The organism is Desulforamulus aeronauticus DSM 10349 (assembly GCF_900142375.1).
GTDB lineage: Bacteria > Bacillota > Desulfotomaculia > Desulfotomaculales > Desulfotomaculaceae > Desulfotomaculum > Desulfotomaculum aeronauticum.
In genome coordinates, this window is record NZ_FRAR01000013.1 from 1 (window position 1) to 115343 (window position 115343).

Here is a 115343-nt window from a genome sequence, read left to right on the forward strand (position 1 = left end):
GGACCCACCGGAGGTATAATCGGTGCCTTTGGGGCTTTGTCCTCGACAGTAGGAACCATCGCATTGACGAATACATCCGTTGATGTGCCGATGCCCAATCAGAGTACTGCCTCGGCTGGTCTTGATTTTACAACAGCGAATAACATTACAATCACGGAAGATGGAACCTATCGCATTGATATCAGTGCGCTTGGCGCCTTTAGTGTGGATGGAACCGTTACCATTAGCTTTAGCGTTGATGGAGTTCCACAAGCAGCTACGTCACAGGGAATGGAAGTGCTTGCCGGAGAGCCAATTACCTTTAATCTGATTAACTATTACGATCTTACTGCAGGAGAGCAGTTATCGGTCCAAATGAGCTCTTCTGTAGCAGGTGATTTCACTTTTCCAGTTGCGGGTTCAGGTGCAGTCTTATCCGTTGAACGGATCGCTTAAAATATAAGTTGGTATCTGCTCGCTTACTGTGCACTTAGTGCGGGGGACAGATAGCAATCCAAATGAGCGCTGCTGCACCGGGTACTTTCTTACTTCCGATTTACCATAAAAGTAGCCCTAAACCGTGGATTTTCATGGTTTAGGGCTATCAACAACCTGAAACGCACTGGTTTCCCAGTGCGTTAATTTTTATGATTATCTGGTAGCATAAATCATTTGGCCATACTTAGCAGATACTGGTAAGGAGCGCAGGAAAGAATTGCTAGCAGAATTATCAAAGAAATACAGTGCTCCGTTGGTGGGGTCGTTGCCATAGAGAGCGTCTTTGGCAGCCTCAATGGCAGTGCTTGTGGCAGGGCGATTGATCCAGCCGTTTCGCACAGGGGAAAATTGATTAGGAGCATAAATCACATCTCGAATAGTGTTCTGGAAGGTACTACTTTTTACTCGGTTAAGTACTACCGCAGCTACACCAACCTGAGCTGAAACAGGTTCACCACCAGCCTCGGCAGTAACCAGACGGCTCAGTAAGTCAAGGTCTTCATCAGTAAAAGGGATTACCGGGCGTTTAGCACTGCGACTAACTTCCGCAGCCATGGGAGTAGTGCTGCGGGTAGCAGCAATGGGTACAATCAACTGCTGACCCGGATAAATTAATGTGCCGCTTAAGCTATTGGCTAACATTAAAGATTCTGGACGCAAGCCATTTTTTTCAGCAATTACATAGAGGCTATCCCCCGGTTGTACGGTGTATGTAGAATTGGCAGGCTGGGCTTGAGTCGCTGCTGGTTTTGTCTCTGCTGGGAGACTTTGCTTATCGGGTATATTTAATACTTGACCAGGGTGAATCAAATCTTGGCTGAGATTGTTAGCAGACTTGATTTTATCAATACTGATGTTGTTTTTTTGACTAATGGTATATAGAGAATCTCCTAAGGTCACGGTATATTGGTAAGCATACACTGCTGTAGCGGGCACAAGTAGGCCTAAAAGGCAAACCAATACTATGGCCCGTTTAAAACGGACAAAGAACTTCATATGAACTTTCCCCCTCTTTTGGCCTTCGAGGTTAGTTGACGGGTTCGGGTTGAAGGGCACCCTACCGCACCTTTTAACACCTCCGTGGAAAGGTTACGGATTCACCCCGGGTATATTTAGTCCCCCGTACTCCGGTTTTGCCGGAGATTCGGCCTGTCTTTTTAAGTTATGGTCTATTGTACAAGTTTTCCATTACTTCGTCTATCATCAAAATTTGGAAATTAATAAAACATAGTATTTATTTTGCCGGAAATACTAGTTTTAAGCCTTATTAAGAAATATAACCAGGGAGTGAAAAAAATTGAAATTACAGAAGGGTGTTAAAATAGCGGTAATTGGTGCCGGGCAAGTGGGAGCTTCGGCTGCCTTTGCCATCTTGGCCAGTGGTTTAGCCAGTGATTTAGTTTTAGTCGATGTAAATAAAGAAAAGGCCGCCGGTGAGGCTATGGATTTGGGGGATGCAGCCGCCTTTATCAAGCCGCTGGATATTTACTCTGGTGATTATGAAGATTGCCAAGGTGCCAACATTGTTGTATTTACCGCAGGAGCTAACCAAAAACCAGGCGAAACTCGATTGGATCTAGTGAATAAAAATATTGCCATTTTAAAAGAAAGTCTACCCCACTTATTAAAATACTGTGGTAAATCTATCTTTCTCATGGTGGCCAATCCAGTTGATATTCTTACCTATGCAGCGCTCAAGATATCGGGGTTGCCCCAAAGCCAAGTCTTTGGTTCTGGAACAGTCTTGGATACCTCACGGTTTAGATCAGAACTATCACAATACTGTGGCGTAGAGCCTCGCAATGTTCATGCCTATATTGTAGGAGAACACGGGGATTCTCAGGTACCTCTCTGGAGTACTGCCAATGTGGCAGGAATGGGCCTGGAGCAATTCTCTAAGTTACGAGGACTGGAACCTGTGAACAGGCAGGAGGTAGCTCATAGAGTGCGTACTGCGGCCTATGAAATTATTCAGCGTAAAGAAGCTACCTACTATGCCATTGCCTTTGCCATCAAAAGGATTTGCGAAAGTATTTTGCGGGATGAAAATTCTATTCTTTCTGTATCAGGGCTAGTGGATGGCATCTATGGCATACAGGATTGCTGCCTCAGCCTGCCGTGCATTGTCAATGGTTCTGGCCGGGAGCAGGTTTTAGCTCTTTCCATGTCAGAGGAAGAAAAAGCTGCCCTAAGAAACTCGGCAGCAACATTAAAGGATGTGCTGAAACAAGTTAATCTCTAGGGACATCGGATAAGCCCGGTGACAGTAGATTATCGGGCCATTTAAAAAACCTTTCAAAAAAATATTGCTTTGGCTAATAACTAATGGTATATTGTAAAGGCTGATCTAACGCTGCCTGTTGTTTTCTCTTGCAAAATGAGAAATTATTGCTATAATAGAATAGCATAATAAATGCGCCTGTAGCTCAGGGGATAGAGCGCCGGCCTCCGGAGCCGGGTGCACAGGTTCGATTCCTGTCAGGCGCACCAAATTGTAAAATTAAAGAATCCTTAAAAGTCTAGGAATGACGGGGCTTCAACAAAATTTTAAGAGAAGATTAAGGTGATAAAAAGGTTCCCAAAGTACCCGTAAAGTTCCTAAGATTCGGAATGGATTCGGAATGAAAAATAACCTTTGAGAAGAAATTCTTAGAGGTTTTTGTTTTTAAAGAATATTTTTTGAATGGGGTATTTCTATCAGATAATTAATTGTATCCAAAATAAAAAAGAGTCATTTACTGACTCTTAGTTTTGATTTTCTAAAATTATTGTAATTACATAACCGTCTTTCGTATCTTCATATATTTTATCTTTTATTGTAAAATAATTTCCCTCACTACCTACTTTATTGGATAACATCATCCCTATTAATTCAGTTTGATTTAATTGAATATCTTTCGTTTCAATATTAAAACCACTAGGATATACCAACATTACTTTTAAGGTTTCCAAAATTTTGTCAACCTTTCCACCTACCAACATTCAACAGAAGAAAGGTATTTCCTGCCATATTAATAAGAATTTCTGATTTAATTATCAAAAATCCCCTCTCTAAACCTTCAAAAAATTCACCTACTACATTTATACTCTAACCTTATTTGCTACGTTCCTAGACCCTATTTTGTCGGTCTAACCTAGTGTTTTTCACTTACTTGATGTTGTGCGTTCGGCTGTTTTTATTGATTGAAATGGTTTTTTATCTGTAGAAGTGGTGGTGGAATTTTCTTCCGTTACCACTTTTTTAGTATATTGATTACCTTTAAAAGCACATCTATTTTTCTCATTCTCATACTGCAAACCCCTCAAATATGCCTTTTGAGTATCATTTATATTGCGTCTGCCAAATTGATGATTGATGATCCAATCTAGTGGTTTATATTGTCAGTGTTACACTGACAAATAATTTCCAATATTATGGGTCAATGTTACCCTGACTAAAAGTGATGATAATGATTAATTACCTAACTAACGTTACGTTAGGTGAAATCAAAAGACAATAAAGAATTATTAACCAGGGTGAAGTCTAAATGACTTCGACTGATGGACATGAAATAATTTCACCAACTCAATTACAACACTTTCAGAAAAACATTTCCAAACCAGCTATTATATAACAATTTACCAAATTATGTGCTTTCCCTATTTTAAAATGTATCATATCATATGTAAAAGTATAAAAGGAGGATGCAAACACATGCATAAACTTTTGTTTAAAAGACTTTTACCCGTATTATCTATGTTAGCTTTAGTTTATTTTATTTTATTATATATTTAACTTATAACGGGGTGTGATCAAGATAGAAGAGTTATTAAGACAAGTTATCGCTGAGTTGCAAGAAATCAAACAAGGTCAAGTAAGACTCGAAAAAACACAAAGAAATATGGCAAAAGATATTAAAGCTATTAAAGATTATCAGCGAAAAGGCCAGGACGTAGACATTGAAAGGTTGAAAGAACGAGTAAAAAAAATAATGGAAAAATGTGTAATTTGTGATGGAATAATTGAAATTAAAAATTTAGATTTTACCTTTAGTTTCGATAGGAAAAAATATACAATTCCAAACATCCGACACGAGGTATGCAGCCAGTGTGGAGAAAAATTTATTGATGAAGAAACAAGTAAATTTATAGATAAGTGGACAGAAGAAAATGTGTATAAAAATCATAAATTTAACATCAATATAAATGATGTTATATCCAAATAGATTTAAATTTAAAATTTACAATAAAATCTCATAAACAAATTAATTATTAAAAATAATGTCGAAATAATTCTATGTTTGCCGAAGTAGGTGATATAGCCCCTTGCCTAATGTAGTATAGAAATAAATTGTTTAAGGGGGAATGGGTATTATAACTTCAAAGAAACTTTATATCCTTTTCTTCCTAATGGTTTTGTTTCTATTATTTATTGTATCTTGTGTTAGTCAATCAAACGTAAAAAGAGATGGTAAAACGTTTAGTGAAGAGGATCAAAAGCAACAAGAAGCAGTTGAACTTTTAAAACAAGAGAAATGGGAGCAAGCAGCAAGTACGTTAATGGATTTAAAAGTGAAATACAAGGATAACAAAACATTTGAAATTTTACATTGTTACGCCTGGGTAAAGCAACAATTGAATAATAATAATCCTGCTCCTCATCTTTTACTGACTACTAACGATATACCTAATGACTATAATGGCCCATTAGCTGATGAAATTCTATTATGTAAAAAACATGTGGAAAATCACCAAGAAATATTAAAAGGTCAAGAGGAATTATATCAGAAAATAATAAATTCAGTTATGGCAGAAAAATGGGAAGAAGGAGAATACCTAAATTGGTTGGTAGAACTTAATTATAAAGATGCTAAACCTATTCGCGATTATACAAGAGCACAAAAATATAAGAGTGAAAATAATTTATCACTTGCAAAAATCACAATAGAAAAAGTTTCAGATAATTATAATGGCCCAATGAAGGAACAAATTTTATCTTTTAAACATAATCTTGTTAATAAAAAAGAGACAGAATTACAAACAACAATAAATACTACTGTAAGTCAAGATCAATATAAACCCCAAAAAATTGTTGATACTAATGAAAAACAAATATGGAAAGTATATATTTCGAGTGGCCAATTGCATTTCACAGGAACTTATAAGGGCACAGGCAATTTTATAGTAAAACTATCAGATTCAAACCAAAATTTGGTTGAGGTTATAGCAAATGAGATTGGTGACTATGTGGCAGATAAAATAGTTTCTGTTGATTATGTTGGATGGTATTACCTAGAAGTACATGGAACATATGGTGAGTGGACGTATCAATGGAATAACTCAGTATTCAATTCTTAAAAGATGTTGTATTTAAAAGAAGTGGTTTAGTATCACTTCTTTTTATTCCCAATTTCAAGGAGGTATCACTATGACCAATTTAGAACTCTTAGAAATGGAACTAAGGGGATTTCCCTCACTTCTTCTGAATTAGATATTTATTGCCAGGAAAATGGCCTTGTGGACAGTGAAAATTATAACCCTGCCAGTAATACAAACATATTAAAGACCGCTTTGGCAATTCTTGAATCAATTGCCAACCAGCCACAATTAATGAAGTCATATAAGCAGGATGATATTACAGTAAGCCAGTTTCATGAAAATCTTATGGCAATAATTGACCAGTTAGAGCGGAAGATCAGAGAGATTCCCAATAACGAGAAAGTTTATGAGGATGGAGCCAGTTTCTTTTATATGTTTAGTAATTAATCTTTCCGTCTAATTTGACGGTGAGAAGTTTTCTGTTTAGTAAATAATTGGAATTGGCAATGTTAACCCAATGAAAATGGCTAAGTGCATTGTTGAGTTAGAAAGGATTTATGGGATTAAACATGGTGGAAAAGATTTTTATGGCAATCAATTTAATAAAAAGGAGTCTTCAAATAATTTTAAGACTCCGAATCAAGAAGAATTGGCTGAACAAATTGGATTAACACCGCAACAATTACATAATTATAAAAAATTAACTACTCTCATCCCAGAACTACAAGACCTAGTAGAATCCAACAAACTTAAAGCAACAACAGCATATAAGATTTATGCGATATTATCTCAGGAAGAATGATCCTGTGAAACAAAGAAAAGTAGCAGTTCAGTATGTTGAGTTGTGTGGTTTAAAGCATGGACAGAGAGGCGATTATCTCCAGTCTGCTCTTACTCAACAAGAAATAGCAAGTCAATTAGGGATTCCAGAAAGAACATTGCGAGAACTTCTTGAAATTGAACGTAAACTTACACCTGAAATTAAAGAACTACTTGATACAGGCATTATATCAAAAACTTCCGCATCTAAGATATGGACTAAGCTATCTGAACAAGAACAAAAGGAATTACTTGATGAATTGGGGAAAGATAAAATTAAGGAAATGAAGAACCAGTCTTATGCGGACTGGTTTTATTTTTGACTTATTAATGACAATTCTTGCTAAACATGGTAATATCTGATTATAATATATATAGAAATCAAAAGTTCGACAGGGGGAAGTATTTTATGGAAGTAAAATCGAAACGTGGCGGTAAACGAGAAGGGGCTGGACGTAAACCAGTAAAGGATGAAGATAAATATAAATTGCGAACTTTTAAATGTACTGATGAGGAATGGCTAATTATTAAAACTAAAGCAGAAGAACAAGGTAAATCGATTTCGGAATATATTCGTTGGAAAACTCTGTCATAGCACAGAGTTTTTTATTTTAAACATTGACAAAGAAATGATTACTGTATATACTATAATCAATAAATAAGTAGGGGTGAGATTAATATGAAAGAACATTTCGGTTATTTTATCGTTGATTCTTTCGGTTGTATTGGAGGTTCTTTAAGGACAACAGTTAAAAATTTGGATGGTAGCGAAACAGAATGGTGTTATACTGCGAACAGAAATGCTACCCAGTGGCATAATTCAAAAGAATTAGCTCTTGCTGAAATTGAGCAGCTAAAAGAACTTAATGAAGTTGCTCAAATTCCTGGTTTATCATGGGAACTAGTTTATGCTAATCGAAATGATTTTCCGGTATACCCTACAGAGAATCAATTACCCAATTTATTTATATTAAGTCATGATATACCTAAAGGATGCATAAGCAAACACAAAAAAATAGAGAGAGCAATCCGAAAAAAATATAAGCCCATATTTGTGAAAATTGCTAAAGAATTTGTTAGAAGAATGACGGCGTAGGGGTAAGGCTATGGGTAAAGTTATTAATTTTCCTTTAATAAAGTGGCCGGAACCACAACAACCAGAACTACAGCCGGAGCATCCGATGCAAAAAGAAATCTATGCAAGATTTATGTATCAATTCCTAGGGGAGATTGGATATCTACTAGAGTTCGAAAAATGGCTCCAAACAAAACATTATTTCGATGATTATTATCTACCATATTGGGAGACATACCAGAAGCACAAAATATATGGCAATTCTCAGGAAGGTTATGAAAAATTCCTTCATGAACAACTACGGCAAGATGAATATGAAGATGCTCATTCTAATTATTTTGATGATTAAATAATAAAACCAAGGAAATTTTTCCCTGGTTAACAATCAGAGTAATAAATTGTCGGAATTTGCTGACAAAACAATGATTGACATCCAACTACAAAAAGAGCTATACTACAAATAACGGATCGCTAAAAAGCTTTCCGTTAAAAGTACCTCTGAAAAGGTGGTGATGCTATTTTATATTTTGGATACAATGCTAAAAATCTTTAGGTAGGTTAAGGTATTGTATGGAGCAATACCTTTTTTTGTTGCTATCTAACTAATTATGCAAGATCGTTCCTTGAAAATCGAATAGAATAATCTGGAAATGTAGGTAAAAATTTGGAATTAGATACTGCGAATATCAATTCCCTTACCCTAATATAAAACAACAAAGTTAGTATGTCAATACTAATTTTATATTGTAAGGTGAATAGAAAATAGGGTGTGAAGCTAGTAATATCAAGGGTTGAGAGGTGTTTTTTTAGAATAAAAACGTATTAAATGGAAATTTGCAACCAATTAATTAACTTGAATGGAGGAAAATCTATGAGTGATTATATATTAGCCTGTGATTATGAAGAATTTGAGCCAGCCACATACAATGGTGTTTATATGCTGGAATTTGACGAAAACAACGAAAGTAGAGAAGTATTAAGAATCAACACTGGCAATTTCATGGAGGACTATAACCAAATCATAAAACAATTTGACCAAGGATTTACTATTTCAAGTTCTATTGTTAATTTTATGGTAGACTTCAAAATAGCAAAACACGATAAACTACAATATGTAGTCCCTCACAGGAAGTATAGCAACATTATAAGCGGAGTAAAATTAGTAAAAGAGGATAATATTTCAAAATCTATTAGATTAACTAAAGAACGAGACGAAAAAATATTTTAGGGAGTCCCAAAGAAATTTAATAGAGAAAGGTAGATAAAACAGATGACAGATAACGAGAAAAATGATCTAGAACAAATGTGTGAAAAAATGTACGATGCTACGATTGAACAAACCAAAAAGAATAAGCAAAAAATTTCCCAAAGATTTAGCAGAGAATTATCGGAGATTAATTATATTCTTTAAAATCTAGAACAAGAAAGAATATATGAAAAAACTGGTGCAAGATGTGATGGCTATCTGGCAAACAATGTAATTAATTTAAGGAAATTAATTGCTGACTTACTGTGGAAGATTGAAAATGATGAGAAATCTGATAATGAAAGATTGGGAGAAGCATTAGGAAAAATAAAACTTTAACATGTAAATTATAATGGGCATGATGGATGGTTTATCATGCCTTTAATCCCAGAAACAAACTAAAAGTAATAATAAAATGAGAAAAAGGGATGACAGATGAATATTGGTGATGAAGTATTTGTAACTAGTATGTATGAGATAGAAGGCGATTATAATAATGATTACAAAATAAGAAAAAAAGCACAGGTTTTAAAAATACCAGGACATATTATTGAAATAGATAAAAATGATACTAATTCTATAAGATATCAATTTGGAAGTGCTATTCATGGTGGAGAAATTGGGTTCGATTGTTTTTTAACAAAACAGGAAGCAGAAAATAGAGTTGAAGGATTAAACATTTATTTTAAACAAAACAATTGTTTAATAGAGGAGTTATAAATAAATATTAATGGTTTAGGTAATCAGTTATTAAAAAAAATCCTTGCAGACGTTAGAAATGAGTGCTTGGATAGAGCTATTTATGCAATCCTCTACAACTGATTATCTAAACGGCAAAGAGAAAGAATTTCGAGATGTTCATAGTTATGGAATTTCAATAATGAGTATTTAAAGGGTTGTTATAAAGTCCCTTAAAAACGTAGAGAAGGGAGTGATCATAAATGGACGCTAACAGGAACAGGAAGAAGATTACAAGATTCTATATTGTCGTTAATGACGTTTATTAACTAACCAATATTTAATCTAGTATTAATAATAACTAATATAGCCCATTCCTGTTCCTAGCGTCCATAACTAGAAATAGGCAATGGGAGACTTCTGAAACACAGGGGGATCTCTGCCCAATTTTAAGGTAGTAGGTCTAATTCACTGTGTTTTTTTGTTTCTTCTGGAAAGGGGTGAGGGCTGTGTAGAGTTCAAGGGGTTTCAATTGTACATACCATTTTTAACAAATTAAAGGAGGAAATTTATTTTGACTTATAAGGAGAAAATTATCATGACGTATGAAGAAGCAATATCAGAACTTAAGGACAACAAAATAATAGGTAGAAGTAATTGGGATGGAAAATTTGTCAGATGTAAAAATAAAGAGTTTGAAGTAATTACTCAAAAACAACCTGAGAGTATATCGGAGCAATGGCTCCCTGGTAATGAAGATATTTGGGCTGATGATTGGATTCTAATTGATCCAAACGATATTAAAAGATTTCATTTATCAGTAAATCAATTAAAAACCCTTGGAGTTAGCCAAGAGGCCATTAATGAATTGAAAAAGCCGGATACATTGCCTAATTCAACGGAACAACCTAGCAACGTACAAAAGATAGTAGATAAATTATTTGGAGGAGATTCAACAAAAATAAAACTAAATTTATCACCTGAAGATATCCTAAAAAATATTCAAAACAATATCCAAGTGCCAACATTTGAACAACCACAATTTCCTCAAATTAGGAAATAAGTAATTGCGGATAGCAGCCAGGAGTATGTGCCTGGCTGCTACCCCCTAACCAAACTATAGAAAATAATATGGAGGAATCTAATATGTGTAAAAAATGCGATAGAGTAGTTATAGAGATAGAAGAATATAGAAGAAAAATTTCAAATTATGCTGATGAATTAAGCAATAATGCTAAAACATTGAGCAAGGATGCAGAAAATTATCAAAAAGCAATGAGCGAATTTAAGAAAATCCAAGACTTTTTCTTTCAACACAATGAATACTTTGGAAACCATTTGAGAGCATTTGACATGATTTATTCTATATTAACGCCAGAGCAAAAGAAATTTATAGATGCAAAGCTCAATAATGTTGAAATTAATTTATCACCGAAAAACTTTTACTACTTAAATTAAGAGTAATAAAAGTTAAGATTAAACAAATTAAATTTAAACAAAGAATTGGAGGAAACTTTATTGCTAAACAAACAAATACAAATTTATAGTGTCAATGCAAATAGCTTTTATTCGGATAAAGAGAAAAAGTTTTTACATAATGAAGAGAAGGTAAGCAGAAGAAAAAAATGGTTAGAAATTAAAATGCAGTCTATAGAGCAGTTCACTTTATATTCGTTATTAAAAATGGGATTCAATTGCCCCTTATGTAATACCAATAAAGAAAATATTAAATATAATTTAACTGACTTTAGACATTTGATTTTCTCAAAAAGACTAAACAAAGACATAAAAAAATATATCAATAAGTTAATGAAAGATTATAAATACATTATTAAATCAAAAGCATTTAAAACATTATTAAAAAATAACCCAACATATCAAGGCTGTAAAAAGAAACATAACAAACTAAAGAAGTTACTTGATCAATTAATAGAGAAATATAAAGATGTTCGTATTCTAAATCCTAAAAAGGTATCAAAATACAATATGATTTCTATCTTTGACTCATACTTAACTAGAACATTAAACCTCGAATATAACAAACTTACAACTGATTTAATCATCATTAAAATAAAAAAATATTCTATACTTAAACAATTAATTAAAAGAGGCTGTATTTTCCAAGATGATGTCTATAGTTATTTTACATCTAGTGCTGGTCAAATTAGACAGCAAAAAATAGTCATGATCAAAAAATCTCTTTGGGAACAATACAAAAATACTTTGATGTGTGGCCTAACCGAAGAACAAATAAATAATATGGAATTTATAATTGATGGTGAAAAGCATTATGGTTGTAATATTAATAAGTACCTAGCCTATCTTGCCCTATGTAATGGGGCTACAGATAAATGGAAAAGTTTTGATATTGATAAAGCAATAGTATTACCTGATTTTGAAACAAAAGTAGAAGGCGAAGTAGATTATATAGAAAAAAAGTTGGTAACTGAAATCAAAAAGAAAAGGAATAAAGAAGTAGCGAAAATAAATTATTGGGAAATAAATGATAAATCTAATAGGAGAACAATGAAAATTTCTATTACCCATTCAGATGGTTGTGGATGGATTCTTCCTAGTGAATCAAGTAAAAACTTTATGGTGCGTTTGCCCTGGATTAAAGGTTTGCTTACCCCTTGTGACTATTTAACTTGGTGCAAAACTTATAATAACGGAAACTATAAAGTTACTGATATTTATGGTAAGGAATGGGACTTGCAAAAAGATGATATAAGATATGTTTTTTTTAAAAGCCAATTCAAAATGTCAAAGTATTATTTGTCATGGGAAGATTATAAAACTAAATTTAAAGATAATAATTGTCATGCTTCTAAATGTAATGTAGAGCCTGACCAAAATAAGTTTAAAAATAAGCATGTTCCATATCAAATGTGGCAAACACTCTTGTGTATGCAAAATTGTGAAATAGATTATTTTACTAAAGATGTTGTTGATTATTTAACAAAAGCATATAATCAAAAAGATTTTATGTTAGATATTTTAGGGGCAAATGAGAAGAAAAAGAAGAAAAATTATCTTCAGCAAGCATTAACTATATACCCTGAATTGATTAAAGATCCATTTGTACAAACCAAGTTGTCTAATAAAATAAATTCTAAGAAGAAAGAAGCAAAAAGTGGTAAATTCGAGTTAGATAATATAAGGTACACATATTTGCTTCCAGATGTATTCGCATGGATGGAATATAGTTTAGGTGGAAGAAAATACCCTGTTGGATTATTAAAAAATGGCGAAGTATCTTGTAAATTATATAAAGATGAACCTGAAATAATAGTTAATCGTAACCCTCATTTATTTGTCGAATGGGGAATAAGAAACAATGTGGTTGACTATAGAAATGAAAATTGGTTTATTACAAATGGTGTTTATACTAGTTGCCATGATTTAATCAGTAAGTTACTAATGTTCGATAACGATGGCGACTTGGCTGTAGTTGGAACAGATAAAAAACTAATAGAAATAGCCAAAAGAAATACAGAGGGGATAGTCCCTTTGCATTACGAAATGGGTGTTGCTAAACCACAGGAAATTAATTCAGATAATATATATACTTCTCTAGTTTCTGCTTTTAAGTATGGGAACATTGGGGAGTATAGCAATAAACTAACTAGATTATGGAATAGTAATGAATATGATATAGAAATGATCAAGGTTATTTGTACGATAAATAACTTCAGCATTGATGCAGCCAAAACATTACTTATGCCTAAAATTAAAGGTGATATGAATAAAAAAATCAATGATGTTGATAAGAAAATTAAATTACCTTACTTCTTTAGATTTGTTAAAGATAACTATAGGGAGTATGATTTAGAAAAAATAAACAACTCAACAGTAAATAAAATATGCAAAAGAATAGAAGATATCCCATATAAGAAATATGATTATAGTCAATTTGGTCATTTTCGATATGACAATTTACTTAGAAATAAAAAGATAGAAATTAATCATATAGTTATCAAAGAGTATAAAAGACTCAATCAAGAAATGCAAAAATACTTCTATAAAAATACCTCAATGACAAAAGAAGAAATTTCTTCTGCAACGTGGGAAACTCTAAAGTATGAGTTCAATATGTGTTTTGAAGAAAATAACATTAAATATGAAGATGCAGTAGATATGATTGTTAAGTATGTATATAAAAATAAAAATGAAAGAAAAGGTAGGAAAGAACTATTATTTAATGTCTTTGGAGATGCAATAGTTCAGAATTTAAAGAGTAATATTGATACTAATTCTATTTTATGCTCCAAATGTAATAAGAGAGTCAAGAGAACATCTAATAGACAAACAATGTGTGAACATTGTGCTGACGAAGTTAAGAATGAAAGGTCTAAAATTAGTATGAGAAATAGAAGACAAAAGAAAAAAGTTTGTTAACATTTAGAAAACCTTTATAAACACAATAAATACAATGGTTTATAACTGGTTTTATACCAACTCTAATATAATAAAAACATACTATAAACACTTAATTTACAATGGTTTATTAGCATTATTTATATTTTTACACTATGAGAAGGGATATAGGAGCAGTACCTGGATTGCTGCGATTGGACTACATTCCTTCTCACTTAAAAATGTGTAAGGTAAATAAATAATAAAATTTTTTTACTTAAAAATTTTTTAATATAATTTAGGATTTAAAAAGAGGTGAAGTAGTTTGCTAATGACTAGCATAATGAAGGGTCGTGAGAGGTATATCATATTCCGCAAAAGAAACCGTATTAGGTTAATAGATGTGAGCAGATATTGTGGTTGTTCAGCATCAGCTATAAGTCAATGGGAGAATAATTTAATCAATCTCTCTGACGAACTAATTGCAAAATACAATGAGTTTATTGAAGAATTTGAAAAGAAACATAAGGTTAGATATTAACCCTGGGTATCAGCAGCCAGGTTAATATAATGCAATTTCGCTCTTAACATAATATCATTGGTTATGTTGCCAGATACATGCAGGGTCGGAACCTGCCTCCTCCAAAACAAAGCTTATCTGGATGAGCTATGGGAATTTATACATAGCAGGGGTATTGCAAATTAGTAATACCTTTGATTTCTAAATAAAAAGGAACGTCTAGGATGACGCACCTTAGAACTATATATTTTTGGCGTGAATCAATAAAACTCCTGACGTTAATATATCATTATGGAAAATCAATTGTCAATGAAAAATTGAACCGAATTAAATAAGAAAAAGAAAGGGCTAAGTGGTTATATGGATGAAAAGAATAAGTCACATTATTACAGCGAATGAAGTCTTAAGATGGAGTCCTGGGGATATTATAACTATCACTGCTGGAACTGGAGCCGGAAAAAGTTATTTTATCAAAAATATCTTATACGATTTATGTAAGCAAAATAATAAAAAGATATTAATGTTAATACATAGAATTAACTGTGTTGATCAATTTCGAAAAGAAATAGAAAAAGACAAAAAGACAGACACAATAGATATTAAGACATACCAGAGTCTAGAGAATAGTGCATTTTTCGATTTCTCAGAATATGAATATATCGTTAATGATGAATTCCATTATTTTCTAGGTGATGCTGCATTTAATATAAAGACAGACATAAGTCTAGATATGATATTAGCACAAAATGATAAAAAGATAATATTTATGAGTGCTACTGGTGACTATATGAAACGATATATTAATTATATTAGAAAGATTAATACTATTGATTATGAGTTACCAATAGAATTTAAATTTATAAAATCATTGACTTTCTTTAACAAGAATGAAACATTAGAAAAATTTATTGAAGAAGCAATAGAGAAAAAAGATAAAGGGATTTTCTTTATACAATCTGTTGAGAAGGCGTATAACTTATATAAAAAATATGAAAATGTATGTTTGTTTAATTGTAGCAAGAATAACAATAAGGGATTTTATAAGTATGTAGATCAGAAAAAAATAGCTGATATGCTCCAAAATGAAATGTTTGAGGAACAGATATTAATTACAACTACTTGCCTTGATGCTGGCGTAAATATTAATGACAAAAATGTTAAACATGTAGTTCTAGATGTGCAAGATATTGGAGTGCTTATTCAATGTTTAGGACGAAGAAGAATACAAAATGATGATGATAAAATAAATGTATATATTAAAACTATAACTAATCAACAATTAGGTGGTATGGAGACTCAATTGAAAAATAAAATTAAGAAAGCGGACTATTTGCGAAAACATACTGTTAAAGAATATCTTCTTGAATATCCAAGAGCAAAATCTAATGATTATAGTAATATTGTTTATGATGATATTGTTAAAGAAGATGATAAAGGGACTAAAAAGATAAATGAATTAATGTATTTTAAATGTAAATTTGATTTAAACGATATTGCTGAAATGAAAGTATATGGAGAGTATGGGTATTGTAAATATTTACAAAATTTATTTAAATATGAAAAGGATTATAGAACTATTGAAGAAGATTATAAATCAAATGATTTAGAAAATTATTTGGCAAGCATAAAGGGGCAAGTAATGTTACAACTTAAAGACAGGGAAGAATTAATTAAGAAAATAGATGTTAAAAGTAATGGTAAATTACTCAGGAAAATTTATAATTTAAATGGAGCTTTAGAAGAGATGGAAATACCATATAGAATAATTGAATTTCCAACGAGTAAAATCATTAATGGTAAAAAGAAAAATTATAAGAGTGCTTGGAGAGTTGAACAATTAGTTAGTTAATTAGTTCTACCACCCTTTTTGGGTGATAAGCTCTATATAGAGGTTTACACCCAAAAAGGGTGGTAATAAAAATAAAACATTATAATTTCAGGATTTATTTTTTACTTTTACTTTTTGTTTGGGTGTGGGCGAAGCCCATAAACCATAGACAAAAATAAAATAAAAGATAAACGTGATAAATTATAATCCAATAGATTCTCTTCTCATAATTAATAATAAATAATAAAAATTTTCAACATGGACGGATTAATAATTTTTCGCTTTTAGAGCGAAAAATTTTAATACGGACATTCCCCGCTGGAAGGCGACCGCCGGTAGGCAGACTATAATGATGCAGACAATTATAGAAAGAACGATGCCTTGGAGCCAGTGTTGTCACCAAGTGACAGAGAAATATTTCCGAGTCCTTTAGATGGACGTACTTTTTAGATTAGGTGGTAAAGAATCACCTAGTTTTTTATTTTATAGGTGCTACGGTCACTCAGAGTGACCGATTATATTTTAGGAGTGAAGGTTTTGAATAAGTTCGACAGAATGCTAGAAAAGTTTTTGAAAGAGTCAAATAAAAAACATAAGGATATTTTGAATAGATTAGACCGTAAAAATAAAGCCAAGAAGAAACCACTAAAAAAAGAAAGTAACGGAGGTAAATAAGGTGAAAGAACAAGATTTACTAAAATTAGAACAATTAAAAGTTGAGTTAGAGAATGCAGAAACCAATGTTATTGAGGAAAATAATGTTGTTGAGTTATTGGAAAAGGAAGTTATTCTGCCTAAAGAAGATAAGCCTAAGAAAACCAGCAGAAGTAAAAAGGCTCAATTGACTAAAGAAGAAATACAGGAAATGCTGGATGATCATTTTGCCAGGGTAAAGGAGTTACTTAAGGACACTGAAAATGAAATATGTTTTCGTGTTTATAAGGGAGTTAACGTGGCGTTGAGTAGGCATTTGGGAGGTAAATGATTATGAGTTTATGTGTTGCCATGATATCAAAGGATTGTGCCTTTGTTGGAGTGGATTCAGCGGTAAGTAGCGTAATACATGATAAAATATATAGGGTTCATGAAAAAGGAAAGAAGATATGGACTTTTAATAATCAAATTATCTTTTGTTCTGGCAAAATGACCCTAAGTAATTTAATTATGGATACATATGAGAAACAGGAAATTAGAACTATTGATAATCTAATTAAGATTGCTAAAGAGATCGAATATAAACATAAAGATGAAATAAGTATATCTAGTTTGGGTGAATGTACCATATCTGAAATACTTTTTGTTGAAGTTAAGAACAATAAAGTTCTTTCGTATATTATTTACCCTTCTAAAAACTATGAAATAAATCTAATTAATCCCGGTGAAGGAACTACCATTTGGACAGGTGGATTTAAAAGTTCTGAAGCAAACAAATTAATAAATAAGTATATGTATGAAGGGTTAAAAAGGGATAGAAACTTCAATTTAGCCTACGCTTACCAACAAACATATGATAATGTTGCAGATGAGGGTGTTGGCGGGATCTTAAAAATATATTCTATTTCTGAAAGTGGAACCGATAAATTCTATGATGGAAAAATTGAAGAAAAGAATATTAAAAGGCTAATCAAATTGAATGATAGTTATTACACTACCTCAGATACAAAGGTGTTAGTACAAAATGCTAATAATAAAAATTACAATTATATTTACTTAGGTAATAGTAATTTTGAATTAGCTCCTTTTAGAGTTAACCTTCAAGGCGATTTAACAGTTCAAAATGCAGATGTTCATGGAAGAATAGATTGTGAAGAATTAAAAATAGACGGAACAGATGTCAAAGATGAATTAAATCAATTAGCTAGTAGCATAGAAGGTACAACACTCAAAACTGGTGTTGGTGGAATAACAAAAATTGAAGGCAATATTGTAATGGCTCCTGGTAGTTCTATTAACTGGGAGAACCTACCTAGTGATGTGGCTTCTACTGGGCAAATACCAACCAAACCTGGAGATATAGGGGCATTACCAGCTAGTGCGTTGCCTAGTTATATTACTTCTACAAAAATAACTTCTACCACTATCGAGTCACCTAATATTGTAGGTGGTAAAATTTCATCTAATACAACTATTAATGTTGGTACTGATGCCACAATAGGGAATAATTTATACTTAAATCCCTCTAACTGGAGCGGTATACATTGGGGTTCTACTGGAGTTAATATATATTCTGATAGTGGTGCAAAATCATTAATACTAAATGCCCCTGGAGGTGTTTATGCAGGTGGTCAAAGGATAGATCAACCCCTTACTGGAGTCGTTGCTATATTTGGTTAAATTAAAAATATAATGTCTTTAAGTTATATCCCTTAAAAATAGTAGTATTATGTCGACAATAATTTCCAAAAGATTAAAGGACTAATAGAGTGTTTATTAGAATAATCTACTAAAAACTATAAGGGGATAATTTTTATGAAAAAACAATTAGTAACAGTAATGTTATCTGCGTTATTGCTTTCAACGTGTCCTTATAATTCATTTGGTGAAATTTCGAATATTAAGTTAATAGTGAATGGTAAGCAAATAGTTAGCCAAGAGCAGCCACGAGTAATAACTGGGAGGACAGTGGTTCCATTAAGAGCCATTGCAGAAGCATTAGGCACTGAAGTTGAGTGGGATGATGTTAACCAATCCATAAAGATAACTAAAGATAATAAAGAGATTAAATTGTTTTTAAATAAGTCTTCCGCTATTATTGATGGTCAAAATATAGTTATAGATTCCCCACCTATAATAATAAATGGAGTAACATTTTTACCCCTTCGGTTTTTAAGTGAGGCTTTAGGGGCTGAAGTTAAATGGAATGCAGAAAACAATACCGTTATAATTGAAGGTCAAAGTGATGATGATACAAATGTACCTGACTCGGTTAAGAATTGGAATTCTGGGACTACTACTATTAGTTCCGATTCTAAAAATAAGGCTAATGCTACTGATAATAAAACAAAACGACATGAAACATGGAATAGCAAAGAAGTTAATGGTGATGTAAAAATAGAAGCCGATAAAGTAATTGATATAAAAGGTAATGTAAAAATAAATGGTGATTTATATGTTTACGGAACAATTAAGAATCATGGAAATTTAAAGGTGACGGGTGCTATTCATTTATCTTCATTGGGTTGGGATGATAATGAAGAAAATGGAAGTATATGTATGTTATCTAATCAATCAATTCAAGTTGGAAAAGATGTAGGAAATATTGTATTTGATATTAATTAAAAATCTGTTTAGACTATATAAATTTAAGGCAGGGTTACTACCCTGTCTTTGTTTTTGAGGGGAAAATTTATAATCAAAGCTATCAATTGTAAGGTACTGTCCGAGGTACTTACAAATGTTAATGTGCTATTAGTTCGCATGGTAAATATACCTGTTCAATAATAAATGTCATGTTATGTCTGACGAAATCGCATCGAATTTAATATTAAAATCGGAGGGTTTATTATGGAAAATTTATATCACATCAGAAGTCAGTGTTTGGCAGCATATCTTATGAATCGGGGGTTAGAGGTTAAAGAAGTTAGCGAAGAAAATGATAGGGTTTTGCTTTGGTTTGATAAGAGCGAAAGAATGTTCGAATTGATTAATGAGTATAAAGAGAATTATTTTTTGAAGGATTATTTAATGAGGCTCAAGGAAGTTAAAACAATGGTTTGGAAGAAAAAGAATGAGGGGTTTGATATATTCCATGTATTAGCAGCAGACTTAAGGCAACATGGGGTGATGCTAGATTAAAATAATATTGGAATAATTTAGGATTATTTGCAGGGATATCATTAATTATATAGAAAATAGTTAAAAGGAGGGGATATAATGAGTTGGAAAGTCGAATATGCTAGGAAATTTAGAAGTGAACAAATAGAGAATGAGAAAGTTTCAAAAGAAATTTCTGATTTTGTTCATGGTTTAAATGAGATTTTTAAAGAAAATGGTATTGATGAAAAGGTACAGTTTATTAGTAATAAGATGATTTTTCCTGATTGTGCTGTATCTATTAGAGTAAATAGTGAAAATAATGAAGTGGAATTTACCAAACTAGATAAGAAAAATCAAAGCTCTGTAATAGATAGTTTGAGAGTACGCTATAGAGAAGGTTATTATAATATAACTAATACTAAAAAGAATCTTTGTGATAATAAGTATCTTGAATTTAATAAGGAATTAGTGGATTGTGTTTTTAGGCAATTACTATAAATGAAATTTAAGAAAGTCAACTAATTAAAGTTGGCTTTTTTATTTTTCTATATAATTTTGTAGATTGTTGATAAGGTGGTGATGATAGTGTTAGATGATAAAAAAGTAAGATGTATAGAAATGTTAGTTCAAGGTGAGTTAACAAAAACTGAAATAGCCAAGAGGTTACAGATAGATCGGACAACAATTTATAATTGGTTAGATAATAAAGAATTTATGGCTGAGTTGGACAAACGTCTACAGGAGATAAAAACCCTGGGCGAAAAAGAGTTTAATGCTAAACTGCTAAAGGCCATTGATGAATATTGGTATTTAATTCAAACTACTAAGGATTCCCGAACCAAAGAGAAAGCTTTATCATATTGGATTGACAGGTCACTAGGCAAAACTGTCTCACAGTTTAATATTAATGCTACTGCCAAACAGGAAAATGCTGATATTAAGCCGGAAGACCTAGAGAAAGAGTTTGAAGAGTGGGAAGATGAGATAGAGGAATAAAAATGAGTGTATGAATTGTTCAAAATATTACACTCGTTTTAGAAATTCATAGCTAAATTCACATAATAATACTTTAAGTGTATTAAAATGAGTTTACAAATACCCACCAGTGTAATATAATGAGTGTAGTAAAATGATATTTAATCCACACTCTTATATTTAGGGGGTATTAAAATGTTAGTGCAGCCTATAAGAGACAGAGCAATAGTAAAGCGATATAAGGATGAAGCATTAAAATCTGGCCTAAGAAACTATATTCTTATTACATTTCAATTGAATATGGGATTCAGAATAGGTGATGTTGTTGGATTAAAGGTCAAAGACGTTAAAGGTAGTCATATGATCTTACAGGAACAAAAAACAGGTAAAAGTAAAACGCAGTTTATACCAAATGAATTAAGAGTTGAGTTAGATAGATATACCCAGGGTATGAGTGATGAAGATTATTTATTCCCCTCTCGCCAGAAAAACGGTAAGTACCCCCATATTACAACTACCCAAGCATATAGGATAGTTAAAGGCATTGCTGATAAATTAGGGTTAGAACATTTTGGTAATCATTCATTAAGAAAAACTTTTGGAAGGTTTTATTATGAAGAAACAAAAGACTTAGTAAAACTTCAAAAGATATTTAATCACTCCTCACAGTCAGTAACGATGGAATATATCGGACTAACGCAGGATGAGATAGACGAAACATTAAAGAAGTTTTACCTGTAGAACTAATGAAAGAAGATTATAAAACAAGATAACAAACTAGAGTGGTGAGTATTCATCACTTATTTATTTGCTCGAATAGATAGCGAACAAATAGGGGTATGCTTCTATTTTTGGAGCCGGGACTAGGCCGGAAGTAACCTTCACGATTTTTTATAACAAAAATAAGGTATTAAAAGGATAAATACTCTTATTATTGAATTGAAATATAAGAGGTGAAAGAAATGACTGTTGTAATATCATATGTTTCTGATAGTTTTTCAATAATTGCTACTGATACTAGAGTTATTGAAACAGCTTTTGGCAAAGTCGAGCAAACAGATGATAACCAAAAACTCTATGATTTAAAGAATATGGGATGGTGTGCAGGTGCAGGACAAGGAGACTTCATAGAAGATTTTAAGCGAAGTTTAGATAATATTGATATTCCTGTTTCTAGTGAGATTAGAAATTTATTTAATAGAACCATTGAGAATGCCTATACAAAGAGTCCATTATTTATAGAAGAAATAGATAATAGTGTTATTGCATTCTCTTGTTTTTCAATAGATGAAAATAATTTAAAAGTGGGTTTTCTTTGTAAAAAGTTTTTAGACCATGCCAGTGCTAAAGATATTGATGTACTGTTTTTTAAAAACAATACTATAAGCATAATCTATCCATCTGATTATTTAGATAGACCCGATATGATGGAAAGCCTGGAAGAAAGATACACTCTTTCCTTCAAAACTAATCAAGATAAAAGCAAAATATTAAATATTATTACCAAAATTTTTGAGGAAATATGCTTTAATTCTAGTTACGTAAGTAGAGCTTGTGATATAGGATTTCAGTGTTATCAACCAGAAGGTATCTATAAAACTCGTTTAAAAGATGATATTTCTAGAATAAGAAAAATTGCTATAGACGAATACTTAAAATATTTAAGACAAACCAAATAAATTTGGTCATAGAGAACCTTACAATAGGTTCTTTTTTTATGCCCCAGAATAAGGTGGTGATATCTATAAGCCAAAATATAGAAATATTCAACACAGAAGATAACCGTAAACTCCTATACCAGTACCTAATCAAATATTATCAGTCAGAAAAATCCTTTACCCTAGATAAAGCTAAGAAAATGGCTCAAAAGCTATTTCATGAATATAAAGATAATCTATTTGGTGATAAATCCTTGTCCTGGTGGTTAGGCAGCAAATCTATAGAATATTTCTGCCTTTATTATCTTCAAGACACATTCATTCCTAAACTAGATAATACTGCTAGAAAATTAGCCCCTGTTCATTACGATATCTGGAATGAATTAGAATCAATGTTCATTAAAGATAATTCAGATAAACTTCTTTTAGTTTTGCCAAGGGGAGCAGCAAAGACAACTGTATGTGATTTTGCTCTTACTACTTGGTGTCATTGCTATAAGGTTTCAATATATACTCTTGTGGCAGGAAAAGTAGAACAAGATGCTATAGAATTTATTAGGGAAATAAGGAGAGCATTTGAAGAGAATCCATATATAATAAACACTTTTGGTAAGCTAATTGATTCTCGTAAATATACAGCTAATAAACTAGAACTGGAATTAGTTAACGAAACTAAAATACAGGCCATAAGCAGTGTGAGCAGTTTACGTGGTAAAAAATTTAATGGTCACAGGCCATCACTTATTATTGCTGATGATTATCAGGGTAAATCAGACGTTATTACCCAAGAAGCAAGGGATAAAAAATATAATACCTGGGTTCAGGATTCGCAATATGCTGGAGATAAAGCAGTATTTCGAGATGGTAATAAAGTTAAAATGGCTACTAAATTCATTGTCTTAGGGACTATTTTACATAGAGATTGTTTCATGTCCCGATTGCTTAAGGATAAATCCTATAAATACATAGTACATAAAGCGGTTTTGGTTGATGATGTAGATGAATTGTATAACTCTGGACTTTGGGAAGAATTTAAAAAAATATATTTTAATAGCCAATTAAATGATCCAATTGCCGAAGCTAAAGAATTCTATTTCCAGCATGAAGGAGAAATGCAATATCCTGTTTTATGGAAGGATAAATGGGATTGCTTAGAACTAGCTATAGACTATTACTCTAATCCTCAAGCCTTTAAACAGGAATTACAAAATGATGCTTCTAAAATTGGTGAAAAAGCTTTCCATCAAGCAACAACTAAATCCGCTGAAGAAATTGAATCTCAGTCCTTTGAAAAGACCATTCTTTGCTGTGATCCAGCAGTTGAAACAAAATCAAATAATGACTTTACTGCTCTATTAGTTGGCAGTAAAACCAGCAACAATTTTAGATGGGTAAGAAAAGGTATTATTGAGCGGTATACTTTTGACGAGTATATTGATAAAGTCATAAAACTATTAAAGGAATACGAAAATATTAAAGCAATTTGGATTGAAAAAAATACCTTTAATGGTACAGATAAAAGGGAAATTGAGAAGAGAATTAATGAGGATAAATCTTTAAAATCTCGTAATATCCAAATTATAAATGAGCGTCAAAATAAAAATAAAGAAGCAAAAATTAGAGCCATATCCGGCAAAGTGGATAGTGGCTTTATTATTTTTAATGAAGAAGATACAGGGTTTATTAACCAGGTGCTTGATTATGAGGGGGAAGGGTATTCCCTTCACGATGATGCTCCTGATGTGCTTGCCGAATTTGACAGGCTTATTGATGAAATTAATATAATTCAATTTGCTACTGCATTTGATAAAACGAAATTAGGATTGTAGGTGATAAATTGGAACAATTAACACATGAACAATTAATACAGAAATGTATTGAAGATTATAGAATGCAATTACCACTATTTAAGAAAATGGAGAATTACTATAAAGGTGATACTGATGCAATGGTTGGTTATCAGATTATCAAGAGTAGGGCAAATAATAAAGTCCAAAATAACTTCATTAAGAAATTCATTAAGGAAGAAATGTCCTATGCTGTTGGTAATAAAATAACCTATATTAGTCGTTCATCTAATGAAGATATTATCAAACAAATAACCGATAATGCAGCACATTGGTCAGAATTACATGAGCAAAATCTAATGAAAAATATGCTTAAATTTGGGTTTTGCTATGAATTATATTACCTTAATGAAGGAAGATTCTGTGCTAGAGTGCTAACCCCTTTGAATGCCTATGGGTTGTTTGATGAGAATAATAATCCAGTATTGTTCATGCACTTCTTTTATAAAAAGTTTGATGATAAAGAATATATGGACTTATATCTGCCAGATAGAATTGTACATTATGCCGATAATGTCATTATTGGTGAGACTCTAAATAATATTAATTGGGGTGGAGTTCCTGTCTCGTTATGTGCAATATCCGAGGAAATGGAACATGACACTTTATATAAGGATTTAAAGGGCTTACAAGATGCATTTGAGATTAATTTATCTGATATTTCTAATGAAATTTCTGATTTTAGGAATGCATATTTAATTCTTTTAGGTTGTGATATGGAGCGTGAAGAATTAGAAAAAGCAAAATTACAAGGTGCTTTTAAACTTCCTAATGGAGATAAAATTGATGTTAAATGGCTTATAAAGAATATCAATGATTCATTCGTTCAGAATACCTTAACCACAATAAAAGAAAATATCTATGAATTAAGCTCACATATCAATTCTAATGAGAAACTTCAGTCTAACACAAGCTCATTAGCATTAAGAACACGTTTAATTTCGCTAGAGCAGCGGGTAAAACTAAACTGTAATGCTATGGCTGATTGTATTAAGAATAGACTGAAGTACTTATTTAGATATGTAAGTATTAAAACTGGAAAACAGTTTGATTATACTGATATTAAAGCCAAGTTTACCATGATGATACCCCATGATGATTTTATGACAGCCCAAATTATAAATCAAGCGGGAGATAAAATATCTACTAGAACTGGTATTGCTCAGTTTAGCTTTATAGATAATGTAGATGAAGAAATGAAAAGGCTTAAAGATGAAAGAGATATGATAGATTTAGATAGAGTTGATTTAGATGAATAAACAGTTTGAACAAGAAATAATTAGAATCAAAGAAGACATGGAAAGATTAGTTGATAAAGATATGAAACCAATCTTAGAAGCTTATAAAAGAGCCTTAAATGATGTTAGAGAAGATATTGCAAAACTATATGTAAAGTATGCAGTTGATGGTGCTTTGAGCGTATCTAAGCAACAAAGATATACGATATTAAAGCAATTGGAGAATAAATTACTCCAGCATGCAAAAGAAATTGGGTATATTGACTTAGGCCACACTACAAAAATATTAGAGGATGTTTTTAGTGAAAGTTACTATCAAACGGCCTTTGTTATTGATAAAGGTATTGAAACTGCTATAAATTTTGCTATTTTAAAGCCTGAGTTTGTTAAAGCTGCTATAGAAATGCCTATAGAAGAAAAGATGTTTAGTGATAGGATATGGGATAACAAATCTAAATTAGTTCAAAGGGTTAGAAAATCAGTTGAGAAAGCAATGATTCAAGGTACTTCTATTGATAAACTAGCCAGGGACATTAAGAAAGAATTTGGTTCTAGTGCCTATGAGAGTAAAAGGCTAATTCATACCGAAGTAGCCCGTTGCCAATCTCAAGCACAAAATCAAATCTATAAAGATTCAGGTTTAGTTAAAAAAGTTATGTGGTCTGCCACACTAGATAAACTTACTAATCCAGAAGATGCAGTGTTAGACGGTAAGATGTGGGATATTGATGAAGAACATCCTTCCCCTCCATTACATCCAAATTGCCGTTGTTGTCTCATACCCGTAGTCCCTGGTTGGACTCCAACAAAAAGACGGGAAAATATCAAAGATAGCTCAGGCAAAAAGCCAATTATTGATTATCAGGATTATAATTCATGGAAACAATCAAAAAATATTAGTTAATTAGGCCATTTCAACTTAATTGTTGGGGTGGTCTTTTTATATTTATAATAAAAAATTGCACTTGTAGGCATTGGACTATGAGGGCAGAAGGAGAGATTAAATATGGATTTACAAGAAATTAAGGCTTATTTTCAAACAAATAAGGACAATGAGGACATTAAAAACTACCTTTCGGAGCTTTCTAAAGTTACGACTGAGGGAGTAGATCAGTTTGTTGCCACTGAAGAAGGTAAAAAATGGCTAGGTAAACACAATGATTCATTCTTTACTAGGGGTCTAGAATCCTGGAAGAAAAATAACTTGGAGAAATTGATTTTTGATGAAGTTGCCAAGGCTAATCCACAAGAAACACCTGAACAAAAGAAGATTCGAGAACTTGAAGAAAGATTGAATCAGAAAGAGGCACAAGAGAAAAGGCAATCCCTGTTAAATAAAAGTTTACTAATTGCCGATCAAAAGAAATTACCAAAAGATATTCTTGAATTCTTTCTTGGAGATTCGGAAGAGTCTACAATTAAGAATCTTGACTCTTTAGAGGGTGTGTTCTCGAAACATGTTGAAGCACTGGTAAATGAAAGAATGAACAATGGAAACTATACCCCTCCCAATGATGCTAAAGGTAATGATATTAAAACAATACAAGAGACATTTAGAAGTAATCTAGGTTAATTAAATTTGTCTTTTCGGGCTTAGACGTTAAGGAAAGCACTAAATAATATTAAAATTTGAAAGGATATGGTGGTTTAATATGGCTAATACATTAGAATATGCAAAGATTTTTCAGACTGAGTTAGATGCTCAAATGGTAGCGGGTGCTACTTCTGGTTGGATGGAATTAAATGATAATCAAGTTAAATATAATGGTGGTAATGAGGTTAAAATCCCTTCTGTTGTAATGGATGGACTTGCAGATTATGACCGTGATGCAGGATTTACTAAGGGGTCTGTAACTCTGTCTTATCAAACTCATCAACTAACTCAGGATAGAGGTAGAACTTTCTCTCTTGATGCAATGGATATAGATGAGACTAATTTTGTGGCAACGGCTGGAATGGTTCTAGGAGAATTCCAAAGAACCAAAGTAATTCCTGAAGTGGATGCCTATCGGTATAGCAAAATTGCTTCTCTTGCAATTGCTGGAAGTAAGGCCAGTGGTGGTTACACTGCTGCAACAAATGATATTTTAGCGAAATTGGTTGCTGATATCTACCAGGTTTATGATGCTGTAGGTGAAGGTGTACCCCTTGTTATTACCATGAATATGGGTATCGCTGCAATGCTGGATACTGCTGATAAGCTAGAAAAGAAATTAGATGTAATGGACTTTACTCAAGGTAATGTATCGCTTAAACTAAAATCTATTGACGGTATTCCTATTATTAAAGTACCTTCTACAAGGATGAAAACTGCTTATGTATTTAATGACGGTGCAACTGCCGGACAGGAAGCGGGTGGATTTGTTGCCGATGGTACAGCAAAAGATATTAACTGGATTATTTCTGCTAGAAATAGTGTAATTGCTATCTCCAAGACTGATAATCCTAGAATCTTTGATCCGCAGACAAACCAACAGGCCGATGCATGGAAAGTTGATTACAGAAAATATCATGATCTTTGGATTCCTACTAATAAACTTACTGGCGTATTTGTTAACGTAAAACAGGCTCTATAGGAGGCTGTTTTTTATGTTTACATTACAAAAATTAAATGTAGTTAAGGTAGTTGATTCTGAAATTAAAAGAGATAGGTTGATGAAGATGGGATTTGTAGAAATACAAGTCCCTCAATCATCTTCCGGTGATGCAGATTATAAATCTATGGACTATAAAGATTTAAAGGCATTAGCGACTGAAAAAGGTATTAATACTTACAAAATGAAGAAAGAAGACATAGTTGAAGCTCTGGTACAACTGGAGGAATAGAATATGCTTGATTTAATAAAAGAATTATTAGGAATTGATTTGCTAGATACCTCTAAGGATAATATTTTAAATCATTATCTGAATAAATCACAAAATGCTATAAAATCATACTGCAATATTGATTTAATACCTGAATCACTTAATGGCCTTGTGGTTGATTTAGCTATTTTCTTTTATAAGAATAGGGACTCACAAGGGGTTATACAACAATCCCAAGGAAGTAGAAGCAAAACCATTGTAGATGGTATTCCAGAATCAATAAAATCCTGCTTACCTTTACCTAAAATTAAGGTGGTGGGGTAGATGTTTTATAATAAAAGCCTTAGTTTGTTGACCATTAGTGAAGGTACTGTTGATGATTTGGGAATTTATCATGTTGGAATAGAAACAGTATTAAAAACTATTCCTTGTGATATTCAGCCATATTCTAGTGAATTACTTTATCGTGATTATGGGTTTCGGGAGCAGGTTACAAAAAGAGTTTTTTGTAATTTGGATTCTGATATTAAAAATGGTTCAATAGTCATAGATGAAGCCGGACAAAGATATATGGTGAAAAAGATTATTGAATGGGATGATTACATGGATGTGATGTTATATGATAAATAGTCTGTTTATAAGAGTAATTCAAGATGTTGCCCAAAGAAGGGAAAGGGCAGTACAAGAAGTTTGTTTGATTGTTGAAGCAGATGCAAAACTTAATTGCCCTGTAGAAACTGGTACACTTCGAAGGTCAATTACTCATGCGGTTGAAAGTGACGAAAATAAAACTGTTGGAAGTGTTGGCTCTAATGTTGAGTATGCATATTGGGCAGAAAGACATACCCCTTATCTTGAGACAGCAGTAGATCAAAACCAACAAATAATTATTAATAAAATTAGAGAGGTTTTGACTCCATGAAAGTTATTAGAAGTTATTTACTACAGGATTTACAGTTAAAATCCTTACTGGATAATCGTGATTCTATCTACTTGGTGGAGAAGCCCACAGAAAAGAAAGATGATACATATATAGTCTATTTTTTTAAACCTATCACTGGTGGATTCGTAAAGGATTATCAATTTGAATTTCGATTGATAAGCAAGGATTTGCATAAACTCATTGCAATTCAGAGCAGGTTAATCAATTTATTAGATGACCCTAGAGGGGAAAAGATTATAAAAAATAGTGAAACTGTCATTAGGAGTACAAAACTACTTAATGGTGGTGGACAGGTTAAGAATGAAAATACAGGCAACTATGAAATGGTTGTCTATTTTTTATGCCAAATTTAAAAAGAAAGAAGGTTATATAATATGGCTTTAGATTATCAAGTATCTGACCCTATTGTCTTAGGAAGCGGGGAACTTTACCTGGGAGTAGTAGCAAACCCTGAAACTGCTGATGAAGCAACAATTGAAGCAGCATTAAAAAATATTGGTGCTATTGAAAGCGGTGCATCATTAGAGTATAAACCATCAATTCAAGAGATTGGTAGTGCGAATAGAGGCACAATTATGAGATTTGTTACAAAAGAAGAGGTTACATTTGACTGTGGAATCCTCACATGGAAAGTTGATAATCTGGCACTACTTGCACCTGCTGCTGTAACAACTGATGCTGCCACAAAGACTAAAATTGTTAAAATTGGGGGAAGAGGGATGCTACCCGTGAATTATTTGCGCTTTATCCACACTAAGAAGGATGGAAGCGGGACAATTACAGTCAATATCTTAAAAGCTCAAAATACAAATGGTTTCAGTTTTGCATTTGATAAAGAGAAACCTCTATCGGTGGGTTATCAATTTAGTGCATTGGCTACTAATGATGGAACGTTAGTTGAGATTGTTGAGACATTTCAAGAAATATAAATAAAGGAGATATGATATAAAAATGAGTAAAATTATTGATCTATCAGTGTTACTTAGAGAACCTTTGATTTTTAGAGATATTAAAGGTGAAGAGTATGTTATTCCTGGTGAAATCGACTTGGATTTTATGCTGAAACTAAACGCATATCAACAAAAGATTACGAAGGTTGAGAAAGAAGAGGACTCAATTAACTTAGGTAGAAAAATGATGATTGATATTTTGTCTTTGGATAAATCTAAAAACATTACGATGGATTTAATAAAGGAAAGATTTAATGATATCCGGCATATGAAAATCATCCTTGAACAGACCATGTTATTCATTAATGAGATTGTAAAAGACCCAAACTTCAATTCCCTAGAATCTACCAACAAGGAGTAGGTGAAGGTTCTGGGGGTTTTGATAATTTTGAAATGATGGAGAATATTGCTTATCTTATGTCAAAAAGCAAGATGAGTTATTTTGAGATTATGAAACTGCCTTATGCAGTTTTTCTTTCGTTATTGAAGCATTTTCGTTTATTTGATCTTCAATCAACTTCTGAAGGTAGGGAGCTATTAGCGAAATCTAAGAGGTTGTATGAGACTGAACCAGATTTAGATAAATTAAGGAATTCGGGATTCTATCAAAAAGGGTAGTAAGTTTATTGGCTTATTATCCTTTTTTTATTTGCAAAGGAGGTGAAAAATTATGGCTTCAGTAATTGATTTAGCAACCTATTCTTATAATTTAATTTTGAATGATAATGATTTTACCTCCAGAATGCAGAATGCTGAAGGTAATGTAGATAGATTTGAAGGTAGAATGGGCAATTTTACTACGTTTCTTAAGGGTGCCGTTATAGCTGGGATTGCTACTGTTGGTATTGCCCTTGGGGGCATGGCGATAAAAGGCATAAAAAGTGCCGATGAACTGCAACAATCATTAAATTTATTGGCTGCACAAACAGGTGCTACAACTGATGAAATGCAACAATTAGAAGAATCATTAACTAATATTTATGCTAATAATCGTGGCGAAAGTTTTGAAGATATTGCTCAAAGCATGGCCAGGGTTAACCAGACATTAGGTTTAACAGGACAAGAGTTGGAAAATACAACTCAGACAGCCTTAATGATGAGAGATACCTTTGACATGGACGTAGGGGAGAGTATTGATACAGTTAATGCTTTGATGGCTAACTTTGGGGTTACAGCGGAACAAGCTTATAATCTCATGGCACAAGGGGCACAACAAGGCGCAAATAAAAACGGTGACTTAACAGAGGTTCTAAAAGAATATGCTCCACATTTTTCTCAACTTGGTATTAGTGCAGAAGAATTCACTGATACACTTATTCAAGGGGCTAAATCTGGTGCGTTTCAAATTGACAAAGTTGGTGACGCAATTAAGGAATTCTCCATTCGTAGTAAGGACATGTCTACAACTAGTGCAGAAGGATTTGAATTATTAGGGTTAAATGCCGAGGAGATGTTTAATACCTTTGCTCAAGGTGGAGAAGGGGCTGAAAAGGCATTCCAGGATGTAATTACTCGATTAGGACAAATGGATAATCCACTTGCTCAAAATACTGCAGGTGTGGCATTATTCGGTACTATGTTTGAGGATCTAGGTATAGAAGGAATTAAAGCACTTGGAGACATTGGTGACTATGCAAAACTAGACGTTGATGCTCTCAATCAGATCAATAGTGTTCGATATGATTCTTTCGGTCAGGCATTAACCGGTATTGGAAGAGGTTTGGAAACAAGCATTTTAATACCTATGGGTCAACAGGTTTTACCTATCATGAGTGATTTTGCTAATTGGATTCAGGCAAATATGCCACAAATTAAGGCTATTATAGGTGGTACATTGAATTTTATTGGATCATTGTTTACCACTGTTGGTAGTTTAATTGGTGCTTTTATCGGGATTTTGCAATATTGCTATATCCAAAACAAAGAAATTTTTGATGGAATTGGTCAAGTAATAAGAACTGCTTTTGATATTATCACTGGAATTTTCAAAACTGCTACAGCATTATTAAAAGGAGATTGGGATAAATTTGGAAAAGAACTCTCAAATCTCACTAGTAATATATTTAAATTGATACAGAATTTATTCAATTTAGGACTAACCACTATTAAGACAATATTAAGTAATTCAATTAGTAATTTCCAATCACTGGGAAGTTCTATCATGAATGCTTTATATAATGCTTTTCGTGGGGTATGGTCATCCATTACTAGTTGGCTTAATTCGGCAATATCTAGTGCGGTATCTTCAGTTAAAGGATTTTCTAGTAGTTTCTATAGTGCAGGATCACAATTATTCTCTTCTTTTTGGAATGGAATTCGAAGTGTTTGGGATAGTATTAGTTCTTGGATTAGTAGCAAAGTAAATTGGGTTAAAAATCAGTTATCATCATGGCGTTCAGCACAAAGTGAAATGTCAGACGATGGGGGTGGTAGTGATAAATATCCTGCTTATGCTCAAGGAACACCTTTTGTCCCAACTACAGGATTGGCACTTCTCCACGCTGGTGAGGCCGTAATTCCAAAGGAATATAACGTTTTTGCCAAAGGTGGGAAAATTGGCAGGGATACAGTTAGTCAAAACATAGAAATTCCTAATGTTAATATTACTTTTAATGTTAAGGATGCCTTTGATATAAGTAAAAATGGAAAGAAAATAGCAAATTATGTATATGGAGATATTATAAAAGGATTAAAAATGAGGGGAGTATCAAGGCCTTTATAAATAGTAATTTGGGTTAGTTTTTATGGGTCTGTAAAGAGTTTTGTGTAAACTCCATAAAACCTAGACCTGACCCCTTAATCTGTCATCAGGATAAGTACCCAATCCTTGACCCTCTGGGTCCATTTCTTAATAACATTCATTGTAACCAGGTAGAGCATTTTTGTCAGCGATTCATCGTTGAGGGAAATGCTCTTTAATTTGGTTACTTTTCTTAACTGCCTTATATTCACGGAGTTTACACAATTTATTTTACGGAGTCGATAGAATTTTTATTATTTGTTTAAATATGTTATCTATCTCTTCTTTCGTTGCATTTGGATCTTCAATAAATTCACCTGTAATTTTAATTTCTTTATTTTTACTCATAATCATCACCATTAAATATAGAAAACACTATATTGTAGATTTCACTAATTTCTTCTTCGGTTACTTTTTTATCATATTCAAATTCCCTAGTAACTTTCCATTTTGTATCTGTTTTCATAATATCACCCTTTATCTTTTAAATTTTCATATATAAATTAAAGAGTAACCTAGTACAATTCTTTTTTATTTCTTCAAATTCTTCGTCTGAAACAAACTCATAATCTATCTCTACTTTCATAATTTTAGCACCTTTCTTTAAAAATTAACTTTAGTATAAACTAAAACTGATACAATATGCAAGATATTATTATTAATGTTACTATAAATATATATATTATTAAAATATAAATATAATTACAAACGACTACAAATATATTTGTGTTTTAATAATAGAAAGAAGGTTATATAAACAGTGAAAAGCAGGGAGCGTTTTCCCTGCTTAATTTATTTTCGGTTATTAGAATGTTGGTATATACCTTCAGCAAATTAAATCTAAAAATAAAAGGTGATTATATATGGAAATTTATACTATCCCACAGCTTGCTAAATTACTTAAAAGAAGAAAGCAGGATGTTTATTCAATGGTCTATTCTGGAGAAATTGAATCATTTAAAACAGGCGTAAGGGGTTTACGGGTTACACAAAAAGCAGTAAATGAGTACATTTCCAGTAAAAATACAATGAATTATTTTAAAATATAAAGGAAGAGGGTATGTTATTGTTGAAACAATAATATACCTTAATCTTCTCTTTATTTTATGAGGAGATAAAAAATGGCACAAATAAAAAAATTAAAGGATAAGAAGAATGCTTATGTAATCACAGTTTATCTAGGCAAAGATAGTAATGGTAAAAAAATTACAAAAAGCAAAAAATTTGAGGGGAGTAAACCAGAGGCCAAACAATTTGCAAATGTATTTGAAGCGCAACTTAAACAAAATAGTAATTTAGATTCTTTAATGTCTATGAAGGATTATTTGCAATATTGGTTGGAAAAGATTAAATCAGAAATAGATGAAAGAACTTTTGAAACGTATAGTTATCATGTTAATAGGTTAACCCCATACATTGGTAAAATTAAATTAGTTGATCTTAAACCTTTAATTTTAGAAGACAAATTAAGACCTTTACAGAATGAATTGTCTCCTAAAACCATTAAAGGTATCTATGGTACTTTACGTACAGCAATTCGTAGAGCAATAAAATGGGACTTGCTTATTAAAGATGTTACTATAGGTTTAACTCCACCCAAGAATTCACGTAAAGAGCGCAGAGTTTTAAATTGGGACGAAATTAAAATTCTCAAAGAACTTGGTAAAGGCTATAAACATTACCCTATTATTCTAATCTTACTAGTAACTGGAATGAGACTAGGAGAAGTATTAGGATTAAAATGGAAAGATGTTAATTTTACAAAAAATGCCATTACTATTCAAAGGTCTGTAAATATTCGTAAACGTACTGTAAAAGATGAACCTAAAACAATGAATAGTTTACGAACCATTATTCTAGATCAAGAAACCATGAATTTACTTAAAGAAATTAAAGGAACAAAAAAAGTACAAACTATTAGTATTAATAATTCACTCATTTTTCAAGAGAATGGGAAGCCTATTAGTTCTAGTGCAGTAAGAAATACTTTTAATCGAATGTTAAATAAATCTGGTTTGCCACACATGAGAGTCCATGATTTAAGACATACCGCAGTTTCAATAATGCTTGATTCTGGTTATACATTGGCAGAAGTAGCGTATCTAATTGGAGACACAATTGAAACAATAACCAGGACATATGCACATTTAATTAGAAAAGGTCTAAATATTATGGATTCGGTTATGGCAAAACAACAGTCGGAATAAATTCAGAATGGTTTTGGATTCGGAATAAAATTCGGAATGGATATACTCTAAAATGCCTCAAGTCCTTTAAATTCAAGCACTAGAAAAAAATAGTGCACAGGTTCGATTCCTGTCAGGCGCACCATAACTGACACATCAAGAAACTCGTAAATCCTTAATTTATAAGGACTTACGGGTTTTTATTTTTTAAAATTAAAGTAACACTAAAATTAATTTTATGTGAAAGATACGTTAAAAATATTGGATAATAATCTACTCACGGAAAATGATTTAGATGTAATCAAATAAATTTTAAATCTATCTCTCTTTTATAGTAGTCTATTTTTACAATACGTGCGGAAGATGGATTAATATTTTTATTTAAAAAAGCTCAAGATAAGATTAATGTGAACCTAAACAGAGTTTAATTAGGTTTGCTAAAATCGAAGGGTGGGATTATATGAAGAGAACACAAAAAATTAGAAATTTTCTCGGTGCAGTTATCATTGGAACCTCTGTAGTATCCTTTGGAGCCAGTGCCATTGCTAACACGGATATCTCACCAGTGCCAAATCAAACCTATTCTCAAGTATGTCATGGAAAGCATCACTTTAATGACATGATGAAGGAATTTGTTTCCCAGAAGATTATCTCCCAAGAACAAGCCGACAAGTGGGTTGAATATCGCCAATCTAAAGTGGCTGACAGAAAAGCAGAGCGGGAAAAAATAAAGAATTTATCAAAAGAAGAACGCCATGAGTATTGGAAGCAAGCCAAAATTAAAAGATTAGAAGAAGTAGTTAAGGCAGGAATTATCACGCAGGAACAGGCAAACCAAATAAAAGAGATATGGTCAAAACAATGCAATAAACAGTAAGGAACTAGAAGTAACAACTGCTGTTCCTTCATTAAGTTGATTTATGTGTCTTCAGAAGGATTAATGTGAGGCTAAAGCAATTCAGTTTATATTATGGAAAGAAAAGAAATTTATCAATTATTAGGAGACCACTTTGCGAGCCACAGTAAATGGGATTGCCAACTCTGGCAATGGATGTTTCAACAGCCTCTGAGTTCAAGGTTCCATTGAGCTCAGAGGCTGCTTATTTTACAGCACGGTGATAAAAAATTCTTACAATAGGTTTTAAAGGAGCATACTAGTTATAGAAAAAGGGGGGAGGGGTCTGATATACTTAATAAAAACCTGGTATTAATAGGGAGGGGTCAAGATGCCTAATTTAACAAACCCTGTAGCACCACAGGAGTTATTGGTTGTAGGTGCGGCCTTACAAACTGGAATTTTTGATATCCTAAAACAAGGTTCCTGCTCCTTAGAAGAATTGGCAAAAAAACTTGATTTTGATTTGCGGGCCCTCTGGACAGTTAATGAGTCGTTAGTCTCCCTTGGTTACTTACAGTTTAATTCGGATAAGTACAGTCTGACTTCTGAAGCAGAGGAAATATTGTTTAATGAACAAAGCGACAAATATGTAGGCTATTCCCTTATTCATACTTTTAATGTGATAAAAGCGTGGACTACAATTCCTGAGGTACTAAAAACAGGGGCACCTTTGGAAAGGGTGCGCGATCAACAGGATATAAAAGGGTTTATGGCGGCTATGAAAAAAAGTGCCAAGGAAACCTCTGACGATATTATTACTATTTGTTTGCGGGATTTACCGATTGGTTCCAAGGTATTGGATTTGGGAGGTGGCCCCCTCAATTATGCCCGGCCCTTTGCTGCGGCAGGTGCTGAGGTAACGGTTCAAGACAAACCAGAGGTCTGCGAAGTGATGGAGAAAAATCTTCTAGAGAACGAACGAATTAAGTTTGTTCCGGGTGATTTTACCGAGGAAGTCATTGAAGGACAGTTTGACTTGGCTTTTTTAGGAAATATATGTCATATTTATGGTCCAGAAGGAAATACTCTTTTATTTAAGAGAGTACACAAAGTGTTAAAGCCAAATGGCCGTATTGCTATACTCGATTTTGTAAGGGGCGTAAGTAAAAGGGCAGAGCTCTTTGCAGTAAATATGCTAGTGAATACGCAAACCGGTGGCACCTGGACCCTTCAACAGTATACCGATTGGTTAAAGCAAGCAGGCTTTGACGATATTCAAATGCATGATATAGCAGGCAGGCAAATTATTCTGGCTAGAGTCATTACATAGTTTTTATGGATTCTAAGCCCTATGCTTCAAGAACAAACCCCTTGCGTGTTGAATTCAGCATACAGGGGGTTTATTTTGCTTCTATGGATAATGATTTTTATGTTTATCCTTTATAATTATGGTGTTGTTGGAAAATATGATAGAAAAATAGTAGCCAGCAGAATATAATGATAGGTAGAACATGCCTAAGAACTGATTTATTGTGGAGGAGATTTATGAAGAAACTATCGATCTATTTTGTGAAGGGACTGTTGATGTTATTACCCTTGCTGGGCACTTTTTATATCCTGGCCTTTATATATTCCCAGGTAGCGGGCATTGGAAATGCTATTCTCTACCCAATAGTGAAGGAAGAATTGCCTTGGGGCGTTGATTTTATTTTTGTCATTGCTGTAGTATGTTTGATTGGTATGGTAGCTAATTGGTGGATATCCAAAAAAATATTAAAATTAATAGAAGGCTTTATTTACCAAATGCCAGGTGTTAAAAATATTTATAACACCATTAAAGACGCATTAAAATCATTAGCTGGGGACGAGAAAAAATTTGATACAGTTGTGTTAGTGAATCTCAATGAAACGGTTTCTCGATTAGGTTTCCTAACAGTTAAGGAATGCTCTTTCCGGGATAAATTGGGTAGGGAACTAGTGGGAGTATATTTCCCACAAACCATGCAAGTATCCGGGGATATGTACTGGGTTCCAAAAGAATTTGTTACAGTTGTTGATACGCCGGTGGATCAAGCCCTACGTCTAATTATCTCCGGTGGTGCCACTGGAACGGAAGAAGCTGTTTCTGGTCAAGGGCGGTGGCATGTAGTCTGCAAACGAGGGCAAAAGGCAAATATATAAAAGAGAAAAATTAAATAATTCTTAAAATGGCAATTGCCCGGTCTAAACACCGGGCAATTGAAGGTATTTTAAAGCCAGCCACATTGTAAAGATTTGACACAATATGACTAATCAATTAAAATCTAATTATTAAGTTTATGTTAAGAAGTAACGGTAGCATTGGCACCGTTTTTTGTTAGTTAAACTTGTGAAAAAAGTACCAAGTTCTAGGAGAAGGGGGGTAGTTACTATGAGCTGGCAATCAGCAGCATTAAATATAATCGGTGGTATGGGGCTTTTACTGTACGGTATGTATATACTGAGTGAGGGTTTACAAAAGATTGCCGGTAAGAGGCTGAGAGAGGCTTTAACCTCACTTACCAAAAATCGTATTATCGCGATGGGCTTAGGAGCTTTGGTAACCATTTTGTTTCAAAGCAGTACTGCTACCACTGTGATCTTGGTGGGTTTAACCAGTGCCTCCATTATTAGCTTACGGCAAACCCTTGCGGTAATTCTAGGGGCGGATATCGGTACCACGGTAACAGCACAGTTGATCGCACTGAAAATCACAGAGATTTCCCTGCCTATTGTGGGTATCGGGGCAACCATTATCTTTTTCTCCAAGAAACACAAATATAAACGGATCGGTCAGGTTTTGATCGGTTTTGGTTTGTTGTTTTTAGGCTTAAAAATTATGTCCGATACCATGTATCCTTTACGAGATGACCCAATGTTTAGTAAAATGTTGCTGCAAATGGGCGACAGTCCACTTATGGCCATGATCGTTGCGGCTGTATTCACTTTTTTGGTTCACAGTAGTGCAGCCACCATCGGTATTATTATGCTTCTTTCCATGCAGCACTTAATTGCCCTAGAACCGGCTATTTATATGCTCTTCGGAGCTAATATCGGAACGGCTTTTACGGCTGTATTGTCCAGCTTGGGGTCTTCACGGGAATCTCAGCGGGTGGCCACAGCCCACCTACTCTTTAAAGTAGTAGGGGTGTTGTTATTCTTGCCTTTTGTAACTCCCTTTGCTGAGCTAATGCAGAAAATAACTTCAAATACAGGTTTCCAAGTGGCAAACGTTCACACCTTCTTTAATATAGTCATAGCTCTTTTGTTTGTACCCTTTGTATCACACTTTGCTCGCTTACTGGAACTTATTGTACCTGAAAAGAAAGAACCCGGTAACGCTGTGACACCCAAATATCTGGATGACAGTCTGCTTACCAGCCCGGAATTAGCGATTGGGATGGCAACCAAAGAAATTATGCATATTTCAGATCACGTCACTGATATGACAAAGGATATCTATCCCTTGCTGAAATCCTATGATCCCGATCAGGCAGAGAAAATTCATAAGAAGGAAGATCATATTGACCTTCTTTCTACAGCCACCAATAAGTATCTAACTCATTTGTTAAGACAGCAATTGAACAAAGACGAGTTTAACCGCACGATGGGTTTAGTGCATATTGTTCGGGATTATGAACATATTGGGGATGTCATAGAAAAGAACCTGCTCTCTAAAGCAGAAAGTAAATATGTTAACAACCTGGATTTCTCTACAGAGGGTTATACTGATATCATGACCATGCATAGAAAGATTATTGAATTGTTGCATGTGGTCAACACCGGTTTTGCCACCAATAGCTGTATGGCGGCTGAGAAAGCTAAAACCATCCAAGAGGATATCGTCGATCTCGAGTTTCGTCTGCGTATGAGCCATATTGCCCGGATGCAGAAAGGGGCCCAAGAGACGGAGAACACCAGCTTCATTCATATGGATGTGATCAATGCGTATTTAAGAATTAGTGAACATCTTAAGAATATTGCTATGGCCCTCACCGATGAGGTTTCCTGTACCTGGCATGATGAGGCACTTATTCTAACTCCCCCCTCGGAAATGTGGGAAGTTAATGGTAATGGAATGAAAAAGATGTAATTAGTTAACCAAATAGAGGCAATAAGAAAGGGCACCGGAAGGGTGTCCTTTCTTATTTGACTAAAAAGTCATATTTTTTTAATAATTTAATGGCAGGGAAACTAGTGTGCTTTGAGTAATAACATAAATATTGTACTCTGACTTAAAGGAGGGTGTTTTGATGAAAGGTTTACCGGATGTAAAAGATCTGTCTATGGATTCCGGGGTTCAGCAGATGTTGGAAAAGGCCCGTGCCGAAGGCATTGAGACCGCTTTTGACCGTGCCATAAAAATGAGCCAATGTGGTTTTGGTGCTACGGGTGTTTGCTGTAAGCATTGTCTGGAGGGACCCTGTCGTATAGCGCCAAACGGTAAAGGTGCCCAGGCAGGAGTCTGTGGTGCCGGAGTGGATACCATTGTGGCCAGAAATTTCCTTGGCAATGTCACCGAGGGAACAGCCAGTCATGCGGAGCATGCCAGGGAAGTTGCCCACGCTATTTTGGAAGTGGTGGCAGGAAAAGCCCCCTATACAATCCAAGGTGTAGAAAAATTAAAGGCTGTGGCCTCCGGGTTAGGACTGTCCAGTGAAGGAAAAGACACTAACCAATTGGCTAAAGAAGTAGCTGATAAGGCGATGGAAGATTTTCAAAAACAACATGGAACTCTTAATTGGTTAGAACTCCGTGCCCAGGATAAATCGAAAGAGACATGGGAAAAGCTTGGCCTTCTGCCGGTAAACGCCCACCTGGAAATTGCCAAATCATTGGCCCGTCAGGTGATGGGCGGTGATGCCGATCCGGCCAATCTTTTGCTGGGAGCAGTTACCATGGGATTAGTAGATGGCTTTGCCGGCTTGCACATGTCCACTGATTTACAGGACATTTTATTTGGCACCCCTACTGCAGTGAAATCCCAGTATCGACTGGGTGTCATCAAGGAAGACATGGTAAATTTATCGGTACATGGACATATTCCCTTACTCTCTGAAAAGGTAGTGGAATGGGCTGGTAAGTTAACGGATAAAGCTAAGGAAGTAGGGGCAACAGGAATTAATGTTGTTGGTGTATGCTGTAGTGGTAATGAAGTGCTGATGCGCCGGGGTGTTCCGGTGGCTACCAACTATGCCAGTCAAGAATTACCCATTGTTACCGGAGCACTGGAGGCTATGGTGGTGGATATTCAGTGCATTATGCCGGGTATCCAGACGGTGGCTAGTTGTTATCACACGGAAATCATCACCACTTTAGCCTATTCCAAGATCGCCGGGGCGACTCACGTGGAATTCACTGCCGAGCGAGCTGATGAGGCCGCCAAAGAAATTGTACTGCGAGCCATTGCCAATTTCCCCAAACGGGACCCCCGTAAAGTAAATATTCCTAACGAAGTAACCGAAGCCTATGCTGGTTTTTCTGTGGAGCAGATTGTGGAAGCCCTCAGGGCAGTCAATCCTGAAGAACCCCTCAAACCGCTGGTAGATGCTATTGCGGGCGGCCAGATTCTTGGTGCGGTAGCCATTGTTGGTTGTACAAATCCCAGAAAAAAACAAGATCACGATAACGTCGCTTTGGTCAAAGAATTAATTAAGAATAATGTACTGGTGGTTGCCACCGGGTGCTCCGCCCACTCTCTGGGTAAATTCGGCCTCTTAAGTCCGGAGGGCTTACAATACTGCGGCGAAGGGCTTCGGAATGTGTTAACCGCTGTGGGGCAGGCCAATGGCTTACCGGGATTACCGCCGGCGCTGCATATGGGTAGCTGTGTAGATAATTCCCGTGTGGCAGATCTCCTGGTGGCACTGGCTAATTACCTGGGGGTAGCCGTGAAGGATCTGCCAGCGGCCGGTTCTTGCCCGGAAACACACCATCCCAAGGCATTGTCTATTGGTACTTACTTTATTGCCTGTGGGGTGGATGTACATGTGGGTGTAAATCCCCAAGCCACCGGATCACCCTTAGTGGTCAATGTTTTAACAGCAGATAAAGAAAACTTCCCTGTTACTACCGATGGCCTATTCGGCGGAAAATTAATTTACGAAGAAGACCCAGTTAAGGCTGCTGGCTTACTTATTGAGAGAATTAAGCAAAAAAGAAAGGCGTTGGGTTTAAACTAACATCTTTCCGACATGCATAAGGGCAAACCAAGCTTCCGCCTACGGTCTAAAGACTTGGCGTACCCTAAAGGTCATAACCTATTAGGTCATAACCTAAAGGTCACAGGCAGGTAGGTAAACAAGCCAAGTTTTTCTGAGGAGGTAGACAAATGTCAGGTAAATCCGGTGTGAAGATTGCCATTTCTGGTAAGGGTGGTGTGGGCAAAACCACTCTCTCGGCCTTACTGTGCCACCTTTATGCCCGGGAGGGTAAAAAGGTTTTAGCTGTGGATGCTGATCCAGATGCTAATTTGGGTATGGCCTTGGGATTTACGACACAGGAGCTAACACAGGTAATCACCATCACCCAGGACAGAAGACTCATTAAAGAACGCACCGGCGCAGAACCGGGCAACAGCGGACAGTGGTTTACTTTAAATCCCAAGGTGGATGATATCCCAGAGAGGTATGTGATTGAGAAGGATGGCGTTAAGTTGCTCCAGCTAGGTCTTACCTCCACCGGGGGCAGCGGCTGTTACTGCCCGGAAAATACCTTTGTTAAGATGCTGCTTAATCACTTAGTACTGGAACAGGATGAAACGATAGTTGTCGATATGGAAGCGGGACTGGAACACATGAGCCGAGGTACGGCCAGAGGGGTGGATGCCTTTATTGTGGTGGTAGAACCAGGCCGCAGAAGTTTCCAAACCGCCCAGGCTACCGTTCAACTAGCTCAGGATTTAGGTGTGGAGAAAGTCTATGCTGTGGCTAATAAGGTAGGAGTAGGACAGGAGGAAAACATTCGTGAGGCTCTGGGTTCTTTGCCACTACTGGGGGTATTGCCCTATGCTTTAGAAGCAGTCAATGCCGACCTTGTTGGTAAAACCCTCTTTGAGGTAAGCCCCATGATGATTGAACGGGTTAAAGAACTCAAAACGAAAATCGAAGATTATTTGGGATGATCTAATCTAACCAAAGGATAACTCCTTTGGTTTTACTTTTTTTGGAAGGTTTCTGGTAACTCCTGGAGAATACTATTGGGTAATTAATTTATGTAAGGGTTTGATGCTATGAAAGAAGCAATGGGAAAAAACATGCATACAGTTCAACTGGGAGGCAAGCCTATTTCCTATCAGATTAGGGAAAGTCGGCGGGCGAAACATGTGCGCTTTACCATTAGCTCCTCCGACGGACTAGAGGTGGTAGTGCCCAGTAATTACCCTCAGGACCAGTTGGAAACCTTACTAAAAAGTAAACAAAACTGGATTTTGGAGAAGCTGGCCTTATTTTCCCGCAGAGTGGAACTGGTACAGAAGAATGCTTTGGCAGCGACACAAGTCATTCGTTTTTTAGGTAAGAGCTATCGTGTGGTTACGGTATTTCAACCCGGTGCACCACAGATCGAAATAGTGGGAGACAAAATAATCATTATGCTGCCCCAGCAGAACCAGGTGAAAATACGAGATGTTTTGGAAAGCTGGCTTCGTCACCAAGCCCGCGAGGTTATTAAGCAACGACTACAATTCTTTAGCCATAAATTAAATATTAAGTATAACCAGGTTGCTATTAAAGATCAAAAGACACGCTGGGGCAGTTGCTCCAGCCAGGGGAATCTAAATTTTAATTATCGTCTGGTCATGGCTCCAGTACCAATCATTGATTATCTAGTGGTACATGAACTTGCTCATTTGAGAGAAATGAATCATTCTAAAAAGTTTTGGTTGTTGGTAGAAAGCGTCTGTCCTGCTTATAAAGCACACCGCCAGTGGCTTAAGGAGCATGGAGCAGAATTAACCCTGCCTTTTTGATTATAACTTTACTTCTGCCAAGGGTTTGTCTTTGTTGTCATATAGAGTGAGGGATACGGCCTGATAATACCCTCCTTTTAATTGATACGTGGTTTTCAGGAGGGCCAGGGTATCTACGTGGGAAATACCAATTACCCTTTGGAGAGTGATGATCTCTTTTACACCATTGCCATCATGATCCACCAGACTGTAATCAATGATGGGATCAATCCAGGTACTAATAGTTTGGAGTAAGCTTTCTGAACCTTTGTATTCTTCCTTTGCTAACGGAATGGTGGATTTTAATCCCGTTTGATGGTCTTTAAAAACCACGTAATAATCACCAGCGTATTTTACTTCGAACCTCGCATTGTTCTCCTGACCCGTTTCACTGCCAGAAGCGTAATCAAAGGGGTCTTCAATAGCAAAAAGTAGCTGCCAAGCCCCGGCACCTTCTTGTGGTTTGTAAATGGCTAGCCCCATGGCTCCGGCACTGCCACTGGATTGGCGGTAAACCAAGACTTCATTTTTATGATCCCCGTCTACATCCTCGAACTTTAAGTCGGCGAAGGAATAGAGTCCTTCTTCCTTGACAGGCAATTTTATCTTTTCTACATCATCCACCACCACAGACCAAGCGATGGGCATCCCGTTTTTGTCTTGCTCGGCATAAAGAACAACCTTTTCCTTTGCTTCATCCCCGAGGATGTTTTTTTCGACGCTTTTTAAAATGTGAGTATTTTCGGTAACAATATATTTTTCTTTTGTGGACTGCTCTGTTTTAGTAGAGCCTGTACCATTGATCGTGCAGCCACTGAGTAAGGATAGAGCCAGGAAAGGGATAAACACTTTTACATAAAAATTTTTCCAATTGAAATTCCCCGGGTAGAACCTCTTCCTATAAAGTTTCTTCATAACACTTGTCTCCTTATTTTTATGCTAAAGGATCAGTCATTTTCTAAGACGAAGCAAAACCTAAAGTGTTACACGGTAAAATAGAAAAATATTGCTAGACAACCAGAGATTAAAAGCTTCCTAAAGACTGGTGAATTGTCGATTTTTATATTAAAATGAAGTTTGTGATGTTTTTAGTTAGTTAAATAATACACAAAATTAAGCAAAAGGAAGGACAAAGATGGCACAAACAAACTTATCGCAAACAAGCATGGGTCATCGAGAAGGCTTTGGCAGTACCCTCGGAGTTATTGCTGCTACTTTGGGATCAGCCGTGGGGCTTGGCAACATTTGGAAGTTCCCCTATGTCACCGGAGAAAACGGTGGTGCCGCATTCATTCTTATTTATTTATTGTTTGCAAGCTTAATCGGCTTACCTGTGATGATTTCCGAATTTATCATGGGGCGCCGCAGTAATGCTGCTTCGGTAGGTGCTTTTAAAAGACTGGCTCCTGGTACACCTTGGTTTCTTACCGGTATTTCGGGTGTGATAGTGGCTTTCCTGATTATGAGCTATTATACATCCGTGGCTGGCTGGGTGTATGCCTACATTTTTAAGGCTATGAGTGGTGGTTTACTAACCACCGATCCTAAGGTGTCTGAGCAGGCCTTTACCGGCTTTATATCCGGGGTCTGGTCACCGCTCATCTGGCAATGGATTGTACTTCTGGTAACCGGTGCGATTATCCTGGCCGGAGTGAAAAAAGGTATCGAACGAATAACTAAAATGCTGTTGCCGGTACTTTTTTTACTACTCATCGTTTGTGTTATCCGGGCCGTAACATTACCCGGTGCCAGCGAGGGGATTGCTTTCTTGTTTAAACCGGACTTCTCTAAAATTACCGGAGCAACCATTCTGGCTGCCATGGGTTTAGCCTTCTTTAAATTATCCGTGGGTATGGGGGTAATGACCACCTACGGAAGTTACATTGGCAAAAGCGAAAGCTTATTTAGCACCGGCGTTAAGGTTATGCTGGCGGATACCTGTGTTTCCATGTTAGCCGGTTTGGCTATTTTTCCAGCCGTGTTTGCCTTTGGCTTTACTCCTGACAAAGGGGCTTCCCTGTTATTTATGACGATCCCGATGGTATTTAATTCGATGCCCTTTGGTGGCTTCTTCCTAACTATTTTCTTTATCCTAGCTTCCATTGCTGCTACTGGCGCCATGATTTCCCTCTTTAATACGCCAGTGGCTTATTTAAACGAGGAACTGGGATGGTCCAGAAAAAGTGCCACTGTGGTGACAGGTTTGATGATGGCACTGATTGGTAGTACGGCTACCCTATCTAATAGTATACTGGCTAACTTTAAGCTTTTTGGCATGACGATGTTTGACTTGTTTGGTTATGCTACCGACAACATCATGATGCCTTTGACCGGACTTATTATAGCCCTCTTTGTTGGTTGGCGCCTGAGCAAATATGACGTGGCAGATGAACTTTCCAATGGCGGTAGCCTGAATAATCGCACCTTTGTTAAGTTCTATTTAATAGCAGTCCGTTTTGTAGCTCCTGCGGCCATTATTGTAGTTTTGTTAAGTGGCTTGGGCTTCTTCCAATTTCTAAAATAATGCTGCACAGAAGGGTAACTCCACCGAAGAAATTCTACCGGTGGGGTTATTTTTTTGTGACGCATTGCAGGAAGAATTGTAAGAAACCTGCGGTTGATCTTTGAGCACGCTGAAGCAGAACCTGAGCAGCCTTTTCCACGGATGGCTCATGTTCTTCTACCACCTGGGGTAAAAAGGTGAAGGAAAAACCGGCATTTTTTTTAACCCATTCATCAGGCTCACAGGATAGTTCATAGAGTCCGTCATAGTTCGTGGTAAAATCATGGTAATTACTGCGGGCCCAGTCTTCAAAGTATTTGTGACCCTTCAAAATAAGCCCGGCGGCATGGTGAGGAACACAAAGATCTTGCAAAATATGGGTCGCTGCACCTACGTAAAAGAGAGCTTTCTCTTGCCGGTTTTGCTGCCATTGTTTGATAGCCTGCTTGAAATAATGACGGCATTCACTGGGGGCATCCGGTCCACACCATAGACCCGTATTCGTTGCATAGTCATAATAATGGCTGATATTTTTAAACCCTCGATCACACCAGGTTGAACCGGCATTTAGGGTATCTAGGTAAGATTGATACAGCAAAGCTTCCTTACCAAAGCCATCCTTCTTGAGAATACGAATAGACTGTTGATTGCAAAAGTGATGGGTATTTCGCTCCGCAGGAGGTTTTAAGAACACTTGAAGTGGTAGCGTTAACGACAACATTACCTTGGCACAGTTCCAGGTAGCTTGAGTAAGAGTCATAATTTCTTCCTTGCCAGTAATATTGAAAGTTCTACTTTTGATTATTTCCAAAAACCGATCACTCTAACAGTCAATAATTGGACTATTATCTTGGGGTGGATAGGAAGGTAGCCCCAATTTTACTAAATTTATGGTTAAAGTGACTTTTTTAGCAGGAAAATAGAACCTAATGACGAATAAAATAATAGACTAATATAAAACGCCAAATTTCATTCTTGAAAACGGGGGAACCACTCTTTTGGGGTGAACTACCTTTGGTAGCGGGCTATCTTTCGGTCCGAATCCGTCAGCTAACTCCGTCGGCGTGGAAAGCGAGGAAGGATAGTGTCTCTAGGTAGTAGACTGCTTGTACTGGCAACCTCTGTTTGTTTTGCAGTTGGTATGTGGGTTGGTGCTGCTGAGGCAGCCCAGGTTACGGTAAAAACAGGAGATTCCCTTTGGGCCATTGCCCAAAATAATGGCACAACGGTTGAGAAAATTAAAGAGCTTAACCAATTAACCAATGACAATCTACAGCTAGGGCAGGTTTTGCAGGTGCCGGATGGTGCTTCCAATCAGTCCGTAAGGCCTCCCCAGGCAACCGAAAATGTTTCCCGGGGTATGGTAGATCGAGCTATGGCGGTACTGGATTATGCTAAGAAGTTTACGGGTATAAAATACCGTTCCGGTGGGGAGAGTCCAGCGGGTTTTGATTGTTCCGGTTATGTACGGTATGTCTTTAAGAACTTTGGTATTGATCTGGTGCACACTGCAGCCGGACAATACAATGCAGGAACAGTCATTAATAAAGAAGAACTTAGGGCTGGCGATCTGGTGTTTTTTAATACCGGTGGCAATGGTATTAACCACTCAGGCATTTACATCGGTGAAAATCAATTTATCCATTCTTCCAGCTCAAAGGGGATCAAAGTAGATTCCCTATCAGATAGTTATTGGAGTCCTAGATATCGTGGTGCTAGTCGAATATTGTAGTAAGACCAAACCCTCGGATTTAATCCGAGGGTTTTTTGACGACTCTATTGAAATATTCCGTAACTCTCCAGCCACAAACCAGGGGGCTTATTGCACAATGAGTTAAGGAGGCGCACCCGCTAAATGTTGAATGACAAACCATTCTGTTAGCTGGAAATTATTCTATCAATTTCCACACGATAATTTGATTAGCCTTAATAAAAAGGTGAACACATTTTAAATCAGTAAGGGATAGCATTATCACCCTTTCCCCAATCAACCCAGAAGTTTAAATTTCCTTAATTAATTAACATAATTTAAAGCTTAATGCTTTGGGTTTGGTATTGGAATGCGGCTAGGTATTTTATTGATAAGCCTGCCGGTTATTAATAAAATCTAAATTATTGATAAAACTAGTTGTAACCGTACATATACCTTAATTTATGCTCCTTATTCTTTTACTTCTGGGATTTATATGATACGTTGATCTAGTAAAGTAACTTACCACATAATAATTTAAGGGCTGATAACTAATGAAAATTGCTATTATTGGAGCAGGATTAGGTGGGCTTGCCTGCGCCCTTGAGTGCGAGAGGTTAGGAATAATACCGGATGTTTTTGAGCGTGATGAGTCTGTGGGGTGGCCTTATGTATGTATTGTCCACTGGCTCCATGTAATCCACACCGGCAAAGGTGATCTCCGTAACTACCTAAGAGATAGATTCAATCTAGACTTAAAGCCCATAAATAAATGTACTGAATTAATAATGAGGTCACCCAATAAACAAACTACTATCAAAGGTGATATAGGTTACATTATGAGGCGGGGTAAACATGTTGATTCTGTAGAAAACCAGTTATATCGTACCCTCAAAAGAACCCCCGTTCATTTTAATAGACCCGCTGATTATAAAGAGCTGTCTAAGAAGTATGACTACGTAGTTGTTGCCACTGGCAAAGAAACAGTTGCTAAAGAGCTTGGTGTCTGGAAAAGCATAGATATGGTTCACTTAAGAGGTGGACTTACTTATGGTGCTTTTAACCCCACAGGGACAACCCTTTACTTTAATAAGAAACATGCTGGGAAGGGCTTTGCTAGGCTTGGGCCTATAAATAGCACACAGGCAATAGTGGGTATGTGTTATGTTGGGGATAATGAACTGGAGATTGATAGACATTATAAGGATTTTTTAGAGATGGAAGGTTTAGAGAGCCTTGAATTTGGTTACAAGTTTTCGATTCCAATGTGGACGGATGGACGAGTTAATAAATTTCAGGTCGATAACGTACTATTAGTTGGCCGTTCAGCAGGTTTAACAGAAAGATTTTTAGGAACGGGTGCAATTGAGGCGTTAATGAGTGGAATTTATGCTGCCCGTGCAATGATAAAAGGGTTAGATTATTCTGCTCTTGTTAAACCGTTGCAAGACCATCTAGAGAATATCTCTTCTTTCAGAAAACCATTTGAGGCTCTTGATAATGATGGCTTGGATCGATTAATCTCAGCAATTGATACACCCGTAATCAAGCAGCTAATATATAACAGTGGCTTAAACTTTATTGATTTTTTAGGCCCTATCCAGCGTCAGATTAATAAAGTAACCAATATTTTAAGTAGTAAAGAAATAGAAACTTAGTTTATTTTCTGGGAAGAATAGGGATATTAGAAAACCAGCTCTGTTTAAGGGCTGGTTTTTGTAGGTTATATATTTGCCCTCTGTCATATTAGCTAAAAATTGTGAAATAAACATTTAGAACAAAAACCCCCTATTGGGGGTAATTTATAGCATGACTTGTCCTAGGTGTGGTAAGGAAATGAAATTAGCTAATGATGCTTATTATGGTGGAGATAATTTTTACTGTGAGGACTGTGATATTTATAAAGCTGCTGACGATGTGGAATTAGACTTAAACGGTTATTGATAGTTCGTATTTCAGATGATGCGTCGGAGAGGGCGGGCCCACTAGCCTACATCGCCTCCTACAAAAGCAAAAAAAAGAGTGTCGCAAAAAGTATTTTTGCGACACTCCCGAGATTAATCTTCATATTTAAACTCTATGGCTTTTTCTTTTTTTAGGGAGAAATTATCAATTACATCTTCACTTAGCCAAACTTGATAATTCTTGTTATCTACCATGCTATCATCTGCATCCAGAGCAAGGGTTAATTTTGCACCGGCAATGCGAGCAGCAGTTACATCCAGCTCGCGGGTCCCTTTTAAAATATGAATGCCGGTTCCATTGCTATTAAATTTTTTACCCTTTTGGATGTCCTCATTAAACTGAATGACGACGGTGGTGTCGTTAGTAGCCGTTACTTCATCAATAGCTAAAGCAACTGCTTTGGTGGTAAAGTACCATTCGCCTTTATTGATACCGGAGAAAGACCTAGCTTTTCTGGTAACCAAAATATCGTCATCAATGGTTAGGCAGTATTTGCTATTGGCTGATAAAAACTCTTTATTATTTAACTTGACAACCAGTTGATCATCATCTTCTTTAAAGACAATGGCGTATTCCAGTTGGGCATCCACCCATTGACCATTTTTATATTGTAAGAGTTGAATGGCCTTCGCTAAATCTTCTATATCTTGGCCCTTTGCCAGAACCATGTCTTCTGTAAAGTGAATAGTAAATTTGTTTGTATTTATATCAATCTTTGCTTTATTAGCGGGGCTTAGGTTGCTGATATAGTCTGTGGTTTGCTCTTCTTCATCAAGATCAATATCCATATCCACACTATCGATGAAGCGGGAAATCATAACAGCAAATTCTCCCCTGGTAATAGGATTAAAGGGATTTAGATACCCATCCGAGGTGCCCCGTAAGATACCTCTCTTATACATAGTTGCAGCGTAGGTTAACTCATCCTGCTTTAGTCCTTTGATGTCCTTAAAGGAAAGCAATTCTGTAAGGGAAACATCTTCATCACCGGCAGCTCGGCTAAGCCACATGGCTGCTTCAATACGGGTAGCCGGTTTGTTACCATTCCAACCCATTAACTCCCAGTCAGCCAGGATGCCAGCGTCATAAGCTTGTAGTGGTGCCAAGCCCATCCAACCGGGGAAGATTTGTTTAAGTAAGGCTTCTTTTTCCGTAGAGGTTGCCTCATGATCTATAACCCGCATGATGATGGCGATGGCCTCGTTTTTACTGACCGACTTATCGGGCATAAATTGCTTGTTTTCATACCCTTTCATAATGCCTTTGCTTTCAAGCTTTAAAATATCATTTTTCGCCCAGTGTTTGTTCACATCTTGAAAAACAACGGAGTAGTTCCGGGATGGTTGATAAGGTTCCTGATACTGTTTCTTAATTAATTGCTTTTGTAGTCCTGTAGACAGATTTTTTTGCTTATTGCCAGAATCTGCCCAAGCAGCCCCTGCCAATAAAGTAGTTAGCATAGACACAGAGAGCAAAGTTATCATGAATTTAGTTAATTTTTTCATATATTCTCCTTTCAAAGGACAAGTTAGTTGTTAAGCATACCGATTGGGGCGCCACCAATGTCGGTTTGTCTTTCTATATAATACGGGGGGTGTTTACTTTATCAAGGGGTATGGAAATCGGTTTCTTTCAAGCGTTACAAAAAAGGAACCTTTGTTGTCTAAATGAATGAAGTCTTGACGATGGGGTTATTTCTTTGCTAGGCTAACTATATACTATGAAAGAGTCATGGGAGGTATAGGTATACGATGAAAAGAATAGCAATACTGCTTATTTTGTTAATGATGGTAGTTCTAAGTGGCTGTGCAGGGGACAAAACCCCCCAGCGCCAAGAACCCAAAACCCCAACCGAGCAACAGACCGCCGCAGAAAAAGTAAAGGTAACCCTTTATTTTGCCAATCAAAATGCAGATGGTCTCATGCCGGTAGAGAGGCAAATTGATAAACCTAATGACATGGTAACCGCTCTTGTTAGTGAGCTAAAGAAGCCGGATAAAAATACCCCCGTGTTGCCGGAGGGGAGCGAACTGATTTATTATAAAACCGAGGGAGATACTCTTGTTTTAAACTTTAACCAGGCCTTTGCCAATTTGCAGGGCTCTACCGGTGAATTTATTACCATCAACTCTCTGGCGAATACTTTTACAGAGTTACCGCAGTATAAAAATGTGAAACTTATGGTGGAAGGAAAGACCCTAGAAACCGGCCATGCCATTTACGACAAGCCGATTCCCAGGAATGAAGGTATTATTAAGGAGTAAAAAAGAGGGAGTGGTGCAAAACTACTTTTTTGCCCCACTCCTTTTTCTTATTTGTTATTGGCCAATTCCCATCCCTTTATTCCAATGTCATCATAACATCAGTATGCCGGAGTGTTCAGAAAACCTAATTTCTTCTCTTGTCCTGGATACTGTTTTACGATATATTCAAGGGCGTAAGGATTGAGCAAGAAAGGGGTTAAGAATGGTAACCTACCGTACAGTTGCTACAGAGATTGTCAGTGAACTTATCGTCAAAAAGTCTCGCTTTATTGCCCATGTAAAACCTGTGCAGGATGAAGCGGCAGCCGTGGATTTTATCCGACAGATTAGTAAAAGGCACCGAGAAGCAACCCATAATGTTCCAGCCTATCGCATCTCAGAAAATATAGAAAAGTGCAGTGATGATGGAGAACCCAGTGGCACCGCTGGCAGACCTGTGTTGGGTGTGTTAAAAGGAGAGAATCTTTTTTATACCGCGGTGGTGATAACCCGATATTTTGGGGGAATTATGCTAGGTGCTGGGGGCTTGGTGCGAGCTTACTCCCAAGCAGCGTCTCAGGGTATTAGTGAAGCGGGTCTGATTACCCGGGTTTTGAACCAGAAACTACAGGTGGAGTTTGCCATGCCCTTATTTGGCATTATCAAAAAAGTCATTGAGCAATCCGGGGCTAAAATACTAGATGTGGCAGTAACCGATAAGGCTATTATTGTAGCCCGCTTGCCGGTGCCTGAGGTAGAGGGACTGACAGCGCAACTTATAGAAGCCTCTGCGGGACAAGCTTTGGTGGAAAAGACAGAGCTGGAATTCGTGTAAGAAATTATTGCCAGTGTGGCAGATAGGAAGTAAACTAAAGTTAGTACCGTACATTCTTTTACAGGTGCCCATAGGGGAGAATAGGGAATCGGGTGTAATTCCCGAGCGGTCCCGCCACTGTAAACGGTGAGGTGATACCCGAGAGAAGCCACTGGCCAAAGGGCCGGGAAGGTTGGTATCAAGCAATGACCCGTAAGTCAGGAGACCTGCCTGTAAAAGCATAAAAACTGAGGATGATGGAAAAATTCTCAGCCCTTTTTGGGCTGGGATTTTTTATTTATCAGCATTTCTTTTGGCTTTCTTATGGCAAGGTGCTTTAGTATATCCTATTAATTGTCTCTACGTTAAGGAGGAACGAGAAAATGAATCTATTACAACAAACACTGGCTAACATTAATCCCCCCGACTTACACTGTCAGCAGTTGGCACAGCAAAGGTTAAACAGTCTTACCAAACCATTAGGCAGCCTGGGTATTTTAGAAGAAATTGCTTGGCGGTTAGCCGGCATTCAGCGTCTCCCTTTGCCCAAATTGCCAAAGGAAAAGATTTCTCTGGTTTTAGCTGGGGATCATGGGGTGGTAGCAGAGGGAGTTAGTGCTTTTCCCCAGGAAGTAACCCCTCAAATGGTACTGAATTTTCTTCAGGGCGGAGCGGCCATCAATGTACTGGCTCGCCAAGCCGGAGCCAGGGTGGTAATAGCGGATTTTGGCATGGCAACTCCTCTGCCGCATCAGAAACATCTTATGGATTGCCGGGTAAAAGCGGGAACTGACAATATGGCACAGGGGCCGGCCATGAGCCGACAAGAGGCAGTACAGGCTATTGAGGCCGGCATCACTCTAGTTTTACAACAAGCTAAAGACCCCCTGTCCCTGATCGGGATAGGAGAGATGGGAATTGGCAACACCACCGCCAGTACAGCCATTTTGGCCGCTTTTAGCGGTCTGCCTGTTCTGGAACTCACGGGTCAAGGAACGGGTATTGTAGAAGAGAGACGGCAGCAAAAAGCAGCTATCATTGGCCGAGCTTTAGCCGTTAACCGTCCGGATGCTACAGATCCTTTGGATGTCTTAGCCAAAGTAGGGGGCTTGGAGATTGCAGGTATGGTTGGCATTATCCTAGGCTGTGCCGGAGCAGGAACACCGGTGGTAATCGACGGTTTTATCTCCGGTGCAGCAGCACTGGTGGCTCAGTCCCTAGCACCGCTCTGCCGGGAGTATATGTTTGCCTCCCACCTTTCTCAGGAACCAGGACATCGAATTATGTTGGAAATGTTGGGGTTAAAGCCAATATTACATTTGGATATGAGATTGGGTGAAGGAACTGGGGCTGTTCTGACCTTCTCATTTATAGAGGCTGCCAGCCGGATCATTAACGAAATGGCCACCTTTGCTGAGGCAGGGGTAAGTCAGGGTTAAAAAAGCAAAGTCGAGGAAGAACAGATAGCTCTTCATCGACTTTGCTTTTAAATTTGTATAAGGATAACTAAATTATGATTTGCTGCTTGCCGCCTGCCCGCTTGTGACCTTTAGGTTATGACCTAAGGGCATGGCAGGAAGAAATGGTGGCGGCTTAGTTTTTGATTGGTTAAAGGTTCGTGGAAATGAGCTTCTTCGTTCCCGAATGCTTCTCGGAATAATCCCGTTTCTTTTTTACAAAGGATTTTACACCCTGGTTAATCAGAAAAAAGCCGGAGGAAATCAGGAACCCCAGAATATTTTCCATCCAACATACCACCTTTTATCCTGGCTTGTTTTTAAATTGGCAGAGTTGGCTGTCTGCGTGGAGTTTACCAACAGTTGGTAGTTAGCTAAAACTAACTCTTTATCTCATTAGATAACACATAATATGCCAAAATACTTTCTTTTGTTACACTAAAACAGAAAAAGTTTTCCAATAGTAGATGTTTTTACAAAGATACCTTGCCGGAGACTCTTTTGGTGCATTACAATGAACCGCAGGGACATTATGTTTGGAGAGGTGAGTTATGAACAGAAAATTAACTATGTTTTTGATGAGTGTCGTGGTGCTATCCCTCTTGCTGATTGGACAAGTGGGTTATGCCAACGAAGCGGAAAAAGCTAATCCAGAGATTATTGTACGGGGTAAAATACTATCTGTGACTGAGCAGCAAGAAACAAACCCCGATCTTCAGGATTGGATTCAAGGAAAAGAGCAACTGGTGACAGCAAAGATTTTAAGTGAACCCTATCAAGGGCAGGAAGTTAGTTTCTTTCATGTTTTGCCCGACCAACTGGGACTGGCTGTGCTAATATCACCTGGTGATGAAGTGGTTTTATCGGTAGAAGTAACAGAAGGCAAGGTTACCAATGCCTTTGTCTCAGACCATGCCAGGGATAAAAAAATCTACTTTTTGGCAGGCTGTTTTGCGGTGATCATGGTGGTTATTGGCGGGCTTAAGGGGGCCAAATCGGTTCTATCTCTAACCCTTACCGGAGTAGGGATTTTTGGGGTACTACTGCCCCTGTTGTTTAAGGGACACAGCCCGATTTTTGTAACCATTTTAGTGGCAGCGGTAATGACCACCATCACGATGGTGTTGGTACATGGTTACAATAAAAAGACATTGGCGGGTATTATTGGTACTACCAGCGGTGTCCTCGTGGCAGGCTTACTGGCGTTGTTGGTAGGCAAGGCTGCTAAACTGACTGGTTTTAGCAGCGAAGAAATGCAAATGCTCATGTATATTCCTCAGCAGGTGAAATTTGATTATCAGGGCCTGTTGTTTGCCGGGATGATTATTGGAGCGTTGGGGGCGGTGATGGATGTGGGGATCTCCATTGCCTCTGCCGTGGAGGAAGTAAAGCGTGTAAATCCTGGCCTAACGACCCGTCAATTAATCCAGGCCGGGATGAATGTGGGGCGGGATGTGATGGGAACAATGGCTAATACCTTAATCCTGGCCTATACTGGCAGTGCTTTGCCTCTGATCTTAATATTTATGGCCTATGATATGCCCTTTTTAAAGATTATCAATCTTGATTTAATCTCTACCGAAATTGTACGGGCCCTTACGGGCAGCATTGGCCTTACGCTGGCGATACCCATTACCTCTGTGGCTGCGGGATTGTTACTTACCCGTGGAGAATTGGCAAAATCTCCAGAAAACCAAGAAAAAGAGACGAAAGCCTGAAAAAAGGAAGTGGCGCAAAAAATAGTTTTGCGCCACTTCCTTTTTCAACCATGGTCTGTATTTTCTACCGAGTAGGGCGTTGATTTTTCTTGCCTAGGTAGATATAGACTAAGCCTGACAGCACAATCATCACAATACTCATTACCTGAGCGGCCCGCAGGGGGCCGATCATCAAACTATCTGTCCTAAGTCCTTCAATAAAGAAGCGACCCAGGGAGTACATGGCCAGGTAGAGCATAAAAAGTTGTCCCTCCGAAGGGAGTTTTCTCCGTAAGAACATTAATATACCGAACACCATTAGATTCCAGAGGGATTCATACAAAAAGGTGGGGTGGCGGTAAGCACCATCGATATACATGGCCCAGGGAAGGTCGGTGGGGTAACCATAAGCCTCCTGGTTAAAAAAGTTGCCCCAGCGGCCAATGGCCTGTCCCAGGATAAAGCTAGGGGCTATGATATCGGCAATCTGCCAAAACCGTAAGTTTCGGACCCGGGTAAAAATGTAGCCAGTGATCATGGCGGTCAGAATTCCCCCGTGAATGGCCAGACCGCCATGCCAAATTTTCGGTATTTCGCTAAGGTTCACACTATAATAATCCCAACTCATAATGACATAGTACAACCGGGCTCCCAGCCAAGAGATCGGGGCACAGATCAATACTAGGTCAATGATGTCATCTCCTTTTACGCCTAAGCGTTTGGCTTCCCGCAAGGCCAGCCAAGTACCCACCAATACTGCCATCATCATAAGTACACCGTACCAGCGAATTGTGATGGGACCCCAGGAGAAAAGATAGGGACTAATTTCTGATAGATACAAAATACTCTTCCTTTCTTTATAAGGCATACATGCCAACTAGATTTGGTATTATCAGAAAATGATAACACCATACCATACTAACTCTACAGTTATTATCAGGATAGATATGTAAATAGTTTCTATATTCGAACTAAGCTTCAGTTATCTGCAGGATCGGTGATCCTTCTCTATTTTATCCTGACCCGGCAGTATCTACAAAGCTTTTTTATACGATCCCATCTTTTATCTCACAGAGTACAGATTCTTCCTTGTCTTCCAAGTGCTGTTTATACTATAATTTTGCTGACCCCAAAAACTAATTAAACCATAATTTTGGAGTAAATATGAGAATTCCGAGAATTGTTATAGCAGGGACACATAGTGGTGTGGGTAAAACCACTTTAACCTTGGGTTTACTGACGGCCTTGCGCCGGAGAAATTTGGCAGTACAGCCCTTTAAGGTGGGTCCCGATTATATAGACCCCGGTTTGCATCACGTGGCAGCGGCACGAATCTCCCATAACCTGGACAGTTGGCTCGGCACACCGGCAGAGGTGCAGCAGCTTTTCCTTAGACAAGCTAAGGATTGCGATCTCGCCTTGGTGGAAGGTGTGATGGGCTTATTCGATGGAGCCAAAGGACAGGGAGAGGTGGGCAGCACCGCCCAAGTAGCTAAGCTTCTGCAAGCTCCGGTGGTGTTAGTTTTTTCCGCCAAGGGGCTAGCCCGCAGTGCAGCGGCTTTGGTGCATGGCTATAAAACCTTTGATCCGATGGTTCGGATTGCTGGTGTTATTGCCAATGGTATTAGTAGCGAGCGGCATCGGGAGTTTATTCGGCAAACTGTGGAAGAAGAACTGGGGCTGCCTCTGTTGGGCGCGTTACGGAAAAATAATGAAATTATCATGCCGGAGCGCCACCTTGGATTGCTACCGGCTACAGAAAATATAGCTTTGCAACAGGTTCTGCATCAGTTGGCGTTTGCCATTGAAGAACAGGTTGACCTCGATAAAATTATTCAGTTGGCGCAGACGGCACCGGAACTAGAGAACCGACTGACAGTTGCGGTAGCCCGCAAATTTACCGGGGTGAATCTGGCGGTGGCCAAGGATGAAGCTTTTCATTTTTACTATCAAGATAGCTTAGATTATCTTACCGAGCAAGGGGTAACACTACATTTTTTTAGCCCCCTAAGGGATTGTGCGCTTCCTGCTAATTGTCATGGTATCTATATCGGCGGCGGATTTCCAGAGGAATTCTTACCGATTCTGGCCGCCAATCAGGCCCTCAAAGCAAACCTTCAGTTGGCATACCGCAAGGGCATCCCAATGTATGCCGAGTGTGGCGGGTTGATGTACCTGTGCCGTAGTATTTGCTCTTTAAACGGTGATGAATACGCCGGTGTGGGATTAGTACCGGGTTCGGTGAAAATGGGCAACCGCTTGGCTGCTCTGGGCTATGTCAGGGCCAAACTCCGAAAACCCTGCCTGCTGGGGGACGCAGGTCTAGAGCTAAAGGGGCATGAATTTCACTGGTCCAGCATCTCCGGCCTACCGGAAGAAGAGGCTCTTTATCAAGTAACCGGTGGCAGGGGCGTGAGTGGTCGTCCCGAGGGCTTTGTCAAAGGTAATTTGGCCGCCTCCTATGTCCATTTGCATTTTCGGTATAATCCCCAGGCAATGGGGAGTTTTTTAACGGCTTGTGCTGAATATAAAAAGTCTGGGAGAAGCAATCATGGAGAGTGATAACAAGGTCTGGCGGACGGGCTATACCACTGGCAGTTGTGCCGCCGCTGCCGCCAAGGCGGCGTCCTTGGCTCTACTAACGGGTAAGGTGGTCAGTGAAGTAAGCATAAGTCTCCCTGGTGGAGGACAACTAAATCTTGATATAGCCTGGGTAGAAAAGGGCGAAGACTGTTGCCGGGCTGCAGTGGTAAAAGATGCCGGGGATGACCCGGATGTCACCCAGGGACTGACCATTGTGGCAGAGGTTTCGCTGCAAGTAGGCTCGGTTACCATAACCGGTGGCCAAGGGGTTGGTACAGTCACTAAGCCCGGTCTGGCGGTGCCAGTGGGAGAAGCCGCCATTAACCCGGTACCCAGGCAGATGATTGAGCGAGAGGTCAAAGAAATCCTGGGCCAAGAGAGAGGGGCCAGGGTGGCAATCAGTGCTCCCGGAGGGGAAGCGGTGGCTGACCGTACTATGAACCCCCGGCTAGGCATTCTGGGTGGTATCTCTATTTTGGGTACCGGAGGCATTGTTCGCCCCATGTCCGAGGAAGCCTATCGACGTTCCTTGGTGCCACAGATTGATCAGGCCCTGGCGCTGGGATACCGTTCCCTGGTGTTAACTCCCGGACGGCTAGGGGTGAACAAAGCCCGACAACTGGGCTTGCCGCAGGAAGCTATTATTGAAACCAGTAATTTTATTGGCAGCTTGTTGGAGGAGTGTGCCAAAAGACCAGTGGAGTCTGTACTTTTGTTGGGTCACCTGGGCAAGCTCGTCAAAGTGGCCGCGGGAATTTTTCATACGCTAGGGAAACTGGCGGACGGCAGGCGGGAAACTATTGCCGCCTATGCTGCCCTGGCGGGAGCACCCCGACAGGTGATCGAGCAACTAATGAATATGAATACGGCTGAAGAGTCTGTGGAGATATTAAAAGGAACTGGCTATACCCAGGTCTTCCAGCACTTGGCTGCAGCTGCCAGTCGGCGGGCTGCTGCTTACAGTGGAGAAAAATTTACGGTAGGTACCCTGATGTATGCCCTCAATGGTGATGTGGTGGGCTATGACCAAGGGGCTTGCCAGATTGGGAGGAAATTGGGATGTCATATACCATTAAAGTAATCGGTGTGGGACCCGGTCACCAGGGCTATTTGACCCAGTTGGGGCAAGAGGCCATAACACAGGCGGAGGTTCTTATCGGTGCTCAGCGACTGCTGGAAGTCTTTGCCCTGCCTGGACAGGAAACGATTCCTCTGGGGGCTGATTTACAGCAAGCGGCGGCGATAATTAAGCGTGAGAATGAGGCAAAAAAAATCGCTGTACTGGTGTCCGGGGATACTGGTTTGTATAGCTTTGCTACGACGCTTACTCGGCTGCTACCAGATCATCAGTTTGATTTTATCCCAGGGATCAGCTCGGTACAGCTTATGTTTGCCAGATTACAACTGCCCTGGCAGGGTGTAGCAATATTGAGTCGTCACGGGCGGCAGGATAACCGCCTGGCGGGTTTGGTGCAGGCTGGTATGATTGTGGCAGTGTTGACCGATGAGATCAATACCCCCCAAACCTTGGCCCAAGAATTACTGGAACTGGGTTGTGGTGACCTGGCGGTGACGGTGGGCTGTAACCTTTCCTATGAACAGGAAATCCTTTATCGGGGGACCCTGAGTTCCTTGATCAATAGTCAAGAGAAATATAGTAATTGTGTGGTGGTTATTGGTGTCTAAGCTGGACTGGTCCTTTACAACCCCCGGTATACCCGATCACCTGTTTAAGAGGGGCAATAACATTCCTATGACCAAACAAGAGGTGCGGATGATTGTCCTGGGAAAGCTGCGGTTGTTTCCTGGTGCGGTGGTTTATGATGTGGGAGCGGGTACCGGCAGTGTTTCAGTGGAATGTGCTTTACAGTTGAAACAGGGAGTCGTGTATGCTTTAGAGAAGGATGGCAGTGCCGATGAGTTAGTTGAGACCAATGCAAGACGCTTTGGCCTCAACAATGTTAAGCTGGTGCCGGGACTGGCACCGGCAACGATGGAGAAATTACCCCCGGCGGACCGTATTTTTATCGGTGGCAACGCCGGAGCTCTGGCAGGAATTTTAGAGACGGCAAACAAAAAACTAAAGCCAGGTGGCTGGCTGGTGGCTACCTCCGTTACCCTGGAAACAACACCCCAGGTAGTGCGGTTTCTGGAAGAACAGGGCTATGAGCAGGCGGAAGCGGTCAGCATTACGGTGGCCCAGGCCAAAGCGTTGGGTAAAGCACACCTCTGGCAGGGGCAAAATCCGGTGACGATCATCAGTGGTCAGAAACCGCTTGACTCCATCAGAAAATGACGATGTCGCAGGGTATGGTGTTATCCATAGCGAACGACTTGCGGAGCGTCGGATAACAACACTTGGCGAATGTAAGGCGAAATGGGGTGGCGCGCACAGGACGTGTGCGCCAGCCGAACCGAAACAGGACGTTGAGTTGAGGCGACCCCATTTCGCCTGGAGTGAGCCGTAGTGTTGTCGACGCGGAGCACGGAGTTGAGCGGTGGATAACACCATACCCGAACTAACCTTTCAGTTATCCTCAAAAATAGTATCTATAGTATCTTTGGAAATACGGTGATATAAATGATTTATTTTGTCGGAGCGGGGCCCGGTGACCCGGAACTGTTAACCGTCAAGGCCTGGCGCTTACTGCAGCAGGCGGACCTGGTTATTTATGCCGGATCTCTGGTGCCCTTCCAGGTCATGGATTGCTGCCGGGCCGACGCCCAAAAGGTTAATAGTGCACCCCTGGCGCTGGAGGAAATTGTTAAACTTATGGTGGAATATCACCAGCGGCAGCAATTGGTAGTACGACTGCATACCGGTGACCCATCTCTGTACGGGGCCATTGGTGAACAGATGAGAGCTTTGGATGAGGTAGGGCTGCCCTATGAAATCGTGCCTGGCGTCAGTTCCTTTCTGGCTGCCGCCGCAGCGGTGCGGAAGGAATATACCGTACCCGGTGGTTCCCAAACGGTAATTATTACCCGTTTAGCCGGCCGCACCCCGGTGCCGCCTGAGCAAGCCTTGTCTGCCTTGGCCCAGCACAGAGGTTCTATGGCGATCTTTCTTTCGGTGGGCTTGGCGGAACAAGTGCAGCAGGAACTACTGCAGGCTTATCCGCCGGCAACCCCGGTGGCCGTGGTAGAAAGAGCTTCCCAGCCGGCAGAGAGAGTGCTTCGAGGTACTTTGGGAGGGCTGGCCAAACTGATTCAAGCAGCGGGCATTACCAAAACTGCCCTGATTTTGGTGGGGGATTTCCTCACCGGGGAGGGTACATCGTTACTTTACGACAGGAAGTTTACCCATGAATACCGTGCAGGATCATAGGATCGCAATTCTGGCCCTGACCACCGGTGGCGCCCGGCTGGCTAAAATGGTAGCTAAAGGTTTGCAGCATACGCAGCTTTATCTTCCTCAGCGGCTACAAGAACCACCTTTTCCTGCTGATACCACCTATTTTACAGACTGGCGGCAGACTGCCCAAGAAGCCTTTCAACGTCACCGCCGGTTGGTTTTTATCATGGCCTGCGGTATTGTGGTACGTACCCTAGCCCCTTGGTTAACTAGCAAAAATACTGATCCCGCCGTGGTGGTATTGGATGAAAAGGGTGAGTTTGCCATTAGTTTGCTATCCGGTCATGTGGGGGGGGCCAACCAGTTGGCCCGACAAGTGGCCCAGGTATCCGGCGGGACGCCGGTGATTACCACCGCTACGGATGTCAATCAGGCACCAGCAGTAGATTTGTTGGCCCAGGAGGCAAACTGTACTCCCTACCCTATGGCCCGGGTTAAACTTTTTAATCGATGGTTGGCCGAAGGGGAAAAGGTCAGCCTGTATTCCCGTTGGCCCCTACCAGTAGATTGGCAACAGGGGTTTCAAATGATCGAAGAAGCAGGCCAATTACCCAAGCTAGGTCCAGTGGTTTACATAACCAACCAATTAGTGCCCGCCACAGAACAACCAAGACTTATCCTGCGGCCTTGCAACCTAGTGGTGGGCTTGGGCTGTCGTAAAGGGGTTACCTTGCAGCAGGTGCTGCAGGCGATAAAAACCGCCTGCAAACTGGGAAGCTACAGCCTGTTGTCCTTGGCTAAACTTGCCACGGTGGACTTAAAAATGCAGGAGCCAGCCTTACAGCAGGCAGCGGCCTATTTCCAGGTACCTCTAACTTCGGTAGCTAGGGAGGAAATAGCAAAACTGGACGGACAATTTACCTCGTCAGACTTTGTACGACAAAAGATAGGAGTTGGTGGTGTATGCGAACCGGCGGCGATGATTGCCAGCGACGGTGGGCAGATCAGAGTATCCAAACAGAAACTGGGACCAGTGACGGTGGCCATTGCCGAGGCCAAGTTGTGGTGGTGGGCTTAGGTCCGGGCAACCGGGATAGTTTTACCCCGGAGGCGCTGGCAGCCATAGAAGCCGCCGAAGTGGTGGCGGGTTATCATACCTATCTGGAGCTAATTCCCGATCTTTTGCAAGATAAAGAAATTATTGCCACGGCCATGCGGGGAGAAGTGGAGCGAGCCCGGCAAGCCGTGGAACTGGCCTTGGCAGGTAAAACTGTGGCGGTGGTCAGCAGCGGCGACCCCGGTATCTATGGCATGGCTGGCATTCTGATTGAAGTGGCGGAGGGAAGGGTGCCGGTCAAGATAATTCCCGGTATTACCGCTGCCTCAGCAGCTGCCGCCAGTTTGGGTGCTCCCCTGATGAACGATTTTGCTGTCATCAGTCTCAGTGATTTGCTAACTCCCTGGGAGACCATGCTGAAACGATTGGAGGCTGCCGCTGCCGGGGATTTTGTGATGGTCCTATATAATCCCCGCAGTCACGGCCGGCCGGATCATATTAAAACAGCCCAGGAAATTATGCTAAAACATAAATCACCGACCACACCGGTGGGCATTGTGCGGAAGGCCCGCCGGGGGGAGGAAACAAGAACCCTGACAACCCTGCAAAACATGCTGGATTTTGAGATTGATATGCTGAGTACGGTGATTATTGGCAACAGCCAGACCCGCGTGGCAGGTCATTATATGGTTACTCCCAGGGGGTATCGCCTGTGATTCTAGTGCTGGCCGGTACTCTGGAAGGCCGTATTGTGGCAGATTTGTTGCAGCAAGCTGGTTTTTCCGTACAAGTTTCGGCGGTAACTGATTATGGCACTGATTTGTTGACACGGCAGGGCATCGAACACATCTCTAGTGGTCCTCTGGATGAGACAGCTTTGCGGCAAGTACTTAAACAGGGTATAACACTGCTGGTGGATGCCACCCATCCCTTTGCCAGCCTAGCTTCCCAAAACGCCATGTCAGCGGCTGCAACCGTAGGAGTTCCTTATTTGCGTTTAGAAAGACTGACCACAGCAATACCTAGCCATCCTTTGGTACACGATGCTGCCAGTTTGCAGGATTGCATTCAGAAAGCTCTGGGGCTGGGGAAGGTACTGTTTTCCACCCTGGGTAGTAAAAATCTGCCGGCCTTACTGGCCGCTGCCCGCCCTGCCGGGGTTAGGGTGGTGGCACGGGTACTGCCGGTGAGTGAGGTACTCCACGCCTGCCGGGAATTGGGTCTCACTCCAGCCGACCTGGTGGCATTGCAGGGGCCTTGCAGCAGGGAACTAAATGTTGCGCTATATCGTCAATATCAGGCCCAGGTGGTACTAACGAAGAACAGTGGTCCCACCGGCGGTGTGGAGGAAAAGATTGCTGCTGCCCTGCAGGTGGGGATACCCATTGTGGTGTGGCAAAGGCCCCGGTTGCATTACCCTCTGGTGCTGCATCAACCCACGGAGGTTGTGCAATACTGCCTAAAGAACCTGAAAACCGGGTAAGGTAACAGCACAGGCAACAAAGGAGGATTTCCATGCAGCAAGGTGTCATTCTGCTGGGACACGGCAGCCGTCAACCGGCAGCCAACCAAGAGATTTTTCAGATTGCAGAGCAGGTCAAGACCCTGGGAGATAACGCCCTTTATGAAACCTGCTTTTTACAATTCGGAGAACCTTCCTTGCCCACAGCCATTTGTAAGCTGGTGGCGGCTGGGGCAAAAAGGATTATCATTGTACCCTTGCTGCTGACAGTGGGTACCCACATCCAAGTTGAACTGCCCCGGCTCATGCGGGAGCAGCAAGAAGATTATCCTGAAGTTACCTTTGTTTTGGCCCCTCATCTAGGTGCCGATTATAGGATCGCTGAAATTGTTATGGATCGTATTAAGCAAGGAAGTGAGTAGTAAAATTGAAGAATTGGGACGGGGTGATTTGGAACCCCCGAGAGATAGAAGAAGAAAGCATGCGTCTGGTGGCTGGCTTTTTGCAGGAATTACATTTACCGCCCGGAGAGAAAGCGGTCGTCAGCCGTATTGTTCATACCAGTGGAGATCCTGAACTGGCCCAGCTGGTACGTTTTCATCCCCAAGCGGTGGAGAGCGGGTTGGCGGCCCTTAAACAGGGAGCCCATATTTTTACCGACGTTACCATGTTGGAAGCAGGCATTAACCGCCGTCGATTGACCGAATTAGGTGGCGCGGTACATTGTGCCGTTCACACCCCCGAAGTGGCAGCAGAAGCCACAGCCAAAGGGATTACCCGCTCAGCAGTGGCCATGGAAAACTTTGGCCAGCAGCTACAAGGACAGGTGGTGGCCATTGGCAACGCTCCCACAGCTCTTTTTGCCCTGTTGGATATGATCGCCGAGGGCTTACGACCCGCCTTAGTGGTGGGAATGCCCGTGGGCTTTGTGGGAGCAGCTCGCTCCAAGGAACTCCTGCTGCTGCAACAGGCTGTACCCTGTATTACGGTGTTGGGCACCAGAGGCGGTAGTCCACTGGCAGCGGCTACGATTAACGCATTACTATATTATAAGGAACCTACTACATAACTCCCTATAAAAAATTTTTAGGGTATGTTGTTATCCATAGCGAACTACTTGCGGAGCGGTGGATAACAACATACCCACACTAACCTTACAGATATTTTCTAACTAGGAGGTGTCCCCCCTGACTTTAGCCAAAACCATCATGCTTCAAGGAACCTCTTCCCATGTGGGGAAGAGCCTATTATGCACCGCCCTTTGCCGCATTTTTTGGCAAGCAGGCTTCCAGGTGGCACCCTTTAAAGCCCAGAATATGGCCCTCAACAGCTATGTCACCCTGGATGGGGGTGAAATCGGCAGAGCCCAGGGGGCTCAGGCCGAAGCGGCAGGAGTGGTGGCCACCGTAAAAATGAATCCGGTTTTGCTAAAACCAAAGCAGGATTTGAATGCCCAGGTGGTGGTGTTGGGTAAGCCACTGGCTGACATGAGTGCCCGGGACTACCGCGCCAAATTTCTGCCAGGGGCGGTGGACCTGGTGGGGCAATGCATCGATGAGCTGCGCCGAGAATACCAGGTGCTGGTTATTGAAGGAGCAGGTAGCCCCGCAGAGGTTAATCTAAAGGATCGGGACATTGTAAATATGCGCACGGCTTTCCTAGCCGATGCACCGGTAATTCTGGTGGCAGACATCGACCGGGGAGGTGTTTTTGCAGCCCTGGTGGGAACCCTGGAACTGCTGGAACCCCATGAGCGCAGTAAGGTAGCCGGATTCATTATTAACAAGTTCCGAGGCGACCTGCAACTTTTGCAATCTGGTTTAGACTTTTTGGAGCAACGTACTGGCAAACCCGTTTTAGGGGTTATTCCCTATCTCCACGAACACGGTATTGAACAGGAAGATTCCGTGTCCTTATCCGCTATGCCTCGGAATTGGACAACCGGCGAACTGGATATTGCTGTTATCCAACTGCCACGCATTTCTAACTTTACGGATTTTGACCTTCTGGCTGAAGTACCAGGTGTGGCATTACGCTATGTGGGAGCTAGAGATACCCTGGGACAGCCCGATGCGCTGATTCTTCCCGGTACCAAAAATACCCTGCAGGATTTACTTTTTTTAAAAGAGAAAGGGCTGGACAAGCAGATCTTAGCACTTGCCCACAAGGGGATTCCGGTAGTAGGGATTTGTGGCGGCTACCAGATGCTAGGGAAAATGCTCTATGATCCTTGGGGTAGTGAAGCGGCTGGAGAACAAATGTCGGGTCTTGGTCTATTGGACATAGAAACTACCTTCCAAAGAGAAAAGCAAACTCATCGCTGTACAGCAACCCTCTCCTCGGCACAGCTAAGCTGGTGCCAGGTAACTGACCAACCAATAACCGGTTATGAGATTCACACCGGTGAGGTTAGGCTAGGGTTGGGGGTAAAACCACTGCTGGAAATCACCCGTAGATCTGGCGAAAGGGTTTCTGTTACCGATGGTGCGGCGACCAATGGGGGGCAAATTTTTGGTACCCATATGCATGGGTTATTTGATAATGCAGCAGTACTGTTGGGTTGGGTCAATTATCTGCGGCAGCGCAAAGGACTACCGTTGCTAGTCGATGAACAACTACCTACCAACAGAGAGAATAAATACGACCAACTGGCAACGGCAGTTAAACAGCACCTTGATATGGGAAAGCTATACCAAATCATGGGGCTGGGAGATAGCCGGGCATGAGCGTGCTGGTTGTGGCAGCCTTGCTGTTAGATCTCATGGTAGGGGACCCACGTTGGCTTCCTCATCCGGTGGTAGTAATAGGTGGTTTTATTCAAAAGGGTGAAAAGCTTGTTAGACGATTCGTTTCCCCGCCAATGGGCAAGGGCTTACGTCTTGGTGGCATAGCGTTGGTGGCAGTGATTTGTTTCAGCACCTACTTTTGTACCTGGGGATTCATTTGGCTGGCGGCTAAAGTTCATGTTTACTTAGGCTGGGCAGTTCATCTATGGCTTTTGTCCACTACCCTGGCTGTTAAAAGTCTGCACCAACATGCCCGGGCGGTGGCAGTGCCCCTAGCCCTGGGAGATTTATCTGCTGCCCGCAGGGCAGTAGCCATGATTGTGGGTCGGGATACCAAGTGCTTACAGGAACGGGGCATTACCCGAGCCACGGTGGAAACAGTGGCTGAAAATACAGTGGACGGCATCATCTCACCACTTTTTTATGCCTTTATTGGCGGAGCCCCTTTGGCCATGACGTATAAAGCTATCAACACCTTGGACAGTATGATTGGCCACCGGAATGAGAAATATCTGTATTTTGGCTGGGCGGCAGCTCGCTTGGATGACTTGGCCAATTACCTACCGGCCAGACTGGCTGGATTCTGTTACGTCTTAGCGGCCATCGGTACACCCGGTGGGATGCAAGGCACTAGGCAAACGATTCAACAGAATGCTCCCAAGCACCCCAGCCCCAACAGTGGTATCCCGGAAGCCGCTGTGGCCGGTGCCTTAGGCATTAAGTTAGGCGGCACCAACTATTATCAAGGGCAGGTTTCTCACCGGGCACCGATGGGCCAGGAGAAGTATCCCTTGGAGTATCGGCATATTGAACAGGCCTTGGCACTTACGCGCAAGGTGACAGCTTTGGCATTGGTACTAGGGGTGGTAGTAGGATGGGCTGTTGGCCCCTTATAAACAATCGCGCTCTTGAAACAACACCTACTTTAGGAGGCGCTCTCTTGCTAAATTCCTTCCGTCTGGCCCTAAGTTTTCTAACCATTCTACCGGTTTATAAAAAAATGGCAAGCACCGAGGAATTAGCCCGATCCGTGTCGTATTATCCACTGATAGGTTTATTGTTGGGTTTGCTGTCTGCCGGTATTAATTTTATGTTGCACCGGCTCGGCTTAACGATGGCGGCGGACGTGTTGGCCATCGTGACAATGATTGTACTCACAGGAGGACTCCATCTGGACGGTTTAATGGATACCGCAGATGGCCTACTCAGTGGGAAGAATCGCGAAAGAAAATTGGAAATAATGAAGGATAGCCGTGTAGGAGCAATGGGAGTATTGGCAGTAAGCATTGTCTTGTTGCTAAAGATGGCCTTCCTTTATGAGCTAACGTTTGACCTCAAGGTAACAACCCTTGTTTTAGCACCGGTTGCTGGAAGGTGGGCGATGGTGTATGCTATTACTCGGTTTCCCTATGCCAGGGCCGGTGGTGGATTAGGCAACGTATTAAAACAGGCCGGTCCCATGCAAATCATAGTGGCCAGTGTAACACTGGTGGTAACCTGTATTAGTTTGTTTGGCCTGCAAGGTTTCGTTATAATAGGTGCAATCTTAGTAGCTGCAATGATGATTACCGGAACCATAAACAAGTGTTTAGGTGGCATGACCGGAGATACATACGGAGCCACCGGGGAGTTGATAGAAATTTGGAGTATTTTTGTCATCCTGATGGGGCAGCAAACCGGGATACTATAGTATTGCGTGGTAAAGCTGCAGCCCCCGGTACCTGCGGAGAATTGGTGCAGGGTACTATTAAAGGAGAACCTTACCTCATTAGCTGTCCCATAAATTTATGGAGTGAAGTTGAGGTTGAGGTGAGGGAACCAGTTGAGTATCGGGATGGGTTGGGTAAATCATGTCGGGCAGCACAACTGGCGTTAGAATATTTAGGTTTACCCTATTCCGCTGTATCCATTAAGAGAATTACTGTTTTGCCTGAAAGCAAAGGGATGGGCAGCAGTACGGCGGACATTGCTGCCACCTGCCAGGCTACGGCCCGGGCCTTTAACCGGGAATTGCCCTCGGAAGTTATTGCAGCCATCGCTGCTAAAATTGAGCCCAGTGATGGTCAAATGTATCCGGGTATTACCATCTGTAATCATTTGACGGGAGAACCCAAAAAATACCTTGGGGAAGCCCCCCCCCTCAAGCTGGTGGTGGCTGATCCGGGAGGTTCGGTGGATACAGTTTTATTTAATTGTCGGCAGGATCTGGCCAGTAAGAACTTTCAAAAAGAGCCCATGGTCAGGCAAGCCATTGAACTGGTAACCCGGGGGATCCTAACCGGGGATTGGGAAATGATGGGGCGAGGGGCTACCATTAGTGCCCAAGCCAATCAAGTGCTGTTGCCGAAGCCCTATTTGGCCCAGTGGCGTCAGTGGGCCGCCGAAGTGCGTGCTTTGGGAGTGCTGGTAGCCCACAGTGGTACTGTAATGGGTATGATTTTGCACCCAAATGGGACGGACGCCGAGGAGGTTGCAGAATATATCGGGGGTAAAAAACCGACTTGGCGGGTTTGGCACACCTCAATGATCAGTGGTGGTCTCCGGTAAGGAGTGAAACAATGCAACGGCACGGCGGGAATGTCTGGTTGGCCCAGCAAACCTATGGGATCACGGCCAATGAACTAATCGATTTTAGTGCTAATATTAATCCGCTGGGTCCTTCCCCCAGGGCAATGGAGGCCTTGGAAAGGGCAAAGGCGTATATCAGGCATTACCCCGAGCCACAGGCAGAAACCCTGCGCTTGAAGTTGGCCAGCCTGTGGAATTTGCCTGAGGATATGATCATTGTGGGTAACGGAGCGGCAGAACTTATCTATGCCCTGGGGCGAGTCCTGAGACCCCGGCGTGTGCTGCTACCGGTACCAACCTTTAGTGAATACGCAGAAAGTTTTGCAGAGCAGGAACGAATTGCTATTTATCTAAAACGAGATAATTATTTTTCTTTGCAGCCCGAAAAATTATATCCCCTGTTAGAACCCGAGAACTTATTGGTTATTTGCAATCCGAATAATCCCACGGGACAACTGATCAACCGGGTCGAATTGCGTGGTCTGCTAGAGCAGGCAAAAGAAAAGGCAACCTGGGTATTATTAGATGAGGCCTTTATGGATTTTGTGCAACCCCAACAATCCTTACTGGAGGAATTATCCCTATATCCTAACCTTATCATTGTTAGATCGCTGACAAAAATGTATGCCTTACCAGGATTGCGGCTAGGCTATTTGGCTGCGGCACCGCAGATAATCAAAAAATTATACAAGACGCTGCCTCCCTGGCGCGTCAATGTCTTGGCCCAAGCAGCCGGTTTGGCTTCTTTACAGGATCAAGCATACTTCAACCAAACACTCGCCTTAGTGAACCGGCAGAAAGAGTTTCTGGTGAACGCCTTGGCGGCCATACCAGGCTTAACACCGCTGCCTGCGGCAGCTAACTTCATACTGGTGGAATGCCGGAATTCCGGCTTCACTGCCGCGGCAATAAAGGATTACCTTGCCCCCCGGGGGATCCTACTGCGGCTCTGCCATAATTTTGCGGGGTTAGATGAACATTATTTCAGAGTGGCTGTACGTACAGAGGGGGAAAACCATAAGCTATTGCAAAACCTGCAGCAGTTCTTAAAGGACTAGCCATAACATACAATCAAAGAGGAAACCCTCTCTCAGAAGGGTATTCCTCTTTTTCTATTTTCGAAGAAACTTGTGATAGTGAGCTGGTTATTATTGGTAAGGTAATAGGAAAATTACGTCTGGATTAGAGAGGAATAAACATTTAATAAAAATGTCAGGGAAATGACTTGTTGTATTTATATTTAAGTTCTAAAATGAATCTGAGAGTAAGCATGATTTAGTTTATGGAGGTTTTGCCAGTGTTTAAATTACTATTTGGAAATTCCCGGGATAAAGATTGTGTACGGGAGAATCTGGCACCCATTTTAAAAACATTGTCCTATAACTTTTTCTCAGCTACCTATAATCAACTTTCTGCCTTCAAGATTCAGAACAGGGTCTCTGTGATTAGTTCAGAAACCGCTGGTCTGGCGTCTGCCTCCGAGGAAATGTCTGCATCCATCCAGGAGCTTACCAGTACCACCCAACATAGTCACGGGGAACACCTAAAGGTAGAAGAGGCCGTTACTACAGGTCAAAAATCACTGAATCAGGCAGTGGGTATGTTGGAAGAGGCCGGTCAGGCCATGAATGTATTAGCCAATACTGTGCGGCAGTTGGAAATGCGAGTAAAGGCCATTAACGAAGCGGTGGAAGTAATCACCGAGATTACGGAACAAACCAATTTGTTGGCTTTAAATGCTTCTATTGAGGCGGCCAGGGCCGGTGAAAGTGGCCGTGGCTTTGCTGTGGTGGCGGAAGAAATTCGCAAACTGGCAGATCGCACCAAAGATTCTGCAGTACAAATTAAAGATGTGGTGGGACATCTGCAAACGGGTATGACGGATACTTTGGCCACCATGGAAGCCAGCACACGCTCAGTGGAGGTCGGTATTGGCTCTGCAAGAACCGTTACCAAGCCCTTTGAAGAAATTGAGACGGCTACCGCTACCGTTAGCCAGCTATTAGAACAGCTAAGCGGTGCTGCAGAAGAACAAACCGCAGTAACCGAGGAGATTTCTGCCAATGCGGAAAGAATTGCCGAAGCCACTAAGTTTTCTGATGAAATAGCACAGGATGCGCAATATCAAAAGGATTTTACCTATCAAATTACAACCACGATTTGGGATGATCTGAAACAAAAAATCGGCTTGCAAGAGGCTGGTTTGCCAGGTTTTCTGGCCGAGAGAGTGGTGGATCATGCCGTGTGGATTAATAAAGTAGTCAGCATTCTTAAAGGAGAGAGTTCCGAGGGGGGAGGGGCTCATCTGGCAGATCATCACCAGTGTAAACTGGGGCAGTGGTATTATGGAGAAGGCGGAGCCGCTATGAAAAGCTATCCTTCCCGGGTAATTCAGATATTTCAAGCCATCGAAGAACCCCACCGAAAAGTTCACCAGAGTGGATTGGAGGCAATCCGTTATCATCGTCAAGGGGATTATCATAAGTCCTTTGTGGCAGTGAATGAACTTACCCATGCCTCCAAGGATATTATTCGCCTATTTATGCAGTTAATTGATGATGTTATTCAATATCAAGACACTCCTGCTAACTAGCGGAGTGTCGAATTGTATACCATAATATCGAATTTTTGGATATAGAAAGAAAAACGGATGTGTTAAAATAAGGTAACATAATGTATTTGGATTGATGGTGTAAAGATGGGAGAAAGCAATCTATCGTCACCTATGAAAATATTTTTGGTCTCCTTTATATCGATGACACTGGCTATGGCTATCCTGGGATATGCTACTTATCAGGCTTGCTATAAGGTACTGGCCGATGATATTGGGCGACGAGCTCAGGCCACAGCGCAGGTGGCTGCTAACTTGGTAGAGATTAATCCTGAACTGGTGCAAGAAATGATGGCCTTAGATATTCTAAGCGCAAGAAATCACCAGGCTGCCCTAGAGTTCAAGAGGAAAATGGCGCCACTGATAAGGCATAATGACGTGGATTTCATCTATGTGGAGGTAAGGCTCCAGGGCAATCAAGTCAGGTATTTTGTCAATCCCACCGAGGAAGAAATCTTTAGGGAGCCTCCGGGGACGCCGCTGGAATATATGTATATCCTCACCAGTGAGGATGAAAGTCGATACAACAACCGGGATCGCTACGATGTGGGTGGTCCCTTGCGAGAACGAGCCTATACCGAAAAAATTCCGATGTTTGGTGCTCCTTTGCACAGCAAATGGGGTTATCTAATGACCGGCTATACCCCTTTATTTTATCAGGGGCATTTTGTTGGTCTATTAGGGGTGGATATTGGCGGGGATGAGTTTTTAGCTGCGGTTACTTCCGTGCGCAATATCATTGTGGTTAGTTTCGGTATCATCGTTTTGTTAGGCGGTTTTTTCCTTTACTGGGCATCCTTACTTTTGAGTAAACCAATGTTTATCGATGGCCTGACCAAACTTTTTAACCATCAATACATGAAAGCTCGCTTACAAGAAGAAATTGGCCGGGCTAAAAGATATGGCCGTCCGCTAAGCGTACTTATGCTGGACTTGGATTTTTTTAAACAAATTAATGATTGCTACGGACATTATTCCGGAGATCAGGTGTTGCAGCGGGTAGCCCAATTGATTCAGGGCGGACTACGGGAAGGAGATATTGCCTGTCGCTATGGCGGGGAAGAAATAGCCGTAATTTTGCCCGAAACTGCTTTGTGGGAAGCCACAGGGGTGGCGGAAAGGCTGCGCCGCACCATAGAGGAGGCCAAATTGTCAGTGGACTTAGTTAGTTCACCGTTACAGGTTACCGTAAGTATTGGTATAGCAGAGTTAACTGATGAAGATACTCCAGAGATGTTGCTCAATAAAGCAGATCAGGCATTGTATCTGGCCAAAAACAAGGGTCGCAATCGTTGTGATTGTTGTGCCTAAGGAATCCCCAGGTAAAAATAACCCGGGGATTTATTATTTTGTAGCATATTCGGATATTATAGACATAGAACATTGGCTGCAGACGAATAATATGGTAAAGTTTAGGTGCGCCAGAGAGATTGGGTAGGGGAGTGTGGAGTTTGGCAGTTAAAGATAAGGAAACCTTAAAAATGATTATCCTCACAGAGTTGCCGGAGGACCGTCCGGTGAAACTAGTGGATTTGGCATTAAAAGTAAGACAGCGGCCACAAGTACTACTGTCTGTGTTGCAATCTTTGGTGTCCAACCGACTGCTCAAAGTAGCCAAGTTACACACAGATGAAGCAGGGCCAACAATTTGGCTAGCCCGCAATGAAGTACCGGAGGCAGCACTGGGCAATGCAGGCGAAGGGGACTGGAGCTATAGTCCTCAGTTGGTGGCAGTTAGGCAAAAACAACTGGCAGCCATTTTAGGAGACGATGCCAGGGGCAGAATTTTAAGACTCCTAAGTGACGGGCAGCCTAGAAATAGTACCCAGATCAAATTAGCGTTGGGTGATGAAGAGCTGCCGGCACTTGGCAATATAGAACAGCTTGTAGAATTACCTGAGGGCGATTTTACTCTTCGCACCAGTGCGGCGGGCCGGGCAGAAATGGAACGTCGTCGGCAGGAACAGAAACTCCTGGAAGAAAAGCACTCACAGCAGGAACGGATCTTACGGGAGCTTTTTAAGTCTGGTCAAGCATTAAGCAAAGAGGCCATGGAACAGGCCTTGGGTGGTCCGATTTTACCGAAAGTGAAGTATCCGGTGTTAAGGCTGACCAACGGAGAGTATGCCCAGGCAGATAGTCCGGCCGCTTGGCAGGATGTAGCTACCTATCTTACCCGCAGTGGTCCTTTAACAATGGAGGATTTTATTCGAAAATTTCGCATTCACAGTACCTTGGTGGCCAACCTGCGTTCTGACCGGGAGGTACCTCCTTTTGTTATTTTGCCTGACGGCAAGATTACCACTGCTCAGACCCCGGAAGGAGCAGGGGAATTGGCACATCGTAAGGCAGGGCAAGGGCTTAAGGAAAGGCTGACAGAAATTTTCAGCCAGCAGCCCTTTTTCAACATCAGTCAAGTTACAGAAAACCCGGAGCAGCGGGAAGTAGCAGTGAAACTAATCAATGAAACCGGTTCCTTCCGGGTTAATATCAACGGGGTAGGTCTTTGGACTTCTCCCTATCCGCACGAACCGAAAAAAATTGCTCAGGAACTTAAGCGTCTCACCGGCATGCATTTGGAAACAAAGGATAAGCAGGAATTGCCGCCTCTCACTTGGTTAACCTCTCACTCCATGACAATTCCTGAGGCAGCCTATAAATTAAAGCTGTCCGAGGAGGATGTTCATAATCTCTGTGAATTGGAAGCTTTGGCTTCTTTCCGACTGGCTGGGGGAACCAGGCTTTGGCGTGATGAGGTACAGGATATTAAATACCGCCCGGACTTACATAAGCTTGTTAAGAAGGCTAGCAAACTGACCACGGTGGAAGCTGCCGACCTATTAAATACGACACCGGATCGTATCCGGCGATTAGTACGGGAGGGTTACCTCAATTCAGCCGGGGAAGTGGAGAAGGAAAATGGCCGGGTTGGTTTGTTGGTACGGCGGGGAGATATCCAGGCCATTCAAGAAAAATTTCAAGGAATTGAACACGAGTGGTCCCTGGCAGCTAAACAACAACGAAGAGAAGCTGCCCTAACAACTCCGGTTAAAAAAGAGAAGCCACCAGCCGGGAAAAAGCGTCCCCGCCGGGCGGTTTCACCTCCGCCAGCGTCACCGGGACCGGTAGAATTGGATCAATTTCAACAGCAGGCCGTTAAAGCTGCGTTGGCTGGTCAAAATGTATTAGTGGCGGCACCCACCGGTACCGGAAAAACGGTTATTGCTGAGCGGCTGATTGAAGCAGTAATTGAACGGGGGAAGGCTGCTGTCTATACGTCACCCCTTAAAGCCCTTAGTAATCAAAAGTTTGTGGATTTCCGCAATGTTTTTGGTAATGACATGGTGGGGCTGGTGACCGGGGATATCTCCATTAACCCCTATGCTCCTTTACTGATCATGACCACAGAAATCTTCCGTAACCGCTGCTTCTCTGAGCCCGAGGGGTTGGATGATGTGGCTTGTGTGGTCTTTGACGAAATTCATTACCTGGATGACCCGGAACGGGGTACTGCCTGGGAAGAAAGCATCATTTTTGCCCCGCCCCACATAAAGTTTTTGGGACTGTCTGCCACTGTCCCCAATATCCAGGAAATTGCTAACTGGATGGGGGAAGTACGGGGAGAAGCGGTGGAGGTTGTGGTGGAGACCAATCGAGCGGTACCCTTAGCCATAAACTGGCTCAGCTCGGACGGTGTCATTATGGATGAAGATGAGGCCCGGGAATACATTGAAGAAGCAGTGAGAAAACGCAGTGAACAGCGGCGAGCCGAGCGGGAGGCCGCTAAAGAAGCTGCCAGAGAAGAAGGTATGAATCGGGAAGACAGGAGGTGGAAAAGACGTGGTGGAGCGAGCAGAAGTAGAAAATCCCTCGATCGCTATTGAGTCAGTGCAGGATCACCTGCCTGCCCTGTACTTTGTTTTTGGTCGAATTCGCACGGAGGAATTGGCAGCAGAAATTGGCCGGGAATGGGATTTTTTATTCCAGGACGAAAAGGAACAGGTACATAAGGCTATTCTGGACACCGAAAAGGAACACCCGGAAATTTTCCAACGGGGTCACCGTCGTATCTTGCGCAAGTTACTTCAACAGGGTATCGGCTATCATCATGCGGGGCTGTCACCAGTGCTGAAAAATTTAGTCGAGCGCCTTTACGAAAATCGTTTGCTCTGGGTGTTGTTCTGTACAGAAACCTTTGCCGCGGGAGTTAACTTTCCCGCTGCCACGACCCTTTTTCACTCTTGCCGCAAGTGGGATGGCAAAGAATTTAGAACCCTGATGAATCGGGAATTTTTCCAAATGGCTGGGCGTGCCGGTCGTCGGGGGTTTGACCGGGTGGGCCATGTCTATATTAAAATTGATGATAAATTTCCGGATCAGACGGGCTTTTTCGATGAGGCAGAAGTAGAATCTGTTTACGGTAGGCTAACCATCTCACCGAATACGGTGTTGAGCTTGCTAAAATGGAAGACCGATGATGAGATTGACCGATTCTTAACCCAGAACTTCTCCGCCTACCAGGAGAGAAGTGCCGAACGAGAGATAAAAGGGTTGCTGGGAGAGTTAGACACCCAGTACCAACAGGTGCATAGCCATTTTTGTGAACTCAAGGGGGATGCGGCTTGTCCCTTACAGCGCCGCAAGTTAATTCGGGAACAGAAGCGCTTACGATCTTCCAAGTATAAAAATCGACCGGGCTCCCTGGAGCGAATTCTGGAGATTAGACAGCTATTGGCTGATCAACATGGCCATCGTTGCTTGCATGAAGTCTGTGCTGATGCCCGGGATGAAATAGATGCCTTAAGCTACCAGCGGGCTGGCTTGGTGGCACAACTGAATGTGATCAAACAGCAGTCTCAAAAATACATTCATGAATATCATTTTGTCAAAGGGATCTTGGAGAATCTAGGGTATATCAATGGCAGGGAATTCTTCCCCCGGGGTAACTTTGCCCTAGAACTACATGTACAGGAAATTTTTGTTACCGAGCTAGCTTTTTCCGGTTTATTAGAGGACTTACCACTGGAAGTTGTAGCAGGCATATTGGCAGGAGTAGATTATATTCCCGGTCGCCGGGAATTTATACCGGCACCACCTTACGATTTTATGCCGGTGCATGAGTTGAAAGAGGAACTGCTGGAGGCGGGAGTGCCACCCCACTTTGCAGTATGGGCTCCCACCCCGGGGTTTGTGGCCCACGCCTGGTATACCGGACAGGGGCTGGATTATATACTGGAAAATACCAGTCTGCAGGAAGGAGACATTGTCTCCATTATACGAAGGCTAATCGATCTACTACGGCAAATTGATGATGCCGCCCACAGCAACCCGCACATGAGGGAACGGGTACGGGAAATCCGCCGGGTTATCGACCGGGATGAGGTAGCCGTGGTGTTTTAGAAGATAGTGCGAGGTTAACGAAGAAGCAGGTAGGCCGGTTATTGTGCGGCTTACCTGCTTCTGCTTTGGGCCATCGACCCTCAAAGCCAGCGCCATTTCCTACTCAATGCCGAATTCAACATTCACCACGGCAGTTATTTCTTTCTCAATCGAAGAAGTATCATTCATGCCGTAATCAGAAATTTCGTTAGAATTGACTGGAGTAATCTGGAAAACACCCATTTTGGCTGACCGCAGGGCACCGATCTTGCTGCCTGTGCTGGCGGCCATTTTTTCTGCCCGTTGCTTGGCATCTTTAGTAGCTTCTGCCAGCATGTCTACCTTTAAGTTATTTAACTTGGTATAAAAATACTCGGGGGGCTGAGAGTCAAAAATGACATCTTGTTCAATTAATTCGGTGGCAGACCTGGCGATTGCGGCAATTTTTTGCACGTCATTGGATTTAATCTCAATGTTTTGCGTTAGCCGGTAGCTGGCAATCTGGCCGGTACTGCTCCCGTTGGCATTATATACATACTGAGGCATGGTTGAAATAGAAGAGACGACAATCTGATCTTCGGGAATTCCCTGCTTTACCAAATAAGACTTTACTTTGACCAGATCATTTTTTAAATTGGTATAAGCATCCTGTAGATTAACAGTTTCTTGATAAAAAGAACCGCGCCAGACAGCCAGATCGGAAGTAAGTTGCTTTTTGGCCGAACCAGTTACCGTAATGGCTGATTTGTTAGTGGCATAATGTTCCAACGGATTGGCTAAGATCAAAGAGCAAACCACTAGAGCTGCTGCCAGCAGGGCAGCACAAATTACCAAAGACCTTTCCTTATTCATCTTTTCCATAAAAAACCTTCACTCCTTCATTATTCCAAAATCTATGCTAGTTAGACGCTAGAAACCCTTCAAACGTAACAGATATTTGCCAACAATTAAAAAATTTCCCATTCACTAGTTATTTGCCGCATCCCACAGAATCTATCTAAGTCCCTTGGTTATTTAAATGTTACTAAGTTTGAGCCAAGATATGATTGGTTGTCATATAAACCTTTATAAAGTTACTATATAGCTAGTCCACTAATAAGTGGCAGTAAAAAAAGCGAAAGGGGATTCTCATGAAAGCAACAGCAAAATGGTTTTCTGCTATGGTGGTTGGTGCCTTTGCCTTTGCAATGGTTCTAGCTGCTCCCGGTACCGGCTCCGCTGAGGCTTCTAATACTACAGTTTATAATAACTACAAGCCTAGCAACAGCACCCAACAGTATGCTAAACAAAGCACACCTAGCACAACTGTTAAGAAAGGCAACACCACTGTTTACAATAACAAATCCTATACTGGCACCTATAATAATACCAGCAATAGCTACCCCAAGAACAATGCCGTCAACACAAACAATAAAAATACCTCCAATACCAGTGTCAGCACCTCTGAAGAGCAAGCCATGTTGAATTTAATTAACAAAGAGCGTGCTGCCCAAGGTCTGCAGCCTTTAAGTTATGATGCTGCGCTTAGTAAGGTAGCCCGGGACAAAGCTAAGGATATGATTGACAACAATTACTTTAGTCACCAGTCCCCCACCTATGGTTCTCCCTTTGATCAGATGAAAAGTAATGGTATTTCTTATCGCTATGCCGGTGAGAACTTAGCCGGAGCTCCGGATGTCAATACTGCTCATACCAACCTAATGAATTCAGACGGTCATAGAAAAAATATCTTAAATGCTAACTACACGAAAGTTGGTATCGGTGTTTTAAGTGGTGGTCCTTACGGTAAAATGTACGTACAAGAATTTAACGGCTAGTTAAGTATAAGAGACACCTGCATTTGTGCAGGTGTCTCTTGGCTTTAGGATATATTTCTTTCCTTATTGACAATCTTTAAAAGGTGAGCGGCGGCCACAGCCTTGGCATTGATTACATCGGGACTTTGTCTAACAATAACTTCCCGTTGCTCCTGCAGAGTACAACCCTCTCGGGCACACCGGAATAACTCATCACTGATCAGTCTTCTGCTCTCATCATTCTCAGCAAAAGGAATGGCCGAAGAGAGCACATCCTTCAATACGTTGCTTTGGATGTTCCGATCAAGATCTGCCGGTAATCGCACCTCCAGTCCGCGGTAAATATCAAGTAAAGCAACCAAAAGAAATTGTTCTAATGAAGGGGTATTTTCCTGGTCCAAACAAACCACCTCCGGCAAGAATTTTGTTATTACATTTTATCATAATTTAGTCATAAAAAAACGGTGTAGAAACTGAAAAGCATTCTACACCGTTTAATATTAACTAGTTAAGTTGTGTGGTAGGAACCGGGAGTTCTGGGGCTTTTTCAGCTTCTGCAGGTAAGATAATCTCTATCTGGGAACCGTAGTCCTTAAAGGTAAAGTTAAAGTTACCAGAGAAAGATTTAAAGGGAATGGGTTGACCCTCAAACTGATCTGCCATGGTAATAAACATGTTCATATTCTGCTTTTCGAGTAGGTTGCTGTCTTTTTCAATGAGCATGGTACCTGTTACATGGAGACCTTTAATTAACTGACCAGATTGTTCGAGGTTCTTCATTACTTCTGGTGTAATTCCCATCTGGCCGCCGATTAGTTTCATGAATTGGCTTAAATCGGGAACATGACCATAGAAAGACAGCTTGTGATAGGCTTTGTCACCAATTTTCTCTTCCCCTACCAAACGATAGTGGAAGTACTGGTCCAATTCCTTGGGCAGTTGCATAAATTTTGATTGTTGCTTCAGCATTTCGGTTATGTCGGGCAATGCTCCGGCAGGCATTTTAAGCCATTCGGCTTGGCCGGTCTGAGGATTTGGCATTTTCATGTATAAACCTTGGTTTACAATATATTGCTCCACTTCTACCGGAGGCACAGGCAGACCTGTCATGGTCATGGAAAACTTCTGGAAGAATCCCTGATCATAGTTTACTTCTTGAGCAAAGGTTGCCTTCATACCGAGGTTGGCCGGGATATCTTGGGCGGGTACCGCAGGATTTGCCTTGATGTTCATACTGATATCTCCGTTGGTACGCAGGGTTTTAATTTCAAGTTGGGCAGCCTGACTTTGTTCTGCGATGGCTTTGGCTTCTTTCACTGTGCCAAAGGTTGTTTCCAGCAAGGAAGCACCTTCAACACCGGTTAGGCCTTCTTCAAGGTTAAATGCAGTATTCACAATACCATCTTTTAACAACCAGGAGTAGGGAACGTAGGACCAGTGGTTTTTAGCAGACTCAGGTGCAGCTACTCCAGGGGCCTCTTCATTGGGGGTACCCAATACCCGGGAAATAAAGGTAACAGCCTGGGCTTTGGTAAGGCCTTGCTCAGGAGTTGCACCGTTGTAGATACCGGCAGCTAAGGCAGCTTTTAAATCAGCGGCATACCAGGCATCCGCAGGCACTTCTGAAGGAAGGGTGACGCTTTTTCCGGGAGTTGGCAATTCAGCAGCTTGGGCTAACAGGGCCACAAATTCAGCTTTAGTTAACTGTTTTTCAGGTTGCTGAACCTTTTCCAAGAGAGATTTTTGCATTTCGCCAGCGAATGCTGTTGAAGTAAACAAGCTCACCAAGAACGCCAGCGATAATACCAAAACAAAGTTACGTTTAAACATCTTTTACCTCCTTATTATTTTGCTCGTCCCTTTATTATTAAAATGGTGACGAACAAGTAATTAAACTACCTTCTTTATATAGACGCTCTAAATCCTTCTTTTGTGGCAAAAAAATAAAAAATTTGTGTAAAGTTATAAACCAAGGGCACAATATTGAAAAAAGGAGGTCTTTACAATGACACTACCGCAAGGGATGCGATCTTTGCTGGCTTATTTTCCATCCAGTACCAAGGCAGAAGCTGCTGCTGAAGAATTAAAGCATCTGGGAATCCAGGATGTTTCCATAGATCGAATCTCCCGTTATGGTGTATCCACCAACAGTGAACTCAATAACCCGGTTAATAATGCTGAAACCCTTACCGGTTTGACGATGTATTCGGCCAATACCAACAGGCTAATGAACACGGACTCCAGAGTTTTAATGGGGGCTGATCCCTCCAATTATTCAATGGCCGCAGACAATTACGGCGTAGCCGGTGGAAAAGCCTTTTTAGTAACGGCAGTAACCACCGATCAGTTGGGTGATCAAGCGGCTCATGTGCTAAAACAGCATGGTGGATCATTATAGTGTGTTTGCCAGGGAGGTGACGGGATGGAAAAAGAGGTCAAGGAACTAGTAAAGGTTACGGCTCCCAGTAAAGGAACAAATCAAAATATATTTACCGATGCCCAGTTGGGTGTTTTAAATTCAGGCTACATCGATCACTATGATGAAGCATTGGAGCTATTGGAGAAAAAAGATATCACAGTCCAGCGGAGCGGAGATAAGGGAAAGGACCGCTAATCAGCGGTTTTTGACAAATTAGAAAAACTAAGCTTCCGTTGGCTTAGTTTTTCTAATTGATAAGCAAATAGGTTACGTATTATGCACTCCCATAGATATCTTATAGTTTACTTGTTTCATTTCAAAGTATGGTAAAATAAAGGTAATAAGATATAAATATGAGGTGGAGCCTATGGGAGAACGGCTTAGACCAAGAACCAAGAATTGGCTTACTACTGCAGAAGAAGATTTCGAGGTTGCAGGACAACTACTAAATTCAAAGAAGTATCTATACAGTCTTTTCTTTTGTCAGCAGGCCCTTGAAAAAATATTAAAGGCCATTTACCATGAGAAGTTTAATACTACACCACCACGGAAACACAATCTGCTGCCTCTTGCGGAAGATGCAAAAATTTTTAATGAATTGAGTGATTCAGTTCAGGAATTATTTGATATTTTGTCCGAATTTTATCTTGAGTCTCGTTATTCCGAAGATAGAGAAGCGTTAGCTCAAAGCTGCAATAAAGCCTTTGTGGAAAGCAAATATGAGCAGACGGAGTTGATTTTTAAATGGTTAAAAAACAAGTTGATATCGTTATAAAAAAATACATTGAACAATTAAGGGTCAACAAAATTGCCGTTAAAAAGGCTATATTATATGGCTCCTATGCTAATGGCACACCAGATAATGACAGTGATATTGACCTTGCTATTGTAGCTAATGATTTTGGTGAAAATCGCCTTAATGAGGCGTTACTATTGAGGAAATTAACCAGAGGAATAGACCTTGATATTTCACCTCGTCCTTATTCAGTCAAACAGTATCAGTCAGCAACCCAAGGCGATTTTTTATACGATGAAATAATCTGTAAGGGAAAAATTGTTTTTGAAGGATGAAGCAAATGAATTGGTGAAACTTTAACGAGTTTGTGTAAAGTTAAAATTAATATATCTGTTGAAGACCGCTAATCAGCGGTCTTTTTAAAATCTCCTTTATATGGTTAAAATGATGGGTAGAGGACCAAATTTTTGGAGGAGATGTTTGTGAAAAGGGTTGTCAGTGTCAGCTTAGGATCAACCAAGCGGAATCATCTGGTACGGCTTCAACTGTTAGGTCAAGATTTTGAAATTAGCCGGATTGGTACCGATGGGGATATCTCAAAAGCCATTAGTCTACTTAAAGAATTGGACGGCCAGGTGGATGCTATTGGCCTGGGGGGTATAGATGTTTACCTATATGCTGGTGCTCAAAGGTATGTCCTGCAGGATGGACTGAGGTTGCTGGAGACTGTCAGGCTTACGCCTGTGGTAGATGGCAGTGGGCTAAAGAATACCTTGGAGAGGCAAGCAGTGGAACACCTGGCTCAACAAGGGCTGATTAAGACTGGCGATCGGGTGCTAATGGTGAGTGCCTTAGATCGTTTCGGTATGGCCGAAGCCTTGGTCAAGAGCGGTTGTCAACTAACCTTGGGTGATTTAATGTTTGCCCTGGGGATTCGGCTACCGATTTATAGTTTGGATAAACTGCAAGCCATTGCAGCTCGGTTGATGCCGATTATCTCCCGGTTGCCCTTTCAATACCTGTATCCTACCGGGCACAAGCAGGATAAACAAGCCAAAGCCAATAGCAACAAATATGCTCGCTATTATCAAGAAGCAAATGTTGTGGCGGGGGATTATCATTTTATTCGCAAATACCTGCCAGAACAACTAAATGGTCAATTAATTCTGACCAATACCACGACTCGAGACGATGGAGAAATGCTTTTGGATAGAGGTGCCGGTATGCTGGTTACCACAACGCCGGAATTACAAGGTCGCACCTTTGGTACCAATGTCATGGAGGCAGTATTTGTCGCTCTCTTAAACAAGACCTGGGCTGAAACAACTCTCGAAGACTATACAACACTACTTCAGCAGCTTAACTGGCAGCCGAAGATTGTTAAGCTTCGAAGGGATTTGCCTGAGCAGGGTGACCTGCAGGTGGGAAGCTAGGGAAAGGACTTTTGGAAACGAATACCAGTGCTGTCATCAGTTTAAATGAAGACCCTAAATTAACCAAGCCAAAGGCCAATAGCCAATGGCTGTTTTTTACAATCCCAAAGCCTCATACATTTTACGATCCACACGATTATCCACGGGCAGATCGTTGTTTTTACGGAAGTTCCTAATAGCCGTATCCAGGCCGGAGCCGAAGATACCGTCTATGGCTCCTTCATAATAGCCTAATCTTTTTAAAGTTCGCTGAACCTCAAACACATCTGAGCCACGGTCACCCCGCACCAGGAGCTTGTGACCCCGACCGGGTACGCCAAAGGGACTGCCAATGATGTACACAGGTGTGCCCTTATGAATCCAGGGGTAAAGCTGTTCAACCGAAGAGTTATGCATACGGATACAGCCGTGGCTGGCATAACTGCCAATAGAAAAAGGTTTGTTGGTGCCGTGTATACCATAGACGCCCCAAGGCACATTTAAACCCAGCCAGCGGCTACCAAAGCCAGTTCCCCAGTTCGTGGCTTTATGGACTACTTTCCAGGTTCCCACTGGGGTAGGAGTTTCAGGTTTGCCACAGGCTACGTCAAATTGTTTGTAGGGTTTTCCATCCGTTAGGACCGTAAGCTTTCTTTTCGTGGTATCCACAATAAGAGCTATTTCACCAGTGGGGGGAGGTAATTTTTCCGTTTTTGTTACGGGCTGCTCTAGATTACGAGCCAGCAAATGCCAAGCCTGCCAAGATACAATCCCATCATCCTTTAAATGATGTTCCCGCTGAAATTCAAGTACTGCTTGCTGGGTAAGGGGGCCATATACTCCGCTAATAGGACCATCATAGTAGTTTAGCGCTTTTAATTCAGCCTGTAGACTTTGTACATCTTCTCCTCGTAGAGGGGGATTAGCGGGATAAAGAATTCTATCGATATCTTCATTAACCGGACAGCAAAGTTCCTCCTTGGCGTGACAAAGCTGAATGGGTAATAAAAAGAGCAGGGCTAGAAGAAATACCGTTAGCAGGCCCCAGATTCCTCTCAAAATAATCCCCCCGTACAACGTTAGTATCAATAGATCAAATCATCTTACATAGTTACCGAAAAGCTATTCTCTTATGCTGAATAATTTTGGTAACTACAAAACCATACCAAAACAGTCTTTACTGTCGTAGTAAATTGTAAAGAAAAATTGTAAAGAGTGTCCTTATGTAAAAATTTACCGATATTTACCTAAAATGGATGTTACAAAAACAAAAGATATTTCGTCTAAAAAAAGTAGAATGGGTTAAGAGCCGAAAGGAAGGTGGACATGACATTTATTTCTGGCAGTCGTTTCTTTCGTTATGCGGTCCTGATGGGACTGGGTATAACTCTGATTTTTCATCCTATGGGTGGTTTACAATTGGCAGATGCGGCACAGGTAGCGACCGTTACTGCGGACAAGCTTAATTTGCGTAGTGGACCAGGGACCCATACTGCCGCCGTCGGACAAGTCTATAAGGGCAATCAATTGCCGGTCCTTAGTAAGTCTGGCGACTGGTACCAAGTTCAGTCCGGCGGGAAGTCCGTTTGGGTAGCTAGTTGGCTGGTTAAGGTACAAGAAACCGCTAATGTTTCTCAAGGTAGTTCCTCTAGTAAAGTGGCTGTGGTAAAGGGTTCTATTTTAAATATTAGAAGCGGCCCAGGTACTGGTTATGGCGTAGCAGGTAAAGCTAAACAAGGGGATAAACTTACAGTACTCTCCCAAAGTGGTGATTGGTACAAGATACAATCAGGGAATACCACTGGCTGGGTGGCCAACTGGTTGGTCACCATACAACAGGCTCCGGTGACCCCAACTACACCTGCCCCTAGTAGCAAGGTGGCTGTTATCAATACAGATACTATAAACTTACGGAGCGGTCCTGGGACCAGCCATAGTGTCGCGGGTCAGGTTAGTCGGGGAGTGCGGTTACCTGTCATTAGTCGCTCCGGAGATTGGGTGCAGGTACGCCAGACCAATGGTAGCAATGCCTGGGTGGCAGGCTGGCTGGTAGCGGTGGAGGAACAGCAAGAAACTCCGCAGCCACCGGCAAAACCTGTGGAAGGTAGTTGGCTGCCCGCTCCCACTGATAACGGAACAGGAAACCAGCCTGGTGAACAGACACCAACTCCTACTGTACCAACAACCAAGCTGGTGGATGTAAAGGTTACCGAGAAGCAAGGCACGACCTATGTTAACATTGTTAGCGAGAAAGCGATTACATACAACACCTTTACTCTGTCCAATCCCTCGCGCTACGTTGTGAACATCAGTGATGTCCAAGTGGGTAAGCTCCCGGAAACCATCTTAGCCCAGACGGAACTGGTAGATAAAGTGCGTACTGGCAACCCCAGTCAAGACCCCTATATCACCCGATTGGTATTAGATATGAAAAAAGCTGGGCGGGTGAAGACCAGCCTGTCTGCCGATAAGAAAACCTTAACCCTGGAAGTTAGCAAAATTTCTTACAGCGATGGTTTACAGGGCAAGACCGTATTCCTCGATGCAGGTCATGGAGGTTACGACAATGGTGCTTCTGGCCAGAAGGGTCTGCGGGAGAAGGATGTTAATTTAGCGATTACCCTTAAAGTGGCCGAATTGCTGAAAAATCAGGGTGCCAACGTTATCTTTAGTCGTGATACTGATACCTTTGTAGATCTTTATGAACGTACCCGTCTGGCCAATGTGCAAAATTCGGATATCTTTGTTAGCATCCACAGCAATGCCAATCTGAATAGAGCCATCGGTGGAACATCCACCTATTTCTATGCACCGGAATCAACGCCTTATTTATATGAACAAAAAGGCGATCGACAAAGACTAGCCCAGGCTGTACAGCGGGAGTTGGTAGCAACCTTGGGCCGCCGGGATATTGGCGTACTGCAGTCCAATTTTGCGGTGCTGCGCACCAGTACCATGCCCAGTATTCTCATTGAAACAGCGTTTGTATCTAACGCCGAGGAGGAAGCATTGTTAGCCTCGGAGGGCACCCGACAAAGGGCTGCCGAAGCCATTGCCCGTGGTATAGGCGCTTACTTTAGTGGTCAATAAGTGTAAATAAAACTAACCTGGTAGGAACTTTGTTCCGCCAGGTTAGTTTTTTGCCATGCAAGAGTAAAAAATATGATAAAAGACAAGAGTATAAAAAACTTCGAGAAATTCCAGCTTAAAAGGAGGAACAATTTCCAATATAGGAGAAACTAATTGAAAATCCTGTCAACACAAATACTGTCATAGACTAGTAGGAGGTCGGCTCTAAGATGGAAGAAAAAAAACAGCTTACTTTAATCTTAGGAGTAATTGGAGCAGATGTTCATGCTGTGGGCAATCGCATTCTGGAATATGCCTTCACAGAAGCAGGCTTCAAGGTAGTGAATATTGGAGTGATGGCCTCTCAAGAGGAATTTATTAATGCTGCAGTGGAAACCAATGCCGATGCCATCCTAGTGTCCTCACTATACGGCCACGGGGAGATTGATTGCCGTGGGTTACGGGAAAAGGCTATCGAGGCCGGCATTGGTCAGATTAAAATGTATGTTGGTGGTAATCTGGTAGTGGGGAAACAGGACTGGCTAGAGGTGGAGAAGAGATTTACGAATATGGGCTTCGACCGTGCCTATCCTCCGGGAACCATGCCCCAGGAAGCCATTGATGATATCGTAAGGGATTTTGGTTTTAAAGAGAGATGCTAAGGGGGGACCGGTATGGAACTGGCCCTATTAATTGACTTTGGCAGCACCTATACAAAGGTAACTGCAGTGGATGTGGCGGCAGCCGAAGTGATCGCTACGGCGAGGGGAATTAGCACGGTGGAGACCAATATCCTGGAGGGTCTCGGTCAGGCCTTGGCAGAGATAAAGCCCCACTTTGGGGGTGTTTTACCTGACTTTACCCACCGGCTGGCCTGCAGCAGTGCTGCCGGAGGCCTGCGGATGGTGGCCATTGGCCTAGTGCAGGAGTTAACCGTGGAGGCAGCCCGACAGGCCGCCTTGGGTGCCGGGGCCCGGGTGTTAGGGGTCTATGCCCACCAACTTACCGCCGGAGAGATTAAGCAAATTGATGACGGTTGCCCGGATATTATTTTGCTGGCTGGGGGTACAGATGGTGGTAATAAAGAAACCATCCTACATAATGCCAGGATGTTGGCCACCTCGCAGTGTACCGCTACTATCATTGTGGCGGGCAATAAATCAGCCGCCGATGAAGTGCTGCAAATCCTAGAGCAAGCGGGTAAGGATGTGCGGGTAACGGCTAATGTGTTGCCGGAGTTAAATAAATTAAATGTGGAACCGGCCCGGGATACCATCCGTCAAACCTTCCTAGAAAAGATTGTGGAAGCCAAAGGTTTACGCCGGGCAGAAAGCTATTTACAACGAATTCTTATGCCCACCCCGGCAGCAGTACTGCAAGCTGCCAAGCTATTGGCAATGGGGAATGAGGAAGAAAAGGGCTGGGGTGATCTGTTGATTGTTGATATTGGTGGAGCCACTACGGATGTTCATTCCATTGCCGAGGGCTATCCGACCAAGTCTGGCGTAACCTATAAGGGCTTGCCGGAACCATACGCTAAGCGTACGGTGGAAGGGGACCTGGGTATGCGTGTTAGTGCTTTATCCCTATTAGAGTCCATTGGCTCCCGTAAGTTGGCGGCCATTAGCGGTCAAGCGGAGCAGGCAGTGACCGAATATATCAATACCATACACAACCGTATTGAACTGCTGCCCGAAAGTGAAGAACAATGGAAGATTGATACGGCAATGGCGAAGGCCGCCACCGACCTAGCTGTGGAGAGACACAGTGGTACCCTGGAAACGATGTGGACACCGATGGGAGCTGTTCATGTGCAGCATGGAAAGGATTTAACAGAAATACCTTATCTAATTGGCACCGGCGGTGTGATTGTCAAACATCCCAATCCTAAAGAAATATTACAGGGGGCTCTCTATAAGCCGGACCAGCCCACTGTTTTAAGACCACAGAAAGCCAAGCTGATGTTGGACAAAGAATATATTCTGGCCGCTATTGGCCTGCTGGCCGAAGTAAGACCCACCGCAGCCCTGAGGCTGGCGAAGAAGTATATTAACCCGGTGATTTAGAAGATTTGTGTGAAATTTGGATGTATCAGTAGCTTTTAGCCTATTTGTTAAGGGCCGTCGGCCTTTAAATTTCAAAGGCCAGGGTTTAAAATGTATAAATAACCCCATATAAATACCACCGTTTTGAGAGTAATAGCTTACAAAAATACACGAATAAAGCCGATAGCCGATGGCTGATGGCCGACGGCCGAAAAGGAGATGAATTCTCATGCAGTCACAAAACCGAAAACTCGACTGGGAACAGTTCCTGAAAATCCGCGAAGAGGCTTTAAAATCTTGGCCTACCGGGCAGGAAGTGGATTTGGCGGAGGCCATTGCTTATCAGAAACAAATACCGGCCAGCCGGAGATTTGGCCAGAGGTTAGAAGAGGCTAAAAAAGAGGGTATTACCTTGGCCCAGCCCCGGGCGGGAGTGGCGCTGGTTCATGAACATATCGAACTGCTGCGTTTTTTAGTGGATGAAGGTGGTGCAGATTTGCTGCCCACGACCATCGACAGCTATACCCGACAAAACCGCTATAACGAGGCCCAGGCTGGTATTGAAGAAAGTCGTACCGTGGGTCGTTCTATGCTGAATGGCTTTCCCGCGGTTAACCACGGTCTAACAGCCTGCCGGGAAGTAACCGAAGCAATGAAGGTGCCGGTGCAGGTGCGTCACGGTACTCCCGATGCCCGTCTGCTCACCGAGATTTCCTTGGCCGGGGGCTTCACCGCCTATGAGGGTGGGGGTATTTCCTATAATATCCCCTATGCCAAAGAGGTACCTCTGGAGCGCTCCATTCGGGATTGGCAATACGTAGATCGCTTGGTGGGTTATTATGAGGAACAGGGTGTCAGCATCAATCGGGAACCCTTTGGACCCCTTACTGGCACATTGGTTCCCCCCTGTATCTCCCATGCCGTGGCTATTATTGAGGCCCTGCTAGCAGCAGAACAAGGGGTTAAAAGTCTTACCCTGGGTTATGGCCAGTGTGGCAACCTGCTGCAGGATGTGGCCGCAGTACGCTCCCTGGAGGAACTGGCAGATGAATACTTAGAGCGTTTTGGTTACAAAAATGTGGTCATTACTACGGTTTTCCACCAGTGGATGGGTGGCTTCCCCCAGGATGAAAGTAAAGCCTTTGGGGTTATCAGTTGGGGTGCTGCCACCGCAGCGATGGCCAAAGCCACTAAAGTCATTGTCAAAACCCCCCACGAAGCCCTGGGAATTCCCACGAAAGAAGCCAATGCCGCGGGTATCCGGGCTACCAAGCAGCTGTTGAATATGCTGAAAGATCAGCCTCCGCTGGTAAACAATGAAATCATTACAGAGAAAGAATTAATTAAAATAGAAACCAGGGCAATTTTGGAGCGACTGCTGGAGTTTGGGGAAGGGGATATTGCTCTGGGCACCGTCCGTGGCTTCCAGGCAGGTGTTATTGATGTACCCTTTGCACCTAGCCGCTTCAACGCCGGACGACTGCTGCCGGCCCGTGACCACAACGGTGCTGTGCGCCTCCTGGATTTTGGTAATTTGCCCTTCGGGGAAGATATAAAGGAAGTACACCGGGAAAAAATAGCCCAAAGGGGTAAACTAGAGGGACGGGACCCCAGCTTCCAGATGGTTATTGATGATATCTATGCCATTGGGAAGGGCATGCTGGTAGGTAAGCCGCGTTAATTTGAGAATTGAAATACCTATATTATGAAGGGCTAGCTTGGGTATGATGCTATCCACCGCTCAACTCCATGCTCTGCGTCGATAACACTAAGACTCACTCCAGGCGAAATGGGGGTCGCCTCAACTCAACATCCATGTTTCGGTTCGGCTAGCGCGCACGTCCTGTGCGCGCTCCCCCCCTTTCACCTTACGTTCATCAAGTGTTATTAACGACGCTCCGCAAGTCGTTCGCTATGGATAACACCATACCCACTAGAGGATTCTCATTTTTATATAAAAGTGGAATATACTTTCTAGTACCTATAAACGAATGGAGACTTCAAATGAAAATAACCAATGCAGTTTTGTCAGCAGGACTCACAGGGTTTTACTTTGATGATCAAAAGGCCATTAAACTGGGGCGTCAGCATGATGGTTTTGCCTATCTGGGAGAACCGGTGACTCCTGGTTTTTCTGCAGTGCGACAGCGTGGGGAGTCCATCTCTGTGATGCTGTTACTGGAGGACGGTGGAGTCGCTTATGGTGACTGTGCTGCTGTGCAATATTCCGGTGCCGGGGGACGGGACCCGCTGTTTTTAGCGGCGGATTTCATCCCGGTGATCGAACAGGAGATATTGCCTACCTTAGTGGGAAGAGATGTTAGCAGCTTCCGCAGGTTGGCAGAGGAGTTCGACCAACTCACCCACCCGGACGGCAGCCCCTTTCATACCGCCATTCGTTATGGCCTCACCCAGGCTTTGCTGGATGCTGCTGCCCAGGCTAATCGTTGTACCATGGCCGAAGTAATCGCCAGAGAATATAACTGTACGTTAGCCAAACAACCCATACCGATCTTTTGCCAGACGGGTGACGAGCGTCATAGCAATGCCGACAAGATGATCATGAAAAGAACCGATGTTTTGCCCCACGGGCTGATTAATAACGTAGAAGAAAAACTGGGACGCCAGGGAGAGAAACTGCTGGAATATATCGAATGGCTGCGGCAGCGTGCTGTTCAACTGGGAGGGGAGAACTACCGCCCTGTCCTCCATATTGATGTTTATGGTACCATTGGTCAGGCCTTTAACGACGATCCTGAGCGTATGGCCGATTACTTGGCCCAGGTGGAAAAAGCGGCAGCACCCATGAAGATCCGTATTGAAGGCCCCATGGATCGGGGCAACAAACCGGACCAAATTGCTGCGCTGGCGGAACTGACCAGGTTGCTGGAAAAACGGGGTATTGGAGTAGAACTGGTGGCCGATGAATGGTGCAATACCTTGGAAGATATTCGGGAATTTGTGGATGCCAGAGCAGGCCATATGGTTCAGATCAAGACACCGGATTTAGGCGGTATCAACAATACCATCGAAGCTGTGCTTTATGCCAAAGCCAAGGGTAGTGGAGCCTATCTGGGGGGGACTTGTAACGAAACCGACCGTTCCTCGCAAATCTGCGTACATATTGGCATTGCCACCCAGCCGGTACAAATCCTAGCTAAACCTGGCATGGGTGTGGACGAAGGATTTATGATTACCTTTAATGAAATGAGCCGTACCTTTGCGTTGCTGCGAGCCAGGGGGGTGACTTAAGGTAAACCATGCAAAAAATTGGTATGACCACTACCATTCCGGTGGAGGTAATTTACGCAGCCGGGTTGATCCCGGTAGATTTGAATAATATTTTTGTTACTCACCCAAATCCCCAAAGTTTGGTGGAGGAGGCAGAAATTGCGGGTTATCCCCGGAATCTTTGTGCCTGGATTAAAGGACTTTATGCCACCACTCTGCAAAATGATGACATCCGTACCATTGTAGCGGTAACCCAGGGGGATTGCAGCAATACCCATGCTTTGATGGAAACCTTAGAAATGGCGGGGGTAAAGGTTTTACCCTTCGCCTTTCCCTTTGATCGGGATTACGATTTATTAAAACTCCAGATGGAAAAACTGGTAACAGCAGTGGGCACCACCTGGGAGGAAGTCACCTTGGCTAAAGCAAGGTTGGAGGAGGTGCGCCAAAGGGTAAAGGAAATGGACCGGCTGACCTGGCAGGGAGATCGGGTGAGCGGCTGGGATAATCATCTCTTTCAGGTTTGCTGCAGCGATTTTGAAGGGGACCCCGAAGCCTTTGCCAGCCGCCTGGACGCGTACCTGGCTGAGTTGCCCCAGCGGGACCCCATCAAGGCAGACATTCGTTTGGCCTATATTGGTGTCCCCCCGATTATGGATGATCTCTACGATTATTTGGAAGAACGGGGGGCAAGGATCGTTTTTAACGAGGTGCAGCGCCAGTTCACCATGCCCTTTGACATCGACGATATTGTGGAACAATATAGAACCTACAGTTATCCCTATGGTATCTTTTATCGTCTGGAAGATATTACTCGGGAATTAGAGCGGCGACAGGTGGACGGTGTAATCCACTATGCCCAAAGTTTTTGTTATCGTCAAATAGAGGATTTAATTATCCGGCAAAAATTAAAGTACCCTATCCTAACCCTGGAAGGGGATAAGCCAAACAAGTTGGATGCCCGTACGCGCATGCGTTTGGACGCTTTTTTGGACATTTTGAGGTGATGATGTTGCTATGTGGCATTGATTTAGGCAGCCGTAGTGTTAAAGTGGCCCTAATGGACCCGGACGGCGGCTTTTCTTTTCATAAGTTTGATACCGTTTCCTTCTATCGGCAGCATGGCCGAGCGGTGGCTGGCCAACTGCAAGTAGATTTTGCCGCGTTGGGTTTAGGCGTGCCAGAGAAAGTGGTGGCCACGGGTTATGGGCGGCAAACCATTAACGTCAAAGGGGCGGAAGTCATCCCTGAGCTTAAGGCCCATGTGATAGGAGCCATCCAGCAAACCAAACTCTCAGAATTTACGCTGCTGGACTTGGGTGGCCAGGATAGTAAAGTGGTATTGGTGGCCCGGGGTAGGATGATGGATTTTCAAACTAACGATAAATGCGCTGCCAGTACCGGTCGTTATCTGGAAAACATGGCTGCGGTACTGGATATTAGCCTGGCAGAGCTCTCCCGGCACTATGAACATCCTGTGGATTTAAACTCCACCTGCGCCATATTTGGCGAAACCGAACTCATTGGCAAGGTGGTGGAAGGCCATACCACAGCGTCCTTGGCCGCCGGGGTAAACTACACCATTTTCAAGCGTATAAAACCCATGCTCACCAAGCTATTGACAGACACCATTGTTTTTACCGGTGGTGTAGCCAACAACCAGGCCCTGGTACAGATTGTTGAAAGCGAGATGAAAGTACCCGTGGTGGTGCCGGAGTATCCGCAGTATAATGGGGCGATTGGGTGTTGTGCGTGGGGGATGGAAAGCCGGTAGGATCGGCTAAAATATTACTCAATCACCTTGCATATAACAATAACTCATACAGGAGGGACACATCCACCATGCAACTCACCACCCTTGGCTGTTGGGCACCTTATCCGCAACCTAGCGGGGCTTGTTCCGGTTACCTGCTGCAGGAAGGCGGTCGCAGCTTGTTAATTGATACAGGTAATGGGGTTTTAAGCAGAATGCTGCAGCATATCGAAATAAAGGAACTGGATGCCATTCTAATAAGCCATCTGCACCCAGACCACCTCATGGATATTTATTCCCTACGCCACGCCATTGAGGCAGCCAACCTCGAAGGCCGGATGAAGAGAGTAGTACCGTTGTTCCTGCCTACCGGCCCGGTCGAAGATTTTAATCGTATTAAGGGCTTCACCAAAGCCTTTGATCTGCAAATTATTGATGAATTACCGGCATCCAGGGAGGTAAATGTGGCGGGCTTTACAGTAACCTTTACCCCCGGTAAACACAATCTACCTGTCTATAGTATCTCAGTCACAGGCAGTAAGCGATTTGTTTACTCCGGTGATACCGCCTATAATCAAGAATTAATTAAACTGGCCAGCGGGGCAGATTTATTCCTTTGCGAAGCCAGTGGTTTAGATAAAGATGCAGAATACCTAAAGGAAAATCACCTAACGGCTCGCCAGGCAGGAGAATTGGCCAAAGCAGCCGGTGTGAAAAGACTCATGATTACTCATTTTTACCCAGAGTATGCCCTTTCTCAGTTGCAAAGTCAGGCTGAACAGGGTTTTGGCCAGTCAGTGGAACTGGCCCGGGAAGGTGCCACCGTAACACTGTAAAGGGGGGAGCGACATGGCGATCTCTATTATTCACGAATATTTAATGCACGCTGTCTACTTTGCCCCCAGAGGGCGGTATCGTTTGTTGGCTCTGGGAGGCAATTTAGCTCATCGCTATCTCAGTCCCGAGGATCACCTAATTGGCTTTATCGGAGATGCGGGAGCGGGCAAATCCCTGCTGATCCGGGGCATGTTCCCAGGACTGGAGCTAACCAACGATGATGATGGCATCAACGTTCGACCACTACCTTTGCTGGATGATTTTGATAAAAAGCATTTCCGTTCTCGTACCTATCACTTGGATGTTCGCTTCGAAATGGCCTTTACTCAACCATGGACCATTGTGGAGGCCATTCAGGAAGCTCTCAAACATGATCGCCGGGTGATTGTCGAGCACTTTGATTTGATCTACCCCATGTTGAAAATGAACGCTCAAATCCTAATTGGTATTGGCGAAGAAGTGATTGTGACCCGCCCCAATATTTTTGGCCCGGAACCTCAGGAAATTGCCGACATTGTCTTTGAATCGATTATTTACCGGAAGATGGCCCATACCGCGGAGGATATTACCGGCAAGATACTGGCAGAGGAATTGGGTACTAAAAAGCCGAAGGTACACAGCGATATTAAACACGGTTTTGTGCTGGAATTTGATGAAAAACCAAACATTGACCTTGATGTATTGGAAAAAAGGGTTCAAAATATTATTGAAAAAGATTTCAGTATTTACTACCATGATGAGACACATATTAAAGTAGGTGACAGTTCTTATCCCTGCACCGGCCCTCGCTTACACGTAAAAAGAACCAGCGAAATTAGCAACTTTCGACTACTAAAAGAATTTATGTGGGACCCCATTGCGGAACTTTATGTCTTAGTGGGTCTGATCGGACCAACGGTAGAAGGAGAAAGCCCGTGGATTCCACCGGATCAATTCAATCTCATCCGGCGGGCTCGCAGGCGTTCCAAAGTGGTTACATAAGGAGGAAAACTAGCTTAATGGAAAGATTCGACGGCAGACAACCAGATCAAATTCGTCCGGTTCACATGAACCCTAATTACAATAAGTACGCTGAAGGTTCTGTCTTAATTGAAGTGGGAGATACCAGAGTTATTTGTACCGCTACGGTGGAAGAAAGGGTGCCGCCTTTTTTAAAGGGACAGGGTAAGGGATGGGTGACTGCAGAATATTCCATGATTCCCCGTGCCACCGGTACCCGTACCATCAGGGAGGCAGCCAGAGGGAAACTGGGTGGTCGGACCATGGAAATTCAGCGTCTCATCGGCCGGGCTCTCCGCTCGGTGGTTAATTTAGAGGCCCTGGGAGAGCGCACCCTGACGCTGGACTGTGATGTCATCCAGGCAGACGGCGGCACCAGAACAGCTTCCATCACCGGGGCCTTTGTGGCTATGATTTTTGCCTTGAATAAGCTAGTAGAACAGAGTATGCTAGAGAAAATACCCGTTAACGATTTTATTGCCGCTACCAGTGTGGGTATGGTCAATGGGTTGCCTGTGCTGGACTTAGCCTATGCTGAAGACTCAACAGCAGCAGTGGATATGAACGTGGTTATGACCGGTACCGGTCGCTTTGTGGAAATTCAGGGTACTGGAGAGGAAGCGACCTTTTCCCGAGACGAAATGAATCAATTGCTGGATTTGGCCTCCACTGGTATTGCTGAATTACATAAAATCCAGCGCCAGGTATTAGGCGAGGCTATTGCAGCTAAAATAGGGCAGGTGTAATTGTTGAAACTGGTTTTAGCCACCAATAACAAGGGGAAAGTAAAAGAACTGGCAGCCATGCTGCAGCCCCTGGGTTTTCAGGTAGTTCCCATCGGGTCATATCCCGGTTTTCAAGAAGTAGAAGAAGATGGGGAGACCTTTCAAGCCAATGCTATCAAAAAAGCGGTGGCAGCAGCAGAATTCACCGGAGAATTGTCTTTAGCAGACGATTCAGGTTTGGAAGTGGATGCCCTGGCTGGAGCACCCGGCGTGCACTCGGCCCGCTTTGCCGGGGAACCTACAGATGATGCTGCTAATAATCGCAAGCTGTTAGCATTACTGGAAGGGGTGCCGGCAGAAAAACGTACTGCCCGCTTCCGCTGTGTCATCGCCATTGCCGAACCAAGCGGCAACAACCAGACAGCGGATGGTACCTGTGAAGGGATCATCTTACGAGAACAAAAGGGTGAGGGTGGTTTTGGCTACGACCCCCTATTCTATGTACCGGAGTATCGGCAGACCTTCGCAGAATTGGCTTCGGCAAAGAAGAACGCAATTAGCCATCGGGGAAGAGCTCTAGGCAAGGCCCTGGAAATTTTGAACCGCCTTTACGCCAACCGGGAGGGTTGATATTTTTGCGTATTTTGGTTGTTTCGGATACCCACGGGAGGTTGGCCCCCGTTTATCATGTATTGCAAGAACTGGGAGAGATAGACCTTATTTTACACGCCGGTGATCATTATCTGGATGCCGATGAATTGGCCTACACCCTGGAGGTACCCGCCCGGGGTGTGATGGGAAACTGTGATTTCCCCGGCGATGGTCCATTGGAAGATTTACTGGAGGTGGCAGGACATAAAATCTATCTTACCCACGGCCACCGTTTAGGGGTTAATAGGGATATTGAGATGGTGTTGGAGCGGGCAAAAAAATGGGGGGCCAAAGTGGCCATTTACGGTCACACCCATGTTGCCGATCAGCGCATCGTCGACAATATCATAATTTTTAACCCGGGCAGTCCGGCACAACCAAGGGGGAGAGATAGAGCCTCGGTGGGACTGATCAGAATAGACGGAGAAAACCTGGAGACCGAAATTGTCTATCTCGATTATTTTTATCCCTAGCAACAACGGGTCGTAGTACAACTGCGGCCCTACACTTGCTAAAAAATACTAATTTGCAATTTTACTAGTGCCCCAAATTAATTTTTAGCTATTGACAAATAGACCGGATTTGGTATAATAATACTCGTTCCCATCAACAGTTTTATATAGAAATACATTATGCGGGTGTAGCTCAATGGTAGAGCGTCGGCCTTCCAAGCCGATTACGAGGGTTCGATTCCCTTCACCCGCTCCATTTATTTTATAAGGAATGAAACCTCTTTCGCTGACTGTAAATTCATAAGCGTAGGAGGTTTTTCTATGTCACGTAAAAAGGTAGTTCATTCGATAAAGAATCATGATTTTTGTTCGGTTGGATTAGAATGACCGCTTACGGTAGGGAGGTTTTACTATAAAAGTAATTCTAGTACATGGATTTAGTAAAAACTCTAAAGACATGAAACCGTTACAAAGAAATTTAGAATTATTGGGATATCAGTGTTTTTTACCAGATTTACCGATTACCTATCAAGAGTTTGAATTTGCAGCTTTTGTTTTAGATCGTTTTTTAGAAGAAATAGTTACGTTTGATTTGAGAGAAAATGAAAAAATTCATTTAGTTGGTCATAGTACGGGTGGATTAGTCATTAGGGACCTAATTACTAAAACCAAAAACATTGATAAAATTGGCAGATGTGTCCTCGTGGCATCCCCTAACAAAGGGAGTCAACTAGCCAATATTGCAGGAAAAGTAAAGTTATATGTGGAGATCTTTAAAACATTAAAATCCCTGAGCTATGAATATATTGAACAGATTCATTTTAGGAATCATCCTAGTATTGAAATTGCTGCCATTGCAGGCGATAGAAGCAACTATTTATTAGGCAATTTGATTGATGGGAAAAACGATGGCAGAGTCGAGGTTCAATCGGTTTATTATGCTGATTTAAAGGATTTTATGATAGTACCCTATGGACACAAAGAGATTCATCATAAAGTGGAAACAGCAAAATATATAGATGCTTTTCTGAGGACAGGACAATTTTTACCAAAGTAACAGGGAGTGTCGCAAAAAAGTACTTTTGCTACACTCCCTGTTACTTTGATCATCGGGGATTTTTTACGAGATCTTGCGCTGGAAATGGCGTCCCGTGGTAAGCGCTTCCAGAAAATTACCGACATAGCTCGCTACGTTGGTGGCCGGCTCACAGATGATGCCAGGCTCCTCTTTTTGGCCGGTTCGCAGCAGGCTGAGCAAAGCCGTTGCTTCACCGCTCAAGCCGATGGTCTTATAATGGTTAAAGGTGTCACAAAGGAAACTATGTACACCTACCAAGCCTTTAAGGGACTCTGCATGGGAGCCGCCGGGGATATAAACAGCATCGTAAAAGACAGCGGCTGTGGTGGCGTAAGTCTGAGTACACTCTACGGTGCTGTTATCAGACGCCATAACTGGACCCAACTTGCCAGATACCACATCAAAAGAAGCACCGGCGGCAGTAAGGGCGGAGGTGATGGCATTAAACTGTACTTTGTCAAAACCGTCTCCTAACAAGATAGCCACCTTTCTGGTTTTCGGGCTCTTCGCGGTATTTTCCATGCTGAGCGCAGGAGAAGCAGCTGTTGTGGGATTTGTTGCATTGGCCGGAGGTGTGGCACCTAAGCCCTCTGCAACCTTTTGGGCCAGCACTGGATCAACATTACCTAACATATCCACAAGCCTTTGGTGGGTATTCTTATTCTTGCATTTACCCAGTTGGAACCGAAAAGCATCAATGATGTGCGCTCTTTCCCAGTCAGACATGCTGTTCCAAAACATAGCCGGCTGAGTATAGTGGTCCCGGAAGCTAGCGCTGCGTTCCCGGATAATGTGACCATCCACCTTTTCCTGATAGTGTTCGAAGTGGCTTTCCCCATCACGAGCGGCGTGAGGTTCACCATTATTGAGGGAGTTAGGGTAGTAGCTAGTTTGCCCCTCATCAATGGTCATGCGGTGCATACCGTCCCGTTGATTATTGTTAACCTTGGGCAGCGGGCGGTTAATCGGGATCTGTTGAAAGTTAGGGCCTCCCAGACGGGAAATCTGGGTATCCAGATAGGAGAACAACCGACCTTGGAGCATCGGATCGTTAGAAAAATCGATACCGGGTACCACATTGGCCGGACAAAAAGCGATTTGCTCTGTTTCTGCAAAGAAATTATTCACGTTTTGGTTCAGCGTCATCTTGCCAATTTTTTGAACGGGAATTAATTCCTCGGGCCAAAGCTTAGTACAGTCTAGAATATCAAAATCAAATTTGAACTCATCCTCGGGATTCAGTACCTGAATGCCAAGTTCAAATTCGACCGGGTTGCCATTTTCAATATTCTCCCAAAGATCCCTACGGTTGAAATCCGGGTCTTTGCCAGCAATCTTCTCGGCCTCATCCCATACAAGGGAATGGACACCCAGGAGAGGCTTCCAGTGGAATTTTACGAATTTGAATTCACCTTTGGTGTTGACCAAGCGAAACGTGTTAATGCCAAAGCCTTCCATGGTGCGATAGCTCTTAGGAACAGCCCGGGGAGACATTAGCCACATGACATTGTGCATGGTTTCCGGAGTATTCACCACAAAGTCCCAGAAGGTGTCGTGGGCCGAGGCCGCCTGGGGCATCTCATTGTTGGGCTCGGGTTTTACGGAATGGATGAGATCAGGGAACTTAATGGCATCCTGAATAAAGAACACAGGCATGTTGTTGCCCACGATATCATAGTTGCCTTCCTGCGTGTAGAACTTGACCGCAAAACCTCGAACATCCCGCACCGTATCCGGGGAACCGCGAAATCCTGCAACGGTGGAAAAACGGACAAAGACCGGCGTAATCAGATTGGGATCGCTAAGAAAATGAGCTTTTGTGAGATGAGAAAGGTTTTCGTAAACCTGAAAATAACCATGTGCCCCTGACCCTCGGGCGTGAACAATACGCTCGGGAATTCGTTCATGGTCGAAATGGGTAATCTTTTCCCGAAAGATAAAATCCTCCATTAGGGTTGGGCCCCGTTTGCCTGCTTTAAGAGAATCATCTGTGTTGTTAACACCAACACCTTGATTTGTGGTGAGATAACCGCTGCCATGGCTGACCCGAGCGGTATCAAGATCTAAGGATTTTTGATTTTTCTTCATACGATACCTCCATTGAGAAATTTCCATAATAGGTAGTAGTATCTCAAAAATATAAATTCATACTGAAAAAGCAGAATTTATCGTGGGGCACATTACCTTTTTGACAAAAAAATAAAGGATGCTTTAAAAGCACCCCTTATATTTTTGCTGATAGTATCTGTCAAGGTTTACCTAGGTCATAATCCTACCTGTTTCCGATGTATCGTAATCCCCTAATCCGTTAAGTTCTTTCTTAAATTCCTGAGATTGCAATATTTCGATAACCGCCTGGATATAGGGTTTGCGAAGATCTTCTTTTCGGATGACAAGCTCATAACGTTCCTTTTGCAAAGGAATAAAATCAACTCCACGGACCTGCATGGATACCTTTTCGTTTCCCATACCAACATCTGCTTCTCCCCGGGCAACAGCACTGGCAATTGCCAAATGGGATGGCTCTTCAACCTCATAACCCCTAATTAAACGTCTGTCTATATCCAAAATGCGAAGTTTTTCATCCAGCAGAACCCGGGTACCGCTGCCTTTTTCACGGTTAATAAAGGTAACGTCTTCCCGTGTTAAATCTTCCCAATTATGAATATTTTTCGGATTACCCTTTGCTACATAAAAGCCCTGCATACGACAAGCCAAGTGGATGATGATGTACTTAATACCCGGCAGCATGTGGCGAACATAGGGGATATTGTAGACATTCGTATCCCCATCCCATAAATGAATGGCTGCCAGATCAGCTTTTTCATGGTAAAGGGCCAGTAAGCCCGGAAAACTTCCAATACTGTGCCTAAAGGCGTGAATTCCGTTTCTGTGATATTCCAGGTGACGAGTTAAAACATCCAGCAGTACATCCTGACCACAGATAACAATTCCCGTTGGTTGGGCAACCTTTACTATAGGCTCAGTGGGTTGGAGATATCTTGCTTCATTGGCCAAATCCAGCGATTTTTCCTCTTCAGCTAAATCTGTTTTTTTACCTTGCCGCTTATAATTTTCTATGTCTTTTAAATCTACACGTATTTTACGTCCTACTCTATAGGCCGGTAATTCACCACGTTTTATCAGTTCATAAACAGTATTCTTAGTAATTTTAAGCCTCGCTGCAACCTCTTCGGGAGTTAAAGATATTTCTTCCATAATTTTTTTACCTCCAACTCTATTGACATGTATTATAACATAATTTACTATTACTTACATAACCTGTTTTGTTATGTTTTGTTTCCTTTTATCATGTTTTATTAATATTGTTTTGTTGTGTTACGTTGTTTTTTGTATATGAGTGTGAACACTTCGCAACGATGCCCTAGACATAATCTTTTTGATGCTAGGGCTTTAATTTTTAGTTTTCTGGGGGTGGTAAATTAATAAACTACCAAAAGTGTGCCAAACGAAGGAGGGAGAAAGGTGAGCGATTTTCCCCCAAGAGGGGAAAATCCGGCTACAACAGATTTTACAGATAACTTTATCCAAGCTCTTGAAGAGCTAGAGGGAAGAAGAGAGGGGAGCTTTGCAAATGAAAAAACGTTTAGCTTTTGCCTTACTATTTACTTTTATATTAGCTGTATTTACAGGATGTACCAGCACAAAAGAACCACCTGCTTCCACAGAACCTAAAGCGGAACCGATTAACTTGACAATATCTGCAGCTGCCAGCCTTAAAGATGCGGCAGAGGAATTAAAAAGTATCTACGCCAAGCAGCATCAGGATGTCAATATCACATATAACTTTGGAGCTTCCGGTACTTTGCAAAAGCAAATTGAGGAAGGTGCACCAGCAGACCTCTTTATCTCCGCCGGTAAGAAACAAATGGATGCTTTAGAGGAAAAAGATCTGATTGTGAAGGAGTCACGGAAAGATCTGTTAGGCAATGATCTGGTGTTGGTTGTTAAAAAGGACAGTCAAATAGCAGACTTTACAGACCTGAGCAAACCCGAAGTGGAAAAAATTAGTATTGGTACACCGGAATCAGTACCAGCCGGGCAGTATGCTAAGGATGCCTTAACGACCATGAATTTATGGGACAAACTGCAGCCAAAACTAGTTTTGGCTAAAGATGTACGTCAGGTACTTACCTATGTAGAGACCGGTAATGTTGCCGCCGGGGTAGTTTATGGCTCCGACGCTGTAATGGGGAAAGATACTAAGGTTGCAGCTATTGCACCGGCCGATTCCCATAAACCAATCCTTTATCCCATGGCTATCATCAAGGACACCAAACAACAGAAAGCGGTAGAAGATTTTGCAGCATTCCTGTCGGGGGAAGAAGCAACCAAAGTTTTTGAGAAATACGGTTTTAAAGCCATCAAAAAATAACGGGGTTTGATATATGTTCTCGCTGACAGACTGGTCACCAATATTTCTTTCGCTACGTACAGCCGTATTTGCTGTCATTGCTGTCATTATTCTAGGATTACCGCTGGCCAGGCTACTGGCCCGCAGGGAATTTCCAGGCAAAGATTTCTTGGAATCTGCCATTACCTTACCAATGGTATTACCACCTTCCGTAATTGGCTACGGACTGCTTATGCTTATCGGCAAAAACGGGTTGTTGGGGCAGACACTGGCCGGCTTTGGCATAACCCTGGTTTTTACCTGGTGGGCGGCAGCACTGGCCTCAACGGTAGTGGCCTTTCCTCTGATGTATCAGAGTGCCAAAGCAGCCTTTAAAAGCGTGGATGAAAACTATGAAAAAGCGGCCAGAACACTGGGGGCAAGTGAAGTAAGGATCTTTCTTACCGTCACTCTGCCCCTGGCCTGGCCAGGTATTTTGGCCGGAGTGGTTCTATCCTTTGCCCGCGCTCTGGGTGAATTTGGAGCTACCCTAATGGTAGCAGGTAATATTCCTGGGCAGACGTCTACGATACCAGTGGCTATTTTCTTTGCTGTGGATGCTGGAGACAATGCAACTGCCCAAACGTTAGTAGCCATTGTAACTGGTTTCAGTTTCCTGGTTATTTTCTGGGTTAACCGCTGGGCCAAACGACAGAACTATTAGTGGGGGATGAATATGCTAGAGGCTTCCATTCAAAAGAAACTATGGCACTTCACGTTACATTTAGAGTTACAGTTAAAAAATGAAATTTTAGTGCTATGGGGACACTCCGGTGCCGGAAAAACAACCATTCTGCACTGCTTGGCCGGTTTAGTAAAGCCTTCGTCCGGTTTTATCAAGCTAGACCAGCAAGTGCTCTATTCATCCGCGGACAAAATCCATCTGTCGCCCCAGATCCGTAACGTAGGGTATCTGTTTCAAGATTATGCACTCTTTCCCCATATGACTGTAAGACAAAACGTAATGTACGGTTTGAAGTCCAAGAAACATAATAAATCAAGCCTAGATCCTGTAGAACTGCTAAACTCCTTCGGGGTGGGACATCTAATAGATCGTTATCCACGCCAGCTTTCCGGTGGTGAAAAGCAACGGGTAGCCCTGGCCAGGGCACTGGCGGTTCAACCGAAGTTGTTGCTACTGGATGAGCCCTTTAGTGCCTTGGATAAAAACACCAGGGAGTCCCTCCGGCAAGAGGTAAAAAAGCTACATCGCCAATGGCAGATTCCTTTTATTTTGGTAACCCATGATGAAGAAGATGCCAATTTCCTGGGTGACCGTCTGATCTTATTGAACAAAGGGCAACCCAGCCAGGAAGATGACAAAATTGCTTCATCTCAACTGGTATGTAGGGAGGGGTAGTAATGAAAAATCGAGTCTCCAGGTTAACGCCTGTAATAATGGGTATTATATTGATTTTTTTACTAGCTGGATGTGGTAATAGCCAAGCTGAAAAAGCAGTTACTCCAAATAAAGATTCAGAAGCACAGGATAATAAACCTCAGAAGAGTCTTTTTGCCTATGTTGGTGCAGGCTTAAAGGAACCTGTATTGGAAGTTGCTCAACTTTATGAGGAAAAAACGGGTGTTAAAGTAGAACTTACCTTTAATAACTCCGGAGCACTTCTTAATCAATTGGAAACTATGAAAAAGGGAGATATCTACATGCCAGGGGGCATGCCCTATGTTGAAAAGGCAAAAGAAAAAGGCTACCTAGGGGAAATGATAGGACCCGTTGCTATTCATACCCCGGTTATTGTTACACCCAAGGGAAATCCCCTTCAGATCACTAAGATAGAAGATTTGGCGAAACCCGGAGTAAAACTGGTGTTGCCGGAAAAAGAGTCAACCGCACTAGGAAAAACAGCTTTTAAAACCTTTGATACATTGGGTATTACAAAACAGATAGAAAAGAACGTTTTGACCTATGTTGAGACTGCTCCCAAGGTAGCAACCACACTGATTATGGGGCAGGGCAATGCAGGGATTACTGAATATAGCAATTACACAAAACTCAAGGATAAACTTGACCTAATTGAAATTGACCCTGCCGTTAACATCGTGGAAGAAATCCCCTGTGCCATACTCAGTTTTTCTGATCAAAAAGACCAGGCTGCGGATTTTCTTGCCTTTATGAAAGATGAAGGTCCTGCAGTATTTGCCAAGCATGGTTTTAAGGTGAAAAAATAACCGGTGTAGATATGAAATTTTCTAAAAAACCGGGGGACTACATTTTTCAAGGTGTTTTTTGGCTTGTTTTTATAAGCACAGCAATATTTATGCTGATGCTGATTGCCGGCCTGTTTCTTTTTGGGGAATGGGCTACATTCTTTGAAGTACTAAAGAATCCGGAATTTCATTTTGCTATTACCTTTACTCTCTGGACTACCCTGTTAGCGACCGTGTTTTCTGCCTTGGTGGCAATCCCCTGTGGATATATCTTATCTCGCTACAAATTTCCCGGGAGAATAATAATTGACACAATATTGGATGTTCCGATTGTCCTACCGCCCCTTGTCAGTGGGGTGGCTCTCTTAATTTTTTTTGGGCCACTATTTGGGGAAACACTTGCCAAGTGGGGCTTAGATGTTGTTTTCTCTAGCCGTGGGGTTGTGATTGCCCAATGTTTTGTAGCTGCCCCCTTTGCTATTAAAACTTTTAAACATGCCTTTGATTCAATTGATACTCGCTTGGAGAAAGTTGCCCGAACCCTTGGCTATACGCCCTACAAAGTCTTTCTTAAAGTAACGATTCCCCTCACGAAAAATGGTTTACTGGGTGGATTAACGATGACATGGGCCAGGGCACTGGGGGAGTTTGGAGCCACGGCTATGCTAGCTGGGGTAACTAGGTTAAAGACAGAGACACTCTCGGTAGCCATATTTCTCAACATGTCTGTTGGAGACACTCAGTTTGCCTTAGTCACGGCAATCATTATGCTAATGATATCACTCACATTATTGGTTACATTTAAAATATTTACGGGAGTAGAGGTTCGTTTGTGATGGAATCACTACTTAAAGTTCATAATCTTTCGATAAAAGCTGGTAGTTTTTCCCTTAACAAGATATGTTTTTCTTTAAAAGCCAATGATTATATCATGATATTAGGGCCTACGGGTTCTGGTAAAACAATTCTATTAGAGTCTATAGCAGGTCTCAGGCCCCTGCATAGTGGAGAAATTTTCTTCAATGGCAGAAGAATTACAGATCTCCCACCGGAGCAAAGACATGTGGGGTTTGCCTACCAGGATAGCTTGCTATACCCGTTTCTAACCGTCAAGGAGAACATTCTTTTCGGGGCCAGAGCCAGGGGAATCGCTGTAGAAGCTAAGGTATTAAGGCGTATGAGCCAATTGGTGGAAATAATGGGTATTTCACAGCTCCTTGAACGGTATCCAAAATTTTTAAGTGGTGGTGAAAGGCAAAGGGTTTCCTTAGCCAGAGCAATTCTTACAAAACCCCCCTTATTGTTGCTGGATGAACCCCTTTCCGCACTGGACCCCGGGACTCGCCAGTCTATGCAAAACTTGTTACGGCAAATTCATACGACTGAATCTATAAGTATAATCCATGTAACCCATGATTTTTCCGAAGCTATCCAGCTTGGTACAGAGATGATTGTTCTAAGCAATGGCAGCATTGAGCAGTCTGGTGCTCCCTTAGAGGTGTTCTTTCGACCGGTATCACTTTCAGTTGCAAAGTTTTTGCAAGGAGAAAATCTGATCAAGGGTACTCTTTCGACGCTAAATAGCTTGCTTTGGTTTAAACCGGAGCATAGTGAGCTTTTAATCGGACCTTTGTCTGAAGAACTAACACCTCCTTTGGTGGCGGGAAGCAATGTAATGTTAATGATCCGCTCCAGTAACCTTAGCCTGCATCAATCCTGGGAGTCTCCTTCGGGATGTATTAGCTGGCCTGCGGAAATTGAGTATTTATCCTTTAATAGAACCCATGTTGATGTACATTGCAAGGGGTATGGATGCTGGGAAACCAGCATCTCCCTGGCCCAATGGCAAAACCTAAGACTGTTTCAGGGAGACACCGTTTTGTTAGCTGTTAGACCGGAGAACTGTCATTTGATTGTTTGTTAGGATTCAAATCCAGGAGGTGAGTAGACTGCAGGACTGTAAAAATGTTTTTTTCAATCAATTACAAAGGGCTTTTGAACAATTAATTCAAAACAATGATCTAAGAAAAATTGAGGTTCAAGTAAAGGCAACCCCCTTAACACCCGAAGAGGCCATTGGTGCTACACAGAGGCAGGACTATGTACTACTTAAGGGAAAGGAACGGCTGCTTCAGGCAGAGGTAATGGGCTACAGAGGTCAGGCCTTTACCAGTTCATTAGGGGATTTTGCCGGAAGCTTAGCAGATGTGCTAAAGTTACCCCTGGACAATGATTTCTTCAGGGCAATTTACGTTGCTACCCTGAATGCCGTTGCCTGCTCTGCCGGAAAAGTAAGTAACACCGTACACTGCCGTAACGAGGGCCCGGAAAAATGTTGCCGGCAGGTAGTACAATATTTTCGCCAAAACTTTACTTGTCCCCGCATTGTCATGCTTGGCTACCAACCCGCTCTGGCAGAGGCGTTAGTAAAAGAATTTCCAGTGTATGTTCTAGATCTTGATCCAACGAATATAGGGAAGACCATCAACGGGGTAGAGATATTTGATGGATGTAAGGATGCAGCACAGTGTCTTAATCAGGCCGATGTAATCTTTGCCACAGGCAGTATTCTCTGTAATGGATCAATAGACAATTATTACAACACGGGAAAACCTTTGGTTTTATATGGTACAACCGGGGCAGGTGCTGCAGCTTTCATGAATATACCCAGATTTTGTCCCGAATCGCTAAACGGAAGGAAGGATTTTTATCACAGAAAATAGTAAGAAAGAAAGATTAATATTCTTGGTCCGCAATGGCGAATGTACCCTGGATGACAAAAAAAGGTTTATTGGTCAATTAGATCTTAGCCTTAACGAAAACGGCATCAAACAAGCCAAGCGATTACAGCAGGAACTAACCTGTGTAAAGCTGAACCATATCTTTTGCAGTGAATTACAACGTTCAATAGAAACCGCCAAAATAATTGCCGAAAAACAAAAAACAGTACCCGTAGTAATAGAAAATCTTAAGGAAGTAAGTTTGGGCGAGTGGGAGGGCCAAACCTTTGAGCAAATTATCCGTAAGGATGCTAAGAGATTTAAGGAGAGAGGGAAGGACATTGCTAACCATAGGCCGCCCGGGGGAGAAAGCTTTGCTGATTTAAGTCAAAGGGTCGTTAAGGAATATGAGAGGATATTAGATGAAACAACGGGAAATATCCTGATAGCGGGACATGCCGGTGTGAATAGGGTACTTTTGTGTCATGTACTGGATATGCCCTTGGAAAATCTATTTAGAATTTCTCAAGATTACGGCTGTTTTAATGTGATTTGGCAGAGAAATAGTGGATTTCGACTCCATGTTTACAATAGAACCTATAAAATCTTACCGTTCTGACTTTTCATAGGAAAGCCAGAACGGTTTTAATTTTGTAAAAATGTAAAAAAACCTCCTATTTTGCCTTACATGCTTTATAATAGGTAGAGTAGGAGGGGTTGTTTTGAAAAAACGGTATCTTTTGTCAGGATTGCTAATCCTTTGCTGGTTATTTAGTTTTCCAGTGGCTGGTTTAGCCAAAGAACCCGCCCTCGTAATTAATGATAAAGTGGTAAAAACAGATGTCTCACCACAAATTATTGATGGCAGGATGATGATCCCGTTAAGGGTTGTTTCCGAGTCATTGGGGGCCAAAGTAAACTGGCTTAATCAGGAAAAGACGGTAACAATTGAGGCAAATCAGAAAACGCTTAAATTAAAAGTAAATACCAAAATTGCTTATGTTAACGACCAATCGTTAACCATAGATGCCCCACCCAAATTAATTCAAAACCGTACTTTTGTTCCATTGCGGTTTATCGGGGAAAATCTTGATTCTGATGTGATATGGGATCAAGAAAAATATCAAGCCATTATTAAAGCTCGTGAGGAAAAAATTGATAATAGCTACTTGCCAACTCCCAATGAGGAAAATACGAATTCGGAAGAACCCAGCTCCGAAGAGCCCAATCCAGAAAACCAAGTACAAAATCCTCGCGTTTTAACGAAGGCTGAGTATCAGGAAAATGAAGACCAAACAATCATTAATCTATGGGTAGAGAGCGGCCAGCACAAGGTGACAGAGCTTACCAATCCTGATCGCCTGGTAATTGATCTGTCCGATACCTCTAAAGGCGTGGACGGTGAGGCAACCGTCAATACAAAGCATGTTTCAACCATGAGAGTAGGGCAGTTTACGCCAACAACTACCAGAGTAGTTTTGGAACTCAAGGGGAAAGTTTCTTATCAACTAAATCAATCAGCCAACCTACTGAATGTAGTGTTAGTTCCTAAAACTACATCCGACAACTCGTCTTCCCAGCAACCAGGAGAAGGGTATGTCCATCGGGTAATTAATGATAATAACATCATCGTAGTGGATGCCGGGCACGGTGGCAAAGACTCGGGGGGAGTTGGGATATCTGGCAGATATGAAAAGGATATTACCCTGCCGACTGCCTTAAAACTTAAAACTGCCCTGGAAAGCCGTGGTTTTCAAGTTGAAATGACTCGATCTGATGATACCTTCCTTGAACTGATGGATATAGTTAACATAACCAATAGAGTCAACCCCTTTGCCTTTGTCAGCATTCATGCCAACAAGGCAGGCAATCCAAGTGTGACCGGTGTTGAAACCTATACCTTTTACGGAACCGATCATACCTTGGCAGATCTGGTGCAAAGTTCTATCATCAGCAAAACGCAACAAGTGGATCGGAAGGTTAAAGAGGCAGGCTTTGTGGTCATTAAATATACACAGGTTCCTTCCATATTGGTAGAGACAGGCTTTATCTCAAACCAAGGCGAGGAAGATTTCCTATTTGATCCTAACAACCAGACACAGATTGCCGAGGCCATTGCCGAGGGTGTGGCTAAGTTTAAGGAGATTCAGAACAAGACCCTTACCAGCATCCCTTAGATGAGTTGAATTTAACGCTAGCCAGAAGAATACGTAATGTAACTCACCCCTGTTTCAACAATTGAAGCAGGGGTGAGTTTTATTTTCTTAAGATGTAGAAAAATATGTAAATTTTACAAAAGCTTACATTTTACAACAAAGGAATTTGTTGGATTTTAGCCAATAGTATCAACATAAATGAAATATATAAAAATAAGCTCAATTTTTAGCCGGAAGTTTGGTTGGCGTTAAAGGAGAACATGGAGAATGCTAATTTTCAATTTCATCTTTCAAGGCTGGCCGGAAACAGCTGCTGTAATCTTTGCAGCTTTTGCCATCGTTGGTTATAAGCCAAACTTACGGGAGATAATCAGCTATTCACTCCTTTTAGTTACGATAATTTATTTATTTCGCATGCATCCAATGCTTTTTGCTTTACATACTCTGGTAGCGCTATTAGTAATTGTGTTAATAATTTACAAGGGAACAAAGTCATCGCTAGGTAGTTCGTTTTTTGCGGCATCTAGTGTGGTGTTTATTCTTACATTAATGGAAACTCTGATTATTTTACTATTTAAAAAAATAATCGGTCATCTTCCGATAGCACAAGGATGGTTATGGATTATGGTTGGTTGGCCGCAAATCGTTAGTTTAGCAGGGATAGGGATACTAATTAAGAGGATACGTCCTATTGTAATTAAAAAACACGGGTTAAATGAACAATAAGTAGTAAGAAGTATCTTCTTATCAATATTAGACGTATGGAAAATTACACAAAATTAGCTATTGTTAACCAGATTGGTTTGCATTAAAGGAGAATATAGAAAATGCTAATTTTTAATTTTATCTTTCAGGGCTGGCCGGAAATAGCTGCTGTAATTTTTCTAGCTTTTGCCATCGTTGGTTATAAACCAAACTTACGGGAGATAATAGCTATTCACTCCTATTAGTTATCATAATTTATTCATTTCGTATTTATCCAATACTTTTTGGTCTACATACTCTAGTAGGTCTTATCGCATTAGTAGTAATAATTTACAAGGTAACAAAGGTATCGCTGGGTAGTTCTTTCTTTGCAGCTGTTAGTACGCTGATTATTCTTACACTTATGGAAACCTTATTTCATGCTTTATTTAAAAAAATAATTGGTAATGTTCCGATTTCTCAAGGATGGTTATGGATAATGATTGGTTGGCCGCATGTAGTTAGTTTAGCAGTTCTAACTATAATAATTAGGAAAATACGTCCAATCGTAGTTAAAAAACAGAGGTGGTTAAATGAACTATAGTTGTGATTCTTTCCATTTATAAAGAAAAATAAAAATGTATAAATTTAACAAAAAACTATATTTTTTACCGTAACTAATAGTAGCTGTAAGAATAAAGTATAAAGCACAAATCTTCACCTGAAGTTTGATTTGAGTTAAAGGAGCACATAGAGAATGCTAATTTTCAATTTCGTTTTTCAAGGCTGGCCGGAAACGGCTGCATTAATTTTTGCAGCTTTTGCCATCGTTGGTTATAAGCCTAACTGGCGGGAGATTATTAGCTATTCATTTCTTTCAGTTGCTATAATTTATTTATTTCGTATGCATCCAATGCTTTTTGGCTTACATACTCTAGTATCGTTAACAGTAATTGTGCTAATAATTTACAAGGTAGCAAAAGCATCACTAGGTAGTTCATTTTTTGCAGCTTTTAGTGTGATGCTTATTCTTACATTTTCGGAAGCCTTGTTTCTTTTTTTATTTAAAAAAATAATCGGTGATGTTCCGATGTCTCAAAGATGGTTATGGATAATGGTGGGTTGGCCGCAAGTAGTTTGTTTAGCTTGGATAGGGATGATAATTAGGAAATTACGTCCGATCGTAATTAAGAAACAAAGGTGGTTAAATTAACTATAGTTGGTGACAAATATTTTCTTTCACGTTATGAAGAAAGAGTTTAAATTACATAAATCTACAAAAGGTTACATTTTACAACAAAGGAATTTGTTAATTTTTATCTAATATTAGCTGCATGAATAAGTTATATGAAAATAAAATCGACTCTTGGGCGGGAACTCTAGCCCAGCAAAGACAAGGCAATCAGGAGGACAATAAGGCCATTATGGCCTATGCTTTACGTGTAGTTATTTTTAATTTAATAGTAACATTAACAACTTTTGGCATCGGTGCATTATTTGGAGTTTTTTCGACCACAGCAGTAGCCCTGATTGCCAGCGGTTCTCTAAGAATATTCACTGGTGGCTATCATTGTGCTAACCCCCTAACTTGCTTGGCCTTAACTGTGGGATTATTCACCCTTTGTGGCAAGGTTGCTGTGCAGGCCTCAGCTGTGATGGATTTTAGCCAGATTGTAATCTTTTTGTCGATCACGATGTCTTTGGCTCTCTTGTTTATTGCCAAAAATGCTCCGGTTGATATCCCTAACAAGCCTGTAAAATTAGAGCGTAGACCCAGGCTAAAAAAAATGGGTATAAATGTATGGATTTTATGGGTAATTATTCTAGGCATCCTTATGACAATTAGTTTTAACTCTTATAAGGAGATTATAGTGGCTATTGGGCTTGGTTTGGCTAATCAAACATTTTCTATCTCTGGTATCTTAAAAAACCAGAGATAGATTTAACTATTTAGTATAGGGGGTGGAGCCATGAAATTAAGAATGATTTATTTATTGTCTACTGTTTTGTTTTTTGTTGCACATGTTAGTATTAATATTACATGTTTATTGGGTTCATATGAGCCTAAAGTACCGGATTGCCTGCGTTAAAGGAGATATAGAGAATGTTATTTTTCAAATTTATTTTTCAGGGCTGGCCGGAAACGGCTGCCTTAATTTTTGTAGCTTTTGCCATCGTTGGTTATAAGCCTAACTTACGGGAGAGTTTAAGTTATTCATTCTTTTTAGTTACCATAATCTATTTATTCCGGATACTTCCAGTGTCTTTTGGTTTACATACTATAGTAGGGGTAATAGCATTAGTTCTAATAATTTGTAAAGTAACAAAGGTATCGCTGGGTACTTCATTTCTTACAGCCTTTAGTACGATGTTTTTACTAGCATTCTTGGAAACGGGATCTCATCAATTAATAAAAAATTTAATTGGTAATGTTTCAATGGACCAAGGATGGTATTGGATTATGATTGGTTGGCCACATGTAGTTAGTTTGGTAGGGGTAGGTATAATAATTAGGAAAATACGTCCGATTGCAATGAAAAAAATAAGGTGGTTAAATGAACAATAAGTTTCCCCCGGTAGCTCAAGTTAAAGATATTTATTGGGTTGCCCATTTTTTGTTTTTGTCGGCTATTTATATGATGGGTCTTGTTAATAGTGAGCTTCAGGTTTGGAATATTTCTTCTTTGTTGGACTATAACCGCACTTATATATTCGTCTTTCCAAGTTTTTTAATAATAAATTTTCTATTCCTCAAAGCTATCAATGAGAAGATAAATAAACCAAATAAAAAGCTATACCAAGGTCTATACTCTATATTTTTAGTTTTATTTACGGTGTCTTTTTTTTATAACGGTGATAAAGATACTTATTATGGTATCTATGCTATTCCGGTGGTCCTGGTATCCTTAACCTGCGGTACCAATCTGGGCCTTATTTCCGCTGTATTAATTGATGTGAATATTCTTTGGCGGGACAAACATTTGGTCCATAATGATATAGCCCTTGCTTTATGCCTAATCCTCTTGGCCTGGTTGGTGGGGCAAATATCTCAAATAATTTTTAAACATGCTTTGCAATTAGCGAGGGAAAGAAAGTTTTTGGCTGACCTAATAGAGACCTTTAGTGAGGGCATTATTATTAGTAATGCAACGGGGGAAATTATTCTGTCCAATCGGCAGGTAGAGCATATTTTTAAGGTGGCTGAAAGCGACCTGGCTGGCAAAGGGGAGTCGCTGCTTTGGGCACATAGTTCAGTGCCTTATCATCATTGGCCTCCCAATTTTTTGAACATGGAAGCAGAAATTGGCAACAAAAATTATTTAATCAGCCGGTTTACCATAACGGATGATGATGTTGCAGGTAAAAACTGCTTTGTCACCGTCATCAATGACATTACGCAATTACAGCAACAGCGGGATAAATTGCAGAGAATGGCTACTTTATCTGCCGTTGGTGAGCTGGCCGCCGGGGCTGCCCATGAAATAAGAAACCCTCTTACCACCGTTAAGGGTTTTTTACAGCTTTTCAGGGAAAAGTGGTCAGATCATAGTTTCTCAGGGTTATGTGAACTGGCCTATGAAGAGCTAGAGAGGATTAATTCTATTGTTGGCATTATGCTGCAAGTGTCTAGGCCGGAAATGGGAGAAAGGAAAGAATTTAATCTTAACGAAATTATTGGGGATGTCTGGGA

General features: G+C 41.3%; 124 protein-coding genes, 2 tRNA genes, 1 pseudogene and 3 riboswitches (1 of these 130 running past the window's edge). Of the genes and pseudogenes, 112 read left to right on the forward strand and 15 right to left on the reverse strand.

What is annotated here, in order from left to right; genetic code table 11:
- Window positions 1-435 (forward strand): hypothetical protein (locus BUA78_RS20200; RefSeq protein WP_175548990.1); only part of this gene is annotated, 435 nt, incomplete at its 5' end.
- 195 nt (window positions 436-630) lie between these two features.
- On the opposite strand, the gene BUA78_RS08485 is transcribed toward BUA78_RS20200, so the two are convergent.
- On the reverse strand, window positions 631-1473 hold the full coding sequence (locus BUA78_RS08485) for a cell wall hydrolase (protein WP_072913211.1): 843 nt from the start codon (window positions 1471-1473) through the stop codon (window positions 631-633).
- A gap of 6 nt (window positions 1474-1479) precedes the next feature.
- Window positions 1480-1637: riboswitch (cyclic di-AMP (ydaO/yuaA leader) on the reverse strand.
- A gap of 137 nt (window positions 1638-1774) precedes the next feature.
- Between BUA78_RS08485 and BUA78_RS08490 the strand changes: the two genes are divergently transcribed.
- Complete coding sequence (locus tag BUA78_RS08490) at window positions 1775-2719, forward strand: L-lactate dehydrogenase (protein WP_072913214.1); 945 nt, start codon at window positions 1775-1777, stop codon at window positions 2717-2719.
- Between the two features lie 173 nt (window positions 2720-2892).
- Window positions 2893-2967: transfer RNA gene (locus tag BUA78_RS08495), tRNA-Arg, on the forward strand.
- A gap of 255 nt (window positions 2968-3222) precedes the next feature.
- Here the strand turns inward: BUA78_RS08495 and BUA78_RS08500 are convergent.
- Window positions 3223-3429, reverse strand: a complete 207-nt coding sequence (locus BUA78_RS08500; RefSeq protein WP_139257304.1) for a hypothetical protein — start codon at window positions 3427-3429, stop codon at window positions 3223-3225.
- 836 nt (window positions 3430-4265) lie between these two features.
- On the opposite strand from BUA78_RS08500, the gene BUA78_RS08505 reads away from it, so the two are divergent.
- The 37 genes from BUA78_RS08505 (at window position 4266) to BUA78_RS08690 (ending at window position 33191) form a co-directional block, all read left to right on the forward strand.
- Window positions 4266-4682, forward strand: a complete 417-nt coding sequence (locus BUA78_RS08505; RefSeq protein ID WP_072913219.1) for a YgiT-type zinc finger protein — start codon at window positions 4266-4268, stop codon at window positions 4680-4682.
- Between the two features lie 139 nt (window positions 4683-4821).
- Window positions 4822-5814, forward strand: a complete 993-nt coding sequence (locus BUA78_RS08510) for a hypothetical protein (RefSeq protein ID WP_072913222.1) — start codon at window positions 4822-4824, stop codon at window positions 5812-5814.
- A 159-nt stretch (window positions 5815-5973) separates the two neighbouring features.
- Complete coding sequence (locus BUA78_RS08515) at window positions 5974-6222, forward strand: hypothetical protein (protein WP_238456768.1); 249 nt, start codon at window positions 5974-5976, stop codon at window positions 6220-6222.
- 70 nt (window positions 6223-6292) lie between these two features.
- Window positions 6293-6577, forward strand: a complete 285-nt coding sequence (locus tag BUA78_RS08520; RefSeq protein ID WP_072913225.1) for a hypothetical protein — start codon at window positions 6293-6295, stop codon at window positions 6575-6577.
- Between the two features lie 4 nt (window positions 6578-6581).
- The gene (locus BUA78_RS08525; protein ID WP_072913227.1) at window positions 6582-6917 is read left to right on the forward strand and encodes a sugar-binding transcriptional regulator; all 336 of its coding nucleotides are present in this window, start codon (window positions 6582-6584) and stop codon (window positions 6915-6917) included.
- A gap of 86 nt (window positions 6918-7003) precedes the next feature.
- Window positions 7004-7189 carry a plasmid mobilization protein gene (locus tag BUA78_RS08530; protein ID WP_072913230.1) on the forward strand — a complete coding sequence of 62 codons (186 nt, stop codon included), beginning with the start codon at window positions 7004-7006 and terminating at the stop codon, window positions 7187-7189.
- Window positions 7190-7273: 84 nt separating this feature from the next.
- Complete coding sequence (locus BUA78_RS08535; protein ID WP_072913233.1) at window positions 7274-7690, forward strand: hypothetical protein; 417 nt, start codon at window positions 7274-7276, stop codon at window positions 7688-7690.
- Between the two features lie 10 nt (window positions 7691-7700).
- The gene (locus BUA78_RS08540; RefSeq protein WP_072913236.1) at window positions 7701-8018 is read left to right on the forward strand and encodes a hypothetical protein; all 318 of its coding nucleotides are present in this window, start codon (window positions 7701-7703) and stop codon (window positions 8016-8018) included.
- A 522-nt stretch (window positions 8019-8540) separates the two neighbouring features.
- Window positions 8541-8897, forward strand: coding sequence for a hypothetical protein (locus BUA78_RS08545; RefSeq protein ID WP_072913239.1), 357 nt, complete (start codon window positions 8541-8543; stop codon window positions 8895-8897).
- A 453-nt stretch (window positions 8898-9350) separates the two neighbouring features.
- The gene (locus BUA78_RS08555) at window positions 9351-9635 is read left to right on the forward strand and encodes a hypothetical protein (protein WP_072913242.1); all 285 of its coding nucleotides are present in this window, start codon (window positions 9351-9353) and stop codon (window positions 9633-9635) included.
- Between the two features lie 556 nt (window positions 9636-10191).
- Window positions 10192-10656, forward strand: a complete 465-nt coding sequence (locus BUA78_RS08560; protein WP_139257308.1) for a Thoeris anti-defense Tad2 family protein — start codon at window positions 10192-10194, stop codon at window positions 10654-10656.
- Window positions 10657-10739: 83 nt separating this feature from the next.
- A complete protein-coding gene (locus tag BUA78_RS08565) occupies window positions 10740-11051 on the forward strand; it encodes a hypothetical protein (RefSeq protein ID WP_072913248.1) in 312 nt (103 codons plus the stop codon).
- 60 nt (window positions 11052-11111) lie between these two features.
- Window positions 11112-13991, forward strand: coding sequence for a hypothetical protein (locus BUA78_RS08570; RefSeq protein ID WP_072913251.1), 2880 nt, complete (start codon window positions 11112-11114; stop codon window positions 13989-13991).
- Between the two features lie 301 nt (window positions 13992-14292).
- Entirely contained in the window at window positions 14293-14490 is a 198-nt protein-coding gene (locus BUA78_RS21065; protein WP_420795497.1) for a helix-turn-helix domain-containing protein, read from the forward strand.
- A gap of 343 nt (window positions 14491-14833) precedes the next feature.
- Window positions 14834-16318: a DEAD/DEAH box helicase gene (locus BUA78_RS08580; protein WP_072913257.1), complete on the forward strand. Its 1485-nt coding sequence runs from the start codon at window positions 14834-14836 to the stop codon at window positions 16316-16318.
- Between the two features lie 516 nt (window positions 16319-16834).
- The gene (locus BUA78_RS20205) at window positions 16835-16972 is read left to right on the forward strand and encodes a hypothetical protein (RefSeq protein WP_175548991.1); all 138 of its coding nucleotides are present in this window, start codon (window positions 16835-16837) and stop codon (window positions 16970-16972) included.
- 1 nt (window position 16973) lies between these two features.
- Window positions 16974-17282 carry a hypothetical protein gene (locus BUA78_RS08585; protein WP_072913260.1) on the forward strand — a complete coding sequence of 103 codons (309 nt, stop codon included), beginning with the start codon at window positions 16974-16976 and terminating at the stop codon, window positions 17280-17282.
- A gap of 2 nt (window positions 17283-17284) precedes the next feature.
- The gene (locus tag BUA78_RS08590) at window positions 17285-18631 is read left to right on the forward strand and encodes a hypothetical protein (protein ID WP_072913263.1); all 1347 of its coding nucleotides are present in this window, start codon (window positions 17285-17287) and stop codon (window positions 18629-18631) included.
- 135 nt (window positions 18632-18766) lie between these two features.
- Window positions 18767-19576 (forward strand): copper amine oxidase N-terminal domain-containing protein, encoded by an 810-nt coding sequence (locus BUA78_RS08595; RefSeq protein ID WP_072913266.1) that lies wholly within the window; start codon window positions 18767-18769, stop codon window positions 19574-19576.
- A gap of 225 nt (window positions 19577-19801) precedes the next feature.
- On the forward strand, window positions 19802-20092 hold the full coding sequence (locus BUA78_RS08600; protein ID WP_072913269.1) for a DUF5659 domain-containing protein: 291 nt from the start codon (window positions 19802-19804) through the stop codon (window positions 20090-20092).
- A gap of 78 nt (window positions 20093-20170) precedes the next feature.
- The gene (locus BUA78_RS08605; protein WP_072913272.1) at window positions 20171-20551 is read left to right on the forward strand and encodes a hypothetical protein; all 381 of its coding nucleotides are present in this window, start codon (window positions 20171-20173) and stop codon (window positions 20549-20551) included.
- 87 nt (window positions 20552-20638) lie between these two features.
- Window positions 20639-21049 carry a phBC6A51 family helix-turn-helix protein gene (locus BUA78_RS08610; protein ID WP_072913275.1) on the forward strand — a complete coding sequence of 137 codons (411 nt, stop codon included), beginning with the start codon at window positions 20639-20641 and terminating at the stop codon, window positions 21047-21049.
- A gap of 174 nt (window positions 21050-21223) precedes the next feature.
- The gene (locus tag BUA78_RS08615) at window positions 21224-21769 is read left to right on the forward strand and encodes a tyrosine-type recombinase/integrase (RefSeq protein WP_072913278.1); all 546 of its coding nucleotides are present in this window, start codon (window positions 21224-21226) and stop codon (window positions 21767-21769) included.
- Between the two features lie 221 nt (window positions 21770-21990).
- Window positions 21991-22707, forward strand: a complete 717-nt coding sequence (locus BUA78_RS08620; RefSeq protein WP_072913281.1) for a hypothetical protein — start codon at window positions 21991-21993, stop codon at window positions 22705-22707.
- Between the two features lie 38 nt (window positions 22708-22745).
- Window positions 22746-24515 (forward strand): hypothetical protein, encoded by a 1770-nt coding sequence (locus tag BUA78_RS08625; RefSeq protein ID WP_072913283.1) that lies wholly within the window; start codon window positions 22746-22748, stop codon window positions 24513-24515.
- A gap of 8 nt (window positions 24516-24523) precedes the next feature.
- On the forward strand, window positions 24524-25792 hold the full coding sequence (locus BUA78_RS08630) for a phage portal protein (RefSeq protein ID WP_238456769.1): 1269 nt from the start codon (window positions 24524-24526) through the stop codon (window positions 25790-25792).
- Window positions 25785-26675 (forward strand): minor capsid protein, encoded by an 891-nt coding sequence (locus tag BUA78_RS08635; RefSeq protein ID WP_072913289.1) that lies wholly within the window; start codon window positions 25785-25787, stop codon window positions 26673-26675. Before BUA78_RS08630 ends, BUA78_RS08635 begins: the two co-directional genes overlap by 8 nt.
- Before the next feature lie 102 nt (window positions 26676-26777).
- The gene (locus BUA78_RS08640) at window positions 26778-27344 is read left to right on the forward strand and encodes a DUF4355 domain-containing protein (RefSeq protein WP_072913292.1); all 567 of its coding nucleotides are present in this window, start codon (window positions 26778-26780) and stop codon (window positions 27342-27344) included.
- Between the two features lie 79 nt (window positions 27345-27423).
- A complete protein-coding gene (locus BUA78_RS08645) occupies window positions 27424-28347 on the forward strand; it encodes a hypothetical protein (RefSeq protein ID WP_072913294.1) in 924 nt (307 codons plus the stop codon).
- A gap of 13 nt (window positions 28348-28360) precedes the next feature.
- On the forward strand, window positions 28361-28597 hold the full coding sequence (locus BUA78_RS08650) for a Rho termination factor N-terminal domain-containing protein (RefSeq protein ID WP_072913297.1): 237 nt from the start codon (window positions 28361-28363) through the stop codon (window positions 28595-28597).
- A gap of 3 nt (window positions 28598-28600) precedes the next feature.
- Window positions 28601-28900, forward strand: coding sequence for a phage head-tail connector protein (locus tag BUA78_RS08655; protein ID WP_072913300.1), 300 nt, complete (start codon window positions 28601-28603; stop codon window positions 28898-28900).
- Window positions 28901-29206, forward strand: coding sequence for a hypothetical protein (locus BUA78_RS08660; RefSeq protein WP_072913303.1), 306 nt, complete (start codon window positions 28901-28903; stop codon window positions 29204-29206).
- A complete protein-coding gene (locus tag BUA78_RS08665; protein WP_072913306.1) occupies window positions 29196-29498 on the forward strand; it encodes an HK97 gp10 family phage protein in 303 nt (100 codons plus the stop codon). The genes BUA78_RS08660 and BUA78_RS08665 overlap by 11 nt, the downstream gene beginning before the upstream one ends.
- The gene (locus BUA78_RS08670) at window positions 29495-29872 is read left to right on the forward strand and encodes a hypothetical protein (RefSeq protein WP_072913309.1); all 378 of its coding nucleotides are present in this window, start codon (window positions 29495-29497) and stop codon (window positions 29870-29872) included. Before BUA78_RS08665 ends, BUA78_RS08670 begins: the two co-directional genes overlap by 4 nt.
- A gap of 21 nt (window positions 29873-29893) precedes the next feature.
- Window positions 29894-30448 (forward strand): hypothetical protein, encoded by a 555-nt coding sequence (locus tag BUA78_RS08675; RefSeq protein WP_072913311.1) that lies wholly within the window; start codon window positions 29894-29896, stop codon window positions 30446-30448.
- Window positions 30449-30470: 22 nt separating this feature from the next.
- Entirely contained in the window at window positions 30471-30830 is a 360-nt protein-coding gene (locus BUA78_RS08680; RefSeq protein WP_072913314.1) for a hypothetical protein, read from the forward strand.
- 309 nt (window positions 30831-31139) lie between these two features.
- Window positions 31140-33191 carry a phage tail tape measure protein gene (locus BUA78_RS08690; protein ID WP_072913320.1) on the forward strand — a complete coding sequence of 684 codons (2052 nt, stop codon included), beginning with the start codon at window positions 31140-31142 and terminating at the stop codon, window positions 33189-33191.
- Window positions 33192-33265: 74 nt separating this feature from the next.
- On the opposite strand, the pseudogene BUA78_RS20630 reads toward BUA78_RS08690, so the two are convergent.
- Window positions 33266-33412: pseudogene (locus BUA78_RS20630) on the reverse strand (IS256 family transposase); the annotation flags it as partial.
- A 137-nt stretch (window positions 33413-33549) separates the two neighbouring features.
- Window positions 33550-33675 carry a hypothetical protein gene (locus BUA78_RS20840; RefSeq protein ID WP_274377383.1) on the reverse strand — a complete coding sequence of 42 codons (126 nt, stop codon included), beginning with the start codon at window positions 33673-33675 and terminating at the stop codon, window positions 33550-33552.
- Window positions 33676-34072: 397 nt separating this feature from the next.
- On the opposite strand from BUA78_RS20840, the gene BUA78_RS08695 reads away from it, so the two are divergent.
- The 9 genes from BUA78_RS08695 to BUA78_RS08735 all read left to right on the forward strand — a co-directional run bounded on the left by BUA78_RS08695 (window position 34073) and on the right by BUA78_RS08735 (window position 44220).
- Complete coding sequence (locus BUA78_RS08695) at window positions 34073-34258, forward strand: helix-turn-helix domain-containing protein (RefSeq protein WP_072913323.1); 186 nt, start codon at window positions 34073-34075, stop codon at window positions 34256-34258.
- Between the two features lie 72 nt (window positions 34259-34330).
- The gene (locus BUA78_RS08700) at window positions 34331-35416 is read left to right on the forward strand and encodes a tyrosine-type recombinase/integrase (RefSeq protein ID WP_072913325.1); all 1086 of its coding nucleotides are present in this window, start codon (window positions 34331-34333) and stop codon (window positions 35414-35416) included.
- Between the two features lie 439 nt (window positions 35417-35855).
- Window positions 35856-36272 carry a hypothetical protein gene (locus BUA78_RS08705; RefSeq protein ID WP_072913327.1) on the forward strand — a complete coding sequence of 139 codons (417 nt, stop codon included), beginning with the start codon at window positions 35856-35858 and terminating at the stop codon, window positions 36270-36272.
- A 349-nt stretch (window positions 36273-36621) separates the two neighbouring features.
- Window positions 36622-37563: a methyltransferase gene (locus BUA78_RS08710; protein ID WP_072913328.1), complete on the forward strand. Its 942-nt coding sequence runs from the start codon at window positions 36622-36624 to the stop codon at window positions 37561-37563.
- Window positions 37564-37778: 215 nt separating this feature from the next.
- A complete protein-coding gene (locus BUA78_RS08715; protein ID WP_072913330.1) occupies window positions 37779-38414 on the forward strand; it encodes a DUF502 domain-containing protein in 636 nt (211 codons plus the stop codon).
- A gap of 229 nt (window positions 38415-38643) precedes the next feature.
- Window positions 38644-40344, forward strand: coding sequence for a Na/Pi cotransporter family protein (locus tag BUA78_RS08720; protein ID WP_072913332.1), 1701 nt, complete (start codon window positions 38644-38646; stop codon window positions 40342-40344).
- 160 nt (window positions 40345-40504) lie between these two features.
- Complete coding sequence (gene cooS / locus BUA78_RS08725; protein WP_072913334.1) at window positions 40505-42433, forward strand: anaerobic carbon-monoxide dehydrogenase catalytic subunit; 1929 nt, start codon at window positions 40505-40507, stop codon at window positions 42431-42433.
- Window positions 42434-42582: 149 nt separating this feature from the next.
- On the forward strand, window positions 42583-43374 hold the full coding sequence (locus tag BUA78_RS08730) for an ATP-binding protein (RefSeq protein ID WP_072913336.1): 792 nt from the start codon (window positions 42583-42585) through the stop codon (window positions 43372-43374).
- A 108-nt stretch (window positions 43375-43482) separates the two neighbouring features.
- On the forward strand, window positions 43483-44220 hold the full coding sequence (locus tag BUA78_RS08735; RefSeq protein WP_139257309.1) for a M48 family metallopeptidase: 738 nt from the start codon (window positions 43483-43485) through the stop codon (window positions 44218-44220).
- Here the strand turns inward: BUA78_RS08735 and BUA78_RS08740 are convergent, their stop codons facing one another.
- A complete protein-coding gene (locus BUA78_RS08740; RefSeq protein WP_238456770.1) occupies window positions 44221-45114 on the reverse strand; it encodes a hypothetical protein in 894 nt (297 codons plus the stop codon). It abuts the gene before it with no gap.
- A 220-nt stretch (window positions 45115-45334) separates the two neighbouring features.
- Between BUA78_RS08740 and BUA78_RS08745 the strand changes: the two genes are divergently transcribed.
- Window positions 45335-46723: a sodium-dependent transporter gene (locus tag BUA78_RS08745; RefSeq protein WP_072913338.1), complete on the forward strand. Its 1389-nt coding sequence runs from the start codon at window positions 45335-45337 to the stop codon at window positions 46721-46723.
- Window positions 46724-46769: 46 nt separating this feature from the next.
- Here the strand turns inward: BUA78_RS08745 and BUA78_RS08750 are convergent, their stop codons facing one another.
- Window positions 46770-47462 (reverse strand): zinc dependent phospholipase C family protein, encoded by a 693-nt coding sequence (locus tag BUA78_RS08750; protein ID WP_072913527.1) that lies wholly within the window; start codon window positions 47460-47462, stop codon window positions 46770-46772.
- 190 nt (window positions 47463-47652) lie between these two features.
- A riboswitch (cyclic di-AMP (ydaO/yuaA leader) is annotated at window positions 47653-47783 on the forward strand.
- 3 nt (window positions 47784-47786) lie between these two features.
- Between BUA78_RS08750 and BUA78_RS08755 the strand changes: the two genes are divergently transcribed.
- From BUA78_RS08755 to BUA78_RS20845, 3 genes are all read left to right on the forward strand, one after another.
- Window positions 47787-48434 (forward strand): C40 family peptidase, encoded by a 648-nt coding sequence (locus BUA78_RS08755; protein ID WP_238456771.1) that lies wholly within the window; start codon window positions 47787-47789, stop codon window positions 48432-48434.
- 512 nt (window positions 48435-48946) lie between these two features.
- Window positions 48947-50050 (forward strand): NAD(P)/FAD-dependent oxidoreductase, encoded by a 1104-nt coding sequence (locus BUA78_RS08760; protein WP_072913340.1) that lies wholly within the window; start codon window positions 48947-48949, stop codon window positions 50048-50050.
- 151 nt (window positions 50051-50201) lie between these two features.
- Window positions 50202-50336 (forward strand): hypothetical protein, encoded by a 135-nt coding sequence (locus BUA78_RS20845; protein WP_274377384.1) that lies wholly within the window; start codon window positions 50202-50204, stop codon window positions 50334-50336.
- A gap of 113 nt (window positions 50337-50449) precedes the next feature.
- On the opposite strand, the gene BUA78_RS08765 is transcribed toward BUA78_RS20845, so the two are convergent.
- Window positions 50450-51862, reverse strand: a complete 1413-nt coding sequence (locus tag BUA78_RS08765) for an S-layer homology domain-containing protein (RefSeq protein WP_072913342.1) — start codon at window positions 51860-51862, stop codon at window positions 50450-50452.
- A 246-nt stretch (window positions 51863-52108) separates the two neighbouring features.
- On the opposite strand from BUA78_RS08765, the gene BUA78_RS08770 reads away from it, so the two are divergent.
- The 3 genes from BUA78_RS08770 to cobT all read left to right on the forward strand — a co-directional run bounded on the left by BUA78_RS08770 (window position 52109) and on the right by cobT (window position 54853).
- Entirely contained in the window at window positions 52109-52621 is a 513-nt protein-coding gene (locus tag BUA78_RS08770) for a GerMN domain-containing protein (RefSeq protein ID WP_072913345.1), read from the forward strand.
- A 202-nt stretch (window positions 52622-52823) separates the two neighbouring features.
- On the forward strand, window positions 52824-53435 hold the full coding sequence (locus BUA78_RS08775; protein WP_072913352.1) for an IMPACT family protein: 612 nt from the start codon (window positions 52824-52826) through the stop codon (window positions 53433-53435).
- A 45-nt stretch (window positions 53436-53480) separates the two neighbouring features.
- Window positions 53481-53663: riboswitch (cobalamin riboswitch) on the forward strand.
- A 134-nt stretch (window positions 53664-53797) separates the two neighbouring features.
- Window positions 53798-54853, forward strand: coding sequence for a nicotinate-nucleotide--dimethylbenzimidazole phosphoribosyltransferase (gene cobT, locus BUA78_RS08780; protein ID WP_072913355.1), 1056 nt, complete (start codon window positions 53798-53800; stop codon window positions 54851-54853).
- A gap of 169 nt (window positions 54854-55022) precedes the next feature.
- Here cobT and BUA78_RS20210 read toward each other — a convergent pair whose 3' ends face one another.
- Window positions 55023-55160, reverse strand: a complete 138-nt coding sequence (locus BUA78_RS20210) for a hypothetical protein (protein ID WP_175548992.1) — start codon at window positions 55158-55160, stop codon at window positions 55023-55025.
- 262 nt (window positions 55161-55422) lie between these two features.
- Here BUA78_RS20210 and BUA78_RS08785 point away from each other — a divergent pair, with 262 nt between their 5' ends.
- The gene (locus tag BUA78_RS08785; protein ID WP_072913358.1) at window positions 55423-56589 is read left to right on the forward strand and encodes a YibE/F family protein; all 1167 of its coding nucleotides are present in this window, start codon (window positions 55423-55425) and stop codon (window positions 56587-56589) included.
- Window positions 56590-56653: 64 nt separating this feature from the next.
- Here BUA78_RS08785 and lgt read toward each other — a convergent pair whose 3' ends face one another.
- Complete coding sequence (gene lgt, locus BUA78_RS08790) at window positions 56654-57409, reverse strand: prolipoprotein diacylglyceryl transferase (RefSeq protein ID WP_238456772.1); 756 nt, start codon at window positions 57407-57409, stop codon at window positions 56654-56656.
- Window positions 57410-57732: 323 nt separating this feature from the next.
- On the opposite strand from lgt, the gene BUA78_RS08795 reads away from it, so the two are divergent.
- The 19 genes from BUA78_RS08795 (at window position 57733) to BUA78_RS08885 (ending at window position 78330) form a co-directional block, all read left to right on the forward strand.
- Window positions 57733-59130 (forward strand): cobyrinic acid a,c-diamide synthase CobB, encoded by a 1398-nt coding sequence (locus BUA78_RS08795; protein ID WP_072913361.1) that lies wholly within the window; start codon window positions 57733-57735, stop codon window positions 59128-59130.
- On the forward strand, window positions 59120-60232 hold the full coding sequence (cbiD, locus tag BUA78_RS08800; protein WP_072913364.1) for a cobalt-precorrin-5B (C(1))-methyltransferase CbiD: 1113 nt from the start codon (window positions 59120-59122) through the stop codon (window positions 60230-60232). Before BUA78_RS08795 ends, cbiD begins: the two co-directional genes overlap by 11 nt.
- Complete coding sequence (cbiE, locus tag BUA78_RS08805; RefSeq protein WP_072913535.1) at window positions 60211-60837, forward strand: precorrin-6y C5,15-methyltransferase (decarboxylating) subunit CbiE; 627 nt, start codon at window positions 60211-60213, stop codon at window positions 60835-60837. Before cbiD ends, cbiE begins: the two co-directional genes overlap by 22 nt.
- Entirely contained in the window at window positions 60830-61447 is a 618-nt protein-coding gene (cbiT, locus tag BUA78_RS08810; RefSeq protein ID WP_072913366.1) for a precorrin-6Y C5,15-methyltransferase (decarboxylating) subunit CbiT, read from the forward strand. The genes cbiE and cbiT overlap by 8 nt, the downstream gene beginning before the upstream one ends.
- 285 nt (window positions 61448-61732) lie before the next feature.
- Window positions 61733-62479 carry a precorrin-4 C(11)-methyltransferase gene (gene cobM, locus BUA78_RS08815; protein WP_072913368.1) on the forward strand — a complete coding sequence of 249 codons (747 nt, stop codon included), beginning with the start codon at window positions 61733-61735 and terminating at the stop codon, window positions 62477-62479.
- Window positions 62457-63524, forward strand: a complete 1068-nt coding sequence (locus tag BUA78_RS08820; RefSeq protein ID WP_072913371.1) for a cobalt-precorrin 5A hydrolase — start codon at window positions 62457-62459, stop codon at window positions 63522-63524. The genes cobM and BUA78_RS08820 overlap by 23 nt, the downstream gene beginning before the upstream one ends.
- Window positions 63509-64219 (forward strand): precorrin-3B C(17)-methyltransferase, encoded by a 711-nt coding sequence (gene cobJ, locus BUA78_RS08825; RefSeq protein ID WP_072913374.1) that lies wholly within the window; start codon window positions 63509-63511, stop codon window positions 64217-64219. The genes BUA78_RS08820 and cobJ overlap by 16 nt, the downstream gene beginning before the upstream one ends.
- On the forward strand, window positions 64216-64986 hold the full coding sequence (cobK, locus tag BUA78_RS08830) for a precorrin-6A reductase (RefSeq protein WP_072913376.1): 771 nt from the start codon (window positions 64216-64218) through the stop codon (window positions 64984-64986). The genes cobJ and cobK overlap by 4 nt, the downstream gene beginning before the upstream one ends.
- Window positions 64987-65018: 32 nt before the next feature.
- A complete protein-coding gene (locus BUA78_RS08835; RefSeq protein ID WP_072913379.1) occupies window positions 65019-65387 on the forward strand; it encodes a sirohydrochlorin chelatase in 369 nt (122 codons plus the stop codon).
- A gap of 5 nt (window positions 65388-65392) precedes the next feature.
- A complete protein-coding gene (locus tag BUA78_RS08840) occupies window positions 65393-66034 on the forward strand; it encodes a precorrin-8X methylmutase (protein WP_139257311.1) in 642 nt (213 codons plus the stop codon).
- A 139-nt stretch (window positions 66035-66173) separates the two neighbouring features.
- Window positions 66174-67691 carry a cobyric acid synthase gene (locus tag BUA78_RS08845; RefSeq protein ID WP_072913382.1) on the forward strand — a complete coding sequence of 506 codons (1518 nt, stop codon included), beginning with the start codon at window positions 66174-66176 and terminating at the stop codon, window positions 67689-67691.
- On the forward strand, window positions 67688-68647 hold the full coding sequence (gene cbiB, locus BUA78_RS08850; protein ID WP_072913384.1) for an adenosylcobinamide-phosphate synthase CbiB: 960 nt from the start codon (window positions 67688-67690) through the stop codon (window positions 68645-68647). The genes BUA78_RS08845 and cbiB overlap by 4 nt, the downstream gene beginning before the upstream one ends.
- 44 nt (window positions 68648-68691) lie before the next feature.
- A complete protein-coding gene (gene cobS, locus BUA78_RS08855; protein ID WP_072913387.1) occupies window positions 68692-69441 on the forward strand; it encodes an adenosylcobinamide-GDP ribazoletransferase in 750 nt (249 codons plus the stop codon).
- Window positions 69393-70298, forward strand: coding sequence for a GHMP family kinase ATP-binding protein (locus BUA78_RS08860; protein WP_084082356.1), 906 nt, complete (start codon window positions 69393-69395; stop codon window positions 70296-70298). Before cobS ends, BUA78_RS08860 begins: the two co-directional genes overlap by 49 nt.
- A gap of 11 nt (window positions 70299-70309) precedes the next feature.
- Window positions 70310-71377, forward strand: a complete 1068-nt coding sequence (gene cobD / locus BUA78_RS08865; RefSeq protein WP_072913393.1) for a threonine-phosphate decarboxylase CobD — start codon at window positions 70310-70312, stop codon at window positions 71375-71377.
- Between the two features lie 239 nt (window positions 71378-71616).
- Complete coding sequence (locus BUA78_RS08870) at window positions 71617-72912, forward strand: methyl-accepting chemotaxis protein (protein WP_072913396.1); 1296 nt, start codon at window positions 71617-71619, stop codon at window positions 72910-72912.
- Between the two features lie 105 nt (window positions 72913-73017).
- Window positions 73018-74241: a GGDEF domain-containing protein gene (locus tag BUA78_RS08875; RefSeq protein WP_072913398.1), complete on the forward strand. Its 1224-nt coding sequence runs from the start codon at window positions 73018-73020 to the stop codon at window positions 74239-74241.
- Window positions 74242-74372: 131 nt separating this feature from the next.
- Window positions 74373-76814 carry a DEAD/DEAH box helicase gene (locus BUA78_RS08880; protein WP_238456775.1) on the forward strand — a complete coding sequence of 814 codons (2442 nt, stop codon included), beginning with the start codon at window positions 74373-74375 and terminating at the stop codon, window positions 76812-76814.
- Complete coding sequence (locus BUA78_RS08885; protein ID WP_072913541.1) at window positions 76774-78330, forward strand: helicase-related protein; 1557 nt, start codon at window positions 76774-76776, stop codon at window positions 78328-78330. The genes BUA78_RS08880 and BUA78_RS08885 overlap by 41 nt, the downstream gene beginning before the upstream one ends.
- 99 nt (window positions 78331-78429) lie before the next feature.
- On the opposite strand, the gene BUA78_RS08890 is transcribed toward BUA78_RS08885, so the two are convergent.
- Window positions 78430-79170, reverse strand: coding sequence for an SIMPL domain-containing protein (locus BUA78_RS08890; protein WP_072913404.1), 741 nt, complete (start codon window positions 79168-79170; stop codon window positions 78430-78432).
- A gap of 269 nt (window positions 79171-79439) precedes the next feature.
- Between BUA78_RS08890 and BUA78_RS08895 the strand changes: the two genes are divergently transcribed.
- Window positions 79440-80126, forward strand: a complete 687-nt coding sequence (locus BUA78_RS08895; RefSeq protein WP_072913407.1) for a CAP domain-containing protein — start codon at window positions 79440-79442, stop codon at window positions 80124-80126.
- 44 nt (window positions 80127-80170) lie between these two features.
- Here the strand turns inward: BUA78_RS08895 and BUA78_RS08900 are convergent, their stop codons facing one another.
- The gene (locus tag BUA78_RS08900) at window positions 80171-80506 is read right to left on the reverse strand and encodes a hypothetical protein (RefSeq protein WP_072913410.1); all 336 of its coding nucleotides are present in this window, start codon (window positions 80504-80506) and stop codon (window positions 80171-80173) included.
- 103 nt (window positions 80507-80609) lie between these two features.
- Window positions 80610-81935 carry a DUF6612 family protein gene (locus tag BUA78_RS08905; RefSeq protein ID WP_072913413.1) on the reverse strand — a complete coding sequence of 442 codons (1326 nt, stop codon included), beginning with the start codon at window positions 81933-81935 and terminating at the stop codon, window positions 80610-80612.
- 175 nt (window positions 81936-82110) lie between these two features.
- On the opposite strand from BUA78_RS08905, the gene BUA78_RS08910 reads away from it, so the two are divergent.
- The 5 genes from BUA78_RS08910 (at window position 82111) to BUA78_RS08930 (ending at window position 84693) form a co-directional block, all read left to right on the forward strand.
- The gene (locus tag BUA78_RS08910) at window positions 82111-82503 is read left to right on the forward strand and encodes a hypothetical protein (protein ID WP_072913416.1); all 393 of its coding nucleotides are present in this window, start codon (window positions 82111-82113) and stop codon (window positions 82501-82503) included.
- Window positions 82504-82527: 24 nt separating this feature from the next.
- Window positions 82528-82719 (forward strand): hypothetical protein, encoded by a 192-nt coding sequence (locus tag BUA78_RS08915; RefSeq protein WP_072913418.1) that lies wholly within the window; start codon window positions 82528-82530, stop codon window positions 82717-82719.
- A gap of 172 nt (window positions 82720-82891) precedes the next feature.
- Window positions 82892-83299, forward strand: coding sequence for a HEPN domain-containing protein (locus tag BUA78_RS08920; RefSeq protein ID WP_072913421.1), 408 nt, complete (start codon window positions 82892-82894; stop codon window positions 83297-83299).
- A complete protein-coding gene (locus BUA78_RS08925) occupies window positions 83269-83595 on the forward strand; it encodes a nucleotidyltransferase domain-containing protein (RefSeq protein WP_072913424.1) in 327 nt (108 codons plus the stop codon). The genes BUA78_RS08920 and BUA78_RS08925 overlap by 31 nt, the downstream gene beginning before the upstream one ends.
- A gap of 147 nt (window positions 83596-83742) precedes the next feature.
- Window positions 83743-84693: a quinate 5-dehydrogenase gene (locus BUA78_RS08930; RefSeq protein WP_072913426.1), complete on the forward strand. Its 951-nt coding sequence runs from the start codon at window positions 83743-83745 to the stop codon at window positions 84691-84693.
- Between the two features lie 96 nt (window positions 84694-84789).
- Here BUA78_RS08930 and BUA78_RS08935 read toward each other — a convergent pair whose 3' ends face one another.
- Complete coding sequence (locus BUA78_RS08935) at window positions 84790-85731, reverse strand: L,D-transpeptidase family protein (RefSeq protein ID WP_072913428.1); 942 nt, start codon at window positions 85729-85731, stop codon at window positions 84790-84792.
- A gap of 267 nt (window positions 85732-85998) precedes the next feature.
- On the opposite strand from BUA78_RS08935, the gene BUA78_RS08940 reads away from it, so the two are divergent.
- The 14 genes from BUA78_RS08940 to BUA78_RS09005 all read left to right on the forward strand — a co-directional run bounded on the left by BUA78_RS08940 (window position 85999) and on the right by BUA78_RS09005 (window position 99491).
- Entirely contained in the window at window positions 85999-87762 is a 1764-nt protein-coding gene (locus BUA78_RS08940; RefSeq protein ID WP_072913430.1) for an N-acetylmuramoyl-L-alanine amidase, read from the forward strand.
- Between the two features lie 209 nt (window positions 87763-87971).
- Complete coding sequence (glmS, locus tag BUA78_RS08945) at window positions 87972-88403, forward strand: methylaspartate mutase subunit S (protein ID WP_072913432.1); 432 nt, start codon at window positions 87972-87974, stop codon at window positions 88401-88403.
- Window positions 88404-88415: 12 nt separating this feature from the next.
- The gene (gene glmL / locus BUA78_RS08950; RefSeq protein WP_072913434.1) at window positions 88416-89807 is read left to right on the forward strand and encodes a methylaspartate mutase accessory protein GlmL; all 1392 of its coding nucleotides are present in this window, start codon (window positions 88416-88418) and stop codon (window positions 89805-89807) included.
- A gap of 208 nt (window positions 89808-90015) precedes the next feature.
- Window positions 90016-91467, forward strand: a complete 1452-nt coding sequence (locus BUA78_RS08955) for a methylaspartate mutase subunit E (protein ID WP_072913436.1) — start codon at window positions 90016-90018, stop codon at window positions 91465-91467.
- 323 nt (window positions 91468-91790) lie between these two features.
- Complete coding sequence (locus tag BUA78_RS08960) at window positions 91791-93038, forward strand: methylaspartate ammonia-lyase (protein WP_072913438.1); 1248 nt, start codon at window positions 91791-91793, stop codon at window positions 93036-93038.
- A gap of 8 nt (window positions 93039-93046) precedes the next feature.
- On the forward strand, window positions 93047-94024 hold the full coding sequence (locus BUA78_RS08965) for a 2-hydroxyacyl-CoA dehydratase family protein (protein ID WP_072913441.1): 978 nt from the start codon (window positions 93047-93049) through the stop codon (window positions 94022-94024).
- A 5-nt stretch (window positions 94025-94029) separates the two neighbouring features.
- Window positions 94030-94791 carry an acyl-CoA dehydratase activase gene (locus BUA78_RS08970; protein ID WP_072913543.1) on the forward strand — a complete coding sequence of 254 codons (762 nt, stop codon included), beginning with the start codon at window positions 94030-94032 and terminating at the stop codon, window positions 94789-94791.
- Between the two features lie 68 nt (window positions 94792-94859).
- A complete protein-coding gene (locus BUA78_RS08975) occupies window positions 94860-95606 on the forward strand; it encodes an MBL fold metallo-hydrolase (RefSeq protein ID WP_072913444.1) in 747 nt (248 codons plus the stop codon).
- Between the two features lie 13 nt (window positions 95607-95619).
- Entirely contained in the window at window positions 95620-96588 is a 969-nt protein-coding gene (locus BUA78_RS08980; RefSeq protein ID WP_072913447.1) for an alanine-tRNA synthetase second additional domain-containing protein, read from the forward strand.
- Window positions 96589-96605: 17 nt separating this feature from the next.
- The gene (rph, locus tag BUA78_RS08985; RefSeq protein ID WP_072913450.1) at window positions 96606-97352 is read left to right on the forward strand and encodes a ribonuclease PH; all 747 of its coding nucleotides are present in this window, start codon (window positions 96606-96608) and stop codon (window positions 97350-97352) included.
- Window positions 97353-97355: 3 nt separating this feature from the next.
- Window positions 97356-97961: an XTP/dITP diphosphatase gene (locus BUA78_RS08990; protein WP_072913452.1), complete on the forward strand. Its 606-nt coding sequence runs from the start codon at window positions 97356-97358 to the stop codon at window positions 97959-97961.
- Window positions 97962-97966: 5 nt separating this feature from the next.
- Window positions 97967-98455: a metallophosphoesterase family protein gene (locus BUA78_RS08995; RefSeq protein ID WP_072913455.1), complete on the forward strand. Its 489-nt coding sequence runs from the start codon at window positions 97967-97969 to the stop codon at window positions 98453-98455.
- A 161-nt stretch (window positions 98456-98616) separates the two neighbouring features.
- Window positions 98617-98690 (forward strand) — tRNA-Gly (locus BUA78_RS09000).
- A 165-nt stretch (window positions 98691-98855) separates the two neighbouring features.
- Entirely contained in the window at window positions 98856-99491 is a 636-nt protein-coding gene (locus BUA78_RS09005) for an alpha/beta fold hydrolase (RefSeq protein ID WP_274377387.1), read from the forward strand.
- A gap of 63 nt (window positions 99492-99554) precedes the next feature.
- Here the strand turns inward: BUA78_RS09005 and BUA78_RS09010 are convergent, their stop codons facing one another.
- Both BUA78_RS09010 and BUA78_RS09015 read right to left on the reverse strand, forming a co-directional pair.
- A complete protein-coding gene (locus BUA78_RS09010) occupies window positions 99555-101627 on the reverse strand; it encodes a catalase (RefSeq protein ID WP_072913459.1) in 2073 nt (690 codons plus the stop codon).
- A gap of 144 nt (window positions 101628-101771) precedes the next feature.
- A complete protein-coding gene (locus BUA78_RS09015) occupies window positions 101772-102731 on the reverse strand; it encodes a helix-turn-helix transcriptional regulator (RefSeq protein ID WP_072913460.1) in 960 nt (319 codons plus the stop codon).
- Between the two features lie 376 nt (window positions 102732-103107).
- Between BUA78_RS09015 and modA the strand changes: the two genes are divergently transcribed.
- The 16 genes from modA to BUA78_RS09090 form a co-directional block, all read left to right on the forward strand.
- Window positions 103108-103908, forward strand: coding sequence for a molybdate ABC transporter substrate-binding protein (modA, locus tag BUA78_RS09020; RefSeq protein ID WP_072913462.1), 801 nt, complete (start codon window positions 103108-103110; stop codon window positions 103906-103908).
- 13 nt (window positions 103909-103921) lie between these two features.
- The gene (modB, locus tag BUA78_RS09025; protein ID WP_072913464.1) at window positions 103922-104590 is read left to right on the forward strand and encodes a molybdate ABC transporter permease subunit; all 669 of its coding nucleotides are present in this window, start codon (window positions 103922-103924) and stop codon (window positions 104588-104590) included.
- Window positions 104591-104602: 12 nt separating this feature from the next.
- Window positions 104603-105286 carry an ABC transporter ATP-binding protein gene (locus BUA78_RS09030; protein WP_072913466.1) on the forward strand — a complete coding sequence of 228 codons (684 nt, stop codon included), beginning with the start codon at window positions 104603-104605 and terminating at the stop codon, window positions 105284-105286.
- A 2-nt stretch (window positions 105287-105288) separates the two neighbouring features.
- Window positions 105289-106113 carry an extracellular solute-binding protein gene (locus BUA78_RS09035; RefSeq protein ID WP_072913468.1) on the forward strand — a complete coding sequence of 275 codons (825 nt, stop codon included), beginning with the start codon at window positions 105289-105291 and terminating at the stop codon, window positions 106111-106113.
- 11 nt (window positions 106114-106124) lie between these two features.
- Complete coding sequence (locus tag BUA78_RS09040; protein WP_072913470.1) at window positions 106125-106928, forward strand: ABC transporter permease; 804 nt, start codon at window positions 106125-106127, stop codon at window positions 106926-106928.
- Window positions 106928-108016 carry an ABC transporter ATP-binding protein gene (locus BUA78_RS09045; protein ID WP_238456777.1) on the forward strand — a complete coding sequence of 363 codons (1089 nt, stop codon included), beginning with the start codon at window positions 106928-106930 and terminating at the stop codon, window positions 108014-108016. Before BUA78_RS09040 ends, BUA78_RS09045 begins: the two co-directional genes overlap by 1 nt.
- A gap of 16 nt (window positions 108017-108032) precedes the next feature.
- Window positions 108033-108815, forward strand: coding sequence for a Rossmann-like domain-containing protein (locus tag BUA78_RS09050; RefSeq protein ID WP_238456773.1), 783 nt, complete (start codon window positions 108033-108035; stop codon window positions 108813-108815).
- Between the two features lie 22 nt (window positions 108816-108837).
- On the forward strand, window positions 108838-109431 hold the full coding sequence (locus tag BUA78_RS09055) for a histidine phosphatase family protein (protein ID WP_238456774.1): 594 nt from the start codon (window positions 108838-108840) through the stop codon (window positions 109429-109431).
- A gap of 103 nt (window positions 109432-109534) precedes the next feature.
- Complete coding sequence (locus BUA78_RS09060; protein ID WP_072913475.1) at window positions 109535-110989, forward strand: N-acetylmuramoyl-L-alanine amidase family protein; 1455 nt, start codon at window positions 109535-109537, stop codon at window positions 110987-110989.
- 246 nt (window positions 110990-111235) lie between these two features.
- Window positions 111236-111694, forward strand: coding sequence for a hypothetical protein (locus BUA78_RS09065; protein ID WP_072913477.1), 459 nt, complete (start codon window positions 111236-111238; stop codon window positions 111692-111694).
- A 101-nt stretch (window positions 111695-111795) separates the two neighbouring features.
- Window positions 111796-111918, forward strand: coding sequence for a hypothetical protein (locus tag BUA78_RS20850; RefSeq protein ID WP_274377385.1), 123 nt, complete (start codon window positions 111796-111798; stop codon window positions 111916-111918).
- A 491-nt stretch (window positions 111919-112409) separates the two neighbouring features.
- Complete coding sequence (locus BUA78_RS09070; RefSeq protein WP_072913480.1) at window positions 112410-112865, forward strand: hypothetical protein; 456 nt, start codon at window positions 112410-112412, stop codon at window positions 112863-112865.
- 121 nt (window positions 112866-112986) lie between these two features.
- The gene (locus BUA78_RS09075; RefSeq protein WP_072913483.1) at window positions 112987-113592 is read left to right on the forward strand and encodes an accessory gene regulator ArgB-like protein; all 606 of its coding nucleotides are present in this window, start codon (window positions 112987-112989) and stop codon (window positions 113590-113592) included.
- Window positions 113593-113634: 42 nt separating this feature from the next.
- Complete coding sequence (locus BUA78_RS09080) at window positions 113635-113742, forward strand: cyclic lactone autoinducer peptide (RefSeq protein WP_238456778.1); 108 nt, start codon at window positions 113635-113637, stop codon at window positions 113740-113742.
- Between the two features lie 14 nt (window positions 113743-113756).
- A complete protein-coding gene (locus BUA78_RS09085) occupies window positions 113757-114218 on the forward strand; it encodes a hypothetical protein (protein WP_072913488.1) in 462 nt (153 codons plus the stop codon).
- Window positions 114208-115343, forward strand: partial view of a two-component system sensor histidine kinase NtrB gene (locus BUA78_RS09090; RefSeq protein WP_072913491.1) — the 5' portion only. 400 nt of this gene lie beyond the right edge of the window; the window shows 1136 of its 1536 coding nt (coding positions 1-1136); it begins with the start codon at window positions 114208-114210; its stop codon lies off the right edge, out of view. The genes BUA78_RS09085 and BUA78_RS09090 overlap by 11 nt, the downstream gene beginning before the upstream one ends.

Bases quoted from the DNA above. Each gene is read 5' to 3' on its own strand.
- BUA78_RS08485 (WP_072913211.1), bottom strand. From the start codon at position 1,473: ATGAAGTTCTTTGTCCGTTTTAAACGGGCCATAGTATTGGTTTGCCTT.
- BUA78_RS08510 (WP_072913222.1), top strand. From the start codon at position 4,822: ATGGGTATTATAACTTCAAAGAAACTTTATATCCTTTTCTTCCTAATG.
- BUA78_RS08520 (WP_072913225.1), top strand. From the start codon at position 6,293: ATGAAAATGGCTAAGTGCATTGTTGAGTTAGAAAGGATTTATGGGATT.
- BUA78_RS08530 (WP_072913230.1), top strand. From the start codon at position 7,004: ATGGAAGTAAAATCGAAACGTGGCGGTAAACGAGAAGGGGCTGGACGT.
- BUA78_RS08535 (WP_072913233.1), top strand. From the start codon at position 7,274: ATGAAAGAACATTTCGGTTATTTTATCGTTGATTCTTTCGGTTGTATT.
- BUA78_RS08540 (WP_072913236.1), top strand. From the start codon at position 7,701: ATGGGTAAAGTTATTAATTTTCCTTTAATAAAGTGGCCGGAACCACAA.
- BUA78_RS08545 (WP_072913239.1), top strand. From the start codon at position 8,541: ATGAGTGATTATATATTAGCCTGTGATTATGAAGAATTTGAGCCAGCC.
- BUA78_RS08555 (WP_072913242.1), top strand. From the start codon at position 9,351: ATGAATATTGGTGATGAAGTATTTGTAACTAGTATGTATGAGATAGAA.
- BUA78_RS08560 (WP_139257308.1), top strand. From the start codon at position 10,192: ATGACGTATGAAGAAGCAATATCAGAACTTAAGGACAACAAAATAATA.
- BUA78_RS08565 (WP_072913248.1), top strand. From the start codon at position 10,740: ATGTGTAAAAAATGCGATAGAGTAGTTATAGAGATAGAAGAATATAGA.
- BUA78_RS21065 (WP_420795497.1), top strand. From the start codon at position 14,293: ATGAAGGGTCGTGAGAGGTATATCATATTCCGCAAAAGAAACCGTATT.
- BUA78_RS08580 (WP_072913257.1), top strand. From the start codon at position 14,834: ATGAAAAGAATAAGTCACATTATTACAGCGAATGAAGTCTTAAGATGG.
- BUA78_RS08590 (WP_072913263.1), top strand. From the start codon at position 17,285: ATGAGTTTATGTGTTGCCATGATATCAAAGGATTGTGCCTTTGTTGGA.
- BUA78_RS08595 (WP_072913266.1), top strand. From the start codon at position 18,767: ATGAAAAAACAATTAGTAACAGTAATGTTATCTGCGTTATTGCTTTCA.
- BUA78_RS08600 (WP_072913269.1), top strand. From the start codon at position 19,802: ATGGAAAATTTATATCACATCAGAAGTCAGTGTTTGGCAGCATATCTT.
- BUA78_RS08605 (WP_072913272.1), top strand. From the start codon at position 20,171: ATGAGTTGGAAAGTCGAATATGCTAGGAAATTTAGAAGTGAACAAATA.
- BUA78_RS08615 (WP_072913278.1), top strand. From the start codon at position 21,224: ATGTTAGTGCAGCCTATAAGAGACAGAGCAATAGTAAAGCGATATAAG.
- BUA78_RS08620 (WP_072913281.1), top strand. From the start codon at position 21,991: ATGACTGTTGTAATATCATATGTTTCTGATAGTTTTTCAATAATTGCT.
- BUA78_RS08625 (WP_072913283.1), top strand. From the start codon at position 22,746: ATGCCCCAGAATAAGGTGGTGATATCTATAAGCCAAAATATAGAAATA.
- BUA78_RS08635 (WP_072913289.1), top strand. From the start codon at position 25,785: ATGAATAAACAGTTTGAACAAGAAATAATTAGAATCAAAGAAGACATG.
- BUA78_RS08640 (WP_072913292.1), top strand. From the start codon at position 26,778: ATGGATTTACAAGAAATTAAGGCTTATTTTCAAACAAATAAGGACAAT.
- BUA78_RS08645 (WP_072913294.1), top strand. From the start codon at position 27,424: ATGGCTAATACATTAGAATATGCAAAGATTTTTCAGACTGAGTTAGAT.
- BUA78_RS08650 (WP_072913297.1), top strand. From the start codon at position 28,361: ATGTTTACATTACAAAAATTAAATGTAGTTAAGGTAGTTGATTCTGAA.
- BUA78_RS08655 (WP_072913300.1), top strand. From the start codon at position 28,601: ATGCTTGATTTAATAAAAGAATTATTAGGAATTGATTTGCTAGATACC.
- BUA78_RS08660 (WP_072913303.1), top strand. From the start codon at position 28,901: ATGTTTTATAATAAAAGCCTTAGTTTGTTGACCATTAGTGAAGGTACT.
- BUA78_RS08665 (WP_072913306.1), top strand. From the start codon at position 29,196: ATGATAAATAGTCTGTTTATAAGAGTAATTCAAGATGTTGCCCAAAGA.
- BUA78_RS08670 (WP_072913309.1), top strand. From the start codon at position 29,495: ATGAAAGTTATTAGAAGTTATTTACTACAGGATTTACAGTTAAAATCC.
- BUA78_RS08675 (WP_072913311.1), top strand. From the start codon at position 29,894: ATGGCTTTAGATTATCAAGTATCTGACCCTATTGTCTTAGGAAGCGGG.
- BUA78_RS08680 (WP_072913314.1), top strand. From the start codon at position 30,471: ATGAGTAAAATTATTGATCTATCAGTGTTACTTAGAGAACCTTTGATT.
- BUA78_RS08690 (WP_072913320.1), top strand. From the start codon at position 31,140: ATGGCTTCAGTAATTGATTTAGCAACCTATTCTTATAATTTAATTTTG.
- BUA78_RS20840 (WP_274377383.1), bottom strand. From the start codon at position 33,675: ATGAAAACAGATACAAAATGGAAAGTTACTAGGGAATTTGAATATGAT.
- BUA78_RS08695 (WP_072913323.1), top strand. From the start codon at position 34,073: ATGGAAATTTATACTATCCCACAGCTTGCTAAATTACTTAAAAGAAGA.
- BUA78_RS08700 (WP_072913325.1), top strand. From the start codon at position 34,331: ATGGCACAAATAAAAAAATTAAAGGATAAGAAGAATGCTTATGTAATC.
- BUA78_RS08705 (WP_072913327.1), top strand. From the start codon at position 35,856: ATGAAGAGAACACAAAAAATTAGAAATTTTCTCGGTGCAGTTATCATT.
- BUA78_RS08710 (WP_072913328.1), top strand. From the start codon at position 36,622: ATGCCTAATTTAACAAACCCTGTAGCACCACAGGAGTTATTGGTTGTA.
- BUA78_RS08715 (WP_072913330.1), top strand. From the start codon at position 37,779: ATGAAGAAACTATCGATCTATTTTGTGAAGGGACTGTTGATGTTATTA.
- BUA78_RS08720 (WP_072913332.1), top strand. From the start codon at position 38,644: ATGAGCTGGCAATCAGCAGCATTAAATATAATCGGTGGTATGGGGCTT.
- cooS (WP_072913334.1), top strand. From the start codon at position 40,505: ATGAAAGGTTTACCGGATGTAAAAGATCTGTCTATGGATTCCGGGGTT.
- BUA78_RS08730 (WP_072913336.1), top strand. From the start codon at position 42,583: ATGTCAGGTAAATCCGGTGTGAAGATTGCCATTTCTGGTAAGGGTGGT.
- BUA78_RS08735 (WP_139257309.1), top strand. From the start codon at position 43,483: ATGAAAGAAGCAATGGGAAAAAACATGCATACAGTTCAACTGGGAGGC.
- BUA78_RS08740 (WP_238456770.1), bottom strand. From the start codon at position 45,114: ATGAAGAAACTTTATAGGAAGAGGTTCTACCCGGGGAATTTCAATTGG.
- BUA78_RS08745 (WP_072913338.1), top strand. From the start codon at position 45,335: ATGGCACAAACAAACTTATCGCAAACAAGCATGGGTCATCGAGAAGGC.
- BUA78_RS08750 (WP_072913527.1), bottom strand. From the start codon at position 47,462: ATGACTCTTACTCAAGCTACCTGGAACTGTGCCAAGGTAATGTTGTCG.
- BUA78_RS08760 (WP_072913340.1), top strand. From the start codon at position 48,947: ATGAAAATTGCTATTATTGGAGCAGGATTAGGTGGGCTTGCCTGCGCC.
- BUA78_RS20845 (WP_274377384.1), top strand. From the start codon at position 50,202: ATGACTTGTCCTAGGTGTGGTAAGGAAATGAAATTAGCTAATGATGCT.
- BUA78_RS08765 (WP_072913342.1), bottom strand. From the start codon at position 51,862: ATGAAAAAATTAACTAAATTCATGATAACTTTGCTCTCTGTGTCTATG.
- BUA78_RS08770 (WP_072913345.1), top strand. From the start codon at position 52,109: ATGAAAAGAATAGCAATACTGCTTATTTTGTTAATGATGGTAGTTCTA.
- BUA78_RS08775 (WP_072913352.1), top strand. From the start codon at position 52,824: ATGGTAACCTACCGTACAGTTGCTACAGAGATTGTCAGTGAACTTATC.
- cobT (WP_072913355.1), top strand. From the start codon at position 53,798: ATGAATCTATTACAACAAACACTGGCTAACATTAATCCCCCCGACTTA.
- BUA78_RS20210 (WP_175548992.1), bottom strand. From the start codon at position 55,160: ATGGAAAATATTCTGGGGTTCCTGATTTCCTCCGGCTTTTTTCTGATT.
- BUA78_RS08785 (WP_072913358.1), top strand. From the start codon at position 55,423: ATGAACAGAAAATTAACTATGTTTTTGATGAGTGTCGTGGTGCTATCC.
- BUA78_RS08795 (WP_072913361.1), top strand. From the start codon at position 57,733: ATGAGAATTCCGAGAATTGTTATAGCAGGGACACATAGTGGTGTGGGT.
- cbiD (WP_072913364.1), top strand. From the start codon at position 59,120: ATGGAGAGTGATAACAAGGTCTGGCGGACGGGCTATACCACTGGCAGT.
- cbiE (WP_072913535.1), top strand. From the start codon at position 60,211: ATGTCATATACCATTAAAGTAATCGGTGTGGGACCCGGTCACCAGGGC.
- cobM (WP_072913368.1), top strand. From the start codon at position 61,733: ATGATTTATTTTGTCGGAGCGGGGCCCGGTGACCCGGAACTGTTAACC.
- BUA78_RS08820 (WP_072913371.1), top strand. From the start codon at position 62,457: ATGAATACCGTGCAGGATCATAGGATCGCAATTCTGGCCCTGACCACC.
- BUA78_RS08835 (WP_072913379.1), top strand. From the start codon at position 65,019: ATGCAGCAAGGTGTCATTCTGCTGGGACACGGCAGCCGTCAACCGGCA.
- BUA78_RS08845 (WP_072913382.1), top strand. From the start codon at position 66,174: ATGCTTCAAGGAACCTCTTCCCATGTGGGGAAGAGCCTATTATGCACC.
- cbiB (WP_072913384.1), top strand. From the start codon at position 67,688: ATGAGCGTGCTGGTTGTGGCAGCCTTGCTGTTAGATCTCATGGTAGGG.
- cobD (WP_072913393.1), top strand. From the start codon at position 70,310: ATGCAACGGCACGGCGGGAATGTCTGGTTGGCCCAGCAAACCTATGGG.
- BUA78_RS08875 (WP_072913398.1), top strand. From the start codon at position 73,018: ATGGGAGAAAGCAATCTATCGTCACCTATGAAAATATTTTTGGTCTCC.
- BUA78_RS08890 (WP_072913404.1), bottom strand. From the start codon at position 79,170: ATGGAAAAGATGAATAAGGAAAGGTCTTTGGTAATTTGTGCTGCCCTG.
- BUA78_RS08895 (WP_072913407.1), top strand. From the start codon at position 79,440: ATGAAAGCAACAGCAAAATGGTTTTCTGCTATGGTGGTTGGTGCCTTT.
- BUA78_RS08905 (WP_072913413.1), bottom strand. From the start codon at position 81,935: ATGTTTAAACGTAACTTTGTTTTGGTATTATCGCTGGCGTTCTTGGTG.
- BUA78_RS08910 (WP_072913416.1), top strand. From the start codon at position 82,111: ATGACACTACCGCAAGGGATGCGATCTTTGCTGGCTTATTTTCCATCC.
- BUA78_RS08915 (WP_072913418.1), top strand. From the start codon at position 82,528: ATGGAAAAAGAGGTCAAGGAACTAGTAAAGGTTACGGCTCCCAGTAAA.
- BUA78_RS08920 (WP_072913421.1), top strand. From the start codon at position 82,892: ATGGGAGAACGGCTTAGACCAAGAACCAAGAATTGGCTTACTACTGCA.
- BUA78_RS08925 (WP_072913424.1), top strand. From the start codon at position 83,269: ATGGTTAAAAAACAAGTTGATATCGTTATAAAAAAATACATTGAACAA.
- BUA78_RS08940 (WP_072913430.1), top strand. From the start codon at position 85,999: ATGACATTTATTTCTGGCAGTCGTTTCTTTCGTTATGCGGTCCTGATG.
- glmS (WP_072913432.1), top strand. From the start codon at position 87,972: ATGGAAGAAAAAAAACAGCTTACTTTAATCTTAGGAGTAATTGGAGCA.
- glmL (WP_072913434.1), top strand. From the start codon at position 88,416: ATGGAACTGGCCCTATTAATTGACTTTGGCAGCACCTATACAAAGGTA.
- BUA78_RS08955 (WP_072913436.1), top strand. From the start codon at position 90,016: ATGCAGTCACAAAACCGAAAACTCGACTGGGAACAGTTCCTGAAAATC.
- BUA78_RS08960 (WP_072913438.1), top strand. From the start codon at position 91,791: ATGAAAATAACCAATGCAGTTTTGTCAGCAGGACTCACAGGGTTTTAC.
- BUA78_RS08965 (WP_072913441.1), top strand. From the start codon at position 93,047: ATGCAAAAAATTGGTATGACCACTACCATTCCGGTGGAGGTAATTTAC.
- BUA78_RS08975 (WP_072913444.1), top strand. From the start codon at position 94,860: ATGCAACTCACCACCCTTGGCTGTTGGGCACCTTATCCGCAACCTAGC.
- BUA78_RS08980 (WP_072913447.1), top strand. From the start codon at position 95,620: ATGGCGATCTCTATTATTCACGAATATTTAATGCACGCTGTCTACTTT.
- rph (WP_072913450.1), top strand. From the start codon at position 96,606: ATGGAAAGATTCGACGGCAGACAACCAGATCAAATTCGTCCGGTTCAC.
- BUA78_RS09010 (WP_072913459.1), bottom strand. From the start codon at position 101,627: ATGGAAATTTCTCAATGGAGGTATCGTATGAAGAAAAATCAAAAATCC.
- BUA78_RS09015 (WP_072913460.1), bottom strand. From the start codon at position 102,731: ATGGAAGAAATATCTTTAACTCCCGAAGAGGTTGCAGCGAGGCTTAAA.
- modA (WP_072913462.1), top strand. From the start codon at position 103,108: ATGAAAAAACGTTTAGCTTTTGCCTTACTATTTACTTTTATATTAGCT.
- modB (WP_072913464.1), top strand. From the start codon at position 103,922: ATGTTCTCGCTGACAGACTGGTCACCAATATTTCTTTCGCTACGTACA.
- BUA78_RS09030 (WP_072913466.1), top strand. From the start codon at position 104,603: ATGCTAGAGGCTTCCATTCAAAAGAAACTATGGCACTTCACGTTACAT.
- BUA78_RS09035 (WP_072913468.1), top strand. From the start codon at position 105,289: ATGAAAAATCGAGTCTCCAGGTTAACGCCTGTAATAATGGGTATTATA.
- BUA78_RS09040 (WP_072913470.1), top strand. From the start codon at position 106,125: ATGAAATTTTCTAAAAAACCGGGGGACTACATTTTTCAAGGTGTTTTT.
- BUA78_RS09045 (WP_238456777.1), top strand. From the start codon at position 106,928: ATGGAATCACTACTTAAAGTTCATAATCTTTCGATAAAAGCTGGTAGT.
- BUA78_RS09065 (WP_072913477.1), top strand. From the start codon at position 111,236: ATGCTAATTTTCAATTTCATCTTTCAAGGCTGGCCGGAAACAGCTGCT.
- BUA78_RS20850 (WP_274377385.1), top strand. From the start codon at position 111,796: ATGCTAATTTTTAATTTTATCTTTCAGGGCTGGCCGGAAATAGCTGCT.
- BUA78_RS09070 (WP_072913480.1), top strand. From the start codon at position 112,410: ATGCTAATTTTCAATTTCGTTTTTCAAGGCTGGCCGGAAACGGCTGCA.
- BUA78_RS09075 (WP_072913483.1), top strand. From the start codon at position 112,987: ATGAATAAGTTATATGAAAATAAAATCGACTCTTGGGCGGGAACTCTA.
- BUA78_RS09080 (WP_238456778.1), top strand. From the start codon at position 113,635: ATGATTTATTTATTGTCTACTGTTTTGTTTTTTGTTGCACATGTTAGT.
- BUA78_RS09085 (WP_072913488.1), top strand. From the start codon at position 113,757: ATGTTATTTTTCAAATTTATTTTTCAGGGCTGGCCGGAAACGGCTGCC.